This is a genomic window from Nocardia cyriacigeorgica (genome assembly GCF_010858045.1).
GTDB lineage: Bacteria > Actinomycetota > Actinomycetes > Mycobacteriales > Mycobacteriaceae > Nocardia > Nocardia cyriacigeorgica_E.
In genome coordinates this window covers 235,542-350,884 of record NZ_JAAGVC010000001.1, presented here as the reverse complement: position 1 = coordinate 350,884, position 115,343 = coordinate 235,542, and the positions used below count along the sequence as shown (strand labels likewise).

The window sequence follows — 115,343 nt, the reverse complement described above, 5'->3', positions numbered from 1 at the left end:
ATCGTCATCACCCGGGTGCGCAGGAACACCTCGTAGGAATCCAGATCCGCGACGGCGACGCGGGCGAAATAGTCGGGGGTGCCGAACAACCGGCGCAGCTCCTTGACCTCGTCGAGCCCGGTCATCGTCGCCTCGAAGCGGGCGACGGTTTCCGCGTCCTGGCCTTCCAGAGTGAGATCGAGCAGTACCTCGAAGGCCCGGCCGACCGAGGCCGGGTCGATGACGGCACGGTATCCGCGGATGACACCCTCGGATTCGAGCCGCTGCACGCGCCGCAGACAGGGCCCCGGGGTGAGGCCGACGCGCCCGGCGAGCTCGACATTGGTCAGCCGCCCCTCGGCCTCCAGCTCAGCGATGATTGCGCGATCAAGCGAATCCATGCATTCATATTGCGCAGAGCAACCATGGCAGCGCAATATATGCAACCAAAGAGCAAGCGTTTTGCGAGAAAATTACCTCGTGCAGCAACTCGACCCGGTGCCCGCTCTCGCGGCGCCTTCCAGATCCAGGCAGGAACAGGTCGCCGCGGGTATCGCCGACTCGGTATCGGCGGGCCTCGGGATCTTTCCGCTGGGCATCGCGCTCGGCCTGCTGGTGGTGCAGGCGGGGTTGCCGTGGTGGCTGACGCCCGCGCTGTCGCTGGCCGCCTTCGCCGGTTCGCTGGAACTGCTGCTGGTCGGCATGGTGGCGGCGACCGCACCGCTGGTGGCGGTGGCGGTCACGGTGTTCGTGGTGAACTTCCGGCACGTGTTCTACGCGTTCTCCTTCCCGATTCACCTGGTGCGCAACAGGTTCGCGCGGGTGTACAGCGTGTACGCGATGATCGACGAGGCGTACGCGGTGTCCGCGGCGCTGCCGCCCGCCCAGCGCTCGGGGCCGCGCCTGCTGACGATGCAGCTCGCTGCGCAGGCGTACTGGGTCGGCGGCGGTCTGGTCGGTGTCGCGATCGGTGCGGTGATCCCGGGGCCGATCAAAGGGCTGGAGTTCGCGCTGTGCGCGCTGTTCACGGTGCTCGCCCTCGATGCCTGCCGCTCCCGGCGCGACCTGCCGTCGGTACTGCTCGCTGTGCTCGCCGTCGGCGCCGCGCTGATCCTGACGCCGCAGGTCGCGCTGTTCGTGGCACTGCTGGCGTTCGTGGTGCTGCTGTTGATCCGGTACCGGCTCACCGGGCGCACGGCGGTGGCCGTCGATGCCTGATACCGGATATCTGCTCGCCGTCCTGGTGATCGTCTTCTCGATCACCTTCGCCCTGCGCGCGGTCCCGTTCGCCGTGCTGAAACCGCTGCGCCGCTCGCATCTGGTGCGCACGCTGGCGGTGTGGATGCCGGTCGGCATCCTCGCGATCCTGGCAGCTACCAGCCTGCACACCACCGTCGCCGAGGACGGCGCGGCGCTCTACGCCCTGCTCGCGGTGGGCGTGACCGCCGCGGTCCACCTGCTGTTCGGCCGGCGCACCCTGCTCAGCGTCGGGATCGGGACCGGGGTGTATGTCGTGTTGCTCAATCTGCTCTGATTCGAATAGACCTTCGCCAACCAGTGAGGAGCGTGCCCACCTATGGCCGACGCGGCTGATCGACCCAGCTATTTCCGCCGGATCGGCGCCGAGCGATACCTGCCGACCGAATACACCGGCGGTGCGTGGCGGGCCGACGAGCAACATTTCAGCCCACTCGGCGGACTGATCGTGCACGCCATCGAAACCGCCCGCACCCGCGATGGCCGGCCCGCGCTGGCGATGAGCCGGATCACCTTCGACATTCTCGGCCAGATCGGCCGCGAAGAATTCGACATCGAGGTCCGCACCACCCGGCCGGGACGCACCATCGAGTTGACCGAAGCCACCGTCGTCATCGCGGGGCGTCCCGTCGTCAGCGCCCGCGCCTGGCTGCTTGCCGAACAGGACACCAGCGCGGTCACCGGTGGCGAACCCGATCGGCTGCCCGCCCCCGAATCGCTCGATCGGTGGCGGATCGGCGAGCTCTGGCCCGGCGGCTATATCACCTCCCTCGACGTCCGCACCACCGCCGCACCGCAGCCGGGCCGCACCACGGCCTGGGTCTCGACGCCGGTCGCGCTGCTCGACGGCGAACCGAGCAGTCCGCTCGCCGGCTTCGTCGCGCTGGTCGACACGGCCAATGGCATCGCGGTCCGCCAGGACCCGCGCAAGTGGATGTTCCCCAACGTCGACCTCACCATCCACCTCTACCGTCAACCGCAGGGATCGTGGACCGGGCTCGACACCTCCGTCGTCTTCGGCGAGCAAGGGCAGGGCCTCACCACGACCGTCCTGCACGACGTCCGCGGGCCGGTCGGACGCGCGGAGCAGATCCTCACCGTCCGTCCCCTCGACTGACGGATCCGGCCATCGCGGCTTGCCTTGACCTCGACGTCAACCTTTAGCGTCGGCTCCGACCCGACAACAGCACAGGAGACGACGATGAGCAACGCGGTGACCACGGTGACGGATGCGACCTTCGCGAACGAGGTTCTGCGCTCGGAACTTCCGGTCCTGGTCGACTTCACCTCCGACCACTGCGGGCCCTGCCGGATGATCTCTCCGGTCCTCGCCGAGATCGCCGCGCAGACACCGCAGTTGAAGGTGGTGACGCTCGATGTGGATGCCAATCCGGAGATCAGCGCGGCCTATGCGGTGATGGCGATGCCGACACTGATGGTGTTCCGGTCCGGCGAACCGTCGAAGCGGCTGGTCGGAGCGCGCTCCAAGCGACGGCTGCTCGACGAGCTCGCCGACGTCCTCTGAGCGGGGCTGTTTTCGCGCCGTCACTCGGCGTCGTCGAGCAGCTCACGCGGCGCGGCCTGACGCCAGGAGTCGGCGACGATCGCCTCCATTTCCTCGCGGTCGTCCAGTGCGGCCAACCGCACCCGCACCCAGGCGTTGGCCGCTTCGTGGGAGGCGATCCAGAACTTGGCCGGTTCGGCGACGACGAGTTCATCGCGCTCGATGATGGGACAGCGGACCGCCATACAGGTTTCGGCGTCGGGGAGGGTGAGGAACAGCTTGCCCGCGACCCGGAACGTGGGCATGCCCCAGGTGAACTGCTCCGCGGTCTCCGGTAAGGACAAGGCAAAGGCGCGGACGTCATCCCCGGTGGCACTCATGCGCCGGATTCTTCCAAACCCCACCGACACTGCTCGATCTCATCTCTGGCGACCGAGCCGATAACAGTGTCGCCTCGATTTCGTGTCGCTTCGGACAACGACCACCCGCGCCCGACATACTGCCCAGGTTCGACCTGATCGTGGGACCAGATCCATCCTTTCGGCACTCCCGGCCGGCACCGCCGGAAGCGGAGCGCCGAACCGGTGTACTGCGGCGCCTGTCGGGCACCCGATCCGTGCGCCGCGACCGCAGCGGTGTGGTGCGACCGGTCCCGGTGCCGAGAAGGAGGCCCGATGGATCTGGACGTCGAGGGAATCGAGCAAACCGTATCGACCGGCGCACTGCCGGGCTGGGACCGGGTGGAGAAGCTGGTCGGGGCGGCCTACGAACGATATCTGCCGTTGCAGTCCGGGGCCGTCGCCGACTACATCCCCGTTCTCGCCGAAGCCGACCCCGACCTGTTCGGCATCGCGGTCGCCGAGGTCAACGGCGATCTACACAGTGCGGGCGCGGCCCACGCGCAGTTCAGTATCCAGTCGATCGCCAAGGCGTTCGTCTACGCCCTGGTCTGCGACGCACTCGGGCACGAGGTTGTGCTCGACCGGGTCGGCGTGAACAACACCGGCCTGGCGTTCAATTCGGTGATCGCCATCGAACTCAACGACGGCCATCCGATGAACCCGATGGTCAACGCGGGCGCATTGGCGACGACGGCGATGATTCCCGGAGCCACCCCCGCGGAACAATGGGAACGCATCCGATCCGGTCTATCGCGATTCGCCGGACGGCCGCTCGATCTGGACGGCGCGGTTTACCGCTCGGAAATGCTGACCAACCAGCGCAACAAGGCCATCGCGCGGCTGCTGGAAAGCTACGGCCGCATCGATATCGACCCGCTCGAGGTCGTCGACGTCTACACCAGGCAGTGCTCGCTGCTGGTCGACGCCCGCGACCTGGCGATCATGGGCGCGACGCTGGCCGACGGCGGGGTGAACCCGGTGACCCGCGAACGAGTCGTTTCCACCCAGGTCTGCCGCGACACGCTGGCAGTGCTGGCCGCCACCGGGATGTACGAGCGGTCCGGCGAATGGCTGTTCGAGATCGGGTTGCCCGCCAAATCCGGTGTCGCGGGCGGGATCGTCGCCATCGCACCGGGCAAGGGCGCCATCGGCACCTACTCCCCGCGCCTGGATTCCGCGGGCAACAGCGAACGCGGCATCCGCGCGACCGCCTATCTGTCGCGCACGCTCGGCTTGAACGTCTTCGCGTCCGAGGTCCACGATCAGAAGGGCTCCCGAGCATGACCACCGAATCGGCCGATACGGCAATCACACCCGAGCGCGCGTCCTGGCTGCCGATGGTCGGACTGTTCTTCGCGCAGATCCTGATGTCGTTCAATGTTGCCGCCCTGCCGATTTCGCTGGGCGGCATGGTCGACGACTTCGATGTGGCACCGACAGTGGTGAGTTCGACGATCGTCGTCTACGGTCTCGCGGTCGCGGCGCTGGTCATGGTCGGCGGCAAACTCGGCCAGCGGATCGGCTGGGTGACGATCTTCCGGGTGGTCGTCACGACATTCGGAGTCTCGGCGATCATGATGATCATCTCGCCGTCGGTGGGCTGGGCGATCGCCGCACAGGGTGTGGCCGGAGCCTCGGCGGCGATCATCGTGCCCGCCCTTGTGGCGCTGATCGCGGAGAACTACCACGGTGATCAGCAGGCCACGGCCATCGGTTCGCTCGGCTCCGCACGAGCCATTTCCGGGGTGAGCGCCTTCCTTATCGGTGGCGCGCTCGGCAGCCTCGTCGGCTGGCGGCCGGTGTTCGGCATCGTGCTCGTGCTGGCGGTTGTGGTGTTCGCGTTCAGCTTCACGCTGCGTTCCGACGACGGCGATGCGAGCATCGAGATCGACCTGGTCGCCGCGGCGCTCATCGGCGCCGGAATCGTGCTGCTCACCATCGGTTTCAACAATCTGAACGCATGGGGTGTGTTCTTCGCCGATCCGGAAGCGCCGTTCGATCTGCTCGGCGTCTCGCCGGCGCCGGTGCTGATCGTGCTCGGCATCATGCTCGGGCAAGCATTCATCGGGTGGACTCGCCGGCGGATGCGCGACGGGAAGGCGCCGCTGATCGATCTGTCGGTGCTCAGCAGTTCCCGCGAGCGGGCCGCGGTGTACGCCATGTTCATCGTCGTGGCGCTCGAAGCGGCATTGATCTTCACGGTCCCGCTCTACATCCAGATCGTGCAGGGCCGTTCGCCGTTCGACACTTCGCTGGCGATGATGCCGTTCAACCTCACGGTATTCATCACCGCGATGCTGGTGGTGCGGTTCTACAAACGGTTCACCCCGCGCGCCATCGGAATGTTCTCGTTCAGCCTCACCACCGCGGCACTCATCTGGCTGGCCTATGTGGTCACCAACAACTGGGAGACCGTGCCGACGATCTTCGGGCTCATCGTCTTCGGAATCGGCCAGGGCGCGCTGGTCACGCTGGTGTTCAACGTGCTGGTCACCTCCGCGCCGAAGAAGCTGGCAGGCGATGTCGGCTCGCTACGCGGCACCACCCAGAACCTCGCCTCGGCGGTCGGCACGGCGTTGGTCGGCGCGATGCTGGTCACCATCCTGAGCTTCGTGGTCGGCCGGGAGATCATCGATGACGTCGAATTGCCGGATTCGCTGATCGCGCAGGTCGACCTGGACAACGTCAACTTCGTCAGCAATGACCGGTTGCGTGAGGTCCTCGAACGCACCGACGCCACACCGGAACAGATCGATGCGGCGGTCGCGGTGAACGAAGACGTCCGGCTGCGCACACTCAAGTTCGGGTTGCTGATCCTCGCCGGAATCAGCGCGACCGCGATCGTGCCCGCGAGCCGTCTGCCGGATTACCGGCCGGGCGAGATCCCGGATCCGTCGCCGGAGAAGGACTGAGCAGAGTAGTAACACTCGATGCGGTCGTCATCGCCCCGAGCACGGACTTCCAGGCGGTCCGGCCCGCCGCGAGTCGAACAGTGGGCCGGCCGGCGCGTCGTGGAAGACTTTCCGTATGACGAATGCCGAGTGGGGCGCGGTAGACCGGTACCTGGTGCAGACGGTGGTCGGCGAGGCCGATACCGACGTGCTGGAAGCGAATGCGGCCGCCGGCTTGCCCGCCATCGATGTCTCGCCGGCGCAGGCGAAGTTCTTGCATCTGATCGCGCGGACGATGGGCGTGCGGCGGGTGCTGGAAATCGGGACGCTCGGCGGGTACAGCACCCTCTGGCTGGCGCGGGCCGTCGGCCCGCAGGGCCGGGTGGTCACCATGGAGTACGAGCCGAAGCACGCCGAGGTCGCGCGAGCGAATCTGGACCGCAAGGGCGTCGGCGACAGGGTCGACATCCGCGTCGGCGCCGCGCTGGACAGCCTCCCGGTGCTCGAACAAGAGGGCCAGGACCCGTTCGACCTGGTATTCATCGACGCCGACAAGGTCAACAACGCCAACTATGTGCGCTGGGCGCTGCGACTGACCCGGCCGGGGTCGGTGATCATCGTCGACAATGTGGTGCGCGGCGGGAAGATCACCAACGGCCATTCCGAGGACTCCGCGGTCCGCGCCAGCCGCGAAGTGCTGGAACTGCTGGACAGCGAGCCGCGCTTGGATGCCACCGCGCTGCAGACCGTCGGCAGCAAGGGGTGGGACGGTTTCGCGTACGCGCTGGTCACGGACTGACGGAAACCCCAGGACGAGCTGTTGTGGTTATCGTGGGTGCATGGGCGTGATCGGCGAACTGTTCCCCGGCAAGAAGCTGACCGACGAAGGCAGTGCGGACAGCAATGGTGAACCGCACCGGCCGCAGCTCGATATCGATCTGAGCGCGGGGGTTGTCCGGGTGACGGGCACCGCTGAGGCACGTTCCGAACCGGAACCGGAGGACTGATCGAGGCCCGCCGGCCGATCCCGGTCGCACACCGCCCCGCGCTATACCGCCACCTGGTTCGACGCCGGCGGATGGATGACACCGGCGAAGCCCCGATCCAGGCTGTAGGTGTTGCGCTGCACAGCATTGCCGGCATTGCCCTCGACGACGGTCACCGTATTGCCACTGCGGGCGACCACCAGACCGATGTGGTTCTGGTGACCCCAGACGATCATGTCGCCCGGACGAGCCTCCGAAATATTGCCATCCCGACCCCATCCCCATCGCCGGGCATCCGACCAGACGGCGCTGACCAGGTTCTTATTGGTCCAGTTCACATCCATGCCGCCTTGCGTCCACGCCCAGTCGGTGAACGAGGCGCACCACGCCAGATCGCCAGGGATGTTGTAGGGCCGGTTGACGTGATTCGGACTGGTCTCTCTCACACCATTGGCGAATTCACCCTCGGCGGCCCGGATCGCGGCATCGATAGCGGGCACTCCGGTCGAGGGCGCTGAGGTCCACGGAGTCGGTGCCGGCGCACTGGCGGGGGCGGGCGAGCCCGCCGAACCCGAGTAGGCCGCCGGGGCAGGGCCGCTGGACGCCATGCTGATCGGACTCCGTCCGCCCATCGTGCTCGGGGCATTGGCCATCACCGGCTTCGCGCCCTGCGTGGCCGCGCGAATCCCATTGGCCCACTCCTGGATCCGGGTTTTCGCGTCGTCGACCAGATCGTGCACATCGCCGGTGGTGCGCAAGGCGATGGCGGACAGCCGGTCGGCGACGTGCGGCGCGATGTATTTCTGATCTTTGCCCGGGCCCGGCGCGTTCGTGAGGGCGTCGCTCAGGCCGCGTACCTTGCCCATCACCTGACGGTAGGTGGTGTCGGCGGTTCTGAAGGTTTCCGAGACCGAACTGTCGACACTTTTGCCCTTGTCGCGCAGTTCGTTCTCGATGGCCTGGAAATCGCCCTTGCGCGAGCCGTACTTCTCCAGGATCACCGATTTCGCCTCGACACCGTCGATATCGGAGTTGCGCAGCAGTTTCGCTTTTCGCAGCTGTTCGAGCAGATCCGGTTGCGCGCCGGGTTCACCCGAGGCGAACTGTAAAACGCTCGCTCGCAGAGCGAGCTTGACCATCTTGACAACCGAGACGAGGCCCGGCGGGAAGTCACCGCGAACAGGGATGGCGTCGATTTCCGCGAGATCGGTCGTCAAACTCATCGACGGCACCGCCTTTCGGCCGACCGGACCGTCATTCCCCGTGGGCCGACATACAGGAGCATCCGGATCCTCACTCGCCCACGACCATCAGGCCACCTGATGAAAGACACCTGCGACGCCTCGAGTATCGCTGATTCCCAACAATGGGAACGCGTCCGGCATATTTCCTCGACGGCGCGTCTCGGCGGCAACCCTGGACAGTGCGGCATATCGCTGGCAACCTGGCCGCCGGACCGTTTCGCGTCGAGAAACGGATGGTTGTCGAGCTGTACCCGGGAATGAATCTTCCGAAGGAGACAGGCAATGCCACGCTCGAGCTTGATGTCCCGCTTCACCACCGGCCTGGCGGCGACCGCCGCGGCCGCCATGCTGTTCACCGGACACGCCGCCGCGGAACCGCACACCGTCGATTGGACCGCCGCCGCCGAGCAACTGCGCGTCGTCGCGACCGGCAACCCGGCCGCCGAACAGGCCATCGACCGTCTGCTGGCCGATCCGCAGCGCCTCGACGACGCCGCCGAGGAGGTGGCGCTGCCCGCGCAGCCGTTCCAGATCCCGGCCCAGTCCGATATCGGTCGCGGCGGCGGTGCGGGCGTCTACGGTTCCGGCGTCGCGCTCGGCATCGACGGCTTCCGCTTCGGCTTCTTCGGCGGACCCGGCACCATCGCCCCGAACCAGACCGGTGCCAAGCTCGAGGTGATCTGGCTGAACCTGTCCAACGGACGCAGCGGCACCGAGGTGCTGACCGAGCACAACGATATCCCGGTCGATACCACGATCCGCTCGCGCGTGATCGATCCCGGCGCAGGCATGGTCGTGGCCGCGGTCTACGGCACGCTGTGGCACCGCTGGTCGGTTCCGGTCAGCGATCAGCACCCGGACGGGTTCCAGTACCAGAAGGGCACCATCTCGTTCCCATCCATGGGAGCAGTTGTCAATTGACAACGTTCGCTCACTGAGGTCGGGCGCGTTCTGTGAGGTCACAGGCGCGCCCGCGCTCATCTGGGGGTTTGCGTGCGGGGGCGGACACAGGGCCCGATTTGTCGCCTTTGGCTGTGACCTGTCACACGTGCGCTGATACGGTAGGCATCCGATATGCCCGTTCGATTCGCTAGGTCGAGTACCGACGCGAGAGTTCTGTGGAGGTGTTCGTGGTGAACCTGGCGCATACGCTGGAGGCCGTCAAAGCGCTGGGGGTGTTGCGATCGCGTGGGGTCAGCGATCCCAAAGCGCCGCTGGAAACCCTGAAGACCATGAAGGAGACGCGGGTCTACGGCCCGCACGCCGCGCTGGTCCGCCATTCGGCCCGGATCGCCCCCGATCAGGTCGCCCTGGCCGACGAGCGCGGTGAACTCACCTACCGCGAACTCGACGAGCAGTCCACCGCCGTCGCACGCGGGCTGCAGTCCGCAGGCCTGACCGAGGGCATGGTCGTCGGCGTGCTGGCCCGCGATCATCGCGGCCTGATCCTGGCCGAGGTGGCCGCCGCCAAGCTCGGCGTGCGGATCGCGCTGATGAACACCGGCTTCGCCAAGCCGCAGTTCGCCGAGGTCTGTGCGCGCGAGAAGGTCAAGGCGGTGCTGCACGACAGCGAATTCCTCGGCCTGCTCGACGCTCTGCCCGCGGATCTGCCGCGCTTCCTGACCTGGGTCGACGAGGGCGCCGCACTGCCCGAAGGCGCCACCACCTTCGACGACCTGATCGCCGCGAACTCCACCGAGCCGCTGCCCGCCCCCAGCAAGCCGGGCGGCTTCATCATCCTGACCAGCGGCACCACCGGCCTACCCAAGGGCGCCCCGCGCACGAAGGTGACGCCGATGGCGACCGCGCAGTTCGTGGACCGGGTGCCGTTCCCGCGTCGCGGCACCATGGTGATCGTCTCGCCGCTGTTCCACAGCACCGGCCTCGGCACCTGGCTGGTCGGCACCGTGCTCACCAACAAGATCGTGATGCGGCGCCGCTTCGACGCCGAGGCCACGCTGAAGATGATCTCCGATCACAAGGCCGAGATGCTGGTCGCGGTGCCGACCATGCTGCACCGGATGACCGAGCTCCCTGCCGAGGTGCGCGCCAAGTACGACCTGTCCTCGCTGAAGGTGATCCTGCTCGCCGGTTCGGCGCTGGCACCTGAGCTGTGCATCCGCGCCACCGAGGTGTTCGGGCCGGTCCTCTACAACCTGTACGGCTCCACCGAGGTGGCCATCGCGACCATCGCCACCCCCGACGAACTCGCGAAGGCGCCCGGCACCGTCGGCCGCCCGCCGATCACCTGCGATGTGCGGTTGTTCGACGACAACGATCAGCGCGTGCTCGACAAGAACGTCACCGCCCGCATCTTCGTGCGCAGCGGCGCACCGTTCGAGGGCTACACCGACGGCAGGCACAAGCAGATCATCGACGGCTACATGTCCAGCGGCGACGTCGGCCATTTCAATGACGACGGCCTGCTGATGGTGGACGGCCGCGATGACGACATGATCGTCTCCGGCGGCGAGAACGTCTTCCCGCAGGAAGTCGAGCAGCTGCTGCTCGAGCGCGAAGACGTCTTCGACGCGGCGGTGGTCGGCGTGGACGATGTGGAGTTCGGTAAGCGGCTGCGCGCCTTCGTCGTTCCCGAGCCCGGCCACACCCCGGACGCGGAGCAGATCAAGACCTTCGTCAAGGAGAACCTGGCTCGGTACAAGGTGCCGCGCGAGGTGGTCTTCCTCGACGATCTGCCGCGTAACCCGACCGGCAAGCTGCTGCGCCGGGTACTGGTGGATTACCAGGTCGAGCAGTAGATCGCGAGTAAGAGACGCCGGGGTCGAGGTGGACATCGACCCCGGCGTCGGCATCTCTGAGACGAGCACCACTACTCGCCGGTAATGCTTGCTATTGTTAGCGCCAGCACTGGATCTCGAGGTTGCGATCCACACCACCCCGGTCACGGTGGCGGGATCGCGGAAGGTTGTTTGCCGCATGTCTCTGTCGACCCCAGCCCCCGTCCGCAAGGCGCGTGACCTCGCTCTGGGCGTGAATGTCATGGTCAAGCGCGGATTGTTCAACCCGCTGCGCCTCGATCACGGGGCCCGCTCGTTCTACAACATGCGCAAGTACGGCCCGTTCGCCGGCGTCGTCATGCACGCCGCGCAGACTCGGCCGAACGCCGCCGCGATCGTCGACGAACACGGCGAACTCACCTTCGGTCAGCTCGATGAGCTGTCCAATGCGTTCGCTCGCGGGCTGTCGGCTCAGGGCATCGGCCAGGGCGACGTGGTCGCGGTACTCGCCCGCGATCATCGCGGCATGGTGCTGAGCCTGCTGGCCACCGGCAAGCTCGGTGTGCGCGCGGTGCTGATGAACACCGGATTCGCCAAACCGCAGTTCGCCGACGTCGCCGAGCGCGAAAAGATCAAGGCGGTGCTGCACGACAGCGAGTTCTTCGACCTGATGAGCGCCATTCCGGCAGACATTCCCCGCGTGCTCACCTGGGTGGACGAGAAGGACGGCGCCGATCCGTCGATCCCGACCATCGAATCGCTGTCGGCGGGCCGCTCCACCGAGTCCATGCCCGCCCCGGCCAAGCCCGGCGGCATGGTGATCCTCACCAGCGGCACCACCGGCACGCCGAAGGGCGCACCGCGCGATCGGGTCAGCCCCTTCATGTCGGCCCAGTTCCTGGACCGGGTGCCGCTGCCCAAGAACGGCACCATGGTGATGGCGGCGCCGATCTTCCACGGCACCGGCCTGTCCCAGTTCACCCTCGGCCTGGCGCTCGGCAACCGGGTGATCTTCCAGCAGCGCCGCTTCGACCCCGAGCTGACGCTGGCCAATATCGTGAAGCATCGCGCCGATTCGCTGGTCGTGGTGCCCACCATGCTGCAGCGCATGCTCGACCTGCCCGCCGACGTGCTCGCCAAATACGACATGACACCGCTGAAGGTGATCTTCGCGGCCGGCTCGGCGATTCCGCCGGACGTCGTGGTGCGCACCGCCGAATACTTCGGCGACGTGCTCTACAACCTGTACGGCTCCACCGAGTGCGCGGTGATCACGGTGGCCACCCCGGAGGATCTGCGTAAGGCACCGAGCACCGCGGGCCGCCCGCCCGCCGGCATCCGGATCGCGCTCTACGACGAGAACCGCAAGCTCATCACCGAGCCGAACGTCACCGGCACCATCTTCATCGAGAACGCGCACGGCTTCCGCGCCTACACCGACGGCCGCACCAAAGAGCGCGTGGACGGCATGATGTCCAGCGGCGACGTCGGCCATTTCGACGACGACGGCCTGCTGTTCATCGACGGCCGCGACGACGACATGATCGTCTCCGGCGGCGAGAACGTCTTCCCACAGGAAGTCGAGCACCTGCTGTCCAACCGGCCGGACGTGCTGGAGGCGGCGGTCGTCGGCGTCGACGACCGCGAGTTCGGCAAACGGTTGCGCGCCTTCGTGGTGCCAGGGCCGGACTCCAACCGCGACGTCCAGGAGATCAAGGACTACGTCAAGCAGAACCTGGCCCGCTACAAGGTGCCGCGCGAGGTGATCTTCCTCGACGAACTGCCCCGCAATGCCACCGGCAAGCTGCTGCGCAAGCCGCTGGTCGAGATGGACGTCGACGGGTCGTAGGCGTCGCTCGGGGCTCGCGTTCGGCCGCGAGCCCGGCACGCGGCTACTGCCGACGGCCGCTTGTCCGCCCCCAGCTACCAGCCCGGAGCCCGCAATCGCCGAGGCAGCAATGGGACGAAACTCCTCAGCTATCATCGGCGAGTGATTATCAGGTTCGGCCGACCCCCTGCGGATGACCGCAGCGGCATCGCGCAGTTGCGCGGTGGGGCGGCCGGATCGTTGTCCGGCACCATCTCGGTGGCCGCGCACGGCTGGGCATCCGGTGGAATGGCGCCGAGCAGCAGCACGTTGGCTCTCCTTCTCGCGGCTTCGGCTCTGGTCGGCGCGCTGGTCGCCGGGCCGGGCCGGCTGCGCACCGGATCCGCCGGGCTCCTCACCGTCCTGGCCGCGGGCCAGCTGCTCGGCCACCTCGCCATGGGGTGGGGGTCCGGGCATCTGCATCACGGCGACGTCCAACTGACGCCGACCATGATCGCCGCGCACCTGGTAGCCGTCGTGATCGCGGCGCTGCTGATCCGGGGCGCCGAATTCGCCTATCGCATGGGTAGGTCGGCCTTGGCCAGGGTTGTGCCGTTGCGGTATCACCCGCCCGCCATCGCCGGGCCTGCGCCGCTGCGAACCACGCATCGTGATCGCGTCATCCTGTGGGTGCTCGCCGCCGATGCGTCCCGCACTCGCGGACCACCGTCGACTGTTCGTCTCTGAATCAACTTCACCTGGACGCAATCGGCGGTCGGGCCACCGCGTGTGCAACACGGTGACGCCACCGCACGTCGCACGCAGCTGTCGTCGAACCGTGCTGCGCGGCGATACCCGGCGCGGCCTGTACCCGTCCGGTCAGGCGCACCTGCGGCAGGCCCTCCTCCCCGAAGGTCATGCCCCCGTGCGCCGAAACGACGTACGCCGCCGGAATATCGGCTCGCCGTGAATTGCCACGACGCGTGCGCACCGATGTCGTCCAGGTTCCGTTTCGCCCCACCCGAAGGGTCTGCCGGATCGCAGACGGGCGTGAGCCCCGCGACCGATGGCCGCAACCCGGGTATCTCTCGACAGGACGTAGTCGAACAACGATGAGTACCACCGATATCGAGACTCCACCGACGGAGTCCGCACCCCCATCCGGTTCCCGGACCGGGCCATGGGCCGCGGCGCGCGCGCTCGCGCTGCGGCTGCATTTCTACGCCGGCGTCTTCGTCGGCCCGTTCATCTTGATCGCGGCGATCACCGGCGCGCTGTACGCGATCTCCCCGGCGCTGGAGTCGATCGTCAACCGCGATCTACTGCACGTCGACTCCTCCGGGCCCGCGCAACCGATCTCCGCGCAGGTCGAGGCCGCCGTCGCCACCCGCCCCGATCTGCCGCTGGTCGCGGTCGCACCGGCACCGGAATCCGGCGACACCACCCGGGTCATCTTCAGCGATCCCACGCTCGGTGAATCCGAACGCCGCGCGGTGTTCGTCGATCCGGCGACCGCGACACCGGTCGGTGAATCGGTGGTCTACGGCAGTTCGGGTGCGCTGCCCATGCGCACCTGGATCGACCGGCTGCACCGCGACCTGCACCTGGGCGACCCCGGGCGGCTCTACAGCGAGCTGGCCGCGTCCTGGTTGTGGGTCATCGCGCTGGCCGGTCTGCTGCTGTGGGTCCGGCGGGTGCGGGCGCGGCGCGACCGCAATTCCGCGGGCTGGCTGCTGATCCCGGACCGCTCGGGTAGTGGCCGCGGACGCACCCTGAATTGGCATGGCGCCGTGGGTTTCTGGATCCTGCCCGTGCTCTTGCTGCTGGCGGCGACCGGGATGACCTGGTCGACCTATGCCGGCGAGAACATCACCGAGCTGCGCGAGAACCTCAGCTGGACCACGCCTGCCGTCAGCACGTCGCTGCCCGGCTCCGATGCGCCGGCGAGCCATGCGGGTGGCGACCACCATCACGGTGGTTCGACACCGATGCCGACCGGCGATCCGGGTGATCGGGTGGCGCAGCTGGATCGGGTGGTGGAAGCCGGGCGCGCCGCAGGCATCGATCGGCCGGCCGAGATCGCGATTCCCGCCGACGATTCGACGGCCTTCGCGATCAAGGAACGGCGCATGCCCGGCACCTACACCGTCGACGCCGTCGCGGTCGACGGAGCCACCGGGGCGATCACCGCGCGCCTGCCCTATGCCGACTGGCCGCTGATGGCGAAGCTGTCCAACTGGGGCATCCAGTTCCATATGGGCCTGATGTTCGGCCTGCTCAACCAGCTGCTGCTGCTCGCGGTGATGATCGGCCTGATCACCGTGATCGTGCGTGGCTACCTGCTGTGGTGGAAGCGGCGCCCCACCCGCGCGGCCGGGCGGTTCGCCATCGGTAAACCGCCACAGCGCGGCGGGTTGCGGCGCAGTCCACCGGTGCTGATCGTGCCGCTGGCCGCGGTGACGGTTCTGATCGGCTGGTTCGCGCCGTTGATCGGAATCAGCCTGCTGGCCTTCCTGGTGGTCGACGTCCTCGTCGGACAGTTCAGGAGACGCGCCACCGGGTAGCTCCGGCTCCGCGATACAGGCCCGCCCCGGCGGTGGGCCTGGTTCATCGTGCGAATTTTCGCCTCGGCGTCGAGCCGAGGAGTGGTTCCGCGGGCCGTGCGACCACTGCAGCCCGCACCTGCGGGCCCGTCGGCCGCGCGCACACGCGCTCGGTCGAGTCCGCCACGGTGGAGCGCACACACCGGCACGTCGGTTTCGGGACGGCCCGACCGACATCCGCGAACCACGGCTGTCCGCCTGCGCCGGGCTCATGCCCCGCACAGCCGTGCCCATGCCAGGGCACGGGTGAGAACCACAGCCGCACAAGCAATTCGGGTCGTCCCGTCGGCATCGACTCTACCGACCCGGCCCGAGGTCATCTCTCCACACATGAGAAGGAAACAACTCCCATGAAGTTCACCAAGCTCGCCCTGATCACCGTCGCCGCGACCACCGCTCTCGGCGTGACCGCTGCCACCGCACAGGCCGCTCCGGAGCCGGAGGCGGTCGGTTTCACCGCGACGGCGACCGAGACGTCGAGCGTCATCAGTACCGACGCGGGTTCGCTCGTGGTCGAGGACCGGGTGCTGAAAATCAAGGCTCCCAATGGCACCGTGCTGGCGGGTACGCCGCTGACCTTCCGGGTCGACGAGTTCGAATTCCCGATCGCCGCCGAGATCTCCGGCCGCACCGCCACGCTCACCCCGCAGTTCGATCTCGCGCACGCCGCGTACCGCCCGGTCGCCCTGCCCTTCGAGGACAAGGCCACCTACAAGTCCGAGTACGAGCGTGAGAAGGACGCCTGGAGCCGCATGACCAGCACCATCGGTCTCGGAGCCAGTATCGCCGCCCTGGTCGGCGGAATCGGTGGCGCCGCGGTGGGTTGCGTGCTCGGCGGCATCGCCGGCGCCACCGTCGCCTCGGCGACCATCGTCGGCCTGTTCGGGCCGTTCATTCCCGCGGCCGCGGTCGGCTGCATCGGCGGTGTCCTGGCCGTCGGCAGCCTAGGTGCTGTCGTGGGTCAGATTCTGATCACCGCGCCCGTCGCGATCGGCGCCGCGATCCAGTACTTCACCACGATCAACGCCCCGTTCCCGGCCAAGTGATCTGATCTGGCGGCTCCTGCGTCCCGGCGCACACCATCCCGGGGCGCAGGAGCCCGAGCGGTAGGGCAGCCGAAGGCTCAGTCGCGCACTCCTGCTGGGGAACGCCGCGATCCGTGCCGGATGACGCGCCGCGCACCCGGGCCGGATCCGCAGCGCGGGTTCAGCCGTCCGAGCGCCCGGCTCGGAACCGCGGTTCGGCCGAGGCCTGCGTAAGTCCGGCGAGGCGACCGCTTCGAGAAGCGGCGACCCAGGGTGTGGCCGGCTTTTCCGCCGCCGACGTCGCGGGACGAGGCCGCGGGCGGCGGCGGGTCTGCCGGATGCTGTCGCTGCGCCGGAGGCGCTCGCCTCGTTGCAGGAGGCGCTGCCGGCTGAGTTCCTCGTCGTTCGCGGCGGTACGCCGTTCCAGCAGTTCGTAGTTCTGCTGCACCATGCGGTCGAACACCTGGTCCATGATGTCGTCGGCGTCCTCGGCGTGGCCTGCTTGTCCGTCGGATGCGGGCAGGGCGAACAGAAGCTCGTCGTCCGCGGCGGCCGCACCGTCGACCGAGTAGGCCCGCCGCCGTATGCAGACCGCGATCACGGCCGTGAGCGCCGCGACGATGCAGCACATGAGGGCCTGATCGGTCAGTGCGGCCGTCGTGGCCTGTTGCGCCGCGCCGGCGGCCGGCTCCTGGCCGCTGCCGTCACCGAAGAGCGACTTCACGATGCTGCCGAGCGTCTCTTTCAGATCGTCGTGGTCTTCGGTCATCTTCTTCAATTCCGGTGACTTGCTGTTGAGGTACAGCAGTGTCACCGGCACCAGGACCACATTGGCCATAGCGGCGACGATCGCCACCGACCGCCCGACGCCGATCAGTCGATGCAGCTGGGCCCCGATCAGGGTGGCCGCCGCGGCCGCCGCGATCAACGCGCCCCACCACCCACTGATGGACGCCACGGGCTCGTCGAAGATGCGCAGCGCGGGAACGGACCCCTCCAGCCGGCCGAAGGCGTCGGTGCGCACGTCACCGTGGGGGCCGGTGGCCTTCAACCACGGCTGGCACAGGAGTAGCAGGGTGAACAAGCTCAGCGCTGTGATCGACCAGCACTGCCAACCGGATCGAAATTCGGAATCGGGTCGCATAACTACGCCGACTTGCCCGTGGGGTGCGTTTTCCATGAAATTCGAATTCAACCTTCGGAATTGCTTATTTCACCCCTGCGCGATATGCGAGGGGGTGTGTCACATCTTCGGTGAGCCCTTGTCGCCATCGACGTTCATCAGATTAGAGCATGGGATACGCAGGTCAAATGAGGTTTGCGGCACAAAGAGACATGCGACACAATACTTTTCGGTAACTTGCATTCATGGTCGCACGACCAGTTCTGGACGTGGTTGCCGAAAGCCCTGCATCGAGAAGTTTTCGGTGCCTCGGGAACCACCCGAGAACCCTGACGACGACGAACACCCTGTGACCAGATCCACGCGCGATATCCGACTCCGGCTCGACGCAGATCGCGCGATCACCGCAGCCGGCGCGCACCCGCGGCCGGTGCCGCGGTGAACACGCGGGGCTCGGGCAAACCGTTGCCGACCAGTCCATCTCGCACAGCGATGGTCACCCTATCCACGGCCTGCTGGTCGACCAGCGCGATGACGCTCCCGCCGAACCCACCCCCGACCATGCGCGCCCCATACGCACCCGCGGCCAGCGCAGCCGTCACCGCGGCATCCAGGCCAGGCGCAGACACCGCGAAATCGTTCCGCAGAGAAATGTGCGAGGCGGTCAGGATCGGCCCGATCTGGCGGGGATCGGCGCCCGCGCGTAACAACGCGACGACGTCGAGAACCCGGGCGTTCTCGGCGACGACGTGTCTCGCTCGGCGGAGCAGTACCGGGTCGTCCAGCCGCGTGAGGACGTCGAGCGAATCGATCTCGCGCAGCGATGGCGCACCCAGTTCCGCTGCGGCGGCCGCACATTCGGCCCGGCGCTCGGAATAGCCGCTCTCGGCCAGCCGATGCGGATGCCCGGTGTCGACCACGAGTAGTTCGAGCCCGGAAGCGCGCAGGTCGAACGGAATCTGCGCATGGGCCTCGGGGCCGCCTCGGGTGAAACGCTGGACATCCAGGAACAGCGCGTGCCCGCGGGTACACAGGATCGCCGCGGACTGGTCGAGTATCCCGGTCGGCACACCCACGTAGCGGTTCTCCGCCGCTTGCGTCAGCTCGATCAGACCGCGCTCGGAAACAGGTAGTTCGAACAGATCTCGCAGCGCGAGGGCCACCGAGCAGCACAACGCGGCCGACGACGACAACCCCGCTCCCATCGGCACTCCGCCGTCGATGCGCAGCTCGACACCACCCACGGGATGCCCGCGGCGCGCGAATTCGGCCACCACGCCCACCGGATAACGCGCCCACTCGGGAAGCGCCGCGCGCTCGGTCTCGAGCTCACCGAGCCCGACGGCGATCCGCTCCCCCGGCCGCTGCCGCGATCGCAGCAGCACCCGGTCGCCGCCGCGCCGCCGAGCCGCGCACTCGACGGTCATCGGTAGCGCGATCGGCAGCACGTATCCGTCGTTGTAGTCGGTGTGCTCGCCGATGATGTTCACCCGGCCGGGCGCCACCCAGGTCGCGAAGCCGTCGTTGCGATCGTCGGGCACCGCTCCACTGTACGAGACACGCCGTGCGAGCAGTGGTTTCGCCGCGACACGATGCGGGACGGGCGATCCTCGGTCACGCTCGGTTCGAAGGGATGACCCGCCCGCCTGTTCGCGGGCCCGGCCGCATGGGGAGCACGTGTGATCGATTCCGCCCGCCGTCGTTTCGGTCCGTCCTGGCCGCTGCGGCATCGTCTGCCCGCCCGTCGCGGCAATCGGGCCGCACCGCACAGCATCCAGATCGCGGCGGCCACCGGCGCCGGGCCCACCGCCCTGGCCGCATTCGATGCCGCCCTGCGCGAACTCGGGGTCGGCGAGGCCAATCTGATCCGGCTGTCCTCCGTGATCCCGCCGCACACCCGCCTGGAATCCGCCGCACGGATCGACACGCCGATCACCTGGGGCGACCGCCTCTATTGCGTCTACGCCGCCGGGCACGCCGACACCGCGGGTGTGCGCGCCGCCGCCGGTATCGGCTGGACCACCCGCGAGGACGGTGCCGGCCTGTTCGTCGAACACGAGGCCGAGACGGCCGAGGAGGTCGAACACCTTGTCCGAACCAGCCTGGCCGATATGGCACGGCATCGCACCGGTCGCTTCGGCCCGGTTCGGTTGCGCACCAGCGAAACTCGCTGCGACGACCGCCCCGCGTGCGCGGTGGTGCTCGCGGCGTTCGGGGCGTCCGGTTGGGGCCGACTATGAGCCTGCTGCACGTCACGGTCGAAACCACGATCGACCCCGAGCCGGCCGACCTGTTCCACCGCCTCTACGAGCAGGCCTTCGGTCCGCTGCGGACCAAGGCCGCGGCCAGGCAGGTGCTGCATCGGGAGGAGTTCCTCGCCGAGATGCGCGATCCGCGGGTCCAGAAACATATCGCGCGTACCGGCACCGGCGAACCCGTGGGCCTGACCACCTTGACCAGGCATTTAGAGACGGTGCCGTGGATCAGCCCCGAATATTTCGTTGCGCGATACCCTGAACACGCGGCCCGCGATGCGATCTACTACGCGGGTTTCACCCTTGTTGCGCCAAGTGCGCGACAGGGGGCGGCATTCCATGTCATGATCGAATCAGTTGTCCGGGTTCTGGTGGCTGAACGTGCCGCGGTCGGCTGGGACATCTGTTCGTACAACAACACTCGGTTCTGTTTCGCCGACGGCATCCGAGCGGTGCTCGAGGAGCAGGCAGACGTCGAAGTAGCAGTTGAGGATTCCCAGACCTACTACGCGGCCCGATTCATCGGAACGGGAGCGATGAAGGGGGGCTGATGGAACTCACCGGAGAGCAGTCGGCGGGTGGGCGATCGCACTTCGGACATCGGTGGCTCAGGTTCGTCCCCGGCGTCGCGATCGCCTTGATCGTGCTACAAACTCTGCTCGATTCCCCCGCGCTGTCACTGACGACGATGGCCTCGGTGGTGGCGGGCGCGCTCGCCATGATCGGCACGGGCCTCTACCGCCACCGCCCGCGTCGACCACTGCCGTGGTATTTGCTGTCCGCGTCGGCGGTGGCGTTCGCCGCAGGCATCGCACTGCGCGATTTCACCGGCACCGGCACCCGCCACCTCGACGACGCCTTCACCCTCGCCGGCTATGTCGGCATCGCGGTGGCCGCGGTGTTCTGGTTACGCCCGCGGCAGCTACACGCCGATTACGACCTACTGCTCGACTCGGCCCTGATCGGCCTCGGCGCCCTGCTGGCCTCGTGGACCTTCTTGATCTCACCGGCGCTACGCGCCGACGGCCATCTCGGTCATGCCGTGACGACGGCGATCTATCCGATCCTCGACGCTCTGCTGCTCGCCCTGGTCGCCTACTCGGTGGCGTCGACGACGCGTTCGGAGACCTCGCTTCGCCTGCTGCACGGCGGGCTGCTGCTGGCCCTGCTCGGCGATCTCGGCTACAACCTCGAGGTCGCAGGCACACCGGTGGCAGGCCGTGACGTGCTGCTCGCACCGCTGCTGCTGGCCTACACCCTGGTCGGCGTCGCCGCCCTGCACCCGACGATGACCTCGCTCGGCGCACCGCATCCGATTCATCCGCATCATTCGCGCCAGCGCGCGAGCTTCCTCGCTGTCGCGCTGATCGTGGCATCGCTGATCCCGGTGGTGGGTTCGCGGCTCGGCACGGTGGACCGGGTGGTGGTGTCGACGCTGTGCGCACTGCTGTTGATCGGGGTGCTGGTGCGCAGCGAGCGCGCCATCGTGCGCAGCGCCCGCAGCGAGAAACGTGCCCAGTACCAGGCCGACCACGACATGCTCACCGGGCTGCTCAATCGGTCGGCGCTGCTGCGAGCGCTGGCGCGCAATCGCGGCCACTGGGCGGAACGACCGCTGTGCCTGCTGTTCATCGACCTGGACGGATTCAAGATGATCAACGACAGCTACGGTCACGCCGTCGGCGACGAACTCATCGCCAACGCGGCCTCGCGGATCCGCCGGGCGGTGCGCCGCGAGGATGTGGTGGCCCGGTACGGCGGCGACGAATTCGTCATCCTCGCGCCACTCGACCGGCAGGAGGCCGACGGCCTGGCCAAGCGGCTGCTCGCCACCTTCATCCGCCCGTTCGAACTCAGCGCCGGCGAGGTACCGATCACCGCGAGCATCGGCCTCGCGTGCAGTGGGCCGCGCGCCACCGAAGCAGACATCTACGACCTGCTGCGCGAAGCGGATTCGGCGATGTACCACGCCAAGGAGTACTCCCTCGGCTACACCTTCTACGACACGTTCCGGGACGAGACCCGCGCGACGCCCGAGACCGTCCGCCGCCCCTGGCAGCGCGAGACAGCGGTCTGAGCGCCGCCCGGGACCCTCTCAGCCGGGCAGCTCGGCGAGCAGCTTCTTGGCCTCCGCCAATTCGGCCTGCAACTGCTCGACCTTGGCCAGCTGCGCGACCCGCACCGCTTCCATGATCCCGCCGACCACCTCGGCGACCTCGGGGTGCAGCAGTTTCGCGGCCTGCGCGACGGCGGCGCTGTTCACCGGAAGCGCTCGCACGGTGCGCTTCTTGCCATTGACCACGTCGACGCTCCACTCGCCGTCGGCGGTGCCGCTGATGGTGACGGTGACCTCGGCCGCCTTCGACTTGCGCGCCGGAGCCTTGGCGGCCGGCTTCGGCTGGGCCTGCGGCGCCGGTTGTTGACGCGCGGGCGCGGGCTTGGCGGCACCGTTGGCGGCCACAGGCTCAGCAGCGGGCACCGGTTTCGCGACGGGCTTCGGGGCCTGCGGCGGCGCGGGCGGAGTGGACGCGGTGCTCGTCGGGGCCGACGGCTTGGTCACGGTGGGTGATTCCTTCCTGGTGGACGATTTCGGCTGGGCGACGGGCTTGTCCCGGGCGGGCTTGGTCATCGTCACCTCGGCCGGGGAAAAGGACAGCACGTCTTTGGAACCGGTGGGCCGGATCTGGAGGAAATCACCGTCGGACGGCTCACCGAGGGCGATGACCTTGCCCGAGCGCCCTTCCGGTATGCCCACGGCCGCGGCGGTGAACCACACCATGGGCGGGCGGCCGGCGGCGATCTCGGTGGCGATCTGCGCAATCTCGGTGTCCGACAAGGGTTGCGGTGTGTTCTTGGACTTTGTTCGCGGCGATGACATGGGGCTCTCCGGGCAATTCTCGCGTTTCGTGAAGGGGCCTGCGTGCACAGATGATGCCGCACTCCACCGACAAGTTCTCCCCGCACCCGGCGAATCCATCCACGCGAGCACGCCGGGACGCCTTCGCGTCGATCCGCATCGATCGGGCCGATCCCGCTGCCACGGCGGGCCGGTTGCGATAAGAATAGAACACGTTCTAGGAACAGTCCCGCGGCCGCGTGGACTCGGAACGGGCAAGCCCGGACGGCCGGCGAGGCGTCCGGGAGAAACGAACGGCAGGAACCGCGATGACCGAAACCGTCGATCAGCAGGCGCTCACCATGGCCGCCATCGGCAAGCTCACCGGCCCCGGCGGGCCGTTCGAGATGACGGTGCAGCAGGTACTCGGCGCGCCGACACCGGTGCTCGTCAACCGCGAACGCAGCCTCGCCGACGTGCTCGCGGCGTCGACCCGCTGGGGCGATCGCGACTACCTGGTCACCGAACACACCCGGCTGTCGTTCACCGAACACGCGGCGGCCGCGGGCGCGCTGGCGCGGGCGCTGCGCGATCGCTACGGCGTCGGCAAGGGCGATCGGATCGGCATACTGGCCGCGAACACCCCGGAATGGGTGGTCGCTTTCTGGGCCGCGCAATGCCTCGGCGCGATCGCGGTCGGCTACAACGCCTGGTGGGCCCCGCCGGAGATCTCCTACGGCCTCGCCCACACCACACCGTCGGTGCTGATCGCCGATGCCAAGCGGGCCGCCGGCGTCGCCGAACTGCGCGCCGACGTGCCCGTCCTCACCATGGAGGACGACGTCGCGGCGCTGATCGCGGAGTTCGCCGGCGGCGAGCTGCCGACGACACCGGTGGCCGAGGACGATCCCGCCGTCATTCTCTACACCAGCGGCACCAGCGGCCGCCCCAAGGGCGTGACGCATTCGCATCGCAACCTCATCGCCGTCATCGGCTATCACCGCTTCAACGATGCGCTCGCGGCGGAATTGTCCGGCACCCCCGACAACGGCGGCAGGCGATTCCTGCTCACCTCACCGCTGTTCCACATCGCCAGCCTGCACAATCTGGTCGTTCCGCGCCTGGTCAGCGGGGATACCGCGGTCATCCATCAGGGCTCGTTCGACGCGGACCGGGTGCTGCGGCTGATCGAGCGCGAGCGGGTCAGCAATTGGGGCGCCATGCCGACCATGGCGACGCGGATGCTCGACTGCGATCTCGGCGCCTACGACCTGTCGTCGCTGCGCGCGTTCTCGCTGAACTCGGCACCATCGTCGGCGGCCTTGCAGCAGCGGCTGCGTGAGCAGCTCCCGGTGGCCCGCACCGCGCTGGTCACCAGCTATGGCCTCACCGAATGCAGCACGGCGGCGACGCTTGCCGCACCGGCCGAGCTCGCGGCGTTCCCGGACACCGTCGGACGCCCGGTGCTCGGAGCCTCGGTGGAGATCCACGACGAGACCGGTGCCCAGCTCCCCGACGGCGAGGAGGGCGAGATCTGGGTGCATGGACCGTACGTCATGCTCGGCTATTGGAACGATCCCGCCGCGACGGCGGCCGCGATCACCCCGGACCGCAAGCTGCGCACCGGTGATATCGGTGTGCTCGAGGACGGCCGGTTGCGGCTGTCAGGACGACGCTCGGATCTGATCCTGCGCGGTGGTGAGAACGTCTATCCCACCGAGATCGAGCAGTGTCTCGACGAGCATCCGGCGGTGCTGGAGAGCGCGGTCCTCGGCGTGCCGGATCCGGATCTGGGGCAGGCGGTGGCCGCGGTGGTGGTCGTCGAGAACCACACAGCCACCGATGAAGCCGAGTTGCGCGCGTTCGCCGCCGAGCGCCTGGCCTACTACAAGGTCCCGGCGCGGTGGCGGCTCACCACCACTCCGCTCCCGCGCAATGCCACCGGGAAGGTGATCCGCGCGGGCCTCGAGCCGTAGCCACCCGGGCTACAACGAGACGATCAGCAGGAAGAGCGCTGTCTGGATGGTCTGGAAAAGACTGTTCAGGTTCTGCTGGATTTCGGCGCTGCCCATGCCCGGCCTCCATTCGTCCGGCCGACGCGCTCCCGAACGGGAGCGGTTCGGTACCACTCCAGTGTGACAGAGCGCCGCGGCACGGAAAGCCCCTGTTCGCCTGGGCAGCGAAGCCGGGGCATCGGCCATCGACACCATAAAACTAGAACTCGTTCTACTATGGGGTCGACCGCCGCGTCGCGGTCCGTTCGACGAAGGAGTTGCCGTGGCATTGGACGCATCCGGTGCGAGCCTGCTCGCCGCCGTGCAGGCTTCCCCCCGCGCCGTCGCCGCCCATGACCGGCAGGCGTGGGTGGGCCTGTTCACCGCCGACGCGACGGTCCGCGATCCCGTCGGCGCCCGCCCGCATACCGGCCGCGCGGCCATCGAACGCTTCTACGACACCTTCATCGCGCCCAACTCCATCGAGTTCCGGGTCGATCACGACTTCGCCGGCCCGGCCGTCGTGGTCCGCGATCTCAGCATCCTGACCACCATGGCCACCGGAGCGCAGGTGCTGGTGCCGATGCACCTGCGCTACGACCTCGCCGAGGTCGACGGCGATCTGCGCATCGCCCATCTCGCCGCGCACTGGGAACTGCCCGCGATGGTGGCGCAGCTACTGCGCACGGGCGCACCGGGTTTCGGTGCGGGGATGAAGCTGGGCGCGGCACTGGTACGCAATCAAGGCCTGGCCGGTGCGGCGGGGATGGCTCGCGGGTTCACCGGCGTCGGCCGGGCGGGCAAGCGCGTGGCCACCGAGTTGTTCGGTGCGGCGAGCTCGGGTGACACCGCGCATGTGCGCAGGCTGCTCGGCGCGGGCACGGTGATCGAATGCCCGGCGGGCACGGTCGTTTCCGCCGACGAGTTCACCGCATGGGCCGGTGCGGGCCTGCGGACCGGGAAGACGATCGCGGCCGGGCGGTCGGTGACGACGAGTGTGGAACGTGGCGGCGCACCCGCTGTGGTCGCGCTGGAGTTCGCCCCGGACGCGCCGAGGATCCATCAGGTCGTCGTGTTCGGGGAGCGGGTGCCGGAACAGCCCTGAGGAACCGCCGCCTGCGCGGGCCGTCCGATGTATGCCCGCGATCGAGCCCGATCGCGGCTCGCCGGCGACGCCTACCCCTGTGCCCGCGTCCAGACGATGCTCGGCGGAATATCGCGCAGCACGGGCAGCCGGTCGAAGATCGGCGCGAGCACGGCGAGCACACCATGGGACGGCCCGTAGGACGACACCCGGATGTCGGCGAACTTCGGGCTCCACTGCCGCAGTAGCTTGTCGATCTGGCTGCGCTCGACGCCCCACGGCATCGGCGGCGCCGTATAGGCGGGCGTTTTGCGGTAGCCCTTCATCGTCTTCGCCGAGAACCAGGGTGGAATCGTGTCGAACATCAGCTCGACACCGGGAAATCGCTCGACGATCGCCACGCACAGGCGGCGCACCTCGTCGGGCTCGAAATACATGAAAAGGCCCTGCGCCGAGACGAATACGCCGCGTTGCGGCTGCTCGATGTGGTCGAGCCAGGACAGATCGAGCGCGCTGACCGGCAGATGACGGCAGCGATCGCGCGCGGGCAGGTAACGCTCGCGGATCGCGATGGCCTCGGGCACGTCGACACACAGCCATCGCACCGCGCCGTCGTCGCAGCGCTGGAACTGGGTTTCCAGCCCGGCCGCCAGTTCCACCACGGTGCCGCCCGGATGTGCGGCGAGCCAGGGTCGCAGTGCCTCGTCGAAGCGCATCGACCGGACGGCGTGGGTGCCGTCGGGTGTGCCGAAGGCCGCCTCGTAGTCGAAGTCGATCGACTCGTAGATGCGTACACACTCCGGGTCGCGCAATACCGCGTCGGCGCGCAACGATTCACTGGCCCGGTTGTGCAATGTCCACAGCATCGTCAGCGGGATACCGCTGAGCCCGACATCACCGCTCATCGGATTCACCTCTTCCTGCCGCCGCAACGGCCGTTACCAGGAGGGATATCTCAGGTATGGGAAGCCTAACGACGAATCGGGCCGAGCGGGGTTCCTCGACGAGCGGCCGGGCCGCCGGTGGCCGGAGCCACCGACGGCCGAGGGTGCCGACGCACGGGCGTCAGGAGCTCACGCCGCTGAGCTCGTTCGGGCTCTCCGGCAACTCCGCCGAGGCGGTCACCGCGCCGCTGGCGAGATCGACCCGATGCACCGCCTTCTTCGCGGTATCGGTGACGTAGGCGATGCCGTCGCGCACGAACAGCGCCGGCCGCGGCTGCTGCCATTCCAGCGGCTCCTGCCACGGGTCGATCACCGCGATGGTCGTGGTGACCGTGCCCGCGACCGGGTCGATGACGTGGATCTTGCCGTCGGTGCCGAGCACGAGCGCTTCACCCTGCGGGCCGCGAGCCAGCGACCGGAAGGTGTAGCTGGTGCCGAGATCGACCAGCCGCAGCGTGGCGTTGGTGGTGTCGATCAACGAAATCTGCTGCGGGCGTTCTAGTTCGGCGTCCTTGTCCTGCTTGTAGTCGCCGAGCACGATCGGCGAGACCTCGCTGCCCGCCTGGTTGCCGATGCGCCCGTACGGGGTCGGGCTGGTGACCTTGGTGATGGCGCCGTCGCGGTAGATCAGCGCGCCGGTCTGGCAGCCGACGACGACGGCCTCGCCCTGCGCGGTCGCCTCACCGTGTACGCCGGGGCAGTCCTCGTTGCGGGCGATTTCCTTGCGGTCGGCGTCGAGGACGACGATCCCGGTGCGCGCTTCCTCGGTGCCGACCGTCAGCACCAGTTCGCCGTTCGCCATTTCGAGGGCGACACCGTGATGCGGCGCGGGCGCCTGGTACACCTGCGTCTCGGGCTGCTCCGCGCCGAGCTGCTCGGGGTCGAACGAGGTCACTTCACCGCTGCCGTCGGCGAACAGTACGGTTCGCCCGGCGTGACCGACGACGTGGCCCGGTTTCGCGGCGGGGAAATCGACCCCGGTGAACCGGCCCTCCACGGCGTCGAGCACCCGGAAGGCATCCGAGGTGGAGACCAGCATGTGCCGGTCGTCGCCGGCCGGGTTGAGCCGGTTGAATCCCTCCAGCGCGATCTCACCGGTGGTCGCGAGGGTATCCGGGTCGAGCAGGTAGATACCGCCGTCGTAGGTGACCGCGAGCGGGGCGGTGACGGGCGCGGCCGCCTGGTCTGCCTCGTCGCTGCCGCAGCCGCTCAGCGCGACCGCCGCGGTGAGCAGGCCCGAGAGCGCCACCGTTGTGGTGCGGGTCCGAGTACGCATGTTGCTCCGTTTCCGTTGTACTGCTGAAGTTCTCGGCGCGAGCGCACCACCGGTGCTCACGGGGCCAGCCCGGTGACGATGGCGTCGGTATTGGCGCGCATCATCTCCAGATAGCTGCCCGCGCCCTCGCCCGGCGGGGTGAGCGATTCCGAATGCAGCCCAACCACCCGGACGTGCACGCCCGCCTGCTCGGCGAGCACTCGCGCGAGCCGATCCGGTTGCGCCGAATCCGCGAAGACCGCGGGCACACCGGCATCGCGGATGGTGGCGGCCAGTTCCGCGAGATCCGACGGGCTCGGTGAGGCCAGGGTGGTGCCGCTCGGTATCACCGCACCCACCACCTCGAATCCGAAACGCTGTGCCAGGTAGCCGAAGACGTGGTGATTGGTGACGAGCTTGCGCCGCTCGGCGGGCACGCTCGCGAAGCGCTGGGCCATCCAGGTGGCGAGCGCGTCCAGTTCGGCCAGGTAGCGGTCGGCGTTCGCACGGACGGCGTCCGCATCGACGCCGGGCACATCCGCGATGACGCGATCCCGGATGACCTCGACCGCACGCCGCACCCGCTGCGGATCGGTCCAGAAATGCGGATCGGGCTGCCCGGCCGTCGCTCCGGAACCGAAGGCGATCGGATCGACCTCGGACCCGACGTATACCGTGGCCACCCCGGCGTCGGCGGCTGCCTCGACATTGCGGAGCACGCCCTCTTCCAGGCCGAGGCCATTGGCCACGATCAGTCCCGCCCGCTCCAGTCCCGCGGCCTGCTGCGCCGAGACGGCGAACGAATGTGGATCGGCGGCACGCGGCATGAGCACCGACACCGGTGCGGCCGCACCGACGATCGCCTGGGTGATGTCGCCGAGGATGTCGGTGGTCACCACGATGGCGCCGCGGTCCGGTCCGGAATCCGCGCATCCGGTGAGCGCCATCATCGCGGCGAGCAAGGCGACGATCATTCGGGCGAGCACGCTCATCGGCCGGTCTCCACCATCAGTTCCGGTGCGATATCGAGCCGGAAAGTCCGTGCGATACGCAGGTTGTCGTTGTAGTCGATCTCGTGCACGACCCGCGCCGCCGGATCGTTGACGTAGGCGCGGTTGGCGTCGACCGCGATGACCGGGCTCGCCGCACCGGGCGCGAGCGGCGCGGCGAGCACCTTCGTCTGGGCTGTCTCGGCGCCGCTGACCGGGTCGTATCCGCGCAGGATGCCATCGGCGGTGAGCGCCATGATCGGCGTACCCGCGCCTGCGGTGTTGGTCGCGACCACCGGCCCGGTGGGGATGCGCGTCCATCGACGGGCGCTCACATCGAGCACGCCGAGGGCGTCGGGACCCGAGCGCGTCACCAGGGTGGTGCTCGACGGGCGATGGAAGAACGTTTCCGCGGGCGCGCCCATGCCGTCGGCGAACGGGATCCTGGTGGCGGCCACGCGCGCATCCTGCTCGGTCACCAGCACTGCCCCGTCGGCGCAGCCGATCACCACGCCGCGCCGGGTCACGGCCTGCCCTCGGGGCTCAGGGCACGGTGCGTCCAGCGCGGTCACCTCGGCGCCGTCGCGGGAGCGCACCTCGATACGGCCCGAGCGCAACGCGACCACCAGCCGGCCCGCGTAGGGCACAGCGGTCGCGTCGGGGATCGAGCCCTGTTCCCGCACCGATCCCCCATCCAGGGCAGCGCGATCCAACACGACGGAGCCGGCCGCCGCGCGGGCGGTCGCGATCGTCTTGTCGCTGTACACGGCCGTGACCGGACCGGCGTCGAGTCGCCCGACCTCCCGCGCGGACGCGCGGTAATAGTGCACGTGATCGCCGTGGTCGACCATCCAGCTACCGCTGTCGACCACCTGTGTCGATGCGGCATTCGACAGATACGCGTAGCGACCGTCACCAGCGATCGCGGTGACATCAGGAACAGATCCGAGCTCGATCACCTCCTCGGTGATCAGATCGACCACCCGCACCGCTCCGGAACCACGTTCCGCGACAACCAGTCTCGGCTGCGCCTCGGCGGTCTCCGCCGCGCCCGCGACATAGCCGTGCGGCGTCGGCTCGGCGGGCATCGGTTCGGTATCGGCGCCGCAACCGACGAGCGGGAAAACCAGTGTGAGCGCCCCGGCCACCGTTACCGGCGCGGTGGCAGCACGCAGGCTCAGTCGCTCCCGCAGCCGTGATACCAGGGCGGACAGGAAGAACAGTGCGACCGCGGACCCGGCGATGGTCGCGCCCGCCGCCGTGCCCGCATGCCAAGAGATGAGCAGACCGATGACCGTGGCGGCCGAACCGAAGGCCGCCGCCAGCGCCATCACCATCGGAATCCGATGGGCGAACAGCATCGCCGCGGCCGGCGGCGCGATCAGCAAGCCGAACACCAGCAGCGTTCCGACGATATGAAACGACGCCACGATGGCCAGCGTGAGCAGACCGACGAGCGCGAACTGAGCCCGCCGCGGCGCCAACCCGAGGGTCTGCGCGGTGCGCGGGTCGAAGGTGAGCGCGAGGAAGGCGCGATGCCCGAGCACGGCCACCACGAGCGCGATCAGCAAGGCCGCCAGCAGGAACAGCAGATCGAGCTGCCGCGTCGCCAAGACGTCGCCGAAGAGAAAACCGGTGAGGTCCACCGCGAACGACTGCGACCGCGACACGATGATCACACCGATGGCCAGCATGCCGACGAAGAGCAGGCCGATGCCGGTGTCGGCCGACCTGCGCCGATTGCGGCTCAGCACAGTCACTCCCGCCGCCATCGCGGTCGCGCTGGCCGCCGCACCCAGCAGCAGATTTCCACCGAGCAGCGAGGCGATCGCGATACCCGGCAGCATGCCGTGCGCCATCGCATCGCTGAGAAAGGCCATGCCGCGCACCACAACCCAGGTGCCCGCGATCGCGCACAAGCAGGAGACCAGCAATCCGCCCCACAGCGCCCGTTGCACGAAAGACACCTCGAACGGGGCCAATAGCCAATCCATGATGCGACACCCTAGAATGGAAACGATTTTCATTACAAGTTAAGTGACGGGAGTCGCATCGTGCAATCACCGGATATCCGGCTGGCCGGACTCAGCGCGGGCTACCAGGGCCACCGGGTGCTGCACGAGGTCACCGCGACCCTCCCGAGCGGCAAGATCACCGCCCTGCTCGGCCCCAATGGTTCGGGCAAATCGACACTGCTGGCCGCGCTCGCGGGCGTGGTGCCCCTATTGGCCGGGACCATCACCGGACGCGACGGCGTGCGACCAGCCTTGGTCGTGCAGCAGAGCGCGGTCCCTCCGACGCTGCCGATCACCGTCCGGGAGACGGTGGCGATGGGACGCTGGGCCCATCGCGGGCCGTGGCGCAGACTGACCGCGGGCGACCACGCGATCATCGGCGAGTGCCTGGATCGCCTCGCCATCGCCGACCTGGCAGGCCGGCGCCTCGACACACTCTCCGGCGGGCAGCGTCAACGCGCGCTGCTGGCCCAGGCCTTGGCCCAGCAATCACCACTGCTACTACTCGACGAGCCGACGACCGGACTCGACCTCGCGGCCCGCGAACAGATCACCCGCGCGATCGCCGAGGTCAGCGCCGCGGGCGTGACCGTCGTGCACGCGACGCACGACCTGGACGACGCCTTGCGCGCCGACCACTGTGTGCACCTGCGCGACGGACGTGTCGTGAGCGAAGGCGAACCACAAACCGCCCTGCTGGCACATTCACCCTGATCAGAAGGCTTCCCACCGCTGATCGACGCATCAATTTCATACCGAGCTGCATGTGGGGTTTACTGGGACGCCAAGTCTCAGTAAATTGGTTGATAGCGAGACCCACACCACACGCACGAGGAGACTCCGATGACGTCGTCGACTGTGCCGCTCACCCAGGATGTCGGTAAGGACTACCGGGATGCCCTGCACACGCTGTCGGAAGGGTCGGTCAACCGGCGCTTCGACCCGTACCTGGACATCGACTGGGATTCGCCGGAACTGGCCCTCGACCCGAAAGACCCGCGCTGGGTTCTCTCGCCCGAGATCGATCCGCTCGGCGCCACTGAGTGGTACCGGAGCCAGCCGCTCGAGCGGCAGATCGAGATCGGCCGCTGGCGCATCGCCAATTCCATCAAGGTCGGCGCCGCATTCGAGACGATCCTGATCCGCGGAATGATGCAGTACATCATGAAGCTGCCCAACGGGTCGCCGGAGTTCCGCTACTGCCTGCACGAGATGACCGAAGAGTGCAACCACATCCAGATGTTCCAGGAGCTGGTCAACCGGATCGGCGTGGATGTGCCCGGGATGCGGCCGATCTTCCGTGCGCTGTCGCCGTTCATCGGCGTGGCAGGCGGGTACGCGCACGTCATCCTGTTCATCGGCATCCTCGGCGGCGAGGAACCGATCGACCACTTCCAGAAGGCGCTGATCCGCGATGGCGGGAATCTGCCGCCGATGGTCTTGCGCACCATGGAGATCCACATCGCCGAGGAGGCGCGGCACATCTCGTTCGCCGGTGAGTTCCTCAAGGCGCATATCGCGAAGATGAACCCGGTGACCACCCAGGTCTGCGCGATCGCCTTCCCGCTGGCCATGCGCTGGCTGGCCGGCGAGATCATCGCGCCGCCGCGCTCGTTCGCGGAGAAATTCGACATTCCCCGTGAGGTGATCAAGGAAGCGTTCTGGCGCAGCCCGCAGTCACGCAAGATCCTGTCCGGCTACTTCGGCGATATGCGGGCGCTGGCCGACGAGATCGGGCTGATGAACCCGGTCACCCGGCGGTTGTGGAAAGCGCTCGGCATCGACGGCGATTACGCGCGCTATCGCAGCGAGCCCGATCGCCGAATCCGGCACGCGGCCTGAGCCGAGGTCGTGGCCCGCTAGCCGCGGGTCACGACCACCGCGGCGGGTTCAGCCCGCGGTCGCACCCGACTCGGTGAAATCACGCAGAATCGAGGCCAGTTCGCGGTCGGGGTCGACGTGGATGCCGCTGGTCCTGGCCGCGCCGTCGAGCACGAACCAGGTGATGGTGGCCAGTTCGTCGACGACCTGGGCCCTGGTGCGATCCGGCGCCGGGTCGGCCACCCAGGCCGACAGCACGCCCTCGACCATCGTCACCACCGCGAACGGCACCGATTCGAAGGCGCCGGCGTCGGTGCCCATCAGCTGGGCGACAGAGGAGATCAGCTCGCTGCCGCGCGCCGCGATCCGCAGTTTCAGGCTGGCGACCGCGTCGACAGTGTCCTCGCCACCGAAGGGCGGGCCGGTCCGCGCGAACTCGGTCAGCCGCGGATGGTCCGACATCCAGTCCGCGACCGCGCGGATGGTGCGGGTGAGGATCTCGCGCACCGAACCGGTGGACATGTCGAGTTGTTCGTCGAGCTGGGCGGCGAAATCGTCGATCAAATAGGAGCGGAGGCGCCGGTCCAGTTCCTCGCGCCCGCTGAACTGCCGGTACACCACCGATTTGGCGACACCGGCGCGTTTGGCGATGCGGTGCACCGGGATATCCGCCCCGGGCGGACTCTCCTCGAGCAGCTCGACCGCGGCTCGCAGGATCGTCAGCTGGCGCTCGCTGTTGTGCCGCTCCCAGCGAGCCTCATAGCCACTGACCGCCCCCGGCATCCGCGGTTGTGGCGACACCACCGACATGCCAGGCAGTGTACCGAGTCCGGTACCGCCCCCGTGGCGATGCGCCCGAGGCCCGGGCGGCCGCCGCGCAACGACCGCCCGGACACCATTGCGCGGCTAGCTACCGAGCATGCTGCGCAGTACCGCGCCGAGCATGTCGGCGATCGACCCGGTGGAGCTCAGCTGTCCGTCGGAGGATCCGAGACCGTTGTCGTCCATGCTCCCGAGCGCACCCTCGCCCAGATTCGGCGTACGCGCGGTGAAACAAGCGGTCAGGTTCGGGAACTCGGCGCCGACCCCGACCGTGCCGGCTACCCCGACGCCGCCGCTGGTGACCTGCTGGCCGGCCCGCAGGTCGCCCGGTACCGGATAGGTGATGTTCAAGGTGACCGGGTTGCCCGAGTTGACGAACCAGCCGGTGCTGGTGACCTTCCATCCGCCGGCGTTCGGCTCGGGCGTCACCGCTTCGGTTCGCTGGCCGCCGACCGCGTGATAGGCGGTGATGGTGGTCTCGACCGGCGCACCGAACCCCGTCGGCGGGAAGTCGGTGATGGTGTTGACGTAAGGGTTGCCGACGCCCGTGGTGCCGACGATCACCGTGTAGGTCACCGTGGTGCCGATGCCGACCGTTTCGCTACTGGCGATCTTGTCGTAGACATGCGTCACCCCGACCGTGCTCGCGTCTCGTTTGGTGGCGTGGCTGCGCACCGCACAGGTGTCGGCCGCCGCGGTTCCCGTGCCGACCGCAACTCCGAATCCCGCGCAGGCCAGCGACGCGGTAGCGATCACGGCACCCGTCCGAATACCAGGGAGCATTGTTCCTCCAGAATTCCCGGAAGATCTCCGGGATTACATGATCCTCATCAGGCGAATGCGATTCGCCCTCGGGCGGATATCCGCCTGGGAGACAGGGAAGCACGCCACTGGACCGTTGTCCAGGAGTTCTGGAAAATCGGTGTTTCACATCCGTAGCGGAGGTTCTGTGCTCGGGTCGCTGCTCGTCACGATGCCGTAACGAACACGTGGGTTCTCCCCGAACCGCCCTGGTGCGGCGGCTAGGAAGTACGGACCGCGGCGAGTCGGCGGTGCGGGCGGCGGGCGTCGTTGTCTCGTCGAATGCGCGGAGGAGGTATGCGATATCCGCTGAGAGAAAAGCGATTTCACTCTCGCCGCCGTCTTTTGTTCGGTCGGCGTCCCGCTGATCGGGATCAGGGGTTCATAAGCGGCAGTGGCCGTTGAGATACAGACTATGCTTTTCGCCTCTACCGGTGAGGCGATTTCGCATCGGCGAATCCTTTTCGGGCACAGGGTTTTTACTGACCGTGCCGGATACAGGGGTTTGCACTCGCGTCGCGCTTCGCGTCGGCATTGAATGCCCGCGGCGGCTGCGCCACCGTCGGAATTGACAGGATACTTTTCGCCGCAGTGCCCGCTCGTTCCCACTGTTCGCGGCCAGAGGCCGGGCGGTGAGCGCTGGCGAAGCCTGCCGACTGGGTCGAAAAGGGGTGTGGCCCGGAACTTTGGTTCCGGGCCACTGTTGTAGCGGGGACAGGATTTGAACCTGCGACCTCTGGGTTATGAGCCCAGCGAGCTACCGAGCTGCTCCACCCCGCGTCGGTAATTACCAGCTTACACACCTGCGGCTCGAGAACGTAATCGACTGTGGTGCCGGGACATTTCGCGTGGTCAGCAGGCTGGGAGGGATGCTTCCGGGTGTCGAACAGAGCCGGGACGCCGGCACCTGGCCGGCTCGCCGAGCAGTTCTCTTCTTCAGTTCTCTTCTCGACGGAGGAGTGGGGCGGCATCTTCAGCGCCCGGGGTCGGGGGTGTCCTTCTCCGCCGGACGGGCTGACGATCGCCGCGACCTCTCGTCAGCGGCCGACCGGGTTCCGCGGCACGCCGGGCCGCGGTCGATGCCGGATCGCAACAGAAGCTCGCGTGAATTGCGCGGGGGGCGACAGGGGGCCGGGCGGTGTGCCGCGGAATCATTTTCGGTGATGGGCGGGGGCGCTGCGAATAGTTCTGCATTACCTCGCAGTGAGCGGCATTTGGCCGCATGGCCGAGCTGCTGGATGCTTGCCGGTGGCCGAGCGGAGCGCCGGCGAGCGGGTGCGAGCGCGGAGAGTGGTCCGGTGCACGGGCCGATGGGGGCGCGACATAGTAAAAGGCCCGGCCCGGAGGTTGGTGCCTCCGGGCCGGGCCTGTAGTAGCGGGGACAGGATTTGAACCTGCGACCTCTGGGTTATGAGCCCAGCGAGCTACCGAGCTGCTCCACCCCGCGTCGGTGAACACAACATTACACACGGGTTCCCGACGATCGCAAACCGGCAGGTCAGCGCCGTTTCCGTGGGTGACGGACGGCAACGACCCGCTCCCCGAAGACGGGAGAGCCGACGACTGGCGACCGAATGGCGACGCGATCGAGGAACCCGTCGACGGCCGGAGGTAACCACCGGTCCCGTCGGTCAGCCGCCGCGGACACAGATCCCCAGGGCCGGTTGCCGGGCGGTAGCGAGCCGCGTAACCGGCCCGAGCGTGTGACCGGCGCTACGATTTCGGAGTGATCCCGAACACATAACGGTGTTATCACAATCGCCTTTGGGTAAGGGCGAATCCGGTTTCTCACCAGCGAATACGTTCTAATGCTACCGATTCACGTGGATTCACCGGCAATAAATTGGAAGTTATCAAGACGTGATCGAACGAGATTTGTTCGTTACCGTCGTTGCCACGGCCCGGATCAAACCGAGATGGGCTCGAACCCGAACCGAAGAACACCGGAGACCCTGTCCCGCGGTTCGGAGTACCCCGACATCACACCTGGGGACAGGGGCCGACGGAGAACATCCGCCGCGCTGGTGGGCACAGGGAGGGAAACCACATGACTAAGAACCGGAAGTTCAGCACCCGCGCCCTCGGCCTGACTGCCATTGCTGGGGCTCTCGTTGCCGTCCCGTTCGGTCTTTCCACCGCCACCGCTTCGGCCTACTCGGGCAACTGGGACGCTGTCGCGGCCTGCGAGAGCGGCGGCGACTGGTCCATCAACACCGGTAACGGCTACTACGGCGGCCTGCAGTTCTCGCAGAGCACCTGGGAGGCCAACGGTGGCACCGGCTACGCGCACAACGCGAGCCGCGAAGAGCAGATCCGCGTGGCCGAGAACGTGCTGGCCACCCAGGGCCCCGGCGCCTGGCCGGTGTGCGGCGCCTACCTCTGAGGCTCCTAGGCGAGCGGCCTGGCCGCTGAACGCCGACTCAGCAGCGCAAACGAAACGGCGCTGTCATCCAGTGGATGACAGCGCCGTTTCCGCGTTTCGGATCAGCGTCCCGCGTCCTGGTAGGCCTTGACCGCGGCCTCCAGTTCGTCGAGCGCCTTACCGAAGTCCGCGAAGTTGCCCGTCCGCATCGCGGTGCGCACGGCCTCGATCTTGCGGTCCAGCTCGGCGGCCGCTGCGTCCTTGGCTCCCGAGGAACCGGCAGGAGGTGGCGGCGTCGAGCCCTCGGCCGGTGGCGGCGCGCCGTTCTCCGCCGGCGGCGGTGTGGAGCCCTCCACCGGGGGTGCCGTGCCCGGCTGCGGCCGGATCGCCGGATCGCCGCCCGGCGGCGTGGCCAGCGCGCCCGCACCTGGTAGCACCTGGTTCAGCGCCTCGGCCAGCGTCGAGGCGTAGCCGACCTTCACACTGCCCGCCTGATCGCGGTAGCTGACCAGCACGCGCAGCAGCTGCGGGAAGGTCGCGGTGTTGGGGCCGGTGTTGCGCTCGTTGTAGAACGGCTCGACATAGAGGATGCCGCCATCGGCGACCGGCAGGGTCAGCAGATTGCCGTATCTGATCTTGTTGGAGTTCGACAGCAGCGTCTTCTCCTGGGAGACCTGCGGCGCCGTCGTCATCGTGTTCTGCGTCTGCTGCGGACCCTGGGTCTGGGTGTCGGTCGGCAATTGCAGGATGCGGAACTTGCCGTAACCCTCCGGGTCGGAGCGCACCGAGATGTAGGCCGACAGGAACTGCCGGTTGTAGCCGACCATCGCGCTGGTCAGGTTGAACACCGGTTTGCCGGTCTCCGGGTCGCCGAGCAGCACGTAGTACGGCGGCTGACTGGCCGTCACCCCTTCGACGGTCGGGTCGGCGGGAACCGACCAGAACGCGTTGTTGGTGAAGAACTCGCGCGGATCGTCGACGTGGTACTTGGTCAGCATCTCGCGCTGCACCTTGAACAGATCCTCCGGGTAACGGAAGTGTTCACGCAGTTCGGGGCTGATTTCACTGGCCGGCTTCACCGCGTCCGGGAACACGCCACGCCAGGCCTTCAGCACCGGATCGGAGGAGTCCACCTCGTACAGGGTCACCGTGCCGTCGTAGGCGTCGACGGTCGCCTTGACCGAGTTGCGGATGTAGCTGACCTCCTTACGCGGCAGCAGGCGGCCGGTCTTGCGGTCGATGCTGTCCTCCACCGCACCTTCCAGCGAGGAGATCTGCGCGTAGGGGTAGTTGTCCAGCGTGGTGTAGGCGTCCACGATCCAGACGATGCGCCCGTCCACGACCGAGGGGTAGGTGTTGCCGTCGGTGGTCAGCCATGGCGCCACCTTCTGTACCCGCTCGCGCGGATCGCGGTTGTAGAGGATCTTGGACTCGTCGCCGATGGCCGAGGAGAACAGGATGTTGCGCTCGGCGTACTTGGCGGCGAAGGCCAGCCGGTTGAACCAGTTGCCGATCGGCACGCCGCCGGAACCGTCGTAGGTGAAGCGGGCGTCGTCCTTGTCGTATTCGCGGGGCGCTTCACCCTCGGCGGCACCGACGATCGCGTAGTCCGGGTTGGACTGCGAGATCAGTTCGCCGTAGTAGATGCGCGGCTGCTCGACCTTGATGCGCTGATCTTCGGGCTTGGTGAACAGGTCGCTGACCATGAAGATCGGGTAGCCGGAGTCGCTGCTGCCGCCCGCCGCGTTCGGGTCTTCCGACTGCGGCCGGTTGACGCGGTTGGCCGGGGCGGCGACGAACCCGTTGCCGTGGGTGTAGACGGTGTGCTTGTTGATCCAGTCGGTCTGGTTTCCGCTCAACGACGACGGCGACAGCTCACGGGCACCGACGATGAAGTCCTGGACCTCGCCGTTGATGCGGTAGCGGTCGATGTCCAGCGACTCGGGGAAGCCGTAGAAGTTCTTCAGCTGACGCAGCTGAGTGAACGTCGGCGACAGGATGTTCGGGTCGAGCAGCCGGGCGTTGGCGATGGTGGCGTGATCGACCGGGACACTGGCGGGGTTCTTGCTGCTCTCGCCGGAGTAGGCGACGTAATCGATCTTGTCGTCGGTGATTCCGTACGCCTTGCGGGTAGCGGCGATATTGCGCTCGATGTACTCGCTTTCCTTCTCCGCGGCGTTCGGGCGCACCGAGAACTGCTCGACCATGAGCGGCCAGACCGCCCCGACCAGCACCGAGGACAGCACCAGCAGCGCCGCCGCCATCGCGGGCACCCGCAGATCGCGCAGCACGATGCCGGCGAAGAAGGCGATGGCGCAGATGATCGCGATCGACATCAGGATCAGTTTGGCCGGCAACACCGAGTTGATATCGGTGAACGAGGCACCGTTGAAGGTGGGTTCCTTACGGCTGCTCATCAGCAGTTCGTACCGGTCGAACCAGTAGGCGATGGCCTTGAGCAGCACGAAGGTTCCGGCTATCACCGCGAGCTGGATCCGCGCGGCATTGGTGAGGGTGCCTTCGCGCCCGGACAGGCGCAGCCCGCCGAAGACGTAGTGGGTGACCAGGTTCGCGAAGAACGCGATGACGATCGCGACGAACAGCCAGTTCAGGATCATCCGGTAGAACGGCAGATCGAAGGCGTAGAAGCCGACGTCGAGGTTGAACTCCGGGTCGGTCTCACCGAAGGAGCCGCCGTGCAGGAACAGTTGCACGGTGACCCAATTCGATTGCGCCACCAGGCCCGACAGCACACCGAGCAGCACCGGGATACCGATGCCGAACAGCCGAAGCCTGCTCATCACGGTGGTGCGGTAGCGCGCGATCGGATCGTTGGGCCCGGCCGTCGGGACGAACACCGGCCGGGAGCGGTAGGCCAGCATCAGCGCCGCCCACACCACCAGCCCGACCAGCAGCCCCACCACGGCGAAGATCGCGATCCTGGTCCACAGCACCGTGACGTAGACGCCACGGAATCCGACCTCGCCGAACCACAACCAGTTCGTATAGGTGTCGACCAGGCGCGGTCCCACCAGCAGTAGCGCCGCCAGCACGACGGCCGCCACCAGCAGCACACGGCTGCGGCGGGACAACGAAGGTAAGCCCGAGGGGGGCCGCATGCCCACGATGCCACTCTCCAGGGTCCGGCGGCGCCAACGCCTGCACGCCGCAGTCCGATGTTCGATTGGTCCATTTCGGACCGTTGGCGCCCACTCTACGGAAATCGGACACCGGACAGTCGGCAGGGCACAAACGCGATCGCCGAGCCGGCGCACCGACACAACCGGAGGCCTCGACCCAGCACACCCCGAGTTCCCGGGAAAGCCAGGTCAACCCGAGCTCCTGGCTCGCTCCAACCGCCGGCCTCATCCCCCGGTCGGACACAAGGACCGGTCACCCACACACGCCAACCCGACACAACGGCGGTCCACCCTCATTTTTCGAGCGAGGCGAGACCGAGCCGCCGAGTTCGCGGGCCGAGACACCAGAGGGCCGCGAACCCGCGGCGCCGCAGGCGACGCGAATCAAACACAGCCCCGCGAACACGCGACGCCGGAGGCGGCGCACAATAAGCACAGTGAGCGCTGATCTGCATGCTGAAATGGTCTTGGCCCGATCGGTCCGGGAGGTGGCCGAGTTCGTCGATGCCGAAGGGTGGGGGCGGCCGCCGCAGATGTTCGCGCTGGTGCCGACGGCCGATCTGGTGGCGGCCGAGCCGGGCCTGGCCGATCAGGTCGACGCCGGCGATGAGTTGACTCCGATTGCGCAGGAACCGTTTCCCGAGGATGTGACCGGTGGTTCGATCGCGCTGGAAGAGGTCCTGGCCACCACGAGTTGGCCGCCCGCGGTCGCCGGTTGTGTGCTGGTGCAGGAGATCGTGGTGTTGCCGCCTACCGCGGAGAGCACCCTCGACGATGCGTTGACGCCGCTGCTCGCCGACGACGACGCGGCCGATGCCGCCGGGCGCGCGGCGGCGCACTCCCACCCGGAACGCCGTGAGGCCCGGTTGTTCGCCGCGGCGCTGCGCGAAGGCAGCACGCTGTGCCTGCTCCAGGTGCGGCCCGATGACGATGCCGACGAGTTCGCCGATCTCGAGCTGCGCACGTACCCGAATCTGGCCTCGAACGTGGTCGAGGCGTTGCAGCACACCCTGGACTGATCCTCGTCAGCGCGGCCCGGCGACGTCATCGCGCTCGCCGGTCGCGGTGGATCGCTCCGATGCTGGGGGCAGCCGCGGTGCTGCCCCTACCCGCAGGTGATCGTTTCGCGACCGGCGCTGAGATCCTCGAGCGACTGCACCGCACCGGCGAGGGTGTCGACCTTGACCAGACGCAGCCCGTCCGGGGTGCGCTGCCTGGCCTCGTTGCAGTTGGCGGCGGGAACCAGAAATGTTTCGGCGCCGGCCTCGCGCGCGGCGATCATCTTGTACTGGATGCCGCCGATCGGGCCGACCTTGCCTTCCTGGTCGATCGATCCGGTGCCCGCGACGAAGGTGCCGCCGTCGAGTTCGCCGGGGGTGAGCTTGTCGATCAGGGCCAGGCTGAACATCAGGCCCGCCGAGGGTCCGCCGATGTCGGCGAGGTTGAAGGTGACCTCCATGGGCGGGCGAGCGCCTTCGCCGGGGGTGACGCCGAGGTAGCCCTTGTTCGGATCGTCCTCGCGGGCGCCGAGGGTCACCTCGACGGTCTGTTCGGCATCGTCGCGCCGGATCACCATGGTGATCGTGCTGCCCGGCGGCAGTTTCCCGATCGCGTCCACGACGTCCTTCGGCTCGTTCATCGGCGCACCGTTGATGCTGACGATCTGATCGCCTTCCTCCAGCACCGCCTTGGCCGGGCCGTTGTCGGCGACGGTGCGGGCGAGCACCACGGTGGGCAGGCCGAGGAAGTTCATCGCCGCCACTTCGGCATTGCTCTCGGAATCCTTGAAGTCCTGCTGGTTGGACTTGTCGATCTCCTCCCGCGACACCCCGGGCGGATAGACCTCCGAGCGTGGCACCAGTCCGTGTTCACCGCTGACCCAGAAGCCGATCGCCTCGAAGATGTTGAGTCCGTCCCGCACCGAGACGGTGGTCATATTGAGGTTTCCGGTGGTCGGATCCACATCGACACCGGTGACGTCGACGACCTGTTTGCCGTCCACCTGCCCCAGCGTGTTGAACGTGGGCCCCGGGCCGAGAGCGACGAAGGGCACGTTGAACCAGCTCCCCGCGACGCCCAGCACGAGCACCGGGATCAGCGCGACGAGCAGAGTGATGATCCGACGATTCACGCGGCCAACAGTAGCGAGCGCCGCCGTCGCTGGGCTGCACCGGCGGAGGTTTGGCGGTTCGCGAGTGCCGGGATGGGGCCGGCCGTGAGCGGGTTCACGACCGGCGCGATTTCGCGGCGCGCGAACATCGTCGCCGGTCCACGCCGCGTAACGTAATGGGTATGAGTGACCATCCGTTCGGATTCTCGAACCGCGACGACGACGATGACCGCAAACGAGGCGACGAGCCGAGCGGTTCCGGCGCGGGCGACCCGTTCGGCTTCGGCATGGCCGGTTCCGGGGCCGGCGGATTCGATCCCGCGCAGCTGGGGCAGATGCTGACCTCGCTCGGCCAGATGCTCAGCGGTATGGGTCAGGGCATCGCCACCCCGGGTGCGCAGAGCGGTCCGGTCAACTACGAGGTCGCCAAGCGGCTGGCCCGTCAGCAGCTCGGCGCGAGCGTGGCGCCGGTGTCCGCGGGCACCGTCAGTGCCGTGGCCGATGCCGCGCATCTGGCCGAGGTGTGGCTCGACGGCGCGACGACGCTGCCCGCGGGGGCGACGAAGACCGCCGCGTGGACGGCCAATGACTGGATCGAGGAAACGCTGCCCACCTGGCAGCGGTTGTGCGATCCGGTCGCCCAGCAGATCTCCGGCATGTGGACGGCGAACCTGCCCGAGGAGGCCAAGCAGTTCGCGGCCCCGATGATGGGCATGCTCGGCCAGATGGGCGGGCTTGCCTTCGGTTCGCAGCTCGGTCAGGCGCTCGGCCAGCTGGCCAAGGAGGTGCTGACCTCCACTGATATCGGTCTGCCGCTGGGGCCCGCGGGCACCGCCGCGCTGCTGCCCGCCGCCATCTCCGAGTTCAGCGCCGGGCTGGAGCAGCCCGAAAGCGAGATCATGGTGTTCCTCGCCGCCCGTGAGGCGGCGCATCAGCGGCTGTTCGGCCATGTGCCGTGGCTGCGTCAGCAGGTGCTCGGCGCGGTCGAGGACTATGCGCGCGGCATCAAGATGGATTTCTCCGCGCTGGAGGAGGCGGCCCAGAACATCGACCCGATGTCGCTGACCGATCCGAGCAAGCTCGAAGAGATCCTGTCGCAGGGCACGTTCGAACCGCAGACCACGCCGGAACAGAAGCAGGCGCTGGAACGGCTGGAGACGCTGCTCGCCCTGATCGAGGGCTGGGTGCAGGTGGTGGTGGCCGAGGCGGTCGGTGAACGCCTGCCCGGTGCGGGCGCGCTGGCCGAGACGCTGCGCAGGCGCCGGGCCACCGGCGGGCCGGCCGAGCAGACCTTCGCCACGCTGGTCGGGCTGGAGCTGCGCCCGCGCAAGCTGCGCGAGGCGGCGGCGCTGTGGCAGCGGTTGACCACCGACGCGGGCATGGAGGCGCGCGACGGTGTCTGGGCACATCCAGATCTGTTGCCCGACGCCAGTGACCTCGACTCCCCCGCCGGATTCATCGATGCGGTGATCGGCGGCGGCGCGAATGCTTTCGACGATCCGCTGGCGCAACTGGCCGAGACCGAGGCCCGCGAGCGCGACGAGCGCAAGAAGTCGGGCGAGGCGGGTGGCGAGCCGGGCGAGACCGGCGGCGATACCGCTTCCTGATCACAGCGGCACGGGCGTCGACCGGTGTCCTGGCACCGCCGCGACACAACGACCCGATCCACGGTCACGGCTGCGACCCACCCGGATCGAGCCCGTGCCTGCCTGTGGATAACTCCCGGTTCAGCGCACGATCGGCACCGGCCGAGTCCGCATACTGCAGGCCATGACATCCCTGTGCCTGCGCGGGCCGATGCTGCACCCGCGCCTGCTGATCCTGACTCGGCCGTCCGGTGTGATCCAGCTCGGCTGGGATCCCGAGTCCGCGCGGCAGCTGGCGATTCCCGGCGTCGACAACGGCACGCTGCGGCAATTCCTTGATCTGCTCGACGGTCTACGCACCCGCCCGCAGATCATCTGGCGAGCCACCGAACTCGGTCTCACCGCCGCACGCGCGAGTGAGCTGCTGGCCACCCTGGACGATGCCGGGCTGCTGCTCTATCCCGACACTCCGGCCGGGCAGGTGCGCCGGGTCCGGGTGCACGGCCTCGGGCCACTCTCCGATGCGCTGACCGCTGGTCTGCGCCGGTTGGGCCTGCGCCCGCAACGTTCCCGCGGCGCCAGGCTCGATCCGCGGCCGCGGCCGGACCTGGTCCTGTTGACCGACACGCTGAAACCGGACCCGCGCCTGACCGACCAGTTGCTGCGCGAGCGGATTCCGCACCTGCCGGTGCACCTGCGCGACGGTGTCGGCGTGGTGGGGCCGCTGGTGCTGCCCGGCGAGACCGGCTGCCTGCGGTGCGCCGACCTACTGCGCGCCGACTACGACCCGGAATGGCCACGCGTGGCCGCGCAACTGCTCGGCCGGGTCGGCCACGGCTCGCCGCCCGAGATCGAGGCCACCGCCGCGCTGGCCTTGCGTGAGCTGGAGTCGATCATCGCCTGTTCGGTCCGCAGACGCCCGGCCGTTCTGCATGCCCAGTTGGAGCTGGACCCTGGGTCCTACCGGCTGCGGATCCGGCATCGGGTGCCGCACGAGCGTTGTGTGTGCCGCCGTATTCGCGCCGATCACAGCACCCAGGTGTGACGGGTACCACTCCAGAACGCCGATTCTCAGCGGATTTCGATGGCACAGCGGCCGCCCGGTCCGCCATGATGGGTACGTGTCCGAGATCGTGCGCCGCAGCTCCTCCCGCAACGCGAAGTTAGCCAAGATTCCCCTCGGGATCGCCGGGCGAGCCGCTGTCGGTTTCGGTAAGAAGCTGGCCGGGGGTGACAAGGGCGAGATCAACGCCCAGCTGAACCAGAAGGCCGCCGAGCAGCTGTTCACCGTCCTCGGTGAGCTCAAGGGCGGTGCGATGAAATTCGGCCAGGCGCTCAGCGTGATGGAGGCCGCGGTCCCCGAGGAGTTCGGCGAGCACTACCGCGAAGCACTGACCAAGCTGCAGGCGGCCGCCCCGCCGATGCCCATCGAGACCGTGTACCGGGTGCTCGATCAACAGCTCGGTACCCAGTGGCGCACCAGGTTCCGCTCCTTCGATGACGTCCCCGCCGCCTCGGCCAGCATCGGCCAGGTGCATCGCGCGGTGTGGTCGGATGGGCGCACGGTGGCCGTGAAGGTGCAGTACCCCGGCGCCGACGAGGCCTTACGCGCGGATCTCAAGACTCTGTCACGGATGACCGGCCTGATCTCCTCGGTCATCCCCGGCGCCGATGTGAAGCCGATCCTCGCCGAGATCACCGAACGCACCGAGGAAGAACTCGACTACCGCAACGAGGCGAACAATCAGCGCACCTTCGCCAAGGCCTACGACGGGCATCCGGAGTTCATCGTGCCGAAGGTGGTGGCCAGCGCGCCGAAGGTGATCGTCACCGAATGGCTCGATGGCACACCGGTTTCCGCGATCATCGCGGCAGGAAACGCCGATCCCGAGGGCACCCGCGAACTGCGCAACCGGGTTGCCACACTGATGGGCCGATTCCATTTCTCCGCACCGGAACTGGCGGGCCTGCTGCACGCCGATCCACATCCGGGCAACTTCATGATGACCCAGGAAGGCAAGCTGGCCGTCATCGATTTCGGGGCCTGCGCCCCACTGCCCAATGGTTTCCCCGAGCTGCTCGGCCGGATCCTGGCGCTGGCGGTCGACGAAGAGTTCGAGGAGCTCACCGCCCTGCTGCACGAGAACGGCTGGGTGATTCCTGGGCGGGTGATCACCCATCAGGAGATCGCGGACTACCTGCGCCCGTTCACCGATCCGATCAAGTCCGATTCGTTCCACTTCACCCGCAAGTGGATGCAGCGGGTGGCCGGGCGCGCCTCGGATTTCAACAGTCCGGAGATGAAGACCGCGCGTGCCCTGATGCTGCCCGCCGAACACGTCATGATCTTCCGGGTGCTGGCGGGCTCGATCGGCATCGCCGCACAGCTCGACGCCGAGGTCCCGTTCATGCAGCTGGCCGCCACCTGGATGCCCGGATTCCGCGAGCAGCGCAACAGCGCCTAGTCCAGGACGGCGCGCACTCCGGCCGATCGCCGAGGTGCGCGCCCGGGTGCCGGTCAGCCCGCCGGTGGCAGCTGGGGCGTTTCGTGGACGGTCACCACGACGGCGGTGTCGCCGTAGGGTGCGGAACCCATCGTGACGCCGTGATACAGCCGGGCCAGTCCCGCGCGCATCCCGTACTTGGCGCGCAGCCCCGTGCAGATCTTGTCGAACAGCGGTCCCGCGCCGACGAATTCGGCGACGCCCTGATGCTGGCGCGAGCCGACGGCGGGCTTGCCGCGCCAATCGCCTGCCTGCACGATGACTCGCCGGTCCCGGGCGAGATGCTGGGTCTCCAGCGAGTAGGACGAGGTGCGGAAGGCCAGCCTGCCGCGGTCGATCGGCACCACGAGATGGGTGCTGGTGGTCCAGCGACCCGACGGATCGGCCCGTGTCACCAGGACGGTGCGCGCATCCCACCACAGCATGCCCGGATGCCATTCGCTCGGCCAGTCGGCCGGGATCGGCACGTTCTGCCCGGCATATCGGTTCGGCGGGACATTCGGGTGAACGGGCGCTGCGGCGCGTCCGTGGGGCGCGATGGTGGCAACGGGGTGGCCGAGAGCGTGATTCATGCGTCGAAACCTCCGAGAACAAGGTTGAAGTTCTCCGCGGCGCAGCGCGGAAAACCTGAAACTCAAGGCATAGATTTCATATAGCAATGAACTGAGATGTTTGCAAGGCGCGATCGCGCCGCGGACACGAAATCCCTACTCCCCCAATAAAAGGCAACCGCCCAGCCGGATCGGCTGGGCGGTTGGTCGTTCGGCGGTCCGCGGCCCGACCGGCGTGCCACCGGTACTCGGGCCGCGGACCCGGCGCGCCGTCGGCGCGGCCATCAGACGCATGTCGCGACCTTGCGGGGACGGCCACGGGGCCGCTTGCGAGCAATCACGACACCCTGGTCGAAGATCTCTCCGCCCCACACGCCCCACGGCTCACGGCGATCGATGGCAGCGCTCAGGCAGCCCTTGCGGATGGGGCAGGACGCGCACAGCGCCTTGGCCTGCTCCAACTGGACCGGGCTCTCGGCGAACCACAGGTCAGGGTCCCCTGCCCGGCACGGCAGGGTGGTGGTGACCTCCTGGTCACGGGGAGCGGTTGCCACGGTTCGGCATGTCACGTCAGCAGTGGCCGTCGGCCAGCTCTCTGCGGTGAACACGTCGTTCTCCTTCAGCTCGTTTGCAGCGGTTCGGTGTCGTTCATTCCGCGAAACCGGTGCTGCCGGCTGAAGGGCCGGAAAAATCTGGCCACGGTTTCGCTTCTTGCGATCCGTGGCCAGGAGGCGGGGAGTGTTCCCTACCTAGGTCGACATCTGAGTCGAGTCCTGATCACGGACGCTGGGTGTGCGTTGCGGAGGCGTGCTGCCTGCACCGGCTCATTGCCGGCTTCGGCGACAAAAGCCCCGGCGACTGCGAAGGCAGCTGCCGGATGCCAGCCCGCGCTGGGCTTGTCCTGCGGATCGATGAGAATCGGGGTGGGCGCGTAATCCAGGTGCGTACCGAAACCACCGGCGCCGGACAGACCGATCCCCTGCATGGCGAGGATCCCCCGGGAGGCAGAAACAGCCGACGTGGTCGCGCCGGTGCCCATCACATCGAAAGCGGTGATGTTGTCCATTTCGTCTGCCTCCCTCCTGTACTCGTAATCTGTCTGAACTGTGCGCGCCGGGATGGCCTCCCGTTGCGTGTCTCCCACCGTATGCGATCTCGGGAGAACCGACAACCTATTTTCTACCTGCGGTTTTGTGATTCTTTCCGGTGCGCGAGCGCACCAGCGCGATGACGTCGGCGCCGTACTGTTCGATCTTGCGGGCGCCGATTCCCGAAATCGCGGCCAGAGCAGCGTCATCGGCGGGTAGTTGTTCGGCGATCGCGGTGAGCGTGGTGTCGGTGAACACGCTGAACTCGCGCAGCCGCTGGGCCTGGGCCTTCTCGGCACGCCATTCCCGCAGCGCGGCAAGCAGTTCGGCGTCGAGTTCGGCGGGACATCTGCGGCAGCGGCCGAGCATCGTCGCATAGGTGCCGAGCAGTGGCTTGGCGCAGATGCGGCACAGCGGACGGGTGCCGTCGCCGGCTCGTTCGATGGTCGGCGCGGCGATCCGCGACGCCGGAGAATCGTCGGGGACCAGGCCGTTCAGGAAACGGGAACGGCGCCGGGTGCGGCGGCCGCCCTCGTTGCGGGCCAGTGCCCACGACAAGCGCAGATGTTCGCGTGCCCTGGTGACGCCGACGTAGAGCAGGCGGCGTTCCTCTTCGAGCGCGGCCTGATCGGCGACCGAGCCGTCGTCGCCGAGGACGTGCGCGATCGGCAGGGTGCCGTCGGACAGCCCGACCAGGAAGGTGGCATCCCATTCCAGGCCCTTGGCCGCGTGCAACGACGCCAGGGTGACGCCCTGGACGGTCGGTGGATGCCTGGCCTCGGCGCGCGCGGCCAGCTCGCGCAGCAGGCCCGGCAGATCGAGCTGCTCGTCGTGCGTGACGAGTTCCTCGGTGAGCTGCACCAGCGCCATCAGCGACGACCACTTCTCCCTGGCCTGCGCACCCGCGGGTTCGGTGGCGGTGAGCCCGAGCGGGGCCAGCACCGCGCGCACCAGGGTGACCAGCGCGGCACCGGTACGGGCCTGATCGGGCAGATCGTCGCGGGCCGCGGCCTGGCGCAGCGCCTGCACGGCCTGGCGGACCTCGGCGCGGGTGAAGAAGCCCTCACCACCGCGCACCTGGTAGGGGATGCCGCGCTCGGTGAGCGCCTGCTCATAGGTTTCCGATTGCGCGTTGATCCGGTAGAGCACCGCGATCTCCGAGGCGGGCGTGCCCGCCGCGATCAGCTCCGCGATATCCCGGGCCACGCCTGCCGCCTCGGCCGGCACGTCGTCGTATTCGGTGAAGGTGGGCTCCGGCCCGTCGGGGCGCTGGCCGATCAGCTGTAGCCGGGTGCCTGCGATGCGGCCGCGCGCCATCCCGATGACCCGGTTCGCCAGCGACACCACCTGGGGTGTGGAGCGGTAGTCGCGTTCGAGCCGGATGACGGTGGCATCCGGGAAGCGCCGCGAGAAATCCAGCAGATGGGCGGGGCTGGCACCGGTGAAGGAGTAGATCGTCTGGTTGGCGTCGCCGACGACGGTCAGATCGTCGCGATCGCCCAGCCAGGCGTCGAGCACCCGCTGCTGCAGGGGGGTGACGTCCTGGTATTCGTCGACGACGAAACAGCGGTAGCGGCCGCGGAACTCATCGGCCACGGCCGGATAGTCCTCGAGCGCGGCGGCGGTGTGCAGCAGCAGATCGTCGAAATCGAGCAGCAGGCCGTCCGGCGAGGTCTTGAGCGCTTCGTAGCCGGTGTAGACCTGCGCGATCCGTTGCGCATCGAACGGGAGATCGCGGTGATGACGAGCAGCCGCGGCCGGATAATCCTCGGGCGCGATGAGCGAGGATTTGGCCCATTCGATCTCGCTGAGCAGATCGCGCACGCTCTCGGTGCCCGACGGCAGACCCACCCGGTGCGCGGCCTGGGCGACCACCGGGAACTTGCTGTCGAGCAGCCGCCACGGCACATCGCCGACGACCTGGGGCCAGAAATAGCGCAGCTGACGCAGCGCCGCCGCGTGGAAGGTGCGCGCCTGCACCTGGTTCGCCTCGCCGCCGAGGCCGAGTGCGCGCAGGCGTGCGCGCAGCTCCCCGGCGGCTCGTGCGGTGAAGGTGACCGCGAGCACCTGGTCGGCCTTGACCTGCCCGGCCGCGACCAGATGCGCGATCCGGTAGGTGATGGTCCTGGTCTTGCCGGTTCCCGCGCCGGCGAGCACGCACACCGGCCCGCGCGGCGCCCGCACGGCGGCGGCCTGCTCGGGGTCGAGGGCGGAGAGGTCGAGTGCGGGCACGCGCTCCATCATGACAGTGCGCACCGACAACCGGGCGGCTGCCGGCTCACCGCCGTGGCAGGCGAACGCGGACAGCTGTGATGGGCACGGCAGCGGCGGCCCGGAACAGGAACGGCCGGCCCGGCGTTGCACCGACCGTGACCGAGCAGACTCCTGACCTGACGATGTACTCGACCACCTGGTGCGGCTACTGCCGCAGGCTGAAGAAGCAGCTGGACGAGGCGGGCATCACCTATGTCGAGATCGATATCGAGCAGGACCCCGCGTCCGCCGAGTTCGTCGGCAGCGTCAACGGCGGCAACCATGTGGTCCCGACGGTGAAGTACTCCGACGGTTCGACCGCGACCAATCCATCGTTGGCCCAGGTCAAGCAGGCGCTGGCCACCATTTCCTGACCGCAGCTCGCACCCTGGGCAGCGCGCTCAGTCGAGCGCGGCCCAGGATTCCACAATGGTGCGGGCGATCGAGATCGAACCGGGCAGCAGCAATCGGGCGTTGTCCGCGCGGTTCGACCAGTCGCCCGCCGCCAGCGCTTCGCGCACTTCGGCGCGGGTGAACCAGTGCGCGTCGGCGATCTCGCCGTCGGAGAACACCAGCGGCTGCGCCGGATCGGCGACGGCGCTGAAACCGAGCATCAGCGAGCGCGGGAACGGCCACGGCTGACTGCCGAGATAGTGGATCTCGCTGACGTCGAGCCCCACTTCTTCGCGCATTTCGCGTTCGACGCAGCGCTCCAGCGATTCGCCCGCCTCCACGAACCCGGCCAGCAGCGAGAACAGGGTCTCCGGCCAGCTGTGCTGACGGGCCAGCAGCACCCGATCGCCGCCGTCGTGGATCAGGCAGATCACCGCGGGGTCGATGCGCGGGAACTCTTCGAGCCCCGCTTCGGTGGTGCGTGACCAGCCGCCTTTGACCGCGACGGTCGCGGTGCCGTCGGCCGCGTGAAAACCGGCCTTGTCGTGCCAGTTCAACAGCGCGAGCGCGGTGGACAGCAGGCCAGCGGTGACATCGTCGACGGTGGCGGCCATGGCCCGCAGATCCAGCAGCGAGCCGGAGAGTTCGGGATCGCGGACCGCCCACAGGTGCACACCGTCGGCGACGCCGAGGAACACCGCGGCCGGATCCGGTTCGGCGGCGAGCTCGACCGCCTGATCGAAGACCAGGGCGCCGTCATCGAAACGCACCTGGCCGCGCCGGTTGATCCGCAGCAGTTTCGCGGTGGACCAGCCCTCCTTCAACGCCTGCGGGTCGGCGCGCACCTCCTCGGCCCGGTCGACGACGGAACGGGAAAGCAGCGGAACGCTGTTGAGCTGGAATGCCACAACGCCGAGCTTAGTGGAGGCCCGGCGGGGCGGATCAGCGCCCGGCGCGGCGCAGATACAGCAGCTTGTCGCCGTGGTCGAGGGCGTCGACCTCCGGTTCGCCGACGCGGATCAACTCGCCCGCCCGCACCACGCCGAGCACGATGTCGCTGAGGTGGCGCGGCGATCCGCCGACCTCCCCGGGCTCGACCTCGCGTTCGGCCACCGCGAAGCCCTGCTCCGGGGTCAGCAGATCCTCGATCATCTCCACCACCGTCGGTTTCGTGGTCGCGATGCCGAGCAGCCTGCCCGCGGTCTCCGAGGACACCACCACCGAATCGGCACCGGACTGACGCAGCAGATGGGTGTTCTCTGCCTCGCGGATGGAGGCCACGATCTTGGCGCTCTTGGTGAGTTCGCGGGCGGTCAGCGTGACCAGCACCGCGGTGTCGTCACGGTTGGTGGCGACCACGATCGAGGAGGCGTTCTGCACACCGGCCAGCCGCAGCACATCCGACTGGGACGCCGAACCGTGCACGGTGACCAGACCGGCGTTGGCGGCGGCCTCCAACGCGACGGAGTCGGTGTCGACAACGACGATCTCACTCGGCGACGCCCCGTCGCCGAGCATGGCGTCGATCGCGGTGCGGCCCTTGGTGCCGTAGCCGATGACGACGGTGTGATTGCGCACGCTGTGCCTCCAACGCTGAATCTTGAATGCCTGGCGGGACCGTTCCGTCAGCACGCTGAGCGTGGTGCCGACGAGCACGATGAGGAACAGCACGCGCAGCGGGGTGATGACGATGATGTTGACCAGCCTGGCCAGCGGGGTGACCGGCGAGATGTCGCCGTACCCGGTGGTCGACAGCGACACCGTCGCGTAGTACAGCGCGTCCAGGAACGACAGCGGATTCTCGGAGGCGTCCCGGTAGCCGTCGCGGCCGATGTAGACCACCAGCGCGGCGCCGAACAGCAGCCCGATCGCGAACAGCACCCGGCGGGTCAGTGAGATCCACGGGCTGGCTTGCGCTTCGGGAATGCGCAGCACACCCACGAGTGCGAAGTCCGGCCGGTCGGTCAGCCGCCCCAATCCGCTGCGCGCGCGGTCACCCAGGTCATCGAGCAACGCACTCACCCGTCCCTGTGTCCCCGGCGCCGATCCCGGTCGATGTCACCGGTTCCGGCATTGTTTCTCCCTCCGGCACAGCACGGGAGCCTACCCCGTCACCGCGCCGGTCGAGCGCCTCGACGCGACGAGGTGGGCCTGCCGCCGCGGCGGATACCCGCTTAGAGTGAGCGGCATGGCAGTTTCCGAGTCCACCGCACCCGATACCAGCCGCAGGCCGGCGCTGCTCATGGCAGCGGCGCTGTTCGGAATGGGTGTGCTGCATTTCGTGGTCCCCAAACCGTTCGATTCGATCGTGCCGCCCACGCTGCCGGGCCGGGCGCGCGGCTACACCTACGCCTCAGGGGTGGCCGAGATCGGCGTGGCGACAGCGCTCGCGGTGCCGCGCACCCGGCGCCTGGGCGGTCGGCTGGCCGCCGCGCTGTTCGTCGCGGTGTTCCCGGCGAACATCCAGTTCGCGGTGGATTCGATGAGCAGCTCGAAGGCGAGTTGGCCGATCAAGCTGATCTCCGTGCTGCGGCTGCCGTTGCAGATTCCGATGATCACCACCGCCCTGTCGGTCAGCCGGCGGGCGCCGCGGACCTGATCAGCTCGGTCAACTCGCTCGCGCCCGGCAGATCGACCGGCGCGACGGTACGGCCGCTGCGCACATAGTGGAACGCGGCGCCGATCCGGCCGAGCAACTCGTCGGGATCGGCGCCGGTGCGCGCCGCCGTCAGCCGCGCCCAGGCCAGACGGTAGACGGCGAGCTGCACCGCGACCGCTCGTTCGTCGGCGGCATTCGGTTCGGCGCCGGTCTTCCAGTCCACGACGGTCCAGCGGCCGTCCGGTTCGGCGAAGACCGCGTCCATCCGGCCGCGGATCACGGTGCCCGCGATGGTGGTTTCGAACGGCACCTCCACCTCGATGGGGCTACGGTGCGCCCAGCGCGAGGACAGGAAGGCCTCCTGCATGCGGGCGAGTTCGGCGTCGGCGCTATCGGCGGTGTCGGCCGCGCCGGGGAGTTCGTCCAGGCCGAGCAGACCATCGGCGGCGAACCAGCGTTGCACCCAGGCATGGAAGGCGGTGCCGCGCCTGGCCAGCGGATTCGGCGGATACGGCAGCGGACGGCGCAGCCGGGCGGCCAGTCGCGCCGGATCGGCGCGCAGCTCCACCAGCGCCGTCGCGGGCAGGCTGCTCGGCAGTTCCACTTCTTCGGCGACGCCGGTGGCGCTGCGATGTTCGGCCAGCAGGGCTTCCACATCGGCGGCCCAGCCATCGGGGTCGTCGTCCTCGGGTGTCACCGGGTCGGCCGCCAGTTCCGCCATCGCGGCGCGCACCAGCTGCGCACCCTGTTCGATCGGGGCGCGGCGGCGGCCCAGCGGATCGCGTGGCCATGGCGCAGTGGGCGGGTTGTCGGTGAACGGGTTGACGGCGTCGGGTTCGGGCGGATCGTCCCAGCGGGCCAGTTCCGCGGCGCCGTGGGCCGGACTGTCCGGATCTTCGACGGCTTGTTTCAGTTCGAGCAGGAAGTCCGACGGCCCCTTGACCGACGGGCTCGAATCCGACCAGTAGTGACCCGAAACCAGCAGCATGCGTTCGGTTCTGGTGAGCGCGACATAGAACAGCCTGCGGTCCTCGTCGAGGCGGCGGCGGTCGAGTGCGGCCTTGTGTTCCTTGATGGCACGGTCCAGATCGGCCCGGTCGTAGAGGTCGGTCAGGTCGAGGACCGGCACACCGTCGGCGCCGTCGTCGGGGCGGGCGCGGTCACCGCGCAGCGACGTGGGCAGTTCGGCGAGGGCGCCGAGCCAGCTGCCGGAGGCCTTGCCGGACGGGAACACATCGCGCACCACATGCGGTACGGCGACGATCTCCCATTCCAGCCCCTTCGCCGCGTGCACGGTGAGCACCTGCACGCGATCCTTGGCGACCTCCACCTCACCCGGTTCCAAGCCGTTCTCCACCGATTCGGCGGCGGTGAGGAAGGCGAGCAGGCCGCTCAGCGAGGCTGCGCTGTCCCCGGCGTAACCCGCGACCACTTCGGCGAAGGCGTCCAGATGTTCCCGGCCCGCGCCCGCACCGGACATGGCGCGGCGGGCCTGGGTCTCGACGCCGACTCCGATGGTGCGTTCCACATCGGCGACCAGCTCGGTCAACGGCTGCCCGCTGCGTTCGCGCAGAGCGGCCAGTTCGCGTCCCAAGGCGACGATGCGGCGGTAGCCATCGGGCGAATACTGTTCGGCCGGGCCGGGGTCGGCGATGGCGTCGGCGAGCCCCGCCTGCTCCGCCGGTTCCGGCGCGACCTCGCGCAGCGCGACGGCCAGGGCCGCGCCGTCGGTGATATCGCCGGTGGCCGCGGTGCCGCGTCCGATCGACAACTCCCTGGCCCGCCCGGCCAGCGCCGACAGATCCGAGACCCCGATGCGCCAGCGCGCACCGGTCAGGATGCGCACAGCCGCGCTGCCCGCGCCGGGTTCGGCGATCAACCGCAGGGTGGCGACGACGTCGGCGACCTCCGGGGTGGCCAGCAGGCCGCCGAGGCCGACGATCTCCACCGGCAAGCCCTGCTCACGCAGGGCTTCGGCGATCGGCGCGGCGTCGGCGTTGCGGCGCACCAGCACCGCTGACGTCGGCGGCTGCTCGCCCGCGTCGTGGCGGGCCTGCCAGTCGGCCGCGATCCGGGTGGCGAACCACTCGCGTTCGGCGGCCACGGTGTCGGTGAGCGCCAACGCCACCGTGCCCGGTTCGGCGGCGGGCTTGGCGCGCAAGGCGTCCACGGTGACCCCACCGCCCTCGATCGCCTTGCGGCGCAAGGGTTCTGCCACCAGATTGGCCAGCGCCAGCGCCTCGGGCGGATTGCGCCAGCTGGTCAGCAGCGACAGCGTCGGCGCGGGAACTCCGGGTGCGGCGGGAAAGTCGGTGGCGAAACGTGGGAGGTTGGCCGCGGAAGCCCCGCGCCAGCCGTAGATGGACTGCATGGGATCGCCCACCGCGGTCACCGCGGGGCGGTCGCCGGTTCCGGTGCCGCCGAACAACGCCGCCAGCAGGATGCGCTGGGCGTGGCCGGTGTCCTGGTATTCGTCGAGCAGGACCAGCCGGAAACGCGCCCGTTCGGCCGCACCCACCTCGGCGTGCTCGGCCGACAGCCGCGCCGCGAGCGACATCTGCGCCCCGAAGTCCAGGGCGCCGCGCCGGCGCAACGCCTCACCCAGCTGCCGCACCAGCGGCAGCAGTGCCACCCGCTCACGCTGCACCTTCAGGATCTTCAGCAGTTCCTGGCTCGGGCCGCCGCGCTGGCGCGGACCCGCGGGCAGGGTGTGCACCAGCTTCTCGAGTTCGGTATGCGCCTCGGCCAGTTCCTCCGGCTCCACCAGATGTTCGGCCAGCTGCCCCGACAGCGCCAGCACCGCCTCGGTGACCGAGACCGGCGTGCGCTCGGTGTCCAGATCGCCGTCCCAGGTGCGCACCACCTGATGGGCCAACTGCCACAACTGCGTCTCGGTGAGCAGCGTCGCCGAGGGTTCCACCGGCAGCAGCAGGCCGTGTTCGGTCAGCAGCCTGCCCGCATAGGAGTGGTAGGTGCTGATCTCGGGTTCCGCACCGGCCAGCGAGGCGCGCAGACCGCCGCTGGGATCGAGTTCGCGCAGCAGCGGCGCCCCAGCGAGCCGGGCCAGCCGGGTGCGGATACGGGTGGTCAGCTGCTGGGCCGCTTTTCGGGTGAAGGTCAGGCCGAGCACTTCATCGGGCAGCACCAGGCGATTGGCGACCATCCAGACCACGCGCGCGGCCATCGTCTCGGTTTTGCCCGCCCCCGCACCCGCCACCACCAGCGTCGGCCCGGGCGGCGCCGCGATCACTACGGCCTGCTCGTCGGTGGGTGGCGGCAGGCCGAGAGCCTCGGCGAGCTGCCACGGCGTGACCCGCGCACTCATTCGTCGGTCACCTGGCGTCCGGTGTCCTGGACCGGGCAGCTGCCCGCGACGGCGCAGTGCCGGCAGCCGTCATTGCGCATGGCCAGATAGCTCGGCCCCCTGGTGGCGGCCGCGGCGTCGTGGATGGTGCCGCGCCAGGTGTGCAGGGCTTCGCCGTCGAGGGGTTGCTGGGTGCGCTGGGTCGCACCGTCGCGGGTGTGCGGTTTGGCGACGTAGACGAGGCGGGCGCCGCCGGGTTCGCCGAGCTCGAGGTGCGGGTCGCCCCGATCGGTGGGCTCGCGTTGTTCCGCCGGCTCGCCGGCGAGGTCGCCGGCCTCATCGGCACGGTTCTCGATCTCGCTGCGCCCGTCGACCTCGGCGTTCCCGTTGATATCCGTGGCGGCGGCGTCGAGATCGCTCGGCTCATCGGCGGATTCACCGGAGAGGGCGTCGAGCGCGCCGAACGCGGCGGCGACCTGGTAGGTCGCCAGCTGGGCATGGTCCTCGACGGCCTTGACCGAGACCGGGTTCTTGCCGGTCTTCACATCGACGATGACGAAGCGGCCCTGGGCGTCGCGTTCGAGGCGGTCGACGCGGCCGCGGATACGCACCGGCGGCTCGTCGTCGGAGCGCGGCGGAAGCACACAGTCCACCGGCACCTCGATGCCGACCTGGGTGAGTTCGCCGCGGGTGTTGTCGACCCAGGCCAGGAAGGTTTCCAGCATCGCCTCGGTGCGGCGGCGCTCCTGCCGGGAATGCCAGCCCTGATCGCCGTCCACCGAGTCCCAGACCGCCTGGAGCGCGGCCCGCACCTGGCTGGTCGGCACCTTGCCGGCCAGGGCCTGGACCAGGGTGTGCACCAGGTTGCCCTTGACCGCGTGCGGATTGTCGCCGTCGGTGCCGCCGTGGCGTTCCAGCGCCCAGCGCAACGGGCAGGTACGCAGCAGTTCGACCGTCGACGGTGAGAGCGCGACCGCGGATTCGTCGTCGTCCCAGAGGGGGCGCTCGGTACTGAGGTCGGCGGTGCCGTACCAGTCGTCTGGCGCGGTGCCGCGCACGCCCGCGTCCGCGAGCCGGGCGAGATGGCGGGCGGCCCGGCGACGACGCTGTGGATCGGCCTCGGGATCGCAGACCACCCCGCGCAATTCGGCCACCAGCGAACCCATCACCAACACGCGGCCCGGATCTTCGACCGGTAGCGCGCCGGGTTCGCCCTCATCGTCGTGGCCGAGCAGTTCGGCCAGGAACCGCGAGGGCACCAGATCACGGTCGCCCGTGACCGATTCCACCGCGGTGACCAGCAGTGATCGGCGGGCGCGGCTGCATGCCACCAGCAGCAGCCTGCGCTCCTCGGCCAGGATCGGGGCCGCCCGGCTCATCCGTTCGCCCTCGGTGAGCACTCCCGCGGCGACGTCGACCAGATCCTCGGTGTGCAGCAAGGTGCCGCGTGGACGCGGATCCGGCCAGATTCCCTCCTGCACCCCGGCGACGGCCACCACCTCCCATTCCCGTCCGGCGGCGGCGTGCGCGCTGAGCAGCTCCACCGCCTCGACGGGACTGGTGCGCACCGACGTATCGTGCGGAATCTCCTGATGCAGCAGGTATTCCACGAAGCCCTCGATGCCCGCGCGGGGCAGCCGGTCGACGTAGGCCGCGGCGGCATCGAACAGGGCGACCGCCGCATCCAGATCCCGATCGGCCTGCGCACCGGCGGCACCACCGCGCTCGGACTGCGCGACCCAGCGCCGCTCCAACCGCGATCCGGTCCACAACGCCCAGAGCACGTCTTCGAGCCCGCCCCCGCGCCGTCGTGCCTTCCGTGCCCGATCCAGTGCGGTCAGCGCCCGCCGCAGCGGAGCGGATTCGACCTCGGTGAGGCCCGCGAGGATCCGCTGGTCGCCGACGCCGAGCAGCAGATCGCGCAGCACCTCGGCGGAGGACTGTTCGGAGGGCGAGGCGCCGGGCGTGCGCGGTGGATCGGGCCGCGGGTCAGCCGGATCACGTGTGGCGTCCGCATCCGCATCCGCATCGTCAGTCTCCGTGCTGAGCCCGTAGCGGTCCGCTTCGCGATCGAAGGGATCGCGATCGATGCCGTACCAGTCGGCGTCGGCCGACAGGCGCGAAGCTTGTTCAATCGTCCACTCGGGGGTGATGTCGGCGTCGATCGGGTCCGGCGGCGGCAGCTGGTCATGGTCGTGCGGGACAAGCGCATCGGCGGGAATGTGCAGCTCGGTATCGGCCGGATCCGGGGGCGGCGGCAGGTCGGGCGGTTCCGGAGCGAGCAGGTCGGCAGGGCCCGGAACGAGCGGGTCGGCCGGAAGATGGAGAGCTGCGTCGGCCGGATCCGGGAGCAGATCGTCCAGTTCTGTGTGGGGGTCACCAGGGGCCGAAGGGGTTTCGTCGGAGGGCCACGGCGCGTCACCGTGACGGGTGGCGGCGCGTTCCAGGCCGAGTGCCGTGCGGCGGATACCGCGGCGCAGCCGGCGCAGGGCGATCTGGTCGGCGGCGCCGAGCGGGCCGGACAGCAGGTCGAGGGCGTCGTCGGGGGTGAACAGCGCTTCGTGGCGATGCGGCGTCCCGGCCGGGTCGGCGCTCGTCGCGGCCTCCGAGGCGAGGATCGCGCGCAGCGACGACAGCATCCAGGCCGCGCCGCGCCGCCGCGCCAAGGGGGTGTCGAGGGCGGGCTGGCGCACCGGCACGCCCGCGGCCAGCAAGGCGCGGCGCAACGGCGGTAGCGACAGCGGGACCGAGCGCACCACGACCGCCATGCCCGACCACGGCACGCCGTCGGTGAGGTGCGCGCGCCGCAGATGGTCGGCGATCAGCGCCGCCTCTTTCGCCGGCGTGGCGAGCACCCGGACCCGGACATCGGCGCCGGCGTCGGGCGCGGTGTCGGCCTGGGCATCCACCCTCGGGCGTTGCGGTGCGCTGCCGGGCAACCGGGACGCGACCCGAGCGACCGCCAGCCGCACCGCGGGCACCGATCGATGGTTCTCGCGCAGCACAATGCGCTGACGGTCCGGCACGTCGAGGTCGAGCAGGAAGCGCGCATCCGCACCACGAAAGGCGAACACACCCTGATCGGGATCGCCGGCGACGACGGTCATGGTCGCGCCCGCGCTCAGCACCCGCACCAGCATCGCGGCCTGCGGGTCGAGATGCTGGGCGTCGTCGACCAGCAGATACCGCAACCGTCCTCGTTCGGCGGCCAGCAGCTTCTCATCGGTGGCCAACGCGTCCAACGCCGCACCGACGAGTTCGGCTGCGTTCAGGGCGGGCGCGGATGCCTCCGGCGCGGCCACGCCCACCGACCAGCGCAGCAGCATCGCCTGCTCGTACCGCGCGGCGAACCGGCCCGCGGCCACCCATTCCGGCTTATCGCGCTCACGTCCGAGCCGGATCAGATCCTCCGGACCCAGTCCTCGTTCGGTGGCCCGCAGCATCAGGTCACGCAGCTGATCGGCGAAGCCGGCGAGTCCGAGCGCGGGATGCAGCCGCTGCGGCCATAGGTGGGTCGCGCCGTCGGCGATATCGATCAGATCGCCGCGCAACATCTCCCGCAGCACGGCATCCTGCTCCGATCCGGTCAGCAACCGCGGCGGCGGATTGCCGTGCGCGACGGCATGGCGGCGCAGCACGGCGAAGGCATACGAGTGGATCGTGCGCACCAGCGGTTCCCTGGTCGCACCCGGCACCCCGACGAAATGCGCGGCCCCGGACCCGGCGGCAGCCGACCCCGCATCGACGGGCTCGCGGACACCCGCGGACGCCTGCCCCACATCGGCGGCCCGCACAGCACCGGAGGAATCGCCACCTTCGTCATTCGGCGCGGATCCCGCGGCCCGCGCCCGGTCGAAGGACTCCGTTACCTGGGCGCTCGACGGTTCCTCCGCGGCGTCCGGCCCGGCGCGGCCGCCGGTTTCCGGACGGTGCGGACCGTCCTGCCCCATCCCGTCGCCGGCATCCAACGCCGCGTCCAGCTCGTCCAGTGCGAACAGCCCCGCGTCATCCCAGGGCGCCTCCGGGTCCGGCGGCGGTTCGAACAGGCTGTCGCCCGGTCCGGGATCGTCCGGCGGGGAGGCGGGCTCCGTTGGTGGGACCTCCGGCGGTGCCGACAGTCGCGCGGTGATCGCATCACGCACCGCCGCGGCCGCGTTCTTCGAGTGAGTGAGCAACAGCACGGACTCGGGGTCGGCGCCCGCGGCGATGCGGTCGGCGGCCAGGTCGACCAGCAGGGCGGTCTTGCCGGTACCGGGGCCGCCGAGAACCTGCCATACGCCGGTGCCGGGGCGGATGCCGCCCGGGTCGGCGGCGGCGGCGAACAGCGCGCGGACCTCGGCGCTCCAGACCCTGGGTCCGGGCGCCGCCACTTTCCGGCGAACCAGCCGCACGGCGTTATCCGATCGCACCACGGGGGCTATTGCAACAGACGAGGCCGACACTCCCGATGGCGGCGCCGCGCCGCCTGGTGCTGCGACGGAATTGGTCAACGGTCAAAATGTCATCGTGTCCCCACTCCACGTTCACCGTTTCGGCCCGAGCACCGGTCCGGTGGTCCTCGCCCTGCACGGGGTGACCGGCCACGGCAGGCGCTGGGCCGACCTGGCCGAACGGCTGCTGCCCGATGTCCGGATCGTCGCCCCCGACCTGCGCGGACACGGTCGTTCCACGTCGCTGCCGCCGTGGAATTTCGAGACGATCGTGCACGACCTGGTCGAGCTGCTGGCTGATGAGACCGATGAGCCCGTGGTGCTGGTCGCGCATTCCTTCGGCGGCGCCTGCGCCCTGCATCTGGTGCACAACCATCCGCAACTGGCCCGCAACCTGGTGCTGCTCGATCCGGCCATCGCGCTGGACCCGACCCGGCTGCACGAGATCGCCATGTCGACGCTGGCCTCCCAGGACTACGACGACGTCGAGCAGGCCAGGATGGACAAACTGCACACCGGCTGGGGTGATGTCGCGCCCGAGCTGTTGCAGGCCGAACTGGACGAACACCTGATGCCCACCGCGAACGGACGAGTGGGCTGGCGGATGAGCCTGCCAGCCATCAACTCCTATTGGGGCCAGCTCGCTCGCCACTACGTGCTGCCACCGCAGCACCTGCCGACGGTGCTGGTGCAGGCCATGAAGGTGGACCCGCCGTTCGTCACGCCGGAGTTCCGGGAGGCGCTCACCACCCATATGGGCCCGAACCTGACCGTGCACGAATGGGATTGCGACCACATGGTGGCCCAGGCCCTGCCCGAGCGGACCGCCGAACTGATCCGTTCCGTGCTCTGATGCCGACCAGCGATGCCGAGATCGAACGCGTCCGCGAGTTGGTCGCGTCGATCCCGCGCGGGCGGGTGGCCACCTACGGCGATATCGCCGCGGTGGCGGGTCTGTCGACGCCACGCACCGTCGGCTGGATCATGCGCACCGATTCCGCCGATCTGCCCTGGCATCGGGTGCTCGGCGCCGCCGGCCGCCCCGCAGCGCACCTGGCCGACAAACAGCTGCGGCTGCTCACCGCCGAGGGTGTCCCGGTGCGCGACGGCCGGGTGGATCTGCGTGTCGCCCGCTTCACCTTCCCCGACGAGCCGACTCCGGGGTCCTGACGACCCTGAGCAGCACGCCGGGTAACACGCAATCCACCCCTCCCGGGCGAATCTGCGGTTACCGTGGACACATGACCACCCGTCTCGCGTGTGTGGTATTCGATGCGGACCAGCCACGGATGGTGGCGGATTTCTGGGCGCGACTGCTCGGCTGGACGGTGACGCTGGACCGCCCGGGTGAAGTCGACGTCGCGGGGCCGGACGCCGCCGGCTCCGACCTCGCGCTGACCTTTGTTCCCGCCTCCCGCGCCAAGACCGGTAAGAACCGGATCCATCTCGATGTGGCCAGCCGATCCACCGACCACCAGCGCATGCAGGTCGATCGTGCGATGGCCCTGGGTGCCCGCGCGATCGACATCGGGCAGGGTGCCGTGCCGTGGACCGTGCTCGCCGACCCGGAGGGCAACGAGTTCTGCGTCCTGGAGCCGCGCGAGGAGTATGTGGACACCGGCGCGGTGGCGGCGATCGTGGTCGACACCTTCGATCCGCAGCGGCTCGCGCAATTCTGGTCGGTCGCCTCCGGGTGGCCGATCTCGCGGGCCGGATCGCCGGTGACCGGCCTGCGCTCGCCGACCGGTCTCGGGAGCTGGCTGGAATTCGTCGAGACCTCCGAGGCCAAGCAGGGCCGTAACCGGTTGCGCCTGGACGTCGCCGCGTTTCCCGCCGACGACCCGACCGCCGAGATCGCCCGGCTCAGGGCCGCCGGAGCGCGCACGATCGAACCCTCCGGCGCCGAACCGGGGCTGCCGCTGGCCGACCCCGACACCAATGAGTTCTACCTGCTCGCACCCGACTACGACGGTTCGGCGCTCTGAACCCGCCTCCGGTGCGCACAGACCGTCGCGGCGCGCGCCGCATGGCCGCCCGGGCTCGTCGAACTAGCATGGACCCATGTCGAACCACAGCGAGGGCCGCGGCCGGTGACGGCCGCTGACGCGATCGTGCTCGCCGGGGGCCGGGCGAGCCGGATGGGTGGTGTCGACAAACCGGCGATCGTGATCGGGGGCCGGTCGATGCTGCATGTCGCGCTCGACGCGGTCGCGGGCTGCGGGCAGACCGTCGTCGTCGGACCCCGCAGGCCCGAATTGGATCCGAACGTCCGGCAGGTGCGTGAGGTGCCGCCGGGCGCGGGACCGGTCGCCGCGATCGGCGCCGGTGTGCGCGCACTCGGCGCCGGAGCCGCCCCGCGCATCGTGGTGCTCGCCGCGGATCTGCCGTTCCTGACCGAGTGGGCGGTGGCCGATCTGCTGCGGCGCAGCGATCAATCGGGCGCCGACGCCGTGTTCGCGGCCGACGAATCCGGCCGCCCGCAGTACCTGATCGGCGTGTGGCGCCGCGACGCGCTGGCCGCCCGGCTCAGCCGCCTGGATTCACTGGTCAACCAACCGATGAAGGCCCTCGTCCCGGACGACACGGTGATGGTGCGGTTGAACGGCATCACCGACTGCGACACCGACGAGGAGGTGCGCGCGGCACGGGCCGTCATCGACGGTGGGCGTGCCCCCGGTCATCAGCCGCCACCGTCGACGCTGGAGGATGCACGACAAACATTGCGCGACAACCTCTCCCGGCTGACCTCCTACCACACCGAACTGTTCGAAGTCGCCGGCGCGGCGCTGGCCGCGCCGATCCGGGCGGCGGGGCCGCTGCCGCGTTTCGACGTCTCGGCCATGGATGGTTACGCCGTCGCCGGTGACGGTCCGTGGCGTCTACGCGCCGACATCGGTTTCGCCGGTGGCCAGCGCCCGGTCGGTCTGCTCCCCGGTGAGGCGGTGCGCGTCGCGACCGGCGCGCACGTCCCCGACGGCACCACCGCTGTGCTGCGTGACGAGTTCGCCGAGGTCGGCGACGACCACTACCTGCGCCGGCTGCCCGATAGCCCGGTGCGCGGCGATATCCGCCATCGTGGCGAGGATCTGGAGCGCGGTGATCTCATCGCCGAGGAGGGCACTCCGGTCACGCCCGCGCTGATCTCCACCGCCGCCGCCGTCGAGATCCCCGAGGCCGCGGTGCGTGGGCCGGTCCGGGCCCGAATCGTCATGACCGGCGATGAGATTCGCGCATCCGGCCCGTTGCACGGCGGGCAGACCCGCGATTCCATCGGACCGATCCTGCCGCATCTGCTGGCCCGGCACGGTATTCGCACCGTCGACCGGGTCCACCTGCGCGACACACCGCACGGCTTCGACGAGGTGCTCACCGGCACCGAGGGTTTCGATCTGCTGGTCGTGGTGGGGGCGACCGGTTCCGGCGCCGCCGATCAACTCCGGTCCGCGCTGCGTCGCGCCGACGCCCGCATCCTGGTGCATCGGCTGCGGCTGCGTCCTGGCGGCTCGACCGTCGTCGCGGAGTTGAACTCGGGCGCGACGGTGCTCGGCCTGCCCGGCAACCCGTTCGCCGCCGTCGCGGTGCTCACCGCCCTGGCAGGCGCGGTGGTCGAGGGCCGCACCGGCGCCCATCCGGCGCGAGCAGTGCTGGGCCCGCTGCACAATGCGAGCGAGATCGCGGGCCCGGTCCCGCGGATCGTCCCCGCGGTGGCCGACCCGGGCGGCGGCTGGCGCGGCGAACCCGCGGTCCGCACCGCCCACCTCGGCGGGCTACTCGGCCACGACGGGCTCGTCATCGTGCCCGCCGATGCCCGTGACGGTGCACTGGTCGAGTTCCTGCCGCTGCCGGGCTGAGGTACGCCGCCGCATCCGGTTCGCGAATCCGCGGAAATTTCCGAATCCGGCAATTAATGCGCGAATAGGAGTGGTGGCCGCCACTTTCGCTGTGTTAACAAATGTAAAGCGACCGAGAAGCGGCGGTTTCCAAAGCTTCACCGATAGGCCGGAAACCGGCGGTCGGCACGCTGTCCGGCAGCGACGGATACCGCGTTTTCCCAGGTCGCCCCCGCAATCGAGGTGCCGAACGCACCCCGCGGAATGACAACCGGATTGCGCTCACCTCACAGCTCACCGGCATGCACTGAGCGCTGTGAGAGATTCGTTTGGACGCCGGTCGCCGCCTCCTTACAGTCGGGACATCAGCCCGATTTCACCGCTCGAAGGGGGCGTCGTGGTTAATTCACGCACTCAGGGTTCCGCGCCCTCCGATCCGGCTCACCGGCCCGACGCCGGCGACGCTCTCCTGCGGCTGGGCAAATACTTCCACCGCGGCGAAATCTCGGCCGACCACCGCACCGTGCACAAGACCGGCGGTCGCAGCGCCGACGAGTTCTACCGCGACCGCTGGTCCCATGACAAGGTGGTGCGCTCCACCCACGGCGTCAACTGCACCGGCTCGTGTTCCTGGAAGATCTACGTCAAGGACGGCGTGATCACCTGGGAGTCGCAGCAGACCGACTACCCCTCGGTGGGCTCGGACAAGCCCGAGTACGAGCCGCGCGGCTGCCCGCGTGGCGCGTCGTTCTCCTGGTACACCTACTCCCCCGCCCGGGTGCGCTACCCGTACGTGCGCGGCACCCTGCTCGAGCTGTACCGCGAGGCCAAATCGCGGCTCAAGGACCCGGTGCTGGCGTGGGGGGAGATCGTCGAAGACCCCGCAAAGGCCAAGGCGTACAAGGCCGCTCGCGGCAAAGGTGGGTTCGTCCGCGCGGAGTGGTGGGAAGCCGCCGAGATCGCCGCCGCCGCGCACGTCTACACGATCAAGCAGTACGGGCCCGACCGGGTCGCAGGCTTCTCGCCGATTCCGGCCATGTCGATGGTCAGCCATGCGGTGGGTGCGCGGTTCATCTCGCTGCTCGGCGGTTCGATGCTGTCGTTCTACGACTGGTACGCCGACCTGCCGGTGGCCTCACCGCAGGTCTTCGGCGACCAGACCGACGTGCCGGAATCGGCCGACTGGTTCGACGCCGGTTACCTCATCATGTGGGGCTCCAACGTCCCGGTGACCCGGACCCCGGACGCGCACTACATGACCGAGGCCCGCTATCGCGGCCAGAAGGTCGTGGTGGTCTCCCCCGACTATGCCGACAACACCAAGTTCGCCGACGAATGGGTGCCCGCCCGTCCCGGCACCGATGCCGCGCTGGCCATGGCCATGGGTCATGTGGTGCTCAAGGAATTCTTCGTCGAGAAGTCCACTCCGCGCTTCCTCGATTACATCAAGCGCTACACCGATCTGCCCTACCTGATCACCCTGGACGAACGCGATGGCGTCTTCGTGCCGGGCAAGTTCCTCACCTCCGCCGATCTCGGCAGCGACGCCGAAGCCGCCGAGTTCCGCACCGTGCTGCTGGATGCCGACGGTAATCCGGTGGTGCCCAACGGTTCTCTCGGCGACCGCTTCGGCGAGGACGGCACCGGACGCTGGAATCTGGACCTCGGGGACGTCGATCCCCTGCTGACCCTGCACGGCCGCACCGACGACGCTGCGGCCGTGCAGTTCCCGCGCTTCGACACCGACACCCCCGGTGTGCTGACCCGTGGCGTGCCGACGATGTTCCTGGCGGGCAAGCGCGTCACCACCGTCTTCGACCTGCTGCTCGCGCAGTACGGCGTGGCCCGCAGCGGCCTGCCCGGCAGCTGGCCCACCGGTTTCGACGACCCCTCCGAGCCCTACACCCCGGCCTGGCAGGAGGCGATCACCGGTGTGCCCGCCAAGCAGGCGGCCCGCATCGCCCGCGAATTCGCCGATAACGCCGATCGTTCCGGCGGTCGCTCGATGATCCTGATGGGTGCGGGCACCAACCATTGGTTCCACTCCGATCAGATCTATCGGGCGTTCTTCACCTTGACGCTGCTCACCGGCTGCCAGGGCGTCAACGGCGGTGGCTGGGCGCATTACGTCGGCCAGGAGAAGTGCCGCCCGGTGACCGGCTGGTCCACACTGGCTTTCGCGACCGACTGGCAACGTCCACCGCGCCAGATGCAGGGCACCGTGTTCTGGTATCTGACCAACGATCAGTGGCGCTACGACCCGTTCACCTCCGACACCTTCGCCTCCCCGCTGGGCGACGGCCGGTTCACCGGCCGCACGGCCGCCGACAATATCGCTCTCGCCAGCCGTCTCGGCTGGATGCCGACCTATCCGACGTTCGACCGCAACCCGCTCGATCTGGCCGACGAGGCCGAGCAGGCGGGCAAATCGCCGGCCGAGCACGTGGTCGACGGCCTGAAATCCGGTGAGCTGAACTTCGCCTGCGAGGATCCCGACGCACCGGAGAACTTCCCCCGCGTGCTCACCGTGTGGCGGGCCAATCTGCTCGGCTCCTCGGGTAAGGGCAACGAGTACTTCCAGAAGCATCTACTGGGCTGCGGCTCCAACCTGCAGACCTCCGATGCCACCGGCGTGCGTCCGCAGGAACTGACCTGGCGCGAGGAAGCGCCGACCGGCAAGCTGGATCTGCTGCTGTCGCTGGATTTCCGGATGACCAGCACCACGCTGTTCTCCGATATCGTGCTGCCCGCCGCCACCTGGTACGAGAAGCACGATCTGTCCTCGACCGATATGCACCCGTTCGTGCACGCCTTCTCCCCCGCCATCTCCCCGCCGTGGGAGGCCAAGACCGATTTCGACGCCTTCCACCGCATCGCCCGCGGCTTCTCCTGGATGGCGGAAAAGCATCTCGGCGTGCGCAAGGACATCGTCGCGGTGCCGTTGCAGCATGATTCGCCCGACGCCATGGCCCAGGCCGGTGGACGTGTACTGGACTGGAAAGCCGGTGAATGCGAACCCGTTCCGGGTAAGACCATGCCGAAGCTGGTGGTCGTCGAACGCGATTACAGCAAGATCGCGGAGAAGATGGCCGCGCTCGGGCCGCTGGTGGAGACCCTCGGCCTGACCACCAAGGGCGTCACGACGCTGCCCGATCAGGAAGTCGAATACCTGGCCGGCATGTACGGCACCGTGGTCTCGGGCGTGGCGCAGGGGCGTCCGTCGCTGGCCAAGGACACCCACGCCGCCGAGGCCATCCTCGCGCTGTCGGGCACCACCAACGGCCGGCTCGCGGTGGAGGGTTTCGAGGCGCTGGAACGGCGCACCGGCACCGAAATGGCCGATCTGGCCGCCGAACACGAGGGCAAGCGGATCACCTTCGCCGACACCCAGGCCCGCCCGGTGCCGGTGATCACCTCACCGGAATGGTCCGGCAGCGAGACCGGTGGCCGCCGCTACTCCCCGTTCACCATCAACACCGAACGGCTCAAGCCCTGGCACACCCTCACCGGACGCCAGCACTTCTACCTCGACCACGACTGGATGATCGAACTCGGCGAACAGCTGCCGATCTTCCGGCCACCGCTGGATATGACGGCGCTGTTCCGCGAGCCGAATGTCGGCGAGGTCGGCGAACGCGGCGTCACGGTGCGCTACCTGACCCCGCATTCGAAGTGGTCGATCCACTCCGCCTACCAGGACAACCTGCACATGCTGACGCTCTCGCGCGGCGGGCAGACGATCTGGATGTCGGACAGGGACGCCGCCAAGATCGGTGTGGCCGACAACGATTGGATCGAGGCGATCAACCGCAACGGTGTGGTCGTCGCCCGCGCCATCGTCAGCCACCGGATGCCGGAGGGCACCGTGTTCATGTACCACGCCCAGGACCGGGCGGTGGACGTGCCGCGCATCGAGGGCCCGGACGACAGCGCGGCCTCCGGTAAACCGTTCAACGGCAAGGGCAAGCGCGGCGGTATCCACAACGCACTCACCCGGATCATGATCAAGCCCTCCCACCTCATCGGCGGCTACGCCCAGCAGTCGTTCGCCCTGAACTATCACGGGCCGACCGGAAACCAGCGCGACGAAGTCACCACCATTCGTCGACGCAGCCAGAAAGTGGAGTACTGACATGCGCGTCATGGCACAGCTGGCGATGGTCATGAACCTCGACAAATGCATCGGCTGCCACACCTGTTCGGTCACCTGCAAGCAGGCCTGGACCAATCGCGGTGGCACCGAGTACGTCTGGTTCAACAATGTGGAGACCCGGCCCGGTCAGGGCTATCCCCGGCAATATCAGGACCAGGAGAAATGGAAGGGCGGCTGGGCGCTGAACAAGCGCGGCAAGCTGACCCTGAAGTCCGGTTCGCGGATGAAGCGGCTGCTCAACATCTTCGCCAACCCGGACCTGCCCACGGTGGAGGACTACTACGAGCCGTGGAGCTACGACTACGACAACCTGCTGTCCTCCCCGCCCACCGACACCACGCCGGTGGCGCGGCCGAAATCGCTGATCACCGGCGAGGACACCAAGGTCACCTGGGGCGCCAACTGGGACGACGACCTGGGTTCGGGTCCTGAGCAGGTCGGTAAGGATCCGCTGCTCGACAAGCTCGAGAACAAGGTGAAACTGGAGTTCGAAGAGACCTTCATGTTCTACCTGCCGCGCATCTGCGAGCACTGCCTGAATCCTTCGTGTGCCGCCTCGTGCCCGTCCGGTGCGATCTACAAGCGCGCCGAGGACGGCATCGTGCTGGTCGACCAGGACAAATGCCGTGGCTGGCGCCAGTGCATCACCGGCTGCCCCTACAAGAAGATCTACTTCAACCACAAGACCGGCAAAGCCGAGAAATGCACCTTCTGCTACCCGCGCGTCGAGGTCGGCATTCCGACGGTGTGCTCGGAGACCTGCGTCGGGCGGCTGCGCTACATCGGCGTGATGCTCTACGACGCCGATGCCGTGCTCGAGGCCGCCTCGGTCACCGACACCAAGGACCTCTACCCGTCGCAGCTCGGGGTGTTCCTCAATCCCCACGACCCGCGGGTGATCGCCGAGGCCGAACGGGCCGGTATCTCGCCGGATTGGATTCAGGCCGCGCAGGATTCGCCGGTCTACAAGCTGATCGTCGATTACCAGATCGCGCTGCCGCTACATCCGGAATACCGCACCATGCCGATGGTCTGGTACGTGCCGCCGCTGTCGCCGGTGGTGGACGTGCTCTCGGAGACCGGGCACGACGCCGAGGACGCGGGCAACCTGTTCGGCGCCATCGACGCGCTGCGGATCCCGGTGGAGTACCTGGCCGAACTGTTCACCGCCGGTGAGATCGGCCCGGTGCGCGCTTCTTTGCAGCGGCTGGCGGCCATGCGCTCGTTCATGCGGTCGGTGAACCTCGGCATGGAGCCCGACCCCTCGATCGCACCCTCGGTGCGGTTGGAGCCGAAAGAGATCGAGGCCATGTACCGGCTGCTGGCCATCGCCAAATACGAGCACCGCTACGTCATCCCGCAGGGCGCGACGTCCAAGGCGCACGAACTGGATTCGCTGGCCACCGGCTGCTCGCTCGACACCGACGGCGGGCCGGGTATGACCGCGTTCGACCAGATGGTGGAGAAGTTCAGCCTCACCGACACCAATCAGGCCGCACCCGAAGAGAAGTCGGGGCGGATCAATCTGCTGAACTGGGATGGGAAGAGCACCTCGGGCTTGCTGCCGAGTGCGAACGGGAGCGGGGGCTCCGGTAACGGCAGCGGTGCGGCCGGCAACGGTCACGCAGGGAACGCAGCCGCGGGCAACGGAACGAACGGCCATGCGGTCGACGGCACCGCGGGCGACGAACTCGCCGACACCGCGGGTAGCGCGACGGGCGGGCGGCCATGACCGGCAGGCAGTCCTGTGACTACCCGGTGAACGCCCGTCCGGCCGTAGCGATCCTGTCGGCGCCGGGCCGGGCCATCGTCGTCGCCGGGGCGGGGCGCGGCCCGCTCGACTCACTGTCTGCAGGGGCTCGGGCACATACGGCCGTGCCCGCCCGGACGGCGCGGACTCGCACAATGGGAGGCTCACCATGGCGCTGCTGAAGATCCGGCGGCGACCAGAACCGGTTGTCGCCCTGAGTGATCGAGATAGGCGACTGGTGTGGCGGACCGCCGCGCTCCTGCTCGACTACCCGAGCGCGGACACTTTCAAGGTGCTCGACCAGCTGGCCGAAGCGGTGGCGCAGCTGCCCAACGCCGTGCGGTCCCCGCTCGAGGCCGTGGTGCTGCATCTGCGGACCACTCCCCCGCTGGAACTGGCCGCCCAGTATGTCGAAACCTTCGATATGCGCCGCCGCGCCAGCCTGCACCTGACCTTCTACGCCTACGGCGACACGCGTAAACGCGGGATGGCGCTGCTGCGGTTCAAGCACGCCTACCGGCACGCCGGGGTCGAACTCGGTGACGAGGAACTGCCCGACCATCTGCCGGTGCTGCTGGAATTCGCGGCCACCGTCGACCCGATCGGCGGTGAGCGCCTGCTCGGCGAGCACGTGCCGGTGCTGGAGCTGCTGCGACTGTCGTTGTCGGACAGCGGTTCCCCGTATGCGGGGGTGCTGGCGGCCGTCGTCGCTACGCTGCCGCCACTGACCACCGCCGATCGGCGCAAGATCGCCGAACTCGCCGCCCAGGGCCCGCCGGAAGAAGAGGTCGGGCTCGACCCCTTCGCCATGGATCCCACGATGTTCGAACAAGCCGAAGGCCGACGATGAACGCACCACTGCACCTGCCGACCGAACTGTGGCTGATCCTGCCCTACATCGCCTTCACCTCGTTCGTGCTCGGTCACATCTGGCGCTACCGCAACGACCAATTCGGCTGGACCACGCGGTCGTCGCAGGTGTACGAGAGCCGCCTGCTGCGGCTGGGCAGCCCGCTGTTCCACTTCGGCATGGTCGGCGTGTTCGGCGGGCATGTGCTCGGTGTACTGATTCCCGAATCGTGGACCGAGGCTGTCGGCATCAGCGAGCACACCTACCATCTGATCGCGGTCGGCGCGGGCTCGGTGGCGGGCCTGTCGGTGCTGGCCGGCGTCGGCATCCTGCTCTACCGCCGTTTCACCGTCACCGCGGTCCGCAAGGCCACCACCGGTAACGACAAACTCATGTACGCCCTGCTCACCGCCGCCCTGGTCACCGGCCTGATGAACACCTGGGGCGCGAACCTGCTCTTCGGCACCTACAACTACCGCGAAACCGTCTCCCCCTGGTTCCGCAGCCTGTTCACCCTCAACCCCCAGCCCGAACTGATGGTCGACACCCCCTGGCCGTTCCAGCTGCACGGCCTCGTCGTCCTCACCCTGGTCTTCCTGTGGCCCTACACCCGCCTGGTCCACATGTTCAGCGCGCCGATCGGTTACCTGGTGCGGCCGTATGTGGTGTATCGGAGCAAGGAAATCGCCGCGCCGGACAAGCGCCGGTACTCGCGGGCCTGGGATTCACCGGTCACGCCGGAGCGGTGGCGGTAGAGCCGGCCAACGCAGCCTCTTCCGTTTACGAGGTCGCGCACTGGGCTACCGCTTCTAGATCCGACCGAGGTGGCCCACCGAATCGAATCCTGCGATGACCGGGACACCCTGTACCGATGGCTCGACCAGTCAGTGGTGGTCGATGACGTCGAGCAGCTGTTCCACGGCTGAACATCACAGTGCGCGGGCTCGGCACAGCCGCCCCCGCGAACACGCCCGTCATTGCGGCCGACGCGCCGGGACCGCGTGATACAACACCAGTCATGTACCGGCTTCCGCGATGCCTGGTGGTCCTTCTCGCGCTCGGCGCGCTTCTGTTACCGACCGCAGTGGTGGCGGTGATATTCCCGGCTCCGGCGGCCGCCGCGCCCGGTGAATCGGCGATCCTGTCGGTGCGTCCACTGGGTGGGCGCCAGCTGGAAGTGGTGGTCCATTCGGCGGCCATGAATCGGCCGATCACCTTGTGGATGTCGCATCCGGGTGCGGGCGCCCCGACGTTGTATCTGCTGAACGCGGTGGACGGCGGGGAAGACGGCGGGCCGTGGACGCGGCGCACCGATGTGGCGCAGTTCTTCTCGGACAAGCACGTCAATGTGGTGGTGCCGATGAGTGGGCGGGCCAGTTACTACACCGACTGGCTGGCCGACGATCCGGTGCTCGGCCGCAATCAGTGGGAGACGTTCCTGAGCCGGGAGCTGCCACCGCTGCTGGCCGAGCGCTTCCAGACCTCGGGGCGCAATGCCGTTGCGGGACTGTCGATGTCGGCTACCTCGGCGCTGAACCTCGCGATTCGTTCACCGGGTCTCTACCAGGCTGTCGGCGCGTTCAGCGGTTGTACCCGCACCAGTGATCCGATGGCAGTGGCCACCGTGTTCACTCAGCTCGGCGTGTTCGGCGCCAATGCCGCCAATATGTGGGGTCCGCCCGGACATCCGGCGTGGGCCGAGCACGACCCCATGCTGCATCTGGATCGCTTGCGCGGGCTCGCGGTCTATGTCTCCTCCGGTAACGGCGGCCCGGGCGTGCACGAAACCCTGGCCTCGCCCGATATCAACGGCAACCCGATCAAACTGGCCGATCGCATGCTCGTCGGCGGTGCGATGGAAACCTTCGTCAACGGCTGCACCCGCCCGCTCGTGGACAGCCTCGCCGCGCAGCGCATTCCGGCGACGGTCAACCTGCGCCACGGTACGCACGCGTGGGAGTACTGGCAGGACGATATGCACCAGTCGTGGTCGGTGTTCGCCCCCGCGCTCGGGGTGTAGGAGTTCGTCGCGTCATTCCCAGGCGAAGCGGGGCTGTTCGATGTGATCGACCCTGGTATGCCTGCGATGCAGCGCCACCTCACGGAACTGATACATGATCGCCGCCGTCGGAGCGTGCAGGTGACCGCCGAGCAACGGCAATCGGATCAGCGGCCGCTCGGACCCGGGGATGCGGCCGAACTCGGGCGCCACATCCAGTTCGGTGAACGAGATGCGGTGCACGATGGCCACTTCGGCGGGATTCGGCAGCACACCAGGATCGGCACCCACCCACACGACCACCGGCGTCATGATGTAGCCGGATCTGGTCGGGTAGTCGTCGAGCAATCCGAGCACGTCGGATCGTTGCAGTTCGACACCGAGTTCCTCGTGCAGTTCGCGCAGGGCCGCCGCGATCGCGTCCTCACCGGCGTCCAAGCGGCCGCCGGGCAACGCGAACTGGCCGGCATGAGCCCGCAGCGTTGGTGCCCGTTCGGTCAGCCAGATCCCCGGGCCTTCCGACGACGTCACGACGGCGATGGCCACCGCGGCGGGCTTGTGACCATCCGGCTCGACGGCTCGGCGGGGGAAAAGGCTCAGCGCGTCGGCCAGTGCGGTTCTGGTGTCGCCATCGGGCTGGGCCGCCCACTGTGTCACACTGCCGTCGGACATCAACGCACCTCACCGTCGTTCGAGCCACTCCGGCCGCACCAGTGCGGATGCTGTCGGCATCCTGGTCGGCCGGTATTCATCCGACGATAACGCCGTTCGTGTCGGCGCGAGCACCCGGACGTTCGCTGGATGGGACCCCACCGCGCCCGCTCCCCGCACCGCTCAGATCGTCAGCAGATCGTCCGCATCGAGATGGACCCGCGTCCCGAACCGGGCACTGATATCGGCGAGCCGATCCCGCAACCAGCGCGCCTGAACGCCGCCGGCGCGCCGCAACCGCATCCGTCGCACGGACAACGGCAGCATCCGCACCGTGGGCTCGCCGCCGACGGTGACCAGGTACAGCAGGCGCAGATCCGGGCGGTACGTCTCGTGACCGCCGATGCCCTCGTAGTCATCGATGACGTCTCCGCACCCGTACAGAATCGGTTTGCCGCGGTACACCTCGATCGGCCGCGGATGGTGCGCCGAATGTCCGTGCACGATGTCGACGCCCGCACGGATCAAGCGGTGCGCGAATTCCTGTTCGCTCCTGCTGATTCCGTAGCCCCAGTTCGGCCCCCAGTGCACCGACACGATCGGCACGTCACCGGGTCGCCGATGGGCCGAGAGCTCGCCGGCGATCTCCTCGGCGCTGCGCGCGCCGGGATGCTCGATCCACCACAGGCCCGGCCGGTGCGGGCCGGCCGCCCACGATGCGGGCACCCCGCTGGATCGGGCACCCACCGACACGACCAGCGCGCGGCGTCCCTGCGCCAGCGGCAGGATCGCCGGAGCCCGGGCGGCCGCCAGGTCCCGGCCCGCGCCCACCGCCCGGATCCGCGTCCGCGCTAAGGCCTCGAGGGTGTCGAGCAGGCCCTGCCGTCCGAAATCGAGGGCGTGGTTGTTGGCGAGCGCGCAGGCGTCGGGCGCGATCGCGGCGAGGGCCGCGATATTGCCCGGATGCATCCGGTAGTGAATGCCCTTGTCCGGCTCGAAGCTGCCGTCGGCGGTGATCGCGGTTTCCAGATTGAGAATTCGGATGTCGGGTGCGAGCTCGTCGAGGATCTGCGGCACCGCACCCCACGGCCAGTCGGCGGCGACGGGTCGTGGAATGGGGCCGTTGACCCGCTCGGCGGCGGCGACGTACTGCCTGGCGTCGCGCACCCAGGACTCGCGCAGCTCGGGCCGGCCGGGTCGCGGCAGGATCTGGTCGACGCCACGGCCGAGCATGACGTCACCTCCCAGCAGCACCGTGACCGGCATGGCGCCTCCCGCAGCAGATCAATCCAGGTCGTAGGCGGTGGGGTGCAGCGGCTCGTAGAGGCCGATCTCGCCCGCGCCGGGCACGGTCAACCGGGTGACGCGGCCCCATCCGGCTTCCTCGACCTCGTCGGCCACCTCGACGCCCTTGGCGCGCAGCTCGGCGATCGTGGACGCGAGGTCGTCGCACATCAGATACATCTCGCTGCGACCACCCCCGGCCGGCCCGGTGGGATGCACGGCGAGCTCGGCGGGCGGCGACTTGAAGATCAGCCAACCGTGCCCGGCATCCACATGCGCCAAGCCGAGGACGTCACGGAAGAACGCGCGCGCGGCCTCGGCATCGCTCGCGTAGAGGATGGAATGCGCACCGGTGATCATGTCGAAACGCTATCAGCGCGGGTGTGCGGTCGTGGTCGTTTGCGCACCTCGCCGACCTGCAGCGGAGCCGAACGAAAAAATTCTTCGAGAATCGACCGAGATGTGTCGAGGAGGTCGAGTCGGCTCCGACTACGGGATGACAGCACGTCACACCCGAGCAGAGGAGAACATCATGTCCAGCGTCAACACCTTCCTGTGGTTCGACAACGCGGCCGAGCAGGCGGGCGAGTTCTACGCGTCGGTCGTGCCGAATTCGCGGGTCGTGGAGGTCACCCGCACCGACGGCGGGGCGGCCTTCACCGTCACCCTCGATCTCGGCGGGCACGCGGTCACCTTGATGAACGGCGGACCGGGACATCCACACAGCGACGCGGCGTCATTGCAGATCGTCGTCGACACCCAGGACGAGGTCGACCGGCTGTGGGATGCCCTCACCGAGGGCGGCGAGCCGGGCCCGTGTGGCTGGCTCACCGACCGCTACGGGCTGTCGTGGCAGGTGGTGCCATCGGTGCTGCCCAAGCTCATGGGCGGCGACGATCCGGCCAAGACCATCGCCGTTGGGACGGCCCTGCGCACCATGTCCAAGATCGACGCGCGGGCCTTGCAGGACGCCTACGACCGGGCCTGATTCCGGCGTTCCGGCGAATCCCGGCCCCGAATCCGATCGGGTCCGGGATGTGTCGGTGCCCGGGTCCACACTGTGTCCCATGGCATACGACGAGGAATTGGCCGAGCGCATCCGCGACCTCATCGAGCCGGGCCCCACGGTCGCCGAACGCAAGATGTTCGGTGGTCTGTCCTTCCTGGTCGGCGGCAATATGGCGCTGGCCGTCAGCGGGAAGGGCGGCCTGCTGGTCCGGGTCGGGTCCGAACTCGGCGAGCAGCTCATCGACGATGACGCCGTCCAGCAGGCGGTGATGGGTTCCCGGGAGATGACGGGCTGGGTGCGGGTGGCGGCGACACACGTCGAGGACGAGGCCCGTCTACGCGAATGGGTGGACCGGGGCGTCGAATTCGCACGTTCGCTACCTCCCAAGGATTGATCAGGCGGTTTCGACGCGGGCGCGCAGATTCTCGGCGAACGCCCGGGCCGCCTGACCGGGCCCCGCCCCCTCGGAGCCCGGCGCTCAGCCTACCCGGCACTCGCTGTGCCCGGTGACCGGAACGCCGTTGTGACTGCGAGGGTTCGGGGCCGTGCGGTTCGTTCTCAACCGGCGAGGGCGAGTTCGCGACCGGACCGGCTCGGCCAGCGCGGATGTTCGGCATCGATGACGAACTCGTGCGTGTGCTGGTACAGCCGCTCGCTCACCTGGATGGCGTCGGCCAGCCGGGCCGGGTCGATGGTGCCCACCTCGTGCAGGTGGGTGATCACCGCCGGATCGTGCCGCGGCCAGGCGCGCAGTGCCACGGCGAGCCCGGCGGCGGCGAACACGGCCAGCGTGACCCAGGTGAGGGTGAAACCGGCTGTGGTGCTGAGCCATCCGGTGATCGGGTAGGTGAGCAGCCAGGCCACGTGGGAGAGCGAGAACTGGGCGGCGAACAGGGCCGGGCGATCGGCCGGCCGCGACGAACGCCGCAACACCTGGCCGGTCGGGGTCAGTACCGCGGCAGTACCCGCGCCGATCAACGCCCATACCGCGAGCACTGCGCCCCAACGCCATTCGCCTCCGGCAGCCATCGACAGGGCGATCGCCGCTCCGAGGCCCGCGAGCAGGGCGGCCGCGCCGATGAGCATGACGGGCCGGGCGCCGACCCGATCGAGGATGCGGGGCAACGTCAGCGCGACGAGCATGGTGCCGAACCCGTTGGCGGCCAGCAACATGGCCACACCCGACTGGGTGCCGCCGAGCGTGTCGCGCACGTAGTTGACGGTGTTGACCATGACGACCGAGCCCGCCGCGGCGACGACCAGGTTCAGGCCGAGCAGCCCGCGCAGCCGCGGAGTGGCGGCGAAGATGCGCATGCCCACCGAGATCCGCTCGAGGAACGAACTGTCGCCTGCGCTGCCCGCCTCGGGTATCCGGGTCGCGATCACCAGCAGAGCCGAGACCACGAAGCCGATCGCGGTTCCGACGAACAGCCAGTGGAAGCTCACCAGCGCCAGCGCCGCCGCGGCGAGCATCGGGCTGAGTAGCGTCTCCATCGTCGCGGCCAGCTGCGCGGCCGACAGCGCACGGGTGTACTGGCGCTCATCGGGCAGGATGTCGGGAATGATCGCCTGGTAGGTCGGGGTGTAGGCGGCCGAGGCGGTTTGCAACACCGCGATCAGGACGTAGATCTGCCAGATCTGATCGATGAACGGCAGCGCCAGGACCACCAGCGCGCGGATCACGTGCAGTCCGACGAGGAACGTCCGGCGCGGCAACCGGTCGGCATAAGCGCCCACGATCGGCGCCACCGTCACATAGACCAGCATCTTGATGGTGAGCGCGATACCCAGCACCGCCGCCGCATCGGCGCCGGCGAGTTCGTAGGCGAGCAGACCGAGCGCCACCGTGGTGAGACCGGTACCGAACAGGGCGGTCACCTGGGCAGTGAACAGCCGCAGATAGTCGCGGTTGGCGAACAACGAGGTGATCATCGGGCGCTCCTGCTTCCTACGATGTTTATTATCTACGTATGGATGCAGATAGCAAGGAACTGCCGCCCCGTATTCCCGACGACGAACTCGACCTCGTCGTCGAGATCTTCCGCATGCTCGCCGACGGCACCCGAATCCGCGTCCTCTGGGCCCTGACCAGCGGCGAAAGGTCTGTCAACGAACTCGCCGAGTACGTCGAGAAGCCTGCCGCTTCGGTCTCCCAGCACCTGGCCAAACTCCGCATGGCCCGCCTCGTCCGCACCCGCCGCTCGGGAACGACGGTCTACTACAGCATCGAGAACGCCCACGTCCGGCAGTTGGTGATCGACGCGATCCACAACGCGGAGCACGCGGGGCCCGGGGTGCCGCCACACCATCGGGCGGATCCGGAGGTGCCGTCGATTACGCATCGAGTAGTCGACGGGTGACGTGAACGGCGGTCAGGCAAGGGGACTGTGACAGGCCCCCGATCAGCGCCACCCGGCCGCCGTATAGCGCTGCGACACCGGACGGTTCGACGTCCCGGCGCATCAGCTCGACGAGTCGTGCCGGCCCCACGAATTCAAACAGCGGTCCGCCCGTTCACCGAACCCGGGTCTGCACCAATTCCCTGGCCGCCGCCCGATACCGGTCGGCAATCAACCGCACCACCGCCGGATGGACGCCGATCGGTTCGGCGACGCCATCCGCACCGGCATCGTGCAGGCGCTGATGGAACAGGCCGTGGGCCAGCAGGTAGGAGGCGATGAAGACGCGCTGTGCGCCGTTCTCGCGCAGGTCCGCGACGACCTCGGGCACGCGAGGTGCGCCGGTGGCGACGTAGGCGATGCGGACCGGGCTGCCGAGGTTTTCGGCGAGCATGCCGGCGGCTCGGCGGACGTCCTGGCGGGCGCGGGCGTCGGAGGAGCCGGCGGCGGCGAAGACCACCGCGTCGCCGGGACGCCAACCGGCCGCGCGCAAGCGCAGGTGCATGATCCTGGCCAGGGCCGGGTCGGGGCCCATGGCCGGGGTCACCGCGACGGCCGGGTGGGCGCTCTCGGCGATCTCGCGGGGCACGTCCTGGTAGACGTGGTAGCCCGACGCCAGGAACGCCGGAACCACCACGGCCGGAACGGTTTCCGCGCGGTCGTCCAGATCGCGCAGGACCTCCGAGGGCGAGGGGCCGAGGACGTCGACGAACGCGGTGCGCACGCGGGGCACGCCGAATTCGTCGATGCCGTCCAGGGCCGGGCGGTCGAGCTCGCGCGCGACCGCCTCGGCCAGGCTCGCGATCATCTGCACGCCCTTGGTGCTTCGGGTGCCGTGCGCGACCAGCACCAGGGCGGGCGCGCTCACCATGTGACCGCCTGAGCAAAGCGTGGTGCCCGGGTCGGCGTTCCGACTCCGGGCACCACGGGACGTGGGTTGTTGTCGGTACATTCGGCCGGGTCGAGCGCCAGTCGGTAACCGCGTTTGACCACGGTCTGAATGGCCTTCGGCGTGCCGAGGCCCGCACGCAGGCGCGCGATCGCCGTCTCCACGGCGTGGGTGTCGTCACCGCCACCGGGCAGGGCCGCCAGCAGGTCCTCCCGGGAGACGACCCGGCCGGGCTGCCGTGCCAGCGAACGCATCAGCGACATCGGCGCAGGTGCGAGCTGACGCACCACGCCGTCGACGACCACGCAGCCGCCGCGCACGCTGATGGTGTGCCCGGCGGCGTGAATCCGGTTGGCGCGCCGGGGCAATTCCTCGGCGACGTGGCGGGCGAGCGCCCCGAGCCGGGCCCGGGCGGGCATCGACGTCGGCACCCCGAGCTCCTCGAGCGGAGCCGCGGTGATCGGTCCGACGCAGGCGGCGAGCACCCGGCCGCGCAGGGCGTGCAGCAGGCCCTCGATCATCCCGGTTTCCTTGGCGCGCATCAACATCGACGCCACGGCGGGCGCGCTGGTGAACGTGACGCAGTCCAGGCTAGAGGTGACGACGGCCTCGATCAGCTGATCCATCGGGCCCTGGTCGTCGGGCGGCGTCCAGCGGTAGACCGGCACCGGCACCACATCGGCGCCCGCGCAGCGCAGCACCTCACAGAAATCGGGAACCGGCTCCCATTCGGTGGTCGCGCCGTGCAGCTGCACCGCGATCCGCACGCCTTCCACACCCTCGGCCAGCAGGTGATCGAGCACCTCGGCCGAGGACTCCGAGGCAGGCGACCATTCCTCGCGCAGTTCGGCTGCGCGGATGGCGCCCTTGGCCTTCGGGCCACGGGCCACCACCCTGGTGCTCGCCAGGGTGTCGCGCAGCCGTTCGGCCAGCCCCCAGCCTTCGGCGGCCTCCATCCAGCCGCGGAAACCGATGCCGGTGGTGGCCACGGTGATCTGCGGCGGATCGTCGACCAGCTGACGGGTGACCCGTTCTAGTTCGGTGTCGTCGGCCAGCGGGATGATGCGGATGGCCGGCGCGGACACGATGGTCGCGCCGCGCCGGGTGAGCAGGGTGGCGAACTCCTCGGAACGTCGTGCGGCCGTGATGCCGACGGTGAAGCCCGCGAGCGACGCGCCCGCGTCGAGAGTCGTCATGCCGATCCGTCCGAGTCCGTACCGCCCACGACGGGTTCGTTCGACACCGAGACGATGCCGTCGTCGACGCGAACCCGGTAGACCGGCAGCGACACCGACTCGTCGTCGAGGCAATGCCCGTCGATCAGCGAAAACGCCTGCTTGAGCAGCGGCGAAGCCACCACGGGCACGCCACCGCGGTCGCCGATGATGCCGCGCGACATCACCGCGGCCCGGCCGAACGGATCGATATTGCCGACGGCGTACACCGCGCCGTCCGAATGCAGGAACAGTGCGGCTTGGCGGCCGCCCTTCAGCAACACCGCAACGCCGCGGCCTGGGATCAGGTAGTCGAGACGGCAGGCCTGGGTCCATCCGGTGGTGGCCGGGGCAATGCCGGTGGTTTCGATCACGGTCATCGGGTTCTCCTCCAAACGCCTTACCCATTGGTACCGGCGCCCTGTTTCCTCGCGGTTAAGCAGTCATTTCCCGGGCGTAGCAGTTGCGGCGGGACCGAGATCCCGAGCGCACGCCCGCTGCCGGTCAGGCGCGGCTGCCGACTCCTGGCATGTCGGGCAGGCCGAGCAGGACCGGCACCTTGCGCTCGCCGCTGTCGTCGAACGAGATCGTCGGGTCGGCCTCTTCTGGTGCGTTGACGAAGGACACGAAGCGCGAGAGCTTGTCCTCGTCCTCGAGCACCGCCGCCCACTCGTCGCGGTAGCCCTCCACGTGCTTGGCCATGGCCGCTTCCAGGTCGGCGGCGATACCGAGGCTGTCCTCGCAGACCACCTGCTTGACGTACTCGATGCCGCCTTCCAGCGATTCCTGCCACGGCGCGGTGCGCTGCAACCGGTCGGCGGTGCGGATGTAGAACATCAGGTAGCGGTCGATGTACTTGATCAGCGTCTCGTCGTCGAGCTCACCCGCCAGCAGCACGGCGTGCTTGGGCGTGAGGCCGCCGTTACCGCCGACGTAGAGGTTCCAGCCGTTCTCGGTGGCGATCACGCCGACGTCCTTGCCGCGCGCCTCCGCGCACTCCCGGGCGCAACCGGACACCGCGAGCTTGAGCTTGTGCGGCGAGCGCAGACCGCGGTAGCGCTTCTCCAGCAGCACGGCCATGCCGACCGAATCCTGCTGACCGTAGCGGCACCAGGTGGAACCGACGCAGCTCTTGACCGTGCGCAGCGACTTGCCGTACGCGTGGCCGGATTCCATGCCCGCGTCGACCAGCCGCTTCCAGATCAGCGGCAGCTGGTCCACCCGCGCGCCGAACAGGTCGATGCGCTGCCCGCCGGTGACCTTCACGTAGAGGTCGAATTCCTTGGCCACCTCACCGATCACGATCAGCTGCTCGGCGGTGACCTCACCACCGGGCATCCGCGGCACCACCGAGTAGGTGCCGTTCTTCTGCAGGTTGGCCAGGAAGTGGTCGTTGGTGTCCTGGAGTGCGGCCTGCTCGCCGTCGAGGATGTGATCGCTCGAGGTGGAGGCCAGGATGGAGGCCACGGTGGGCTTGCAGATATCGCAGCCGGTGCCCTTGCCGTACTTGCCGATCAGCTCGGAGAAGGTGCGGATACCGGTGACCTGGACGATGTCGAACAGCTCGGCGCGCGACTGCTCGAAGTGCTCGCACAGCGCCTTCGACATCTCCACGCCGGACTGCTCGAGCAGCTTCTTGATCATCGGCACACAGCCACCGCAGGAGGTGCCGGCGTTGGTGCAGCTCTTGACCCCGGCGATATCGCAGGCGCCCTCGGCGATGGCCCCGCAGATCGCACCCTTGCTGACGTTGTTGCAGGAACAGATCTGCGCGTCGTCGGGCAGGGCGTCGGCGCCGAGTTCGGCACCGGCCGGGGAGATCAGCGCGGCGGGCTCGGCGGGCAGCGGACGCCCGACCAGCGGGCGCAGCGCCGCGTACTGCGAGGCGTCACCGACCAGGATGCCGCCGAGCAGGGTCTGCGCGTCGTCGGAGATGACCAGCTTGGCGTAGGTGCCCTTGGCGGCATCGTGCAACACCACCGACAGCGCGCCCTCGGTGGTGCCGTGCGCGTCACCGAAACTGGCGACGTCGACACCGAGCAGCTTCAACTTGGTGGACATATCCGCGCCGGGGAACTCCCCCGCCCCGCCGAGCAGCCGATCGGCCACGATCTCGGCGGTGGTGTAGCCGGGCGCGACCAGGCCGTAGCAGACACCCTCGACGGCGGCGCATTCACCGACGGCGTAGATGTTCGGGTCCGAGGTCTGCATTCCCAGGTCGGTGATGATGCCGCCGCGCGGGCCCACCTCGAGGCCGGCCTCGCGGGCGATCTCGTCGCGCGGACGGATACCGGCGGAGAACACCACCATCGCGGCGTCGATGGTGCTGTCGTCGGACAGGGTCACCTTGAGCTTGGTCGCCGGGCCCGCGCCCTCGACCGTCTCGATCGAGGAGGTGCCGACGCCGGTGTGCACATGCAGGCCCAGATCCGAGACCAGCTTCTCCAGGATGGCGGCGCCGCCCGCGTCGACCTGGGCGGGCATCAACCGGTCGGCGAATTCGACGACGTGCGGGGTCATGCCGAGCAGGCGCAGCGCATTGGCCGCCTCCAGACCCAGCAGGCCACCGCCGACGACCACACCGTGCGCGCCCGGCCCGGCCGCAGCGGCGGTGTCCCGGATGCCGTCGAGGTCGTCGAGGGTGCGGTAGACGAAGCAGCCGTCGCTGTCGTGGCCGGGCACCGGCGGCACGAAGGCGTAGGAGCCGGTGGCCAGCACCAGCGCGTCGTAGCCGATGGTCTCACCGGTCGAGGTGGTGATCTTGCGGGCGGCACGGTCGATGGATTCGGCGCGCTGGCCCAGCCGCAGCTCCACCAGCTCGTCGCCGGCGTACTCGTTGCCGGGCAGGGCGAGCGCACTGGCGTCCCAGTTGCCCACGTAGGACGAGAGCCCGACGCGGTCGTAGGCGGCCAGCTTCTCCTCGCTGAGGATCACGACCTGCCACTGGCCTGCCTCGTCGCGGGAGCGCAGCGCCTCCACGAACCGGTGCCCGACCATGCCATGGCCTGCGACCACCACGGTCTTGCGCTGAGTGGGTTCGACTGTCGAATTCATGACTGTCCCTCCGTGGATGATCGGTGTCAGGCGCGAGCCGACGAGTTGGTGGACCGGGTGGTGGAGTTGGCGGCCTCGGCTTCCAGAACCAGGGCCTCGGCCTCGACCACGACGTCGGTGCCGGAATCGCGGACCCGCAGGCTCGGCCTGCGCAAGAACACCGCCCAGGTGACGAGGGCACAGGCGACGTAGAAGCCCATGAACACCCAGAAGGCGGTGGTAGCGGACTGCGTGGACGAATACGACGAGCGCAGCACCAGGTTGATGCCGACTCCGCCGAGCGCACCGATGGCGCCGACGAAACCGATCAACGCACCCGAGGTGTTCTGCGACCAGGCGGCCTGCTCGGCGGGGCTCGCGTCCAGGCTCTTGGACTTCGCGTCGAACACCGACGGGATGATCTTGGTGACGGCGCCGTTGCCGAAGCCGGAGAGCACGAACAGCGCGATGAAACCGATCACCATCACCGTCATCACCCCGCCGGTCGCCACGCCACCGTTGCTGTCGGCCCTCGTGCTCGCCAGGCCGACGACGAGGGCGGCGGCCATCATCGCGCCGAAGACGACGATGGTGACCTTGCTTCCGCCGATCCGGTCGGCCAGTTTGCCGCCGTACGGGCGGGCCAGCGAGCCGAGCAGCGGGCCGATGAAGGCGATCGACGCGGCGTGCACCGCGGCCTGCGCGACGGTGTCGCCGCCCGCCTTGAAGCTGATCTGCAGGATCTGGCCGAAGGCGAAGCTGTAACCGATGAACGAACCGAAGGTGCCGATGTAGAGAAAGGCGATGGCCCAGGACTGCGGCACCCTCAGCGCCTTCACCATGTAGGACAGGTCGGCCTTCTGGTTCTTCAGGTTGTCCATGAACAGCGCGGCGCCCAGACCGGACAGTGCCACGAGCACCAGGTAGATCGCGCAGATCAGCGAGCCGTAGCCGTCACCGAGGGTGGCGAGCACCAGCAGCCCGAGCAGCTGGATGACCGGGACGCCGATATTGCCGCCCGCCGCGTTCAGACCGAGCGCCCAGCCCTTGAGCCGCTGCGGGTAGAAGGCGTTGATATTGGTCATCGAGGAGGCGAAGTTGCCGCCGCCGAAGCCGGCGAACGCCGCCACGATCACGAAGGTGGTGTAGGAGGTGCCGGGCTGATTGATGAAGTACAACGTCAGCAACGTCGGGATGAGCAGCATGAACGCGCTGAAAATGGTCCAGTTGCGGCCGCCGAAGCGGGCGGTGGCCACGGTGTAGGGGATCCGGAGCAAACCGCCGACCAGGGTCGGCACCGCCGCGAGGAAGAACTTGCCCGCCGGGTCGATGCCGAACTCGTCGGCGGGCATGAACAGCACCATCACCGACCAGATCGACCAGACCGAGAAGCCGATGTGCTCGGCGACCACCGACCAGATCAGATTGCGCTTGGCGATGTCCTTGCCGCCTGCTTCCCAGGCCGCGACATCCTCGGCATCCCAATGCTCGAGGTTGCGGTTACGCGTCAGCGTGCTCAACAACAGGGCCTCCCAAAATCGGTTGGCCCAACGGTAGGAAACGGGTATTGCCGAAATGCTGCGGAAAATGACCGTCAAATCAACGGTTGCTCACGCTGCACGGGAAATGTGGGTGAGATGTTTCCGGCATGTGACGCAACGGTTTCCGCAGGTGTCCGAACGCCTGCTCGCGCGCTCCGGCGCGGTGAGGTCGCCTGTCAGCATGACCTGCGTCACGCTCGGCCGCAAGTCCTACGAATCAGCGCGCCGGCATCCGGCGCGCCGCCGGGTTATCAGCGGCGGCGCCGGGAGCTCGTTCAGCGAGCCGACCAGGTGTCCTCGAGCATGCGCGGCTTGCACGCCTGCCAGGCACCGGTCAGCAACACCAGCACGGCCACCCCGAGGAAGGCGAACGGCGCGGCCCAGCCGCCGGTGGCGGTGTGCAGCATGCCGAACAGCACCGGACCGGCACAGGCCACCGCGTAGCCGACGCCCTGGGTGAAGCCCGACAGCGAGGCCGAACCGGCCGGGGTGCGGGTACGCAGGTTGATCAGCGTCAGCGCCATCGGGAAGGTGCTCGGGCCAAGCCCGAGCACGATCACCCACAGGATCGGCGCGCTCATCGGCGCGATCAGCAGACCGGTGAAGGCGACGAAGAAACACACCGCGCAGCCGATCACCACGGGGAACGGGTTGGCCATCCGGGCCGCGACGGTGGGCGCTGTCAGGGCGGCGACCAGCCCGACCACCGCGAACAACGCGACCATGGTGCCGCCGAAGGCCGCGCTCGCGCCGGCGTCGGCGAAGATCGTCGGCAGCCAGGTGAACATCGAATAGGTGGTCAGCGAGGTCATGCCGAACATGCCGGCCATGCCCCAGGCCACCGGCGAGCGCCACGCCTTGCCGGTCGCGGCCTTGCCCGCGGGCAGGGCGGTGGTGTCGACCTTGTCGCGGCCGCGCCGATCGCGCAGCACCCCCAACCACGGGACGGCAGCCGCGAAGCCGAGCAGCGCCCACATGCCGAGCGAGATCCGCCAGCCGTGCGCTTCGGCGACCGGCACCGCCACCAGGGCCGGCAGCACGGTGCCGATCTGCACCATGGTGATGTAGAGCGCGCTGACGATCGCGAGCCGGTCCGGGAAGTACCGCTTGACCAGCGGCGGGATCACCACATTGCCGACGCCCATACCGCCGAGGGCCAGCGCCGAGAAGACGAACAGTTCCGCGGTGCCGGAGACGAACACCCGGATGAGCATGCCGAGACCGGCCATCAGCATGGCGACCAGCGCGGTGCGTTCCAGGCCGAGCCTGCGCACCATGACCGGCGTCAGCAGCCCGGACAGGGAGAACATCAGGGTGGGGATCATGCCGAAGACGCCGACGACGGCGGTGCCGTACCCGATCTCGTGGCCGATCTCCTCGGCCAGCGGGGTGAAGGCGGTGACCGCGACGCGCAGCACCAGCGCCGACATGATGATCGCCGCGAGTACGAGCAGCCTGCCCTCGGTCAGCGCACGACGGCGCTCGGCCGTCGACGAGCCTGCGGGGCTGCTGGTGGTTTCGGGCAGGGTTGCGGTCACCGAGAAATCATAGGATGACCGGATGACGGGAGCAAGCCGATGTGACGAGCGGTACCCTGTTGCGGTGCAACCCGTCCGCCGCACCAGTCTCATCGCGCAGGTCACCGAACAGCTCCGGGCCGAAATACGCTCGGGCCGTTGGCCGATCGGCTCACGCATACCCACCGAGCCCGAACTCGCCGAACTCACCGGCACCGGGCGAAATACGCTGCGCGAGGCGGTGCAGGCGCTCGTCCATGCCGGGATGCTCGAACGGCGTCAGGGTTCGGGCACCTACGTGATCGCCAACTCCGAAGTCAGCGGCGCGCTGGCCAAGTACTTCGCCGACGCCCAGGAACGCGACATCCTGGAACTGCGCCAAGCACTGGACACCACCGCGGCCGCCCTCGCCGCGCAGCGCCGCGACGAGACCGATATCGCCACCATGCGGCGGCTGCTGGAAGAACGCAGCAAGTCCTGGGACGAGGACAACCCCGCGGCCATCGAGGCCGACGTGCAACTGCACCGCGCCATCGTCGTCGCCAGCCACAACGCGGTGTACCTGGAGTTCTACGATTCGCTGCTGCCGGTGATCGAGGCGGGCATCCGCTCGCGCACCTCGAAATACGGCGATTCCTACGACGCCGAACATCGCGAACTGGTCCAGGCCGTCATCGACGGCAATCCCGAACGCGCCGCGCAGGCCGCTCGCTGCTTCCTCGGATCCCTGCTCGCCGAGTATCCGGCACCGGGCAGCGAGGCCGAGTAACCAACCCGTCACCGGTGTGCCTGATCACCGGTGAGGCGGATGTGCCGCGATCGTCACTGCGCGCCACGTGAGCGCAACAACCGGCTCCTACCTTGTGATTCGACCGCTCAGGCACCCGACGGCTCGCGACGAACCGGTCAGGGCACCACGGCGCTGCGATGAGGCAGCGCTGCCACGATGAGGGAGCGGTCGCAGTGCGATCGAGAGGGAGCCGATGACCGCGACAATCGACACCGGCAGTCACACACCGTCGTTCAGCTACCAGAGGCGCGGACGCTGGATCGACAGCTGGGAACCCGACGACCCCGAGTTCTGGGAATCCGGCGGGGCGCGCACGGCCCGCAAGAATCTCGCCTTCTCGGTGTTCGCCGAGAACCTCGGATTCAGCGTCTGGGTCATCTGGGGGTCGGTCGTCACCAGCATGGGCGCGGCCGGATTCGGCTTCCTGGCCGGGCTCGGCAAGGGCGATCCGGTCGCGGTGAGCAACGCCCTGCTGCTCACCTCCACCCCGACGCTGGTCGGTGCGGCCCTGCGCATCCCCTACACCTTCGCCATCCCCCGCTTCGGCGGCCGCGCCTTCACCGCGTTCAGCGCGGCGATGCTGTTGCTGCCAACCCTCGGACTGGCCTACTTCGTCAATCAGCCCGAGACCCCGATGTGGGTGTTCCTGTTGCTGGCGGCGCTCGCGGGCGTGGGTGGCGGCAACTTCTCGTCCTCGATGGCCAATATCTCCTTCTTCTTCCCGGAAGGGAAAAAGGGTGCGGCCCTCGGCATCAACGCCGCGGGCGGCAATCTCGGCGTCGCGCAGACCCAGCTGATCCTGCCGCTGCTGATCACCCTCGGCACGCATCTGACCGCGAAGGACCCGGCCGGCTACCGGCTCGGCATCACCCTCGCGGTGCTGGTGTGGGTGCCGTTCATCCTGATCGCTACCGTCGGCGCGGTGCGCTGCATGGACAGCCTGCGCACCGCGAAGTCCGACGGCCGGTCCTATCGGCTCGCGCTGACCAATCCGCACACCTGGGTGATGTCGCTGCTCTACATCGGCACCTTCGGCTCGTTCATCGGCTTCTCCTTCGCCTTCCCCACGCTGATCAAGGCCAACTTCCCGAACCTGGCGAATATCGGCTGGATCACCACCCTCGGCAATCTCGCCTTCCTCGGCGCCCTGGTCGGTTCGTTCAGCAGGCCGTTCGGTGGCTGGATCTCCGACCGGGTCGGCGGTGCCAAGATCACCCTCGGGGTGTTCGGCGGTATGGCCGTCGCGGTGGCGTTGATCATGGCCGCGCTGGAGCTGAAGAGCTTTCCGCTGTACCTGATCTCGTTCCTGCTGCTGTTCGTGCTCACCGGCATCGGCAACGGCTCCACCTACCGGATGATTCCGTCGATCTTCAGCGCCGAGGCACGCAAGTACGCCGCCGAGCACGATCTCGATCCGGCCGAGGCGGCGGCCTCGGCAAAACGGCAGGCGGGTGCGGCGATCGGCGTCATCGGGGCGATCGGCGCCTCCGGCGGATACCTGCTGCAGCAGGCGCTTCGACTGTCCAACATCAATTTCGGCAGCATGTCGCCCGCCTTCTGGGCGTATGCGATCGCCTTCCTGGTGATGGCGGGCGTGACGTGGTGGTTCTACCTGCGCTCGTCGTTCGCGGTGGCGCGGGTTCCGTCACTGGCGTACGCGAACGTCTGAGATGGGTTCGGCCGCACCGGGTGTGGCGTCGTCGATGCGGCGCCGCACCCGGTGCGCGTCGACCGGGAGCGCCGAATCAGCGCGGGCGGAGTCGACCCGGCGCAGCAGCGAGTCAGAGCAGGAACCGCACCATATCCGCGGTGCGGGCCAGGCCGGGCAGGGCCTCCGGGGTCGATCGTGGATGCAAGGCGTGCACCGCGAGCCGGAACATCACCGCCCGCAACAACATCTGCGGCCACTCCGGCAGATCCGACCAGCGCTCCAACAGGCCGTCGTCGGCACCACCCCACGACAGCGCGTCCACCACGACCACACCCGCGGCCCACGCGGCCGGACGCCAGTACGGGGTGATGTCGCTGAGCCCGGGAGTGTCGGCGCCGGAGAACAATACGGTGCCGAACAGGTCGCCGTGCACCAGCTGCGCGGGCGTGTGCACCGGTTTACGCAGGGTGGCCAGCTGCCCGATCAACTCCATGCTGTGCCTGCCATCCGGTGACGTCGTCGGCAGCGCCCCGCCCGCGCGCAGGCTGCGCAGCGGCACCGCCTCCCAGGCGGCGCGGTCGGCGGCAACGAAGACGTCGACGTCCATCCACGGCGCCACCGGCGGCTGCACCAGGAACCGCGGCCGCTCGAGATGCGCGGTGGCGGCATGCAACCGCAGCGACACCGACACCACCTCGTCGTGCCGGGGTTCCGGAATACCTTCCAGGAAGGTGTCCGCCCGCCAGCCGGAGACGACGTAGCGGCCGTCGGTGGCGCGCACCGGCCGCGCCAGGCGCAGCCCGTCGACCTTCAGCGTTTCGCGCACCTTCGCCGACCAGGCCGCCCGTGCGTGATCGGCGACCGGGCTGAGCACCACGCCACCGAGGCGCCAGCCGCCTTCCCAGTCGCCCAGCGCAATCGGCGTCACCTCGCGCAGGCCGAACGTGGCTCGCACATGCTCGGGAGGCTCCACAGATGTCACGGCCGTACCGTACTCCCGGCGACGCGCCCGAAACGGGCGCCGCGCCGAGGTTGCCGGCGATGCGCTGGGCGGTCGCTCAGTACACCGGGAGTGAGGGGTCGACCTGGTTCGCCCAGGCGATCACACCGCCCTGCAGATGGGTGGCGTCGGCGAAGCCCGCGCGTTTGAGCGCGGCCAGCGCCTCCGCGGACCGGATACCGGTCTTGCAGTGCAGCACGATCGGCCGATTCTGCGGCAGTTCCGACAGCGCCTCACCGGACAGGATGCGGTCCTTCGGGATCAGCGTCGCGCCCTCGATCCGCACGATGTCCCATTCGACGGGCTCGCGCACATCGATGATCGCGACGTCCTTGCCGGCGTCGAGCATCTCCTTCAGCTCACGCGCGGTGACGGTCGAACCGGCGGCGGCCGCCTGGCCTTCCTCGCTCACCACACCGCAGAACGCGTCGTAGTCGATCAGTTCGGTGATCGGCTGACGCTCCGGATCGCGGCGCAGCTTGATGGTCCGGTAGGTCATATCCAGTGCGTCGTAGACCATCAGCCGGCCCAGCAGCGGGTCGCCGATGCCGGTGATCAGCTTGATCGTCTCGGTCACCATGATCGAGCCGATGGATGCGCACAGCACACCGAGCACCCCGCCCTCGGCGCAGGACGGCACCATGCCCGGCGGCGGCGCCTCCGGGTAGAGATCGCGGTAGTTGATGCCGCGGCCGTCGGGTGCGTCCTCCCAGAACACCGACACCTGGCCCTCGAAGCGGTAGATCGAGCCCCACACGTAGGGCTTGCCCGCGAGGACGGCGGCGTCGTTGACCAGGTAGCGGGTGGCGAAGTTGTCGGTGCCGTCGACGATCAGGTCGTATTCGGAGAACAGCTCGACGGCGTTGTCCGGTTCCAGCCGGATCTTGTGCAGTCGCACGTCGATGCCGGAGTTGATCTCCAGAATGGAATCACGGGCGCTGTCGGCCTTGGAACGGCCGATATCGGATTCGCCGTGGATGACCTGGCGTTGCAGGTTGGACAGGTCGACCTCGTCGAACTCGACGATGCCGAGCGTGCCGACACCGGCGGCGGCCAGGTACAGCAGAGCGGGCGAGCCGAGCCCACCCGCGCCGATCACCAGCACCTTGGCATTCTTCAGCCGCTTCTGCCCGTCCACGCCCACATCGGGAATGATCAGGTGGCGGCTGTAGCGGGCGACCTCGTCCCTGGTCAGCTCCGCGGCCGGCTCGACCAGTGGCGGCAGGGACTTCGGTGATGACACGTCCAGAACTCCTCGAATCGAATGGGCCGGTCACGATGCGTCGGGCGCACACCTCGGTGCGCTATCGGTGCAACACCGAGGACCCGGCCGTTCTTCCCCGCCCATGGTCGCGCATGGACGGTGCCGGGCGACAACCGGGCCGGGCCGTGCCGACCCCGGCGTAGGCCGGTTCAGCCGCGCGGGTACGGCCAGGGATTGAACCGGCAGCGTTTACCGTCCATCGGCACCACCCCGTCGGGGTCGAGGGTGGCGATGACGTTGTTCTCCACGCCGAAGGTCTGCTGCATCATCACCGGCGCCAGGCCGCCGTCGGTCTCGCAGGGCTGATGCTGGTGGTAACCGATGGCGTGGCCGACCTCGTGGTTCACCAGGTACTGCCGGTAGGAACCGATATCGCCCTCGAACGCCAGCGCGCCGCGCACCCAGCGGGCCTCCGACAACACCACCCGGCCCAGGTCGGAGTTGTAGCAGGAGGAGTCGATCTCGATCTCGAAACCGCATGCGGTGCGCGCCGTTTGGCGCGAGGTGAGCGAGACCCGGAAATCCGGTTCGCCCTGATCCACCCGGCGGAAGGCGAACTTGCGGTCATGAGTCCAGCTCTTCGGATTGGCCAGCGTGGAGTCGACCATCTTGGCCACCGACGCGTCACCGCCGTAACCGGTGGTGTCGAGACCGTCCTCGATCTCGACGGTGTAGCTGAACACGTACTGCTCCCCGATGCCCACCTGCGCGCTGGTCCCCGGCACCACCCGCCAGGTCCCCGCGCCGTTCTCCACGAACTGGCCGCCCTCGGGCAGCGCACCGGTGGGCAGATCGTCGGGGAACTTGCCGTCACCGGGCGGGGCGCCGATGACACCCGCGCTCGCCGCCGGCGGGCTCAGCCGCCCGAATCCGGGTTCCCCCGCCGCGGGCGCGGGATCCGGCCCGGTGCGGATGGCATCGACGATCACGATGAGCGTCACCGCGAACAACACCGGCAGCGCATACGCCCGCCAGCCGTAGGTGGACACGAATCGGCCGATGGCGCTCTGCTTCTTCACATCACGCGACGGTCGCGGGGCACGCGAACGAGCCTTCTCGTCCGGTGCGGTGGGGTCCCAGCGTGCGCGCAATGGTTGCCGCGAGCGGTCGGAGGTGCTGGAGTCCGGCCATGCCACGGGGCTCGTCACTGCGGAACCGGAGTCCTCGGAACCATGGGGGCGGTGCGCATCGCGCCCGCCGCCGGTCGGCTTTTCCGGTCGGTCGGTCACGGGAAACAGCCTCTCACAGTGCGAAAGACCGCGGCACCATGCATCGGCGGGGCGGCAGATCACTGCGAGATTTCTCACCGATGGCTATGCATTCACCACCCCCATCGGAAAGTGTGACGCGAGCGGGTATCGTGCTGTGGATAACCCGGTGCACACCCCTTTTGCCGGGGAATCGACTGGGAGATCCGAAATGACTGACCTCGTGGACCGGATGACGTCCCGCAGAACGTCGTCCGAGGCCATGACCCCGGCCAAGCGCGGCACCAGGCTGCCGCGCGACGAACGACGCCAGCAGCTGCTCGCCGCTGCCAGTGAGGTGTTCGTGCTGCGTGGCTATCACGCCGCGGGTATGGACGAGATCTCGCAATGCGCCGGCGTCAGCAAGCCGGTGCTCTACCAGCACTTCACCAGCAAGCTCGAACTCTACGTCGCGGTGCTGCAGAACTACGTCGACATGCTGGTGTCGAGCGTGCGCCAGGCGCTGCGCTCCACCACCGACAACCGGCAGCGCGTGCGCGCGGCGGTGCAGGCCTACTTCGACTTCGTCGACAACGAGATGCAGGGCTTCCGGCTGGTCTTCGAATCGGACCTGACCAACGAGCCGCAGGTGCAGCGTCGGGTGGAGCAGGCCACCGAAGCCTGTGTGGACGCCGTCTTCGATCTGGTGGCCCACGACTCCGGCCTCGACCCGTACCGCGCCCGCATCCTTGCGGTCGGCCTGGTGGGCGCGAGCCAGTTCACCGCACGCTACTGGCTGGAAGCCGACCGCCCGATCCCGAAGGACGAGGCCGTCGACACCACGGTCGCACTGGCATGGGGCGGGCTGTCCCACGTGCCACTGCACCCCATCGAGGAAGTACTGCGCGCCCGCCACGATCAGTAGGCACGGCCGATCAACGACAGAGCCCCCGGCATCCGGTTCGACCGGACGCCGGGGGCTCTTCGTTCGGCTGTTGCTCAGACGGCGGCGAAGCCGACTCGGCCGCCGGTGGCGGTGCCGATCTCGACGTAGGCGACCTTGGCGGCCTGGATCAGGAACTTGCGACCCTTCTCGTCGGTCAGCGAGACGACACCGCTATCACCGCTGAGGGCACCGGACACCAGCGCCTCGACCTCGTCGGGGGTCTGCGAGCTGGTGATGACGAGCTCGCGCGGGCTATCCGAAATACCGATCTTGACCTCCACGGCCAACCTCCGAACATAGAGTCGTGTGCTGTCGCACCAAGGCTAATGCAGCCCTGCGGGGTGCAGGCATCTGACCGCCTGCGCTGTCAGCGAAACACCCGCACCGCGCCCCGGCTGCTACTTCGGCTCGACGAGCTGGATGTCGAGTTCGACCTTGACCGCATCGCTGAGCATGCCGGGCAGCGGGCCGCCGACGCCGAAGTCGGTGCGCTTGATGGTGCCGGTCGCGGAGAATCCGGCGTGGTTGTCGCCGGTCGCGCCGAACTCCTGCACCCCGCCCCATTCGACCTCGAGGGTGACCGGCTTGGTGATCTGGCCGAGCGTCGCCTCGCCCTGGACGGTGAACGTCTCCGAGATCCGGACCGGCTCGGTGGCGCGGAAGGTCAGCGTCGGCCGGTTGGCCACGTCGAGGAAGTCGGCGGTGCGTACGTGGGCGTCGCGGTCGGGGTTGCCGGTGTCGAACGAGTCGAGGTAGATGGTGGCGCCGATGGTCGCGGCCCCGGATTCGTCGACGACGAACTCGGTGTCGAACTTGGTGAAGCTGCCGCGCACCTTGGAGATGCCGAGGTGGCGGATGGTGAACGCGACGGTCGAGTGCGCGGGATCCAGGGTCCAGGATCCGGGGCGCAGCTGCTGGGTGGCGGTGGTGGTTTCCGGTGTAGTCATGGGTTCCACCATGACCGGACCGCGGTCCGCTAACCAGACCGCCGTTATCCTGGACCTGGCAGGGCGCGGATAAGCCGGCCCCGACGAGGCACGATGGACGGCATGGCACGAAGCAGGTTCGCCGAATTCCTGGTCGCCCGGCGCGCGGAGTTACGCCCGGGCGATCTCGGATTGCCCGAGGGGCGCCGCCGCCGCACCCCGGGACTGCGCCGTGAAGAGGTCGCGGTGCGGGCCGGCGTCAGTGCCGACTATCTGGCGCGGCTGGAGCAGGGCCGTGACAACAATCCGTCTCCGGCCGTGGTGGAGGCCCTCGCCGACGCGTTGTTACTACGTGGTGAGGCGCGCTACCAGTTCAACATCCTCGCGCTGACCGCCGCCGACGGCTCACGCTGCCCCGGCGGGGAGGCCGAGCCGGAGCAGGTGCCCGAGACCATCCAGCAGGTGCTGCGCGCGCTCGCGCCGACCCCGGCCTTCGTGGTCGGCAGGCAACTGAATGTGCTCGACTGGAACGCTGCGTGGGCGGATTTCGCCGCACCGCTCGGGCTGCTCGACGATTCCTCGCCCAACCTCGCCCGGTTCACCTTCACCCATCCCGCGGCCCGGCGGGTGCTGCGCAATTGGTCGCAGGCCGCGGACGCCTTCGCGGCGGCCCTCAATCGCGCGATGGTGCGCTGGCCCGCCGACGACGCACTGCGCGAGACGATCGATCGGTTGCGCGGCCACCCGGATTTCGCCGAACGCTGGACCCCGCAACGCCTCAACGAGCCGACCGTGCCGCTGCTGCGCTTCGACCATCCGGTGCTCGGTGAGCTGGACGTGCCGTTCGAAACCTTGGAAACGACCGGCGATCAGAGCCTGGTCGTCTGGCTCGCCGACCGGGTCCAAGCCACCGGCCTGCACCTGGTCCGCGACCGCGCGGCCAACGAATAGGGTCGGCGAATCCACCTGACGGCTCGTAGGCGCCGGCCGGTCTCAGAGCCGCGAGGTGCGCACGTGTATGCGCTCACCCTGTGGGCCGAACAGGCTCAGCACCTCGACACTCCCGCGGCCGGTCGCGCCGAACCAGTGCGGAATCCGGCAGTCGAAACCGGCCGCCTCGCCGGCACTCATCACGAAATCGCGGGCACCCAGCCGCACCCGTAGCCGTCCGCGCAGAACGTACAACCACTCGTATCCGGTGTGGGTGCGCAAGAACGGCTCATCGTCGGTGGCCGGAATGGTCATGGTGTAGGCGCGTGGTTCGCCACGGTGCCGTGAGAGCGGAATCAACACCCGGCCGTCCGTGGCCTGCGTCGGCCGCGGTGCTCGCGGGTCGGCGATCCTGGGCGAGGCCACGATCTCGTCGAGCGGTACGTCGAGAGCAGCGGTGATCGGCAGCAGCAGTTCCAGACTCGGTTTGCGCTGTGCCGATTCCAGCCGCGACAGCGTGCTGGTCGAGATCCCGGTGGCGCGTGCGAGTTCGGCGAGGCTGACGCCCTTCTTCTCCCGCGCCCGGCGCAATCGCGGTGCGATCTGCTCGATGACGGCATCGACGCTCGGCTGCCCATCCATGGGCCCATCGAAGCGAATCCGTCCCAATTTCAGCAAGAATCTTTGCTGATACCGCAAATCGGCCGCGATGCTGTCGGCGGAGGTGATCCGGATGGACACAACAACAACAGCACTGGGCGGGTCCACACCCGCAACCGGCGGGGACCGATTGTCCTCGCCCCGACCGCGCGGTGCTGCCGGCCGCGCACGGTCCGACCGCCTGCCCCTCGGCGTCTACCTGCTGGGATTCAGCTTGTTCGCGATGGGCACGGCCGAATTCCTGCTGGCCGGGGTGCTACCCGCGGTCGCCGACGATCTGGACACGACGCTGTCCTCGGCGGGGATGCTCATCACCGCGTTCGCGCTCGGTGTGGTGCTCGGCGGACCACCGCTCGCGGTCCTCGGCCTGCGCTGGCCGCGCCGCACGGCCCTGCTGGTCACGCAGGGGATCTTCGCGGCGGGCATCGTCGCCGGCCTGGTCGGTAATTACCAGGTGCTGCTGATTTCCCGGGCCGTTTCCGGCGTCGCCTATGCGGGGTTCTTCGCGATCGCGTCGGTGACAGCCATCAGCTTGGTGGCCTCGGATCGAACGGCCAGGGCGTCCGGCGTGGTCGTCAGCGGGCTGAGCATCGCCATGGTCGCCGGCGGTCCCGCGGGGACGCTGCTCAGCCACTTCACCGACTGGCGTGGCGGTTTCTGGGCGGTCGTCCTGCTGACCGTCGCCGCCATGATCGGATGCAGGCTCGGCCTGCCCGGCGCGGACTCCGGAGCTCCGGCCGCCCGGCCGAGCGTGGCCAGGGAACTGCGCACCATGCGGTCACCGCGCCTGTGGGGGATCTACGCGATCACGATCGCGACGACGGCCGCGTACATGGTGACGTTCAACTATCTCGCGGCGATGCTCGCCGAGATCACCGCGGTGGCCGAGGTATGGATCCCGGCGATCCTGGCACTGTTCGGCGTCGGCGCTTTCGCGGGCTTGTCCATCGGCGGCCGCATCTCCGACCGGCGGCCGCATCTGGCGCTGGCGACGGGCGCCACGGCCATCGCGGTGCTGTCGGCGGTGATGGTCGCCGCCATCGACCGGGTCTGGCTGGTCGTGCCGACGGTGTTTCTGCTCGGTGTGGCAGCGTTCGTACTCAATCCCGCGCTGTACGGGCGGGTGTTCGCCCTCGCGGGCGACGCCCCGACGCTGGCCGGGGCCACCACCGTGTCGGCCTTCCAGCTCGGTATCAGCATCACGCCGGTACTGGCGGCCGTGCCGTTGTCCCGCGGCGCCACCCTGACCTCGGTGTGCTGGATCGGGGCGCTGCTGGCGCTGGCAGCACTGCCGCTCGTGCTCACCGATCGCGCCGGTATGCCGACGCGATGACCCGGGGCGATCGCCTAGAGCCCGAGCACCGCCATCCGTTCGGCGTGGCTGGCCTGCATGCGCTCGAACAGGGTGGCGATGCCGTTGAGGTCGCCGGTGGCGGCGAGCACCAGTTCGGTGAGCTCGTCGCGCTGGGCCATCACGTACTGGGCCTGGGTGATCGCCTCGCCGAGCAGGCGGCGACCCCACAGCGTCAGCCGGTCGCGCTCGGAGCGGCTGGCGGCCACCGCGCGGCGCACCTCGTCCACCACGAACTCCGAATGCCCGGTCTCGGCCAGCACATCGCGCACCACGTCGGCGACGTCGGGGCTGAGCACACCGGCGATCTCGCGGTAGAAGTCGGCGGCGATGCCGTCACCGACGTAGAACTTCACCATCGACTCGAGCCACGTGGACGGGTCGGTGGAGGCGTGATAGGCGTCGAGGGCCCGCACGAAGGGCGCCATCACCTCGAAGATGTCGGCGCCGCGCTCCGACAGAGCCGTCTCCAGCCGCGTGAAATGCTCCATTTCGGCGGCGGCCATCTTCGCCACCGCGACCTTGCCGCGGACGGTGGGCGAGAGCTTGGCCTCCTCGGCGAGCCGGTAGAACGCGGAGATCTCACCGTAGGCGAGCACCGCGAACAGATCGGTCACCCCGGGATGGTCGGCGGGAATGGACGGCGAAACCGGGCCGGTTGGCGAAACGCCCAGCGCGGCAGGTGACTGTGCTCCCATGGGACACCAGCGTAATACCCGGCGGGCGGCGCGTCGCGGCTCGACCCGTGCGCCCGAGCCGGGTAGCACACCGCGGCCCGGTCAGACCCCGGTGGCGAGGAATTTATCCAGGTAGGTCCAGGTCGTGTCGCGTGCGGTGGGGCCGGTCAGGATCCCGAGATGGCTGCCGGGCGCGGTTTCGTAGCGCACCGAGGCAGCGCCGCTGAGCGTGCGCAGTCCGGCTTCCACGGCGGCGGCCGGAGTGATGACGTCGGTCGGGCCGCCGACCAGCAGAACCGGCGCGGTGACGTCGGCAAGTGCGATATGCCGCTGCCCCAGCCGCACCACGCCGCGGCCGATGTCGTTGTTCAGGATGAGCCTGCCCCACAGCTGCCCGTAGAACCGGCCGGGATAGCCGGGCATCTCGGCCATGAATCGGTCGATGGTCTCCATCCGGGCCAGGGTCTCGGTGCGGGCGATATTGCTGGCGACGAACCACGGCCGCTTGAGTTCGCGTTCCCAGGCGGTGGCCCGGTAGGCGAGCCGGGTGAGTCCTGCGGGCACCCCGCCGGCCGCACGCACCACGGTGGATACCGCCTGGCCACCGGTCAGCTTGGCGACCGCGCGCAGTTGCGGGATGCCGGTCATCTTGTCGTAGTCCAGCGGCGCGCCGACCGCGGTGATCGACCGGATCGGCAGCTGTGTGTTCGCCGCGGCCGTCAGCAGTGACAGGGTGCCGCCGAGCGACCAGCCGATCAGATCGACGGGCGCGCCACCCCGATCGGCCGACGCGCGCAGCACAGCCTCGGGCAGGATGTCATCAATCCAGTCCTCGAAGCCCATCCGGCGGTCGGCGAAGGTGATCTCGCCGTAGTCGACCAGGTACGGTGCGCGACCGGTCTCCAGCAGGAACCGGGCGACGCTCTGGTCCGGCTGCAGATCGAAGCAGGTGGCGGGGGCGGCCAGCGGGGGCACGAGCAGCACCGCGGAGCCGGCGTCGGCGCAGGCGCCGTCGAAACGCAGTAGCGTGCGATGCGGCTGATCCCACAGCACGGTCGACGGTGTCGGTTCCGGATCGGCCACACCGGAGCCGAAGGTCAGAGCCCAGGCGTTGCGCGCGGCGAGGGTGACGGTGTCTGCGATGCTCACCACACGAATGTCTCACATCCGGTACCGCCGGTAACACCCACGGTGTGACGAGCAGGGCCTCCGCGGGCCCGACTGTCGCCGATATCACCCATTCGCCACGCCCGATGAATTACCGTGTCGCGCACCACTGATCGCCGGTGTAGGCACCGAAAACGAACTTATGTCCCGGCCATTTTCACGCCGGATTTCCGGGCCGAGCACAATATCACGCTACAATCACCACGGACAACGAAAATTTCGCGCCCGATCGAGTTACCCGATCATCCCCCGACACAGCTGTCGGCCCGGCGCGCAAGACGATGTCCACGGAAAATGTGCGCGCACCAGATCCGCGTCACCGATGCGCCGCGCCGATGTCTCCCAGGCAGCCCCCACTCCGGCGGGTACCGCTGACATCCGGCCGCGACCGGTGAGCATCACAGGCGGATACGTGGTCGTCGCGGACCGGCCGGTCCGCCCCACGCCTCGTGCGCGCGTGACGCGATAACGAGGAAGGCACGAACCCTGAGCAAGATCACAGTCGAACAGGAACCGGGACTGGCGGACACCCTGCTGACGGCCGAACTGGACGCAACACATACCGCCCCGACATTCACCGAATTGGGGGTGCGCCCGGAAATCGTGCGCGCGCTCGGTGAGATCGGTATCGAACGCACTTTCGCCATCCAGGAACTCACCCTGCCGCTGGCATTGGCCGGAGAAGACCTCATCGGTCAGGCCCGCACCGGCATGGGCAAGACCTTCGGATTCGGTGTGCCGCTGCTGCATCGCATCGCCACCGCCGAATCGGGCACCACCCCGCTGGACGGAACGCCGCGGGCGCTGGTCATCGTCCCCACCCGCGAACTCTGCCTCCAGGTCACCAAGGACCTGGAGAACGCGAGCAAATACCTGACCAATCACCAGGGGCCGCTGAAGGTGGTCTCCATTTACGGTGGCCGCCCCTATGAGGCGCAGATCGAGGCGTTGCGCCACGGCGTCGACGTCGTCGTCGGCACCCCCGGCCGGCTGCTCGACCTGGCCAATCAGCAGCATCTGATCCTCGGAAAGGTCGGCGTGCTCGTCCTCGACGAGGCCGACGAAATGCTCGATCTGGGCTTCCTGCCCGATATCGAACGCATTCTGGGGATGGTCCCGGATAAACGGCAGACGATGCTGTTCTCGGCCACCATGCCCGGCCCGATCATCACCCTGGCCCGCACATTCCTCACCCGCCCGACCCATATCCGGGCCGAGGAGCCGCACGATTCCGCGGTGCACGATCGCACCGCCCAGTTCGTCTACCGGGCGCACGCGCTCGACAAGAGCGAATTGGTCGCCCGCGTGCTGCAGGCCGAAAGCCGCGGCGCCACCATGATCTTCACCCGCACCAAGCGCACCGCGCAGAAGGTGGCCGACGATCTGGCCGAACGTGGTTTCGCGGTCGGCGCGGTGCACGGTGACCTCGGCCAGATCGCGCGCGAGAAGGCGCTGGCGAAGTTCCGCAAGGGCACCATCGACGTGCTGGTCGCCACCGACGTGGCCGCACGCGGCATCGATATCGACGACGTCACCCACGTCATCAACTATCAGTGCCCCGAGGACGAGAAGACCTACGTGCACCGCATCGGCCGTACCGGTCGCGCCGGGCGCACCGGCGTCGCGGTGACGCTGATCGACTGGGACGAGCTCAACCGCTGGGCGAGCATCGACAAGGCCCTCGGCCTCGGCATCCCCGAGCCGGTCGAAACGTATTCGCGCTCACCGCATCTGTTCTCGGATCTCGGCATCCCGGAAGGTGTCACCGGCACCATCCGCAAGCCGAAGCGGGAACGCGAGGAGGACGCCGAGGTCGTCGAGCGCCCCGAGCGCACCCCGCGCAAGCGCAACCGCAGGCGCACCCGTGGCGGCAAGCCGATCGACGGTGAGGCCACCGTGAGCACCGGCGATGCCGACGCGCAGGGCGAGACGGAGGCCGGTTCGGCCGCTGCCGAGGACGTATCCGGCGACGAGAGCGATCGTCCGGCCCGGCGCAGGCGTCGTCGCCGCAAGTCGTCAGCCGAGGACAGTGCCACCGCGGAGGCGAGCGGGACCGCCGAGGCGAACGGCGTCGCCGAGGCCGACGACACGGCAGCGGCGAGTGGCGCCGCCGAGGCGACCACTGCCGAGGAACCAGCGGCCGAGAGCGCCGATGCCGAGACCGGCGGCGAGCAGCCCGCCCGGCGCAGGCGTCGTCGCCGCAAGCCCGCCGGTGAATCCTCGGCAGCGGATTCGGCCACGCCGGTCGAGGCGAACAGCACCGCAGGCGTCTCCGCCTGATCGAACACCCCCGCGATGCTGGTGGGCGCGAACCGCGCCCACCAGCATTTTTCGTTGCCGGACCGGGCCGCGCGCCCGCGCGCGAACCACATCGGGACCTGCCACCGCCCGGCACGGCGATGTCATCGGCGCTCGAACCGATCCGCTAATCTCGCACACGTGCTCGCACCCGAGCGGCGGACCCGCGCCGACATCCTCATCGCGGTCGCGATCGCCCTCGTACTGGCGATCGCGGCTCTGGTGGTGTGGATCCAGTCGGATGCGCGCGGCACCGAGTCGGTCGTCGCGGACACCCCGGTCGACACCCCACCCGCCGCGTCGGCGCTGCCCAGCGAGCTGCGCGAACTCTGGCACGCGCCCGACGGGGCAGGCACCGAGGCGCTCACCTCCGGTGGCGTTGTGGTCACCGCGGACGGCGGCACCGTCACCGGGCGCGATCCGCGCACCGGAAAAGAAATCTGGCATTACCGGCGCGATATTCCGCTGTGCGGTGTGCAGTCCCAGTTCGGCACCGTGATCGCAGTCTATCGCGACGATCGCGGATGCAGCCAGACCACCATGCTGCTCGGCTCGGACGGGTCGCGCACGGCCGCTCGCAGCAGCGAGATGGACTCCGAGATCGCCTTGTCGGTGGACGGCACCTATGTGCTGGCCCAGGGGCCACGCCGGTTGGAGATGTGGCGCTCGGATCTGGTGCGGACACTCGAGTACGGTCGGGTCGAGGCCAGAGAGATCTCCAAATCCCAACCGCGCCAAGGGTGTTCGCTGATCTCCGCGGGTTCGAGCCCGTCGCGTCTCGCGGTACTCGAGCGCTGCCCCGGCGACGCCGCCAACCGGCTGACGGTGCTCGATCCCGCGCCCAAGGACTACCGTGTTCCCAAGGAATTCGGTTCCCGCGAGCTGCACGGACCCGGCACCGATTCGCCCGATGCGGAAGTGATCGCGGTGTCGGACAACCGCATCGTGCTCTACCTGCCGGGCGCCGCCGCACCCGAGGCCGCGCCGCCCCGGCTGGCGGTCTTCGATGCCACCGGCAATCCCCTGGTGGCGCATGAACTTTCGGCTCCGCTGGCCGACACGACCAGCACGACTCGGATCGGCTCGGCCTACCTGGTGTTCACCGGCAACAGCCTGATCGCCTTGAACGCCAGTACTTTCGACCCGATGTGGACGGCCGCGGGCGCACTCGGCAGCCCGGCATTGATGGCCGGGCATATCCTCGTTCCGGTCGAGGGCGCCATCGCCGCGCTGGACCCGGCGACGGGCACGGAGGTCACTCGGATCCCGGTGGACCGCAAGGGATACGACGGCTCCCCCATCGCACTGGGCGTGCTGGGCGATGTCGTTCTCGAACATCGCGGCGATCAGCTGGTGGCATTGGGCTGAACCCGTTTCTGTCGGTGCCCGATGGCACACTCACCATCATGCGCACAGCAGCCACCGGTGCACCCGGCCCGTCCGCCGACGGGCCGGCATCGGCCGGGCACGGCGGCCGCGTGGGCCGAGCGATACCGCCATGCTCCGCAGGCGAACCTCCCCGGCGCGAGCACGGTGGCTCATGATGGATCACATGTCCGAACTCGAGCATGCCCGGCTGATAGTCCTGCGCCACGGTGAGACCACCTGGTCCGCGCAACGCAAGCACACCAGCACCACCGATCTGCCGCTCACCGAGCGTGGCGAACAGCAGGCCCGCGCGGCCGGACAGCTGCTCACGGACCTGAAACTGCGCACCCCGGCCGTGTACACCAGTCCGCGTCTGCGCGCGGCGCGCACCGCGGAGCTGGCTGGCCTCGCATCGGCCGTCGTCGACGCCGACCTGGCCGAATGGGATTACGGCGACTACGAGGGCCGCACCACCACCGAGATCCGGGAAACGGTGCCCGGCTGGACCGTCTGGACCCACCCGGTGCCCGGCGGGGAATCCGCCGAGCAGGTGTGCGCCCGCGCCGACCGGGTCCTGGCCACCGCCACCGGGCAGCTGGCCGAACGCGATGTGGTGCTGGTCGGACACGGGCATTTCTCCCGCGTGCTCATCGCCCGCTGGTGCGAGTTCGATATCCGGGAGGGCCGCCGGTTCGCCATGACGACCGGCGCGATCAGCGTGCTCGGCTACGACCACGGCGCACGCACCGTCCGCGGCCACAACCTCGTCCCGGCCGAGGAGCTCTCCCGATGACCGGCACCGCCATCCGCCGCGCGGTCCCCGAGGATGTGCCCGCCCTGGTCGAGCTGGTCTACGACCTGGCCGAATACGAGAAGGCCGGGCACGAGTGCACCCTCACCGCCGAACAACTGCACACCGCCCTGTTCGGGCCCGCGCCCGCGCTGTTCGCCCATGTCGCCACCGTTGGCGAGGAAGTGGCCGGCTGTGCCATCTGGTTCCTGAACTACTCCACCTGGGACGGCGTGCACGGCATCTACCTGGAGGATCTGTTCGTCAAGCCGCAGGCGCGCGGCACCGGGCTCGGTAAGGCGCTCATCGCGGCGCTGGCCGAGGAGGCGGTGCGCAACGGATACAGCCGGGTCTGCTGGTCGGTGCTCACCTGGAACACCCCGTCCATCGACTTCTACGAGTCCCTTGGCGCGGACGTACAGGACGACTGGGTGGGCTACCGGTTGTCCGGTAAGGCGCTGGCGGCCCTGGCCGGAGATCGCTGATGTGGCTGTCGCTGCCGGACCGCTGGCCGGCCTCGGAAACCGAGGCGATGGCGATGCAGGATGAGCTGCGTCCGCTGGTGCGCGCCGAGAATCCGCGGCCACCGCGCTTTCGCACCATTGCCGGGCTCGACTCCGCCTATCACCACGATGGCACCGTCGCCGCGGCCATCGTCGTCGTGGACGCGCAGACCCTGGAGACCGTCGACACCACCGTGGCCTACGGAACCACCACATTTCCCTACATCCCCGGGCTGCTCTCGTTCCGCGAAATGCCCACCACGGTCACCGCCCTGCAACGGCTCACCGACGCGCCCGACCTACTGGTCTGCGATGCCCAGGGCCTTGCTCATCCGCGCCGGTTCGGTTTCGCCTGCCATGTCGGCGTGGTCACCGGGCTGCCGACCATCGGCGTCGCCAAATCGGCCTGGGGTGAATGCGGCGAGCCCGGCCCCGAACGCGGCGCACAGGCCGACATCACCATCGACGGCGAGGTCGTCGGCCGGGCGCTGCGCACCCGCGCCGGGGTGAAGCCGGTGTTCGTCTCGGTCGGCCACCTCATCGACCTGGACACCGCCTGTGCCCAGGTGCTCGCGCTGACGCCGAAGTACCGGCTGCCGGAGACCACCCGGCGCGCCGATCACCTGTGCCGTCAGGCGCTGAAAGAAGCGACCACACGCTGAACCGAAGTGACGGGCGGTTCGGCGGCGTCAGTCCGGATCGATGCCGTACTCGCGGGCCATCCAGCGACTGGTGGCCGGTGTGAACAACAACACCAACGCCCCGACCACCACCACGCCGAGCAGGGCGCCGTAGAACGGCTGATGGGAATCGGTCAGCAACGACCACACCACCGGCAACAGCAACAACTGCGCGATCACCGCGATGGCACGGCCCCAGCGCTGGCCGAGCAGCAGGCCGATCCCCGCCGCCAGCACCGCACCGCCGAGGATCACGAACCACGCGGCCGTGCCGTATCCGCTGGCCTGGCTCTGATCGTGGCCGAGCAGACCTCGCACCACCAGCACGATCGCTACCGTCACCGCGACGGCGCCCTCCAAGGCCACCAGCCCACCGGCGCCACGCACCGTGCCCGGCACCGTTCCGACGTCATCTCGCTCAGCCACCCGACCAGGGTAGGTCGCGGGCCCGACGACCGTGGCATCGGCCGAACCGGTAACCCGACTGAATTAAGGTGCGTAGGTGCGGACGTTGTTGATCGTGAATCCGAATGCCACCTCTACCACCGCGGCCACCAGGGACCTGCTGGCCCATGCACTGGAGAGCCGGACGCAATTGACCGTCGCCCATACCCAGCATCGGGGCCATGCCGCCGAGCTCGCCCAGTGGGCGGCGACCAATGAGATGGATCTCATCGTCGTGCACGGCGGCGACGGCACCGTCAACGAGACGATCAACGGGTTCCTGCCGCTGCCCCAGGTGGACGACGGCCAGGCGTGGCGGCCGCGGCTCGGCGTGATCCCCGGCGGCTCGGCCAACGTCTTCGCGCGTGCTCTCGGCCTGAAACCCGATCCGGTCGCGGCCACCAACCAGCTGATCGACCTGCTGTCGGTGAACGACGACCGCCGCATCGGGCTCGGCATCGCCGACGATCGCTGGTTCTGCTTCAGCGCGGGCGTCGGCCTGGACGCCGACGTGTGCGAGGCCATCGACGCCAGCCGCGCGAACGGAAAAGCCGCCACTCCGGTGCGCTATCTGGCGACCACGGTGCGCCAGTTCTTCCGGGCCAAACGGCACAAGCCCGAGGCCACCGTCATCGTTCCCGGACACGACCCGGTCGAGGGCGTGCATTACGCCTTCGTGACCAACACCAGTCCGTGGACCTACCTGAACGCCACCCCCGTGCGCACCAACCCGGGCACCGCCTTCGAATCCGGGCTCGGCGTGTTCGCCATGCGATCGATGGCTTTGCTGCCGACTTTGCGGGTCGCCGGCCAACTTCTGGCACCGAACGGAAACCCGAAGTCACGCAAATTGTTTCGCGAAGACGACGTGGCGTCGGTGCGAATCGAGACCGATCAGGAGATCGGCCTGCAAATCGATGGCGACTTCATCGGCAAACGCAACGTGGTGGATTTCACCGCGGTCCCCGACGTGCTGGAAGTCGTCGCGCCGCGCCCGTCGTGAGACTCGCCGAGGTGAAAAACATCGCCGTTGTGCTGCGAAAACTCCGCGGAGCGAGTACAAAGGACCGGGCAGGCTCCCCATGCGGGACCTTCAGAGCGTGAGCTTCCCCACGGTGCACCGGATACCTATTGACATCTACGGTGTTCGTGAAAGCATTCACAAGCAACCGTGCGGAAACATTCAGGTCGCACAAGTGAACGATCCACAAACCATCGGCGCCATTTGTGGCGCCCAGTAAAGGAGCAGAGGAATGGACTGGCGCCACAAGGCCATCTGTCGCGACGAGGACCCCGAACTGTTCTTCCCGGTGGGTAACAGTGGTCCGGCGCTCGCGCAGATTGCCGATGCCAAGCTGGTCTGCGCTCGTTGCCCGGTAACCGCCGACTGCCTGTCGTGGGCCCTGAAGTCCGGACAGGATGCCGGTGTGTGGGGAGGCATGAGCGAGGACGAGCGTCGGGCGCTCAAACGCCGCAACGCGCGCACCCGCACCCGCACGGTCGTCTGACCCTCGGTCAGACGAGCGATTCGGGCCCCAGCCCGGACCCGAATCGCATTCGGCCCGGCACCCGCTGAGGTGCCGGGCTCTGTTATTTTTCACGCCGCCCGACACGGGCCGCGAACTCTGGGGGCTCGCTCTCGCTTCGCTCGAAAACGGGGCTTGACCAGTCGTTTTCCGCGGCTGGGCAGGCCGATGGTTCAGCGGCCCGAACGCCGACCGAGCGGAACCCGCAGCACCGCGTCGGTGCCGATATCGGCGCCCGGGTGCAGGCCGATGGAACCGCCGAGTTCGGCCGTCACCAGCGTCCGCACGATCTGCAGGCCGAGGCGATCGGAGGATTCCAGGCTGAAACCGGGCGGAAGGCCGCGGCCGTCGTCGCTGATGATGACGTCGAGCCAGCGCGCCGAACGCTCCGAACGAATCGTCACGGTACCGTTCTCGCCGGCATCGAAGGCATGCTCGATGGCGTTCTGCACCAGCTCGGTCAGCACCATCACCAACGGTGTCGCCCGTTCGGCGGAGAACACACCGAGCGAACCCGCCCGGCGCACCTTGATCCGCGCGGTGTGCACGGTCGCGACGTCGGCCATGATCGGCAGCAGCCGGTCCACCACCTCGTCGAGATCGACCTCTTCATCGACCGACATCGACAGCATCTCGTGCACCGAGGCGATGGAGGTGACGCGGCGGACCGATTCGGTCAGCGCGACCTGCGCCTCCTCGTTCTCGGTGCGGCGGGCCTGCAACCGCAGCAGTGCGGCCACAGTCTGCAGGTTGTTCTTCACCCGGTGGTGGATCTCCCGGATGGTGGCGTCCTTGCTCAGCAGCGCACGGTCGCGGCGCTTGACCTCGGTGACGTCGCGCACCAGCACCGCGGCACCGGCCAGCTGCCCGTGCGGACGCAGCACCAGGGTGCGCAACAGCACTGTCGCGCCTCTGGCCTCGACCTCCATCCGGCGCCCGGTCCGCCCGGCCAGCGCGGCCTGGATATCGCCGACCACTTCTTGCGCATCGAACGGATCGGTGATCAGTGAACGCGTGGTGACGGCCAGATCCTGGCCGGCCAGATCGGCCTGCAGGCCCATCCGGTGATAGGCCGAGAGCGCGTTGGGGCTGGCGTAGGTGACGATGCCCTCGGTATCGAGCCGGATGAACCCGTCGCCGGCGCGCGGGCTGGAATGGGTGGCCGCACGATCCTCGGTGGTCGGGAAGGTGCCGTCGGCGATCATCTGGCACAGATCGTCGGCACACGCCACATAGGCGATCTCCAGGGTGCTGCGCACCTTGGAACGCTGCAGGTCGGTGTCGCGGCTCAAGACCGCGATCACATCGTCGCCGCAGCGCACCGGGATGGCTTCACGGATGGCGTCCACCGGATGCGGGTGGTAGACGCCCTTGGCGTCGGCCTCGCCGTCGGTGCGCACGATCCGGCCGGTGGTCAGGGCCTCGAACACCTGCGGATGCTCGGTCCGCAGCGCCTGGGTGCCGACGAGATCCTCGTAGTGCACGGTGGGCGCGGTGGTGGGCCTGCACTGCGCCACGCACACGATGTCGGCTCCGTCGGTGACGGGTCCAGCACCCACCCACAGCAGCAGATCAGCGAAGGACAGATCCGCGAGCAGCTGCCAATCCCCCACCACCCGCTGCAGATGATCCACCGCGACGCCGGGTAGATCGGTGTGTTCGGCCAGCAGCTCGCTCAGTGTCGCCATGATCGATCAGTCGCTTCGATTCCGCCCGCGCTCAGGAGATGACGGCGATCAGATCGCCCTGCTGCAGTACCTGACCGGGGGTGACCGCGATCGAGGTGACCTCGCCACCGACCTCGGTGATCACCGGAATCTCCATCTTCATCGACTCGAGCAGCACCAGAGTCTGGTCGTGGGTCACCCGGTCACCGACGGCGACCTCCACCGTCAGCACGGTCGAGACCATCTCCGCACGTACTTCCTCAGCCATGACACCCCGTTCGCCTCTGTTGTATGGGTCACCGCCGTGGGCGGCAGGTCCCGCTGACGATATAGCCAATCACACTCCCGGCCACCGCCTTCGCCGAGGAATCCCCCGGTCGGCGCCGCCGGAGTGTGCGGTAGATTGGCACGGGCCCCGCACCGGCGGGGAGGATTCGTCTTTGCCCGCGCATGCGGGGAGACTGTCCCAATTATCGACGAGTTCCCCGCGCAGGCGGGGGTGATCCGGGAGCTACCGATGGGTAAACGTGGCCGTAAGAAGCGCAGCCGCAAGGGCAACGCCGCCAACCATGGCAAGCGTCCGAACGCCTGACGCGCGTTCGCTCGGTCTTCGACCGAAAAACGAGCGGCACGTCACTTCCTGACGGAAGGACGTGCCGCTCGTTCGTTTTCCGGGTGCCGGACCCGCTCAGGACTCCGCGGACTCGATGCGGGTGGTCTCCTGGCGCATCGTCACCGACCGGCGGATCTCCACGGTCAACCGCTCGCGCAGCGAATCGGGCGCGCGGTCGCCGCCGCATTTGCGGCTGAGCAGGCCCTTGAGCTTCTCCTCGATGCCGTAGGCCTCGATGCACGGCGCGCAGTGATCCATATGGTGCTGTAGCCGCGCACGGGTCGAGTCGTCGCATTCACCGTCGAGCATCAGCCACACATCGGCGAGTACCGCCGTGCAGTCGAGCTCCATGTCGGGATCGTGCTCGGCGCTCACTGCTTGACCTCCTGGCGCACCGTGTCCGCGGTGGACGCGGACGTATCGTCTGACGTGCCCCCGGCGCGGTTGAATCCACGTTCGCGCGCCACGTCGGCGAGCAAACCCTTCAGTTGCTTACGGCCGCGATGCAGCCGGGACATCACCGTACCGATAGGCGTGCCCATGATGTCGGCGATCTCCTTGTACGGGAAGCCTTCGACATCGGCGTAGTACACCGCCATCCGGAATTCCTCCGGCAGCTCCTGCAACGCGGCCTTGATGTCGTCGTCGGGCAGCGCGTCCAGCGCCTCCACCTCGGCCGAACGCAGCCCGGTCGAGGTGTGCTCGGCGGTCGCGGCCAGCTGCCAGTCGGTGATCTCGTCGGTCGGGTACTGCGCGGGCTGACGCTGCTTCTTGCGGTAGGAGTTGATGTAGGTGTTGGTCAGGATCCGGTACAGCCAGGCACGCAGGTTGGTGCCCTCCTTGAAGGACTTGAAGCCCTGGTAGGCCTTGACGTAGGTCTCCTGCACCAGGTCCTCGGCGTCGGCCGGGTTCCTGGTCATACGCAGCGCGGCGCCGTAGAGCTGGTCGAGCAGCGGGAGCGCGTCGCGCTCGAACCGCTGAGCCAGCGCGGTCGGATCCTCCGCCACGTCTTCGTCGCTCGTCACAGGTGTCCCTTCGATCGGCGTCTCCGCCAAATCTACCGGCACCAGTGTTTCCGCCGGGAACCGAGCTTGCGGGACCTCGGTCCATACCGGGCGTTCTTCGACCAGAACGGGCAACGCTCCTCCTTCATGGACTGCGCCGGACCTGCGCGGCGACGGAATGCGAGCCGTCACGCACTCCGCCGGGAATCACGCGCGATCGCTGTTACCGCATGCAACAGAGGAACCACTCACGGTGTTCCCGAGTCCGTGCGAGCGGTCCCGGCGGCGTCGAATCCGGTAGCGGTCCGGGTTCGAGGCCGCGAGCGGCTTCCAGCGGGCCGTTGGACTCGGCGGCGAAATCGGCTCGACAGCCGACTTAGGGTGACCGGTATGGCACGAGCCTCCACCCCCGCGATCCGCACCCTCGTGCAGGCCGCGACCGAGCATCGGGTGCACGCCTACACCCATGACCCGCGCACCGACTCCTACGGCACCGAGGCGGTCGACGCGCTCGCGACCGAGCTGGGTCTGGACCCAGGACAGATCTTCAAGACGCTGGTGCTGGAACTGTCGACCGGATCGCTCGCCGTCGCGGTGCTGCCGGTGCCGCGGAGCCTGTCGCTGAAGGCGGCGGCCGCCGCACTCGGCGCACCCAAGGCCGCCATGGCCGACCGGGCGAAGGCCGAGCGCAGCACCGGCTATGTGCTGGGCGGGATTTCACCGCTGGGCCAGCGCAAGGCCCTGCCGACCGTCGTGGACGCCTCGGCGACCCGCTGGGAACGCATCCTGTGCAGCGCCGGACGGCGCGGACTCGAGATCGAGTTGGCACCGGCCGACCTGATCCGATTGACCGACGCGGTCGTCGCGCCGGTGGTCGCGGGCTGAAAACTCGGTGGCGCCGCGCAGGAAACGCTGGGGCGCCACGCCGTCAAACCTCGCCTCGGGCGGTTCGGTGTGCGTCAATTGAAGCGCCAAGTTTCCGACCGATCCGAGGATGTGATGCGAATGTCCCCGCGCCAACGTCTGCGCACCACGATCGTCGCCCTGTCCGGGGCGTTGATCCTGGCCGCGGGCCCCGCGGTGCTGTCTACCCCGGCCGCGGTCGCCGCGCCGCAGGGCGGCCAGCCCAGCTACCCGTTCGAGGGTGGGGAAGACGGCGGCACTGCCGGCGAACCCAAGAAGGACGAGCGCGCCCAACGCGCCGAGGAGTTCGGCGGCGGGCTGGCCAGCGAGGTCATCGACCTGGCCGCGAACATCCTCAAATGCGGTTTGAACGTCGTGACGCCGACGGTGGGCTGCTCGATCTGACCCGACCGCCCGGTCACGCAGGACATATCTTCGCCCACCTCGGAGCGACAATTCTCAATGTTGTCGTTCGTTGTGGCTCCGAGGTGGGCGGACAGCACCCACAGCGGCCCGGACCAGGTCTCCTATGGGGCGGCGCGCGGAACGCGAGCTCCGGCGCTTACAGCAAGCTGATCTGTTCGGACTCCTCGCCGACCGGCTCCAACAGCTCGGGCCCGTTATTGCGCACGCTGTTGACCCGCGGTGACACCGGCCGTGCGGCAATACCGGCGACCAGCTCCGGCGTCGGCGGTCGCAGCAGTTCGGCCGGCGCCGGGTGATCCGGATCCAGCCAGGCATCCCAGTGCTCGCGCGGCATCGGCAAGGGCATCCGGTCGTGGATGCGAGTGAGATCGCCGACGGCATCGGTGGTCAGGATGGTGCACGACAGCAGCGGCTCGGCCTCGGGCAGGCTTTTGTCGCGCCACACCGACCACAAGCCGGCCATGTACAGCCGCGAACCGTCGGCGGCCGACATGAAATACGGGTGCTTGACGACTTTGCTCTTGGCGCCGGACGGATCCGGCTGCACCAGCCACTCGTACCAGCCGTCCATCGGCACCAAGCACCGGCGATACTTCACCGCGTCCCGGAACGACGGGGTGGTGGCGGCCTTGTCGGCGCGCGCGTTGAACAGCGGTTTGCCCTTCACCGGCACCCCCGGTTCGGCCGCTTTGGTCCAATGCGGGATCAGGCCCCAGCGCATGCGGCGGATCCGCAGGCGCGGGTCGTCGTCGGGGTGGTCGTGGTCGTGGCGCTCGACCACCGTCAGCACCTGCGTCGTCGGGGCGACGTTGTAATTCGCGCCGCCGCGATCGGAACCCGCCGAACCGGGTTCCTCGCCGGTCTCGTCGATCGCGTCCAGCTCGACCGCGAGCCGGCCGGGGTTGGTCGTCGTCGCATAGCGTCCGCACATATTCCCGATACTGCCACCGGGCACCGACACCGGCGGCGAACTCGGCCCTCGCACACCGGATCCGCTGCCAGGACACCACCCGGAAATCGGTCTGTGACCTGCGTGCGACTGTTAGCGTGAGCGGATTCCACGAAGAGGAGAGATCCATGCTCAGATCCCGCTCCTTCCGTTCCACCATCGCCCGAGTTTGCGCAGTGCTCGCGCTCACCGGTCTCGCCACCACCGCCCTGCCCGCCGTGGCCGCCGCACAGGACCCGCGACCACCCGTCTCGCTCACCGCTACGGTCTCGGGCACCACCATCGACTACACCATCGACAATGTGCCCAACCGGCGCGACGTCTTCCCCGTGATCCGGGGTGAATGCACCACCGCCGTCGTCGACGTACTGGTGGCCGCACCGATCCTCGCTCCCGCCGCCATCGACACCCTCAGCGGACGCGAACCCGATGTTTTCGCACTGCTGCAACGGCTGATCGCCGAGGGCGCGCTCGCCGCGGGCCCGCGGATCCAGCTCGCCTCGGCGACCGGGCAGATCACCGGTTCGTTTCCCGGACTCCCGCGCGGGGTCTACGTGGTGGGCACGATCTGCAATCTGAATCCGCTCAGCGCGGAATTCGATCCGAATCTGTTCGATTTCACCCCCGCAGTGGTCACCGATCTGCGTTCGGGATCCTCGGCGCCGGCGCCCGCTGTCGAATCGATCACCCAGAACTGATGACACCCTGAGAGTAATGCCATAACATTCTCTCAACGAGTCGGAGGGTTTCCTCCGGCCCACTCGGCATGCGCCCGACAAGCCACGCCACCACCCAGCGCCCCGGCCGATCGTCCGGGCGCCCGGCATGAGGAGCCCCTGTGACAACGACCGACGCCGCCCCCGCGGACACGGTGCTCACCTCGGTCGACCCCGCCTCCGGCGCGACCCTGGCCACCTACCCCATCGCCGACGAGGACGCCGTGCGCGCCGCCGTCGCCACCGCCCGCAAGGCCGCCGAGACCTGGTCCGCACTCGATTTCGACGAGCGCCGTAAAGCGTTGCTGCGCTGGTCGAGCCGGCTGGTCGCCGATTCCGACGAGTTCTGCGCGCTGATCCACGCCGAGAACGGCAAGCCGCTCGACGACGCCTTCCTCGAGCTCATGCTCGCCCTCGAGCACATCGCCTGGGCGGCCAAGCACGCCAAGAAGGTGCTCGCGCCCAAGAAGATCTCCCCCGGCGCGCTGATGTCGAACTTCTCGGCCCGGCTCGAGCAGCGTCCGCTGGGCGTGGTCGGTGTGATCGGTCCGTGGAACTATCCCGTCTACACCCCCAACGGTTCCATCGCCTACGCGCTCGCCGCCGGCAACACGGTGGTGTTCAAGCCGAGTGAATACTCCACCGGCATCGGCAATTTCCTCGCCGAGGCGTTCACCAAGGCCAACCCCGACCTGCCGAAGGGCGTGTTCGCCACGGTCAACGGCTATGGCGCGACCGGCGCGGCACTGGTACGGGCCGGTGTGGACAAGATCGCGTTCACCGGCTCGCCCGGCACCGGCCGCAAGATCATGGCCGCCGCCGCCGATTCGCTCACCCCGGTGCTGCTCGAATGCGGCGGCAAGGACGCGGTGATCGTGGCCCCCGACGCGGATGTGAAGGCCGCGGCCGACGCGGTGGCCTGGGGCGCCACCTCCAACAGCGGCCAGACCTGCGCGGGCGTCGAGCGCGTCTACGTGCACCGCTCGGTGCGCGATGAATTCGTGGCCGAGGTGCGCCGCATCCTCACCGAGGTCAAGCCGGGCGCGGAGGCGGGCGCCAGCTATGGCCCGATGACCATGCCCAGCCAGGTCGACATCGTGCGCCGCCATATCGACGACGCCATCGCCAAGGGCGCCACCGCCGTCGTCGGCGGTCCGGAATCGGTCAAGGCGCCGTTCATCGAGCCGGTCGTGCTGCTGGACGCCCCCGAGGATTCGGCGGCGGTCAAGGAGGAGACCTTCGGCCCGACCATGACCATCCGCACCGTCGACAGCGTCGACGAAGCCGTCACGCTGGCCAACGACTCCACCTACGGCCTCGGTTCGGCGGTGTACTCGCGTAAGCAGGGCCTCGAGATCGCCCGTCGGCTGCGCGCCGGGGCCACCTCGGTGAATTCGGTGCTCGGCTTCGCCGCCATCCCCGGGCTGCCCTTCGGTGGCAGCGGCGATTCCGGTATCGGGCGCATCCACGGCGAACAGGGCCTGCGGGAATTCGTCAGCCCGCACTCGATCGCCGTGCAGCGGTTCAGCATCCCGGGAATGGCCCTGCTCAGCTACTCCCGCACCCAGTCGACCATGAAACTTCTGCGTCGTCTGGTGCCGGTGTTGCACGGGAGGCACAAGTAACGGATCGGGCGGATTCCACGCCGCCCGTGTATCCGCGCCGCACATAAGCGAAGATGGACTGGTGAATTTCTGGCCAGCGCCCCATGTCGACGCCCCCGTGCACGCGACCGTGACCCTGCCCGGATCGAAATCGATCACCAATAGAGCACTGATCCTGGCCGCGCTCGCCGAGGGGCCGTCGACGATCACCGGTGCGCTGCGCAGCCGCGACACGAACCTGATGATCGACGCACTGCGTGCCCTCGGCGTGCGGATCGACGGGGACGCCGAAACCCTCACCGTCACGCCCGGCGAACTGCGTGGCGGTGCCGTCGACTGCGGGCTGGCAGGCACGGTGATGCGGTTCCTGCCGCCGTTGGCCACCCTCGCCACCGGCGCGGTGGCCTTCGACGGGGACGCGCAGGCCCGGGTCCGCCCGCTGCGCACCATCCTGGACGCGCTGCGCGGGCTCGGCGCGCGGATCGAGGGC

General features: G+C 68.7%; 103 protein-coding genes, 2 tRNA genes and 1 pseudogene (2 of these 106 cut by a window edge). 58 read left to right on the top strand and 48 right to left on the bottom strand.

Annotated features, from left to right (window positions below; all coding sequences use genetic code 11):
• A protein-coding gene (locus GV790_RS01585; protein ID WP_163809624.1) for an Lrp/AsnC family transcriptional regulator crosses the window boundary here: on the bottom strand, positions 1–380 show its 5' portion. 61 nt of this gene lie to the left of the window's left edge; only the first 380 of its 441 coding nucleotides appear in the window; it begins with the start codon at positions 378–380; its stop codon lies off the left edge, out of view.
• A 79-nt stretch (positions 381–459) separates the two neighbouring features.
• On the opposite strand from GV790_RS01585, the gene GV790_RS01580 reads away from it, so the two are divergent.
• From GV790_RS01580 to GV790_RS01565, 4 genes are all read left to right on the top strand, one after another.
• Positions 460–1,197 (top strand): AzlC family ABC transporter permease, encoded by a 738-nt coding sequence (locus GV790_RS01580; protein WP_280213237.1) that lies wholly within the window; start codon positions 460–462, stop codon positions 1,195–1,197.
• A complete protein-coding gene (locus GV790_RS01575; protein ID WP_163809620.1) occupies positions 1,190–1,513 on the top strand; it encodes a branched-chain amino acid transporter permease in 324 nt (107 codons plus the stop codon). The genes GV790_RS01580 and GV790_RS01575 overlap by 8 nt, the downstream gene beginning before the upstream one ends.
• 42 nt (positions 1,514–1,555) lie before the next feature.
• Positions 1,556–2,353: a thioesterase family protein gene (locus GV790_RS01570; protein ID WP_163809619.1), complete on the top strand. Its 798-nt coding sequence runs from the start codon at positions 1,556–1,558 to the stop codon at positions 2,351–2,353.
• Positions 2,354–2,437: 84 nt separating this feature from the next.
• Positions 2,438–2,761, top strand: a complete 324-nt coding sequence (locus GV790_RS01565) for a thioredoxin family protein (protein ID WP_163809617.1) — start codon at positions 2,438–2,440, stop codon at positions 2,759–2,761.
• A gap of 20 nt (positions 2,762–2,781) precedes the next feature.
• On the opposite strand, the gene GV790_RS01560 is transcribed toward GV790_RS01565, so the two are convergent.
• Complete coding sequence (locus tag GV790_RS01560; RefSeq protein WP_163809615.1) at positions 2,782–3,120, bottom strand: MmcQ/YjbR family DNA-binding protein; 339 nt, start codon at positions 3,118–3,120, stop codon at positions 2,782–2,784.
• Between the two features lie 294 nt (positions 3,121–3,414).
• Here GV790_RS01560 and glsA point away from each other — a divergent pair, with 294 nt between their 5' ends.
• From glsA to GV790_RS30485, 4 genes are all read left to right on the top strand, one after another.
• A complete protein-coding gene (gene glsA, locus GV790_RS01555) occupies positions 3,415–4,425 on the top strand; it encodes a glutaminase A (protein WP_163809613.1) in 1,011 nt (336 codons plus the stop codon).
• Positions 4,422–6,053, top strand: coding sequence for an MFS transporter (locus GV790_RS01550; RefSeq protein WP_163809610.1), 1,632 nt, complete (start codon positions 4,422–4,424; stop codon positions 6,051–6,053). The genes glsA and GV790_RS01550 overlap by 4 nt, the downstream gene beginning before the upstream one ends.
• A 115-nt stretch (positions 6,054–6,168) precedes the next feature.
• A complete protein-coding gene (locus tag GV790_RS01545) occupies positions 6,169–6,831 on the top strand; it encodes an O-methyltransferase (RefSeq protein ID WP_163809608.1) in 663 nt (220 codons plus the stop codon).
• 40 nt (positions 6,832–6,871) lie between these two features.
• On the top strand, positions 6,872–7,039 hold the full coding sequence (locus tag GV790_RS30485) for a hypothetical protein (protein WP_175585766.1): 168 nt from the start codon (positions 6,872–6,874) through the stop codon (positions 7,037–7,039).
• A 41-nt stretch (positions 7,040–7,080) separates the two neighbouring features.
• On the opposite strand, the gene GV790_RS01540 is transcribed toward GV790_RS30485, so the two are convergent.
• A complete protein-coding gene (locus GV790_RS01540) occupies positions 7,081–8,241 on the bottom strand; it encodes a CHAP domain-containing protein (RefSeq protein ID WP_163809605.1) in 1,161 nt (386 codons plus the stop codon).
• A gap of 303 nt (positions 8,242–8,544) precedes the next feature.
• On the opposite strand from GV790_RS01540, the gene GV790_RS01535 reads away from it, so the two are divergent.
• From GV790_RS01535 to GV790_RS01510, 6 genes are all read left to right on the top strand, one after another.
• Positions 8,545–9,183 carry a hypothetical protein gene (locus GV790_RS01535; protein ID WP_163809603.1) on the top strand — a complete coding sequence of 213 codons (639 nt, stop codon included), beginning with the start codon at positions 8,545–8,547 and terminating at the stop codon, positions 9,181–9,183.
• Positions 9,184–9,395: 212 nt separating this feature from the next.
• On the top strand, positions 9,396–11,021 hold the full coding sequence (locus GV790_RS01530) for an acyl-CoA synthetase (RefSeq protein ID WP_175585765.1): 1,626 nt from the start codon (positions 9,396–9,398) through the stop codon (positions 11,019–11,021).
• A gap of 178 nt (positions 11,022–11,199) precedes the next feature.
• Positions 11,200–12,849, top strand: coding sequence for an acyl-CoA synthetase (locus GV790_RS01525; RefSeq protein ID WP_163809599.1), 1,650 nt, complete (start codon positions 11,200–11,202; stop codon positions 12,847–12,849).
• Positions 12,850–12,990: 141 nt separating this feature from the next.
• Positions 12,991–13,554, top strand: coding sequence for a hypothetical protein (locus GV790_RS01520; RefSeq protein ID WP_163809597.1), 564 nt, complete (start codon positions 12,991–12,993; stop codon positions 13,552–13,554).
• 365 nt (positions 13,555–13,919) lie between these two features.
• Positions 13,920–15,371, top strand: a complete 1,452-nt coding sequence (locus GV790_RS01515) for a PepSY-associated TM helix domain-containing protein (protein ID WP_163809595.1) — start codon at positions 13,920–13,922, stop codon at positions 15,369–15,371.
• A gap of 389 nt (positions 15,372–15,760) precedes the next feature.
• Entirely contained in the window at positions 15,761–16,456 is a 696-nt protein-coding gene (locus tag GV790_RS01510; RefSeq protein ID WP_163809593.1) for a hypothetical protein, read from the top strand.
• Between the two features lie 160 nt (positions 16,457–16,616).
• On the opposite strand, the gene GV790_RS01505 is transcribed toward GV790_RS01510, so the two are convergent.
• On the bottom strand, positions 16,617–17,363 hold the full coding sequence (locus tag GV790_RS01505) for a hypothetical protein (RefSeq protein ID WP_163809591.1): 747 nt from the start codon (positions 17,361–17,363) through the stop codon (positions 16,617–16,619).
• A gap of 596 nt (positions 17,364–17,959) precedes the next feature.
• Positions 17,960–19,099: a galactokinase gene (galK, locus tag GV790_RS01500; protein ID WP_163809589.1), complete on the bottom strand. Its 1,140-nt coding sequence runs from the start codon at positions 19,097–19,099 to the stop codon at positions 17,960–17,962.
• 138 nt (positions 19,100–19,237) lie between these two features.
• On the opposite strand from galK, the gene GV790_RS01495 reads away from it, so the two are divergent.
• From GV790_RS01495 to GV790_RS01485, 3 genes are read left to right on the top strand one after another with little or no spacing between them, the layout of a single operon-like run.
• Positions 19,238–19,798 (top strand): pyruvoyl-dependent arginine decarboxylase, encoded by a 561-nt coding sequence (locus GV790_RS01495; RefSeq protein WP_280213413.1) that lies wholly within the window; start codon positions 19,238–19,240, stop codon positions 19,796–19,798.
• Positions 19,795–20,364, top strand: coding sequence for a hypothetical protein (locus tag GV790_RS01490; protein ID WP_163809587.1), 570 nt, complete (start codon positions 19,795–19,797; stop codon positions 20,362–20,364). Before GV790_RS01495 ends, GV790_RS01490 begins: the two co-directional genes overlap by 4 nt.
• Positions 20,364–21,890: a GGDEF domain-containing protein gene (locus GV790_RS01485; protein ID WP_163809585.1), complete on the top strand. Its 1,527-nt coding sequence runs from the start codon at positions 20,364–20,366 to the stop codon at positions 21,888–21,890. The genes GV790_RS01490 and GV790_RS01485 overlap by 1 nt, the downstream gene beginning before the upstream one ends.
• Positions 21,891–21,908: 18 nt before the next feature.
• Here GV790_RS01485 and GV790_RS01480 read toward each other — a convergent pair whose 3' ends face one another.
• Complete coding sequence (locus tag GV790_RS01480) at positions 21,909–22,691, bottom strand: DUF6319 family protein (protein ID WP_175585764.1); 783 nt, start codon at positions 22,689–22,691, stop codon at positions 21,909–21,911.
• Between the two features lie 287 nt (positions 22,692–22,978).
• Between GV790_RS01480 and GV790_RS01475 the strand changes: the two genes are divergently transcribed.
• Positions 22,979–24,625: a class I adenylate-forming enzyme family protein gene (locus GV790_RS01475; protein WP_163809583.1), complete on the top strand. Its 1,647-nt coding sequence runs from the start codon at positions 22,979–22,981 to the stop codon at positions 24,623–24,625.
• A gap of 301 nt (positions 24,626–24,926) precedes the next feature.
• Positions 24,927–25,748: a nuclear transport factor 2 family protein gene (locus GV790_RS01470; RefSeq protein WP_163809581.1), complete on the top strand. Its 822-nt coding sequence runs from the start codon at positions 24,927–24,929 to the stop codon at positions 25,746–25,748.
• A gap of 71 nt (positions 25,749–25,819) precedes the next feature.
• Here the strand turns inward: GV790_RS01470 and GV790_RS01465 are convergent, their stop codons facing one another.
• The 4 genes from GV790_RS01465 to aztB form a co-directional block, all read right to left on the bottom strand.
• Positions 25,820–26,632: a class I SAM-dependent methyltransferase gene (locus GV790_RS01465; RefSeq protein WP_163809579.1), complete on the bottom strand. Its 813-nt coding sequence runs from the start codon at positions 26,630–26,632 to the stop codon at positions 25,820–25,822.
• Between the two features lie 160 nt (positions 26,633–26,792).
• Positions 26,793–27,947, bottom strand: coding sequence for a zinc metallochaperone AztD (gene aztD / locus GV790_RS01460; protein ID WP_163809577.1), 1,155 nt, complete (start codon positions 27,945–27,947; stop codon positions 26,793–26,795).
• Positions 27,948–28,003: 56 nt separating this feature from the next.
• Entirely contained in the window at positions 28,004–28,918 is a 915-nt protein-coding gene (aztC, locus tag GV790_RS01455; protein WP_163809575.1) for a zinc ABC transporter substrate-binding protein AztC, read from the bottom strand.
• Positions 28,915–30,909 carry a zinc ABC transporter permease AztB gene (aztB, locus tag GV790_RS01450; RefSeq protein ID WP_163809573.1) on the bottom strand — a complete coding sequence of 665 codons (1,995 nt, stop codon included), beginning with the start codon at positions 30,907–30,909 and terminating at the stop codon, positions 28,915–28,917. The genes aztC and aztB overlap by 4 nt, the downstream gene beginning before the upstream one ends.
• Positions 30,910–30,969: 60 nt before the next feature.
• On the opposite strand from aztB, the gene aztA reads away from it, so the two are divergent.
• Together aztA and GV790_RS01440 are read left to right on the top strand one after the other, a co-directional pair.
• The gene (gene aztA / locus GV790_RS01445; RefSeq protein ID WP_163809571.1) at positions 30,970–31,644 is read left to right on the top strand and encodes a zinc ABC transporter ATP-binding protein AztA; all 675 of its coding nucleotides are present in this window, start codon (positions 30,970–30,972) and stop codon (positions 31,642–31,644) included.
• Between the two features lie 129 nt (positions 31,645–31,773).
• Positions 31,774–32,772 carry an AurF N-oxygenase family protein gene (locus GV790_RS01440; RefSeq protein ID WP_163809569.1) on the top strand — a complete coding sequence of 333 codons (999 nt, stop codon included), beginning with the start codon at positions 31,774–31,776 and terminating at the stop codon, positions 32,770–32,772.
• Between the two features lie 48 nt (positions 32,773–32,820).
• Here the strand turns inward: GV790_RS01440 and GV790_RS01435 are convergent, their stop codons facing one another.
• From GV790_RS01435 to GV790_RS01420, 4 genes are all read right to left on the bottom strand, one after another.
• Positions 32,821–33,561: a TetR/AcrR family transcriptional regulator gene (locus GV790_RS01435; RefSeq protein ID WP_228806512.1), complete on the bottom strand. Its 741-nt coding sequence runs from the start codon at positions 33,559–33,561 to the stop codon at positions 32,821–32,823.
• Between the two features lie 96 nt (positions 33,562–33,657).
• The gene (locus tag GV790_RS01430; RefSeq protein ID WP_280212770.1) at positions 33,658–34,329 is read right to left on the bottom strand and encodes a hypothetical protein; all 672 of its coding nucleotides are present in this window, start codon (positions 34,327–34,329) and stop codon (positions 33,658–33,660) included.
• 751 nt (positions 34,330–35,080) lie between these two features.
• Positions 35,081–35,154: transfer RNA gene (locus tag GV790_RS01425), tRNA-Met, on the bottom strand.
• Positions 35,155–35,747: 593 nt separating this feature from the next.
• A tRNA-Met gene (locus GV790_RS01420) sits at positions 35,748–35,821 on the bottom strand.
• Positions 35,822–36,421: 600 nt separating this feature from the next.
• Here GV790_RS01420 and GV790_RS01415 point away from each other — a divergent pair.
• A pseudogene (locus GV790_RS01415) lies at positions 36,422–36,754 on the top strand (transglycosylase family protein); the annotation flags it as partial.
• A gap of 104 nt (positions 36,755–36,858) precedes the next feature.
• On the opposite strand, the gene GV790_RS01410 reads toward GV790_RS01415, so the two are convergent.
• Complete coding sequence (locus tag GV790_RS01410) at positions 36,859–39,861, bottom strand: UPF0182 family protein (protein ID WP_163809565.1); 3,003 nt, start codon at positions 39,859–39,861, stop codon at positions 36,859–36,861.
• Between the two features lie 476 nt (positions 39,862–40,337).
• On the opposite strand from GV790_RS01410, the gene GV790_RS01405 reads away from it, so the two are divergent.
• Positions 40,338–40,895 (top strand): PPA1309 family protein, encoded by a 558-nt coding sequence (locus tag GV790_RS01405; protein ID WP_163809954.1) that lies wholly within the window; start codon positions 40,338–40,340, stop codon positions 40,893–40,895.
• An 86-nt stretch (positions 40,896–40,981) separates the two neighbouring features.
• Here GV790_RS01405 and GV790_RS01400 read toward each other — a convergent pair whose 3' ends face one another.
• Entirely contained in the window at positions 40,982–42,007 is a 1,026-nt protein-coding gene (locus tag GV790_RS01400; protein ID WP_175585763.1) for a YlbL family protein, read from the bottom strand.
• 161 nt (positions 42,008–42,168) lie between these two features.
• Here GV790_RS01400 and GV790_RS01395 point away from each other — a divergent pair, with 161 nt between their 5' ends.
• The 3 genes from GV790_RS01395 (at position 42,169) to GV790_RS01385 (ending at position 46,037) form a co-directional block, all read left to right on the top strand.
• Complete coding sequence (locus GV790_RS01395) at positions 42,169–43,593, top strand: zinc-dependent metalloprotease (protein ID WP_163809563.1); 1,425 nt, start codon at positions 42,169–42,171, stop codon at positions 43,591–43,593.
• A gap of 163 nt (positions 43,594–43,756) precedes the next feature.
• The gene (locus GV790_RS01390; protein WP_256672934.1) at positions 43,757–44,617 is read left to right on the top strand and encodes a hypothetical protein; all 861 of its coding nucleotides are present in this window, start codon (positions 43,757–43,759) and stop codon (positions 44,615–44,617) included.
• Positions 44,618–44,693: 76 nt separating this feature from the next.
• Positions 44,694–46,037 (top strand): ABC1 kinase family protein, encoded by a 1,344-nt coding sequence (locus GV790_RS01385; protein ID WP_163809562.1) that lies wholly within the window; start codon positions 44,694–44,696, stop codon positions 46,035–46,037.
• Between the two features lie 53 nt (positions 46,038–46,090).
• Here the strand turns inward: GV790_RS01385 and GV790_RS01380 are convergent, their stop codons facing one another.
• From GV790_RS01380 to GV790_RS01365, 4 genes are all read right to left on the bottom strand, one after another.
• Positions 46,091–46,648, bottom strand: coding sequence for a hypothetical protein (locus GV790_RS01380; protein ID WP_163809561.1), 558 nt, complete (start codon positions 46,646–46,648; stop codon positions 46,091–46,093).
• A gap of 263 nt (positions 46,649–46,911) precedes the next feature.
• Complete coding sequence (locus tag GV790_RS01375; RefSeq protein WP_014352469.1) at positions 46,912–47,235, bottom strand: WhiB family transcriptional regulator; 324 nt, start codon at positions 47,233–47,235, stop codon at positions 46,912–46,914.
• A 137-nt stretch (positions 47,236–47,372) separates the two neighbouring features.
• A complete protein-coding gene (locus GV790_RS01370; protein WP_163809560.1) occupies positions 47,373–47,693 on the bottom strand; it encodes a hypothetical protein in 321 nt (106 codons plus the stop codon).
• Between the two features lie 106 nt (positions 47,694–47,799).
• Positions 47,800–49,956: an ATP-dependent DNA helicase UvrD2 gene (locus GV790_RS01365; protein ID WP_163809947.1), complete on the bottom strand. Its 2,157-nt coding sequence runs from the start codon at positions 49,954–49,956 to the stop codon at positions 47,800–47,802.
• Positions 49,957–50,111: 155 nt separating this feature from the next.
• Here GV790_RS01365 and GV790_RS01360 point away from each other — a divergent pair, with 155 nt between their 5' ends.
• A complete protein-coding gene (locus GV790_RS01360) occupies positions 50,112–50,342 on the top strand; it encodes a mycoredoxin (RefSeq protein ID WP_175585776.1) in 231 nt (76 codons plus the stop codon).
• 27 nt (positions 50,343–50,369) lie between these two features.
• On the opposite strand, the gene nudC is transcribed toward GV790_RS01360, so the two are convergent.
• Complete coding sequence (nudC, locus tag GV790_RS01355) at positions 50,370–51,269, bottom strand: NAD(+) diphosphatase (RefSeq protein ID WP_163809558.1); 900 nt, start codon at positions 51,267–51,269, stop codon at positions 50,370–50,372.
• A gap of 34 nt (positions 51,270–51,303) precedes the next feature.
• Entirely contained in the window at positions 51,304–52,374 is a 1,071-nt protein-coding gene (locus GV790_RS01350) for a potassium channel family protein (protein WP_175585775.1), read from the bottom strand.
• Between the two features lie 175 nt (positions 52,375–52,549).
• Here GV790_RS01350 and GV790_RS01345 point away from each other — a divergent pair, with 175 nt between their 5' ends.
• Positions 52,550–52,960 (top strand): DoxX family protein, encoded by a 411-nt coding sequence (locus tag GV790_RS01345; protein ID WP_163809557.1) that lies wholly within the window; start codon positions 52,550–52,552, stop codon positions 52,958–52,960.
• Here GV790_RS01345 and GV790_RS01340 read toward each other — a convergent pair.
• Positions 52,935–56,285, bottom strand: a complete 3,351-nt coding sequence (locus GV790_RS01340) for an ATP-dependent helicase (protein WP_163809556.1) — start codon at positions 56,283–56,285, stop codon at positions 52,935–52,937. The two genes, GV790_RS01345 and GV790_RS01340, sit on opposite strands and share 26 nt — an antisense overlap.
• The gene (locus GV790_RS01335; RefSeq protein ID WP_425343139.1) at positions 56,282–60,673 is read right to left on the bottom strand and encodes a PD-(D/E)XK nuclease family protein; all 4,392 of its coding nucleotides are present in this window, start codon (positions 60,671–60,673) and stop codon (positions 56,282–56,284) included. The genes GV790_RS01340 and GV790_RS01335 overlap by 4 nt, the downstream gene beginning before the upstream one ends.
• A gap of 97 nt (positions 60,674–60,770) precedes the next feature.
• On the opposite strand from GV790_RS01335, the gene GV790_RS01330 reads away from it, so the two are divergent.
• From GV790_RS01330 to GV790_RS01290, 9 genes are all read left to right on the top strand, one after another.
• Positions 60,771–61,547 (top strand): alpha/beta hydrolase, encoded by a 777-nt coding sequence (locus GV790_RS01330; protein ID WP_163809555.1) that lies wholly within the window; start codon positions 60,771–60,773, stop codon positions 61,545–61,547.
• Positions 61,547–61,864, top strand: a complete 318-nt coding sequence (locus GV790_RS01325) for an MGMT family protein (protein WP_163809554.1) — start codon at positions 61,547–61,549, stop codon at positions 61,862–61,864. The genes GV790_RS01330 and GV790_RS01325 overlap by 1 nt, the downstream gene beginning before the upstream one ends.
• 71 nt (positions 61,865–61,935) lie before the next feature.
• Complete coding sequence (locus GV790_RS01320; RefSeq protein WP_163809553.1) at positions 61,936–62,679, top strand: VOC family protein; 744 nt, start codon at positions 61,936–61,938, stop codon at positions 62,677–62,679.
• A gap of 105 nt (positions 62,680–62,784) precedes the next feature.
• The gene (locus GV790_RS01315) at positions 62,785–64,545 is read left to right on the top strand and encodes an NTP transferase domain-containing protein (protein WP_163809552.1); all 1,761 of its coding nucleotides are present in this window, start codon (positions 62,785–62,787) and stop codon (positions 64,543–64,545) included.
• A gap of 376 nt (positions 64,546–64,921) precedes the next feature.
• The gene (locus GV790_RS01310; RefSeq protein ID WP_163809551.1) at positions 64,922–68,656 is read left to right on the top strand and encodes a nitrate reductase subunit alpha; all 3,735 of its coding nucleotides are present in this window, start codon (positions 64,922–64,924) and stop codon (positions 68,654–68,656) included.
• A gap of 10 nt (positions 68,657–68,666) precedes the next feature.
• Positions 68,667–70,409 (top strand): nitrate reductase subunit beta, encoded by a 1,743-nt coding sequence (gene narH, locus GV790_RS01305; RefSeq protein WP_256672961.1) that lies wholly within the window; start codon positions 68,667–68,669, stop codon positions 70,407–70,409.
• A gap of 187 nt (positions 70,410–70,596) precedes the next feature.
• On the top strand, positions 70,597–71,277 hold the full coding sequence (narJ, locus tag GV790_RS01300) for a nitrate reductase molybdenum cofactor assembly chaperone (protein WP_163809549.1): 681 nt from the start codon (positions 70,597–70,599) through the stop codon (positions 71,275–71,277).
• Positions 71,274–72,032, top strand: coding sequence for a respiratory nitrate reductase subunit gamma (narI, locus tag GV790_RS01295; protein WP_163809548.1), 759 nt, complete (start codon positions 71,274–71,276; stop codon positions 72,030–72,032). The genes narJ and narI overlap by 4 nt, the downstream gene beginning before the upstream one ends.
• Positions 72,033–72,295: 263 nt before the next feature.
• Positions 72,296–73,297 carry an alpha/beta hydrolase gene (locus tag GV790_RS01290; RefSeq protein ID WP_163809547.1) on the top strand — a complete coding sequence of 334 codons (1,002 nt, stop codon included), beginning with the start codon at positions 72,296–72,298 and terminating at the stop codon, positions 73,295–73,297.
• 12 nt (positions 73,298–73,309) lie between these two features.
• Here the strand turns inward: GV790_RS01290 and GV790_RS01285 are convergent, their stop codons facing one another.
• From GV790_RS01285 to GV790_RS01275, 3 genes are all read right to left on the bottom strand, one after another.
• A complete protein-coding gene (locus GV790_RS01285) occupies positions 73,310–73,948 on the bottom strand; it encodes an NUDIX hydrolase (protein ID WP_163809546.1) in 639 nt (212 codons plus the stop codon).
• A gap of 162 nt (positions 73,949–74,110) precedes the next feature.
• Positions 74,111–75,193, bottom strand: coding sequence for a CapA family protein (locus GV790_RS01280; protein ID WP_163809544.1), 1,083 nt, complete (start codon positions 75,191–75,193; stop codon positions 74,111–74,113).
• 18 nt (positions 75,194–75,211) lie between these two features.
• Positions 75,212–75,571: a VOC family protein gene (locus GV790_RS01275; protein WP_163809543.1), complete on the bottom strand. Its 360-nt coding sequence runs from the start codon at positions 75,569–75,571 to the stop codon at positions 75,212–75,214.
• A 172-nt stretch (positions 75,572–75,743) separates the two neighbouring features.
• On the opposite strand from GV790_RS01275, the gene GV790_RS01270 reads away from it, so the two are divergent.
• Positions 75,744–76,199 (top strand): VOC family protein, encoded by a 456-nt coding sequence (locus tag GV790_RS01270; RefSeq protein ID WP_163809541.1) that lies wholly within the window; start codon positions 75,744–75,746, stop codon positions 76,197–76,199.
• A 79-nt stretch (positions 76,200–76,278) separates the two neighbouring features.
• Entirely contained in the window at positions 76,279–76,614 is a 336-nt protein-coding gene (locus GV790_RS01265; protein WP_163809539.1) for a TfoX/Sxy family protein, read from the top strand.
• Positions 76,615–76,778: 164 nt separating this feature from the next.
• Here the strand turns inward: GV790_RS01265 and GV790_RS01260 are convergent, their stop codons facing one another.
• The gene (locus GV790_RS01260) at positions 76,779–78,152 is read right to left on the bottom strand and encodes an MFS transporter (protein ID WP_163809537.1); all 1,374 of its coding nucleotides are present in this window, start codon (positions 78,150–78,152) and stop codon (positions 76,779–76,781) included.
• Positions 78,153–78,190: 38 nt separating this feature from the next.
• Here GV790_RS01260 and GV790_RS01255 point away from each other — a divergent pair, with 38 nt between their 5' ends.
• The gene (locus GV790_RS01255) at positions 78,191–78,580 is read left to right on the top strand and encodes an ArsR/SmtB family transcription factor (protein WP_163809536.1); all 390 of its coding nucleotides are present in this window, start codon (positions 78,191–78,193) and stop codon (positions 78,578–78,580) included.
• Positions 78,581–78,734: 154 nt separating this feature from the next.
• Here the strand turns inward: GV790_RS01255 and GV790_RS01250 are convergent, their stop codons facing one another.
• From GV790_RS01250 to GV790_RS01225, 6 genes are all read right to left on the bottom strand, one after another.
• Positions 78,735–79,487 (bottom strand): sirohydrochlorin chelatase, encoded by a 753-nt coding sequence (locus tag GV790_RS01250; protein WP_163809940.1) that lies wholly within the window; start codon positions 79,485–79,487, stop codon positions 78,735–78,737.
• A complete protein-coding gene (locus GV790_RS01245) occupies positions 79,484–80,704 on the bottom strand; it encodes a uroporphyrinogen-III synthase (protein ID WP_163809533.1) in 1,221 nt (406 codons plus the stop codon). Before GV790_RS01245 ends, GV790_RS01250 begins: the two co-directional genes overlap by 4 nt.
• Positions 80,701–81,102 carry a nitrite reductase small subunit NirD gene (nirD, locus tag GV790_RS01240; RefSeq protein ID WP_163809530.1) on the bottom strand — a complete coding sequence of 134 codons (402 nt, stop codon included), beginning with the start codon at positions 81,100–81,102 and terminating at the stop codon, positions 80,701–80,703. The genes GV790_RS01245 and nirD overlap by 4 nt, the downstream gene beginning before the upstream one ends.
• Positions 81,103–81,226: 124 nt before the next feature.
• A complete protein-coding gene (gene nirB / locus GV790_RS01235; protein WP_163809528.1) occupies positions 81,227–83,776 on the bottom strand; it encodes a nitrite reductase large subunit NirB in 2,550 nt (849 codons plus the stop codon).
• A 26-nt stretch (positions 83,777–83,802) separates the two neighbouring features.
• Positions 83,803–85,278 (bottom strand): nitrate/nitrite transporter, encoded by a 1,476-nt coding sequence (locus tag GV790_RS01230; RefSeq protein WP_163809526.1) that lies wholly within the window; start codon positions 85,276–85,278, stop codon positions 83,803–83,805.
• 293 nt (positions 85,279–85,571) lie between these two features.
• A complete protein-coding gene (locus tag GV790_RS01225; RefSeq protein WP_375139356.1) occupies positions 85,572–86,834 on the bottom strand; it encodes a CynX/NimT family MFS transporter in 1,263 nt (420 codons plus the stop codon).
• A gap of 64 nt (positions 86,835–86,898) precedes the next feature.
• Between GV790_RS01225 and GV790_RS01220 the strand changes: the two genes are divergently transcribed.
• Positions 86,899–87,582: a FadR/GntR family transcriptional regulator gene (locus GV790_RS01220; protein ID WP_163809524.1), complete on the top strand. Its 684-nt coding sequence runs from the start codon at positions 86,899–86,901 to the stop codon at positions 87,580–87,582.
• 214 nt (positions 87,583–87,796) lie between these two features.
• The gene (locus GV790_RS01215; protein WP_163809523.1) at positions 87,797–89,272 is read left to right on the top strand and encodes an MFS transporter; all 1,476 of its coding nucleotides are present in this window, start codon (positions 87,797–87,799) and stop codon (positions 89,270–89,272) included.
• A gap of 112 nt (positions 89,273–89,384) precedes the next feature.
• Here the strand turns inward: GV790_RS01215 and GV790_RS01210 are convergent, their stop codons facing one another.
• From GV790_RS01210 to GV790_RS01200, 3 genes are all read right to left on the bottom strand, one after another.
• Complete coding sequence (locus GV790_RS01210) at positions 89,385–90,236, bottom strand: TIGR02569 family protein (protein WP_163809521.1); 852 nt, start codon at positions 90,234–90,236, stop codon at positions 89,385–89,387.
• Positions 90,237–90,312: 76 nt separating this feature from the next.
• A complete protein-coding gene (moeZ, locus tag GV790_RS01205) occupies positions 90,313–91,497 on the bottom strand; it encodes an adenylyltransferase/sulfurtransferase MoeZ (RefSeq protein ID WP_163809519.1) in 1,185 nt (394 codons plus the stop codon).
• Positions 91,498–91,667: 170 nt separating this feature from the next.
• Entirely contained in the window at positions 91,668–92,666 is a 999-nt protein-coding gene (locus GV790_RS01200) for a DUF3152 domain-containing protein (protein ID WP_280212701.1), read from the bottom strand.
• 271 nt (positions 92,667–92,937) lie between these two features.
• Here GV790_RS01200 and GV790_RS01195 point away from each other — a divergent pair, with 271 nt between their 5' ends.
• Positions 92,938–93,630 (top strand): TetR/AcrR family transcriptional regulator, encoded by a 693-nt coding sequence (locus GV790_RS01195; protein WP_163809517.1) that lies wholly within the window; start codon positions 92,938–92,940, stop codon positions 93,628–93,630.
• A 74-nt stretch (positions 93,631–93,704) separates the two neighbouring features.
• Here the strand turns inward: GV790_RS01195 and GV790_RS01190 are convergent, their stop codons facing one another.
• Together GV790_RS01190 and GV790_RS01185 are read right to left on the bottom strand one after the other, a co-directional pair.
• Positions 93,705–93,932, bottom strand: coding sequence for a DUF3107 domain-containing protein (locus GV790_RS01190; protein WP_036539130.1), 228 nt, complete (start codon positions 93,930–93,932; stop codon positions 93,705–93,707).
• 117 nt (positions 93,933–94,049) lie between these two features.
• The gene (locus tag GV790_RS01185) at positions 94,050–94,598 is read right to left on the bottom strand and encodes a YceI family protein (protein WP_163809515.1); all 549 of its coding nucleotides are present in this window, start codon (positions 94,596–94,598) and stop codon (positions 94,050–94,052) included.
• Between the two features lie 102 nt (positions 94,599–94,700).
• On the opposite strand from GV790_RS01185, the gene GV790_RS01180 reads away from it, so the two are divergent.
• Positions 94,701–95,528 (top strand): helix-turn-helix domain-containing protein, encoded by an 828-nt coding sequence (locus tag GV790_RS01180; protein ID WP_256672933.1) that lies wholly within the window; start codon positions 94,701–94,703, stop codon positions 95,526–95,528.
• A 42-nt stretch (positions 95,529–95,570) separates the two neighbouring features.
• Here GV790_RS01180 and GV790_RS01175 read toward each other — a convergent pair whose 3' ends face one another.
• Positions 95,571–96,149, bottom strand: coding sequence for a helix-turn-helix domain-containing protein (locus GV790_RS01175; protein ID WP_163809511.1), 579 nt, complete (start codon positions 96,147–96,149; stop codon positions 95,571–95,573).
• Between the two features lie 91 nt (positions 96,150–96,240).
• Here GV790_RS01175 and GV790_RS01170 point away from each other — a divergent pair, with 91 nt between their 5' ends.
• Positions 96,241–97,500, top strand: coding sequence for an MFS transporter (locus GV790_RS01170; protein ID WP_163809509.1), 1,260 nt, complete (start codon positions 96,241–96,243; stop codon positions 97,498–97,500).
• A 14-nt stretch (positions 97,501–97,514) separates the two neighbouring features.
• Here GV790_RS01170 and GV790_RS01165 read toward each other — a convergent pair whose 3' ends face one another.
• Both GV790_RS01165 and GV790_RS01160 read right to left on the bottom strand, forming a co-directional pair.
• On the bottom strand, positions 97,515–98,216 hold the full coding sequence (locus GV790_RS01165) for a ferritin-like fold-containing protein (protein ID WP_163809507.1): 702 nt from the start codon (positions 98,214–98,216) through the stop codon (positions 97,515–97,517).
• Between the two features lie 81 nt (positions 98,217–98,297).
• Positions 98,298–99,344, bottom strand: coding sequence for an alpha/beta fold hydrolase (locus tag GV790_RS01160; protein ID WP_163809505.1), 1,047 nt, complete (start codon positions 99,342–99,344; stop codon positions 98,298–98,300).
• Positions 99,345–99,827: 483 nt separating this feature from the next.
• Between GV790_RS01160 and GV790_RS01155 the strand changes: the two genes are divergently transcribed.
• From GV790_RS01155 to GV790_RS01135, 5 genes are all read left to right on the top strand, one after another.
• The gene (locus GV790_RS01155) at positions 99,828–101,642 is read left to right on the top strand and encodes a DEAD/DEAH box helicase (RefSeq protein ID WP_163809934.1); all 1,815 of its coding nucleotides are present in this window, start codon (positions 99,828–99,830) and stop codon (positions 101,640–101,642) included.
• A gap of 159 nt (positions 101,643–101,801) precedes the next feature.
• Positions 101,802–103,028, top strand: a complete 1,227-nt coding sequence (locus GV790_RS01150) for an Rv3212 family protein (RefSeq protein WP_163809503.1) — start codon at positions 101,802–101,804, stop codon at positions 103,026–103,028.
• Positions 103,029–103,212: 184 nt separating this feature from the next.
• A complete protein-coding gene (locus tag GV790_RS01145) occupies positions 103,213–103,821 on the top strand; it encodes an acid phosphatase (protein ID WP_425343137.1) in 609 nt (202 codons plus the stop codon).
• Positions 103,818–104,303 carry a GNAT family N-acetyltransferase gene (locus GV790_RS01140; protein WP_163809499.1) on the top strand — a complete coding sequence of 162 codons (486 nt, stop codon included), beginning with the start codon at positions 103,818–103,820 and terminating at the stop codon, positions 104,301–104,303. Before GV790_RS01145 ends, GV790_RS01140 begins: the two co-directional genes overlap by 4 nt.
• Entirely contained in the window at positions 104,303–104,983 is a 681-nt protein-coding gene (locus GV790_RS01135) for an endonuclease V (protein WP_163809497.1), read from the top strand. The genes GV790_RS01140 and GV790_RS01135 overlap by 1 nt, the downstream gene beginning before the upstream one ends.
• A gap of 27 nt (positions 104,984–105,010) precedes the next feature.
• Here GV790_RS01135 and GV790_RS01130 read toward each other — a convergent pair whose 3' ends face one another.
• Positions 105,011–105,427 carry a hypothetical protein gene (locus GV790_RS01130; RefSeq protein ID WP_048833594.1) on the bottom strand — a complete coding sequence of 139 codons (417 nt, stop codon included), beginning with the start codon at positions 105,425–105,427 and terminating at the stop codon, positions 105,011–105,013.
• A gap of 76 nt (positions 105,428–105,503) precedes the next feature.
• Between GV790_RS01130 and GV790_RS01125 the strand changes: the two genes are divergently transcribed.
• The gene (locus tag GV790_RS01125; protein ID WP_048833595.1) at positions 105,504–106,448 is read left to right on the top strand and encodes a diacylglycerol/lipid kinase family protein; all 945 of its coding nucleotides are present in this window, start codon (positions 105,504–105,506) and stop codon (positions 106,446–106,448) included.
• A gap of 250 nt (positions 106,449–106,698) precedes the next feature.
• Positions 106,699–106,953 (top strand): WhiB family transcriptional regulator, encoded by a 255-nt coding sequence (locus GV790_RS01120; protein ID WP_011211115.1) that lies wholly within the window; start codon positions 106,699–106,701, stop codon positions 106,951–106,953.
• 191 nt (positions 106,954–107,144) lie between these two features.
• Here GV790_RS01120 and GV790_RS01115 read toward each other — a convergent pair whose 3' ends face one another.
• Positions 107,145–108,659 carry a sensor histidine kinase gene (locus tag GV790_RS01115; RefSeq protein WP_163809495.1) on the bottom strand — a complete coding sequence of 505 codons (1,515 nt, stop codon included), beginning with the start codon at positions 108,657–108,659 and terminating at the stop codon, positions 107,145–107,147.
• Between the two features lie 31 nt (positions 108,660–108,690).
• Positions 108,691–108,906, bottom strand: coding sequence for a biotin/lipoyl-binding carrier protein (locus tag GV790_RS01110; protein ID WP_014352520.1), 216 nt, complete (start codon positions 108,904–108,906; stop codon positions 108,691–108,693).
• A gap of 249 nt (positions 108,907–109,155) precedes the next feature.
• Between GV790_RS01110 and GV790_RS31830 the strand changes: the two genes are divergently transcribed.
• Positions 109,156–109,230, top strand: coding sequence for a 50S ribosomal protein bL37 (locus tag GV790_RS31830; RefSeq protein WP_022597109.1), 75 nt, complete (start codon positions 109,156–109,158; stop codon positions 109,228–109,230).
• Between the two features lie 96 nt (positions 109,231–109,326).
• On the opposite strand, the gene rsrA is transcribed toward GV790_RS31830, so the two are convergent.
• A complete protein-coding gene (gene rsrA, locus GV790_RS01105) occupies positions 109,327–109,626 on the bottom strand; it encodes a mycothiol system anti-sigma-R factor (protein WP_375139355.1) in 300 nt (99 codons plus the stop codon).
• Positions 109,623–110,291, bottom strand: coding sequence for a sigma-70 family RNA polymerase sigma factor (locus tag GV790_RS01100; protein WP_171048304.1), 669 nt, complete (start codon positions 110,289–110,291; stop codon positions 109,623–109,625). Before GV790_RS01100 ends, rsrA begins: the two co-directional genes overlap by 4 nt.
• A 354-nt stretch (positions 110,292–110,645) precedes the next feature.
• Here GV790_RS01100 and ybaK point away from each other — a divergent pair, with 354 nt between their 5' ends.
• Both ybaK and GV790_RS01090 read left to right on the top strand, forming a co-directional pair.
• A complete protein-coding gene (ybaK, locus tag GV790_RS01095) occupies positions 110,646–111,140 on the top strand; it encodes a Cys-tRNA(Pro) deacylase (protein ID WP_163809491.1) in 495 nt (164 codons plus the stop codon).
• Positions 111,141–111,260: 120 nt separating this feature from the next.
• Positions 111,261–111,563, top strand: coding sequence for a hypothetical protein (locus GV790_RS01090; RefSeq protein WP_163809490.1), 303 nt, complete (start codon positions 111,261–111,263; stop codon positions 111,561–111,563).
• A 157-nt stretch (positions 111,564–111,720) separates the two neighbouring features.
• Here GV790_RS01090 and GV790_RS01085 read toward each other — a convergent pair whose 3' ends face one another.
• The gene (locus GV790_RS01085) at positions 111,721–112,515 is read right to left on the bottom strand and encodes an SOS response-associated peptidase (RefSeq protein WP_163809488.1); all 795 of its coding nucleotides are present in this window, start codon (positions 112,513–112,515) and stop codon (positions 111,721–111,723) included.
• 146 nt (positions 112,516–112,661) lie between these two features.
• Here GV790_RS01085 and GV790_RS01080 point away from each other — a divergent pair, with 146 nt between their 5' ends.
• The 3 genes from GV790_RS01080 to aroA form a co-directional block, all read left to right on the top strand.
• A complete protein-coding gene (locus GV790_RS01080; protein WP_163809485.1) occupies positions 112,662–113,231 on the top strand; it encodes a hypothetical protein in 570 nt (189 codons plus the stop codon).
• 140 nt (positions 113,232–113,371) lie between these two features.
• Positions 113,372–114,874 (top strand): aldehyde dehydrogenase family protein, encoded by a 1,503-nt coding sequence (locus GV790_RS01075; protein ID WP_163809483.1) that lies wholly within the window; start codon positions 113,372–113,374, stop codon positions 114,872–114,874.
• A 61-nt stretch (positions 114,875–114,935) separates the two neighbouring features.
• Positions 114,936–115,343: the beginning of a 3-phosphoshikimate 1-carboxyvinyltransferase gene (aroA, locus tag GV790_RS30900; protein ID WP_163809481.1), read on the top strand. Its footprint extends 879 nt past the window's final position; only the first 408 of its 1,287 coding nucleotides appear in the window; its start codon is at positions 114,936–114,938; its stop codon lies beyond the right edge, outside the window.

What these genes read in the sequence shown, in the direction of transcription:
- GV790_RS01260 (WP_163809537.1), bottom strand. Translation starts at nt 78,152, where the DNA reads ATGATCACCTCGTTGTTCGCCAACCGCGACTATCTGCGGCTGTTCACT.
- GV790_RS01570 (WP_163809619.1), top strand. Translation starts at nt 1,556, where the DNA reads ATGGCCGACGCGGCTGATCGACCCAGCTATTTCCGCCGGATCGGCGCC.
- GV790_RS01145 (WP_425343137.1), top strand. Translation starts at nt 103,213, where the DNA reads ATGTCCGAACTCGAGCATGCCCGGCTGATAGTCCTGCGCCACGGTGAG.
- GV790_RS01175 (WP_163809511.1), bottom strand. Translation starts at nt 96,149, where the DNA reads ATGGATGGGCAGCCGAGCGTCGATGCCGTCATCGAGCAGATCGCACCG.
- GV790_RS01405 (WP_163809954.1), top strand. Translation starts at nt 40,338, where the DNA reads ATGGTCTTGGCCCGATCGGTCCGGGAGGTGGCCGAGTTCGTCGATGCC.
- GV790_RS01115 (WP_163809495.1), bottom strand. Translation starts at nt 108,659, where the DNA reads ATGGCGACACTGAGCGAGCTGCTGGCCGAACACACCGATCTACCCGGC.
- GV790_RS01255 (WP_163809536.1), top strand. Translation starts at nt 78,191, where the DNA reads ATGGATGCAGATAGCAAGGAACTGCCGCCCCGTATTCCCGACGACGAA.
- GV790_RS01360 (WP_175585776.1), top strand. Translation starts at nt 50,112, where the DNA reads ATGTACTCGACCACCTGGTGCGGCTACTGCCGCAGGCTGAAGAAGCAG.
- GV790_RS01465 (WP_163809579.1), bottom strand. Translation starts at nt 26,632, where the DNA reads ATGAGCGGTGATGTCGGGCTCAGCGGTATCCCGCTGACGATGCTGTGG.
- glsA (WP_163809613.1), top strand. Translation starts at nt 3,415, where the DNA reads ATGGATCTGGACGTCGAGGGAATCGAGCAAACCGTATCGACCGGCGCA.
- GV790_RS01475 (WP_163809583.1), top strand. Translation starts at nt 22,979, where the DNA reads ATGACCGAAACCGTCGATCAGCAGGCGCTCACCATGGCCGCCATCGGC.
- GV790_RS01140 (WP_163809499.1), top strand. Translation starts at nt 103,818, where the DNA reads ATGACCGGCACCGCCATCCGCCGCGCGGTCCCCGAGGATGTGCCCGCC.
- GV790_RS01525 (WP_163809599.1), top strand. Translation starts at nt 11,200, where the DNA reads ATGTCTCTGTCGACCCCAGCCCCCGTCCGCAAGGCGCGTGACCTCGCT.
- GV790_RS01380 (WP_163809561.1), bottom strand. Translation starts at nt 46,648, where the DNA reads ATGAATCACGCTCTCGGCCACCCCGTTGCCACCATCGCGCCCCACGGA.
- ybaK (WP_163809491.1), top strand. Translation starts at nt 110,646, where the DNA reads ATGGCACGAGCCTCCACCCCCGCGATCCGCACCCTCGTGCAGGCCGCG.
- GV790_RS01080 (WP_163809485.1), top strand. Translation starts at nt 112,662, where the DNA reads ATGCTCAGATCCCGCTCCTTCCGTTCCACCATCGCCCGAGTTTGCGCA.
- GV790_RS01490 (WP_163809587.1), top strand. Translation starts at nt 19,795, where the DNA reads ATGAGCCTGCTGCACGTCACGGTCGAAACCACGATCGACCCCGAGCCG.
- GV790_RS01215 (WP_163809523.1), top strand. Translation starts at nt 87,797, where the DNA reads ATGACCGCGACAATCGACACCGGCAGTCACACACCGTCGTTCAGCTAC.
- nirB (WP_163809528.1), bottom strand. Translation starts at nt 83,776, where the DNA reads ATGAATTCGACAGTCGAACCCACTCAGCGCAAGACCGTGGTGGTCGCA.
- GV790_RS01085 (WP_163809488.1), bottom strand. Translation starts at nt 112,515, where the DNA reads ATGTGCGGACGCTATGCGACGACGACCAACCCCGGCCGGCTCGCGGTC.
- GV790_RS30485 (WP_175585766.1), top strand. Translation starts at nt 6,872, where the DNA reads ATGGGCGTGATCGGCGAACTGTTCCCCGGCAAGAAGCTGACCGACGAA.
- GV790_RS01320 (WP_163809553.1), top strand. Translation starts at nt 61,936, where the DNA reads ATGACCACCCGTCTCGCGTGTGTGGTATTCGATGCGGACCAGCCACGG.
- nirD (WP_163809530.1), bottom strand. Translation starts at nt 81,102, where the DNA reads ATGACCGTGATCGAAACCACCGGCATTGCCCCGGCCACCACCGGATGG.
- GV790_RS01395 (WP_163809563.1), top strand. Translation starts at nt 42,169, where the DNA reads ATGAGTGACCATCCGTTCGGATTCTCGAACCGCGACGACGACGATGAC.
- GV790_RS01245 (WP_163809533.1), bottom strand. Translation starts at nt 80,704, where the DNA reads ATGACGACTCTCGACGCGGGCGCGTCGCTCGCGGGCTTCACCGTCGGC.
- GV790_RS01370 (WP_163809560.1), bottom strand. Translation starts at nt 47,693, where the DNA reads ATGGACAACATCACCGCTTTCGATGTGATGGGCACCGGCGCGACCACG.
- GV790_RS01110 (WP_014352520.1), bottom strand. Translation starts at nt 108,906, where the DNA reads ATGGCTGAGGAAGTACGTGCGGAGATGGTCTCGACCGTGCTGACGGTG.
- GV790_RS01275 (WP_163809543.1), bottom strand. Translation starts at nt 75,571, where the DNA reads ATGATCACCGGTGCGCATTCCATCCTCTACGCGAGCGATGCCGAGGCC.
- narI (WP_163809548.1), top strand. Translation starts at nt 71,274, where the DNA reads ATGAACGCACCACTGCACCTGCCGACCGAACTGTGGCTGATCCTGCCC.
- GV790_RS01170 (WP_163809509.1), top strand. Translation starts at nt 96,241, where the DNA reads ATGGACACAACAACAACAGCACTGGGCGGGTCCACACCCGCAACCGGC.
- GV790_RS01270 (WP_163809541.1), top strand. Translation starts at nt 75,744, where the DNA reads ATGTCCAGCGTCAACACCTTCCTGTGGTTCGACAACGCGGCCGAGCAG.
- aztB (WP_163809573.1), bottom strand. Translation starts at nt 30,909, where the DNA reads ATGGATTGGCTATTGGCCCCGTTCGAGGTGTCTTTCGTGCAACGGGCG.
- GV790_RS01185 (WP_163809515.1), bottom strand. Translation starts at nt 94,598, where the DNA reads ATGACTACACCGGAAACCACCACCGCCACCCAGCAGCTGCGCCCCGGA.
- GV790_RS01280 (WP_163809544.1), bottom strand. Translation starts at nt 75,193, where the DNA reads ATGCCGGTCACGGTGCTGCTGGGAGGTGACGTCATGCTCGGCCGTGGC.
- GV790_RS01435 (WP_228806512.1), bottom strand. Translation starts at nt 33,561, where the DNA reads ATGTCGGTGGTGTCGCCACAACCGCGGATGCCGGGGGCGGTCAGTGGC.
- GV790_RS01345 (WP_163809557.1), top strand. Translation starts at nt 52,550, where the DNA reads ATGGCAGTTTCCGAGTCCACCGCACCCGATACCAGCCGCAGGCCGGCG.
- GV790_RS01340 (WP_163809556.1), bottom strand. Translation starts at nt 56,285, where the DNA reads ATGAGTGCGCGGGTCACGCCGTGGCAGCTCGCCGAGGCTCTCGGCCTG.
- GV790_RS01515 (WP_163809595.1), top strand. Translation starts at nt 13,920, where the DNA reads ATGAGTACCACCGATATCGAGACTCCACCGACGGAGTCCGCACCCCCA.
- GV790_RS01560 (WP_163809615.1), bottom strand. Translation starts at nt 3,120, where the DNA reads ATGAGTGCCACCGGGGATGACGTCCGCGCCTTTGCCTTGTCCTTACCG.
- GV790_RS01180 (WP_256672933.1), top strand. Translation starts at nt 94,701, where the DNA reads ATGGCACGAAGCAGGTTCGCCGAATTCCTGGTCGCCCGGCGCGCGGAG.
- GV790_RS01120 (WP_011211115.1), top strand. Translation starts at nt 106,699, where the DNA reads ATGGACTGGCGCCACAAGGCCATCTGTCGCGACGAGGACCCCGAACTG.
- GV790_RS01545 (WP_163809608.1), top strand. Translation starts at nt 6,169, where the DNA reads ATGACGAATGCCGAGTGGGGCGCGGTAGACCGGTACCTGGTGCAGACG.
- aztC (WP_163809575.1), bottom strand. Translation starts at nt 28,918, where the DNA reads ATGAGCGTGCTCGCCCGAATGATCGTCGCCTTGCTCGCCGCGATGATG.
- GV790_RS01325 (WP_163809554.1), top strand. Translation starts at nt 61,547, where the DNA reads ATGCCGACCAGCGATGCCGAGATCGAACGCGTCCGCGAGTTGGTCGCG.
- GV790_RS01540 (WP_163809605.1), bottom strand. Translation starts at nt 8,241, where the DNA reads ATGAGTTTGACGACCGATCTCGCGGAAATCGACGCCATCCCTGTTCGC.
- GV790_RS01135 (WP_163809497.1), top strand. Translation starts at nt 104,303, where the DNA reads ATGTGGCTGTCGCTGCCGGACCGCTGGCCGGCCTCGGAAACCGAGGCG.
- aztD (WP_163809577.1), bottom strand. Translation starts at nt 27,947, where the DNA reads ATGCGTACTCGGACCCGCACCACAACGGTGGCGCTCTCGGGCCTGCTC.
- GV790_RS01550 (WP_163809610.1), top strand. Translation starts at nt 4,422, where the DNA reads ATGACCACCGAATCGGCCGATACGGCAATCACACCCGAGCGCGCGTCC.
- GV790_RS01535 (WP_163809603.1), top strand. Translation starts at nt 8,545, where the DNA reads ATGCCACGCTCGAGCTTGATGTCCCGCTTCACCACCGGCCTGGCGGCG.
- GV790_RS01390 (WP_256672934.1), top strand. Translation starts at nt 43,757, where the DNA reads ATGACATCCCTGTGCCTGCGCGGGCCGATGCTGCACCCGCGCCTGCTG.
- GV790_RS01565 (WP_163809617.1), top strand. Translation starts at nt 2,438, where the DNA reads ATGAGCAACGCGGTGACCACGGTGACGGATGCGACCTTCGCGAACGAG.
- narH (WP_256672961.1), top strand. Translation starts at nt 68,667, where the DNA reads ATGGCACAGCTGGCGATGGTCATGAACCTCGACAAATGCATCGGCTGC.
- GV790_RS01480 (WP_175585764.1), bottom strand. Translation starts at nt 22,691, where the DNA reads ATGTCATCGCCGCGAACAAAGTCCAAGAACACACCGCAACCCTTGTCG.
- GV790_RS01575 (WP_163809620.1), top strand. Translation starts at nt 1,190, where the DNA reads ATGCCTGATACCGGATATCTGCTCGCCGTCCTGGTGATCGTCTTCTCG.
- GV790_RS01510 (WP_163809593.1), top strand. Translation starts at nt 15,761, where the DNA reads ATGAAGTTCACCAAGCTCGCCCTGATCACCGTCGCCGCGACCACCGCT.
- GV790_RS01440 (WP_163809569.1), top strand. Translation starts at nt 31,774, where the DNA reads ATGACGTCGTCGACTGTGCCGCTCACCCAGGATGTCGGTAAGGACTAC.
- GV790_RS01485 (WP_163809585.1), top strand. Translation starts at nt 20,364, where the DNA reads ATGGAACTCACCGGAGAGCAGTCGGCGGGTGGGCGATCGCACTTCGGA.
- GV790_RS01265 (WP_163809539.1), top strand. Translation starts at nt 76,279, where the DNA reads ATGGCATACGACGAGGAATTGGCCGAGCGCATCCGCGACCTCATCGAG.
- GV790_RS01285 (WP_163809546.1), bottom strand. Translation starts at nt 73,948, where the DNA reads ATGTCCGACGGCAGTGTGACACAGTGGGCGGCCCAGCCCGATGGCGAC.
- GV790_RS01165 (WP_163809507.1), bottom strand. Translation starts at nt 98,216, where the DNA reads ATGGGAGCACAGTCACCTGCCGCGCTGGGCGTTTCGCCAACCGGCCCG.
- GV790_RS01195 (WP_163809517.1), top strand. Translation starts at nt 92,938, where the DNA reads ATGACTGACCTCGTGGACCGGATGACGTCCCGCAGAACGTCGTCCGAG.
- GV790_RS01365 (WP_163809947.1), bottom strand. Translation starts at nt 49,956, where the DNA reads ATGGAGCGCGTGCCCGCACTCGACCTCTCCGCCCTCGACCCCGAGCAG.
- narJ (WP_163809549.1), top strand. Translation starts at nt 70,597, where the DNA reads ATGGCGCTGCTGAAGATCCGGCGGCGACCAGAACCGGTTGTCGCCCTG.
- GV790_RS01090 (WP_163809490.1), top strand. Translation starts at nt 111,261, where the DNA reads ATGTCCCCGCGCCAACGTCTGCGCACCACGATCGTCGCCCTGTCCGGG.
- GV790_RS01290 (WP_163809547.1), top strand. Translation starts at nt 72,296, where the DNA reads ATGTACCGGCTTCCGCGATGCCTGGTGGTCCTTCTCGCGCTCGGCGCG.